We start from the raw sequence: 115343 nt of genomic DNA, 5'->3' as shown, positions 1-115343 counted from the left end.
GACGCGGCCCGCCATCGCGTACCCGAAGGCGAAGGCGATGACGCTGAGGCCCACCAGGGCCATCAGCGAGCGGGTCAGCAGGTCGTCGAGCGCGTGCTGGCGCTGCTGGGCCACACAGCGGCCGATCGCCTCGTTGAACTCCTGGGCGTTGCCGGTGCCCGGGATCTGGCAGCTGCCGCTCTGCACGGTCACGTTCTGCCCGCCGAGGATCTTGAACGGCGCGTTGCCGGAGTGCAGGGCCGTCGCCGCCAGCAGATAGATGATCGAGAGCAGCAGGATGCCCGCGATCATGAACATGCCGCCGTAGAGCAGGGTGAGCCTTATCCGGATGGTCGGGCGCACCCACGGGAAGGGCGGTTCGGCGCCCCTGGGGTCCCAGGTCGGCTTCGGTGGCGCCGTCGGTGGCGCGGGCGTGGTGGCCATCGCGGTCAGATCCGGTATCCCGAGCCCGGCACGGTGACGATGACGGGCGGCTCACCGAGCTTGCGGCGCAGTGTCATGACCGTCACGCGCACCACGTTGGTGAACGGGTCCGTGTTCTCGTCCCAGGCCTTCTCCAGGAGCTGCTCGGCCGAGACCACCGCGCCCTCGCTGCGCATCAGCACCTCCAGGACCGCGAACTCCTTGGGGGCCAGCTGGATCTCCTTGCCGTCGCGGAAGACCTCGCGGCGGTTGGGGTCGAGCTTGATGCCCGCGCGCTCCAGGATGGGCGGCAGCGGCACGGTGGTGCGCCGGCCCAGGGCCCGCACCCGGGCGGTCAGCTCGCTGAAGGCGAACGGCTTGGGCAGATAGTCGTCGGCGCCGATCTCCAGGCCCTCCACCCGGTCGCTGACGTCGCCGGAGGCGGTCAGCATCAGGACCCGGGTGGGCATCCCCAGCTCGACGATCTTGCGGCAGACGTCGTCGCCGTGCACCAGCGGGAGGTCCCGGTCGAGCACGACCACGTCGTAGTCATTGACCCCGATGCGCTCCAGGGCTGCGGCGCCGTCGTACACGACGTCGACGGCCATTGCCTCCCGGCGCAGTCCGGTGGCCACCGCATCGGCGAGCAGCTGCTCGTCCTCGACGACGAGTACGCGCACGGCGCTTGTCCTTCCCTGATGAGCCCTGGTGGGCCGTCGGTGCCCCGTGGGCGCCTGTGGGCCCGCGCGGGCGTTCCTGAGCCCGTACGGGCGGTTCTGTGGGCACAGAAACAGTGACTGTGCGCTTCCATCCTGCCCCTTACGGCCATAAACCGGCGGTAAGACGGTGCCGCCGCCCAGGCGAGGCCCGACCTGCGGATTCCCGGGTCGTCCGGGAATTCCCGGGATTGCCGCGCGAGTTGAGGTTTCTCGTACACCGGGCCTGGGGAGGACGACTGCACACCCGCGATCACGCCCTGTATGTGGCACGCCACTGCCTGCTGCTCGTGATCACGACCCACCGTCGGCACACCCCCAAGTGCCACCGCCACCGATCCCACGACGAGGGGGCGCACCATGGACGCATTCACCGCAGGACTGCTGCAGCGCATCAAAGCCACGGAGACGGACCTCACGCTGGCCCGAGAGAACGGCGACGACTTCCTCGCGGAGGTCGAGCAGGCCGAGCTCGACGATCTTCACCGCCTCGCCGCCGAACACGGCGTCGAGGTGGCGGCCGCGGCACACTGACGCGCAGCACGGACCCCCGGCACCGCAGGTCGGCGCCGGGGGTCAGTGCTGTCCGGGACCGGGCCCGGGGCGCACTCAGTCGTGCCAGGCGCCGTGCTCCTCCAGCAGGGCCTGGAGCGGGCCGAAGAGCTCCGGGGTCGCCGCGATCGTCAGCTCCCGGGAGGCCGGGTCGCCCGGGCGCCCGCCGGTCACGGCGCCCGCCTCGCGCGCGATGAGGTCGCCCGCCGCCAGGTCCCAGGGGTTGAGGCCGCGCTCGTAGTACGCGTCCAGCCGGCCGGCCGCCACGTCGCACAGGTCGATCGCCGCCGAGCCGCCGCGCCGGATGTCCCGGAACCTCGGGATCAGCCGCTGCACGACGGAGGCCTGGTGGGCCCGGACCGACTGCACATAGGCGAAGCCGGTGCCCAGCAGGGACTGCTCGATCGGGGCGGCCGGGCGGCAGCGCAGCCGCCGCCCGCCGAGGAAGGCACCGCCGCCGAGCACCGCGTGGTACGTCTCGCCGCGCATCGGGGCCTCGACCACGCCCGCGACCCGCACGCCGTCGCGCTCGGCGGCGATGGAGACGGCCCAAGTGGGCAGCCCGTACAGGTAGTTGACGGTGCCGTCCAGCGGGTCGATGACCCAGCGGACCCCGCTGGTGCCCTCGCTGGAGGCGCCCTCCTCGCCGAGGAAGCCGTCGGCGGGGCGGCGCTCGGAGAGGAAGCCGGTGATCAGCTTCTCGGCGGCGATGTCCATCTCGGTCACGACGTCGATGGAGCTCGTCTTGGTGGCGGCCACGCCCAGGTCGTCGGGGCGGCCGTCGCGCAGCAGCGCCCCGGCCCGGCGGGCGGCTTCCAGGGCCAGCGCCAGCAGCGCCGCGTTCTCTGCGTTCTCCGCGCGCTCCGCGTGCTCCGCGTGCTCCGCGGCCTGGTCGGTGTGGGGCTCGGTCATCGTCGCTCCTTACGCGTACGGGCTGTCGGCGCCGGCCGCGGCGGGCCGGAGGGCGCGGGCCGGGCAGCAGCCGACCGGGCAGAGGTCGTGCGAGGGGCCGAGGGCACCGAGGGCGCAGCGCTCGGCGCGCTCGCCTCGCTCGGCCGCCGCCCGCTCCAGGACGAGCTCGCGCACGGCGGCGGCGAACCGGGGGTCCGCGCCCACGGTGGCGGACCGCACGACCGGCAGACCGAGCTCGGCGGCCTTGGCGGTGGCCTCCGTGTCCAGGTCGTACAGGACCTCCATGTGGTCCGAGACGAAGCCGATGGGCACCATCACGACCGCCGGCACGCCCTTGCCGTGCAGCGCCTCCAGGTGGTCGCAGATATCCGGCTCCAGCCAGGGGATGTGCGGGGCGCCGGAGCGGGACTGGTAGACGAGCTCCCAGGGCCGCTCGGCCCCGGTCTCCTCGCGCACCGCGTCGGCGATCAGCCGGGCCACGTCCAGGTGCTCGCGCACATAAGCGCCGCCCTCGCCGTGCTCCCCGGCCGGGCCGGAGGCGTCGGCGGAGGCGTCCGGGATCGAGTGGGTGGTGAACGCGAGGTGGGCGCCGGCGCGGACCTCCTCGGGCAGCTCCGCGAGCGAGGCGAGGACGCCGTCGATCATCGGGCGCACGAAGCCGGGGTGGTTGAAGTAGTGCCGCAGCTTGTCCACGCGCGGCGGCTCGATGCCCTCGGCCTCCAGCGCGCCCAGCGCGTCCGCCAGGTTCTCGCGGTACTGGCGGCAGCCCGAGTACGACGCATAGGCGCTGGTGGTGAGCACGGCGATGCGGCGGTGGCCCGCCAGGGCCATCTCGCGCAGGGTGTCCGTCAGGTACGGCGCCCAGTTCCGGTTGCCCCAGTGGACCGGGAGGTCCAGGCTGTTCTCCGCGAAGTCCTTGCGCAGGGCGTCCAGGAGGGCGCGGTTCTGGTCGTTGATGGGGCTGACCCCGCCGAACAGGAAGTAGTGCTGCCCCACCTCCTTGAGCCGCTCCTTGGGGATGCCCCGGCCACGCGTCACGTTCTCCAGGAACGGGACCACGTCGTCCGGGCCCTCGGGGCCGCCGAAGGAGAGCAGCAGCAGGGCGTCGTACGGAGCCGCTTCGCCGGCCGCTCCAGGAGCTTGATCGCGCAGATCGGACATGACACCGATCCTGCCATCCGCCACTGACAGGCGCGGAACCGGCCGGGGACGGGCGGCCGGAGCGAGCGCATCGGGCGGAGCCGGAAAAACCGCGTGCGCGGGAGGCATCTGACGTCGTAAGTTCAACACCGTAAGCTTTAGGTATTAATTACACGCTTCAGCCACCCGGCTGAGCCGGCCGCCGGAGCCCTCATGCCCAGTCCGTACCGCGCGATATTCACCGCTCCCGGCACCAAGCGGTTCTCCGCGGCCGGGCTGCTCGGCAGGATGCCGCTGTCCATGATGGGCATCGGCATCGTCACGATGGTCTCCCAGCTCACCGGCCGCTACGGGCTGGCAGGGGCGCTCTCCGCGACCCTCGCCATGTCGGCCGCCGTGCTCGGCCCGTACATCTCGCGCCTGGTCGACCGGCACGGCCCCGGCGGCCTGAGCGAGCGCTCGCGCTCGGTGCGTTCGGCGGCGGACCGGCGTTCGGGGCGGCCGGGTATCTCGCCGGGCGGGCAGGGCTCGATCTCGCTGCCGTCGACGGGGTTGACGGTGAGCAGGAAGTCGCCCGAGACGAGCTGGACCGTGCGCGCGAGCCCGGCGGCGCGTGCCGCGGGCTCGGGGGTGAGGGCGTCGCGGTCGCGCTCCTTGCGCTGCGCGGCGCCCGGGCCCGGTCCGTTCTGCTCGTCGTCGAACTCGTCCGGTCCCCGGGTGTCCATCGGGTTCATGGTGAAAGCCCCCCAGATACGCCTGCGTAACCTTGCCCCACCCGGCCGCTACGCACTGCGCTGTCGCTCTGGTCCGGTACCCGCCGCAGGGATGTCGACCGGCGGGAGACCGCACCCTAAACCTTCGCCCAGTATCTCCGAACGGGCGGGGTGCCACCCCGCCCAGAGCGTCACAGTCCGGTGAGGATTGCGTGCGGAGGACCGGCTTCCACATCACCTGCACAACTGCCGCACAGGTCGTGCTCAACCGCGCCGTACGAGGCTCGTACGGCGGTGGCGCCGCGCACGCTCACACGCGCGGCAGCGCCTCCGCCGCGATGCCGCCCTCGATGGCCAGGATGCGGTGCAGCCGGGTCGCCACCAGCAGGCGCTGCATCTGGGGCGGCACGCCCCGCAGCACCAGCCGCCGGCCGCAGCGGCCGGCCCGCCGGTGGGCGCCCATGATCACACCGAGGCCGGTGGCGTCCCAGGAGTCCAGCTCGGTCAGGTCGAGCACCAGGTCGCCGGCTCCGTCGTCGACGGCGGAGTGCAGGACCGTACGGGCGTCCGCCGCGCTGCGGACGTCGAGGCGGCCCCCGACGACCAGCTCGACGTGGTCGCCCCTGATGTGCATAAGTACTCCCCGGAGTGCTCCGTATGCCTGTCTGCCTGTCGTCTCTTACTGCACCAACTGACTGCACAGACCGCAGGGAAGTTGCCGTCTGTAAGCGAACCGATACCTAATTCACCCCATGGAGTGATCTGGGGCGAGGGGAGGTGAGGGTGCGTCAATCAGTGCTTGTAGAAGCCCTGCCCGCTCTTGCGGCCGATGTCACCCGCGTCAACCATCCGGCGCATCAGCTCGGGTGCCGCGAACTTCTCGTCCTGGGACTCGGTGTAGATGTTGCTGGTGGCGTGGAGCAGGATGTCCACGCCGGTCAGGTCGGCGGTGGCCAGCGGGCCCATCGCGTGGCCGAAGCCCAGCTTGCAGGCGAGGTCGATGTCCTCGGCGGTGGCCACGCCCGACTCGTACAGCTTCGCCGCCTCGACGACGAGCGCCGAGATCAGGCGGGTGGTGACGAAACCGGCGACGTCGCGGTTGACGACGATGCAGGTCTTGCCGACGGACTCGGCGAACTCCCGGGCGGTGGCCAGGGTTTCGTCGCTCGTCTTGTAGCCGCGCACCAGCTCGACGAGCTGCATCATCGGGACCGGCGAGAAGAAGTGGACACCGACGACCCGCTCGGGGTGCTCGGTGGCCGCCGCGATCTTGGTGATCGGGATGGCGGAGGTGTTGGAGGCGAGCACGGCGTCCGGACGCACGATCTTGTCGAGCGTACGGAAGATGTCGTGCTTGACCTCCAGCTTCTCGAAGACGGCCTCGACGACGATGTCGGCGTCGGCGGCCGCGTCCAGGTCGGTCGTGGTGGTGATGCGGGCGAGCGCGGCCTCCGCGTCCTCGGCGGCCAGCTTGCCCTTGCTCACAAACTTGTCGTACGAGGCCTTGATGCCGTCGGTGCCACGGGCCAGCGCCGCGTCGGTGACGTCACGCAGAACGACGTCCCAGCCCGCCTGGGCCGAGACCTGCGCGATGCCCGAACCCATGAGTCCGGCCCCGATGACGGCGAGCTTCCTGGCCACTTCACACCCCTTTGACGGCTTACTGATACGGCTCTCCGGCGGAGGCTATCGGCCGTGAGGCATCTTGGGAGCCGTAAGAGATGCGCGTCACGTCTCAGATGACGGACATCACACCAAGACGGGTGAGCGGCGTCTCACCGAGGGCCCCGTCGGCCCCCATCGCTCGTCCCGTACCGCGTACTTGGGCGGGGAATGTCCGTGCTGTCGGGCGGGCCCGTACCAGGGCGCGCGGCGGCCCGTGACGGTCGGCACAGAAGCGTGGCGGACGGCCCTCGCGTAACTAGGCTGACCCCATGGTCAATCTGACGCGCATCTACACCCGCACCGGCGACAAGGGCACCACGGCCCTGGGCGACATGAGCCGTACCGCCAAGACGGATCTGCGGATCTCGGCGTACGCGGACGCCAACGAGGCGAACGCGGTGATCGGCACGGCGATCGCGCTCGGCGGTCTCGCCGAGGAGGTCGTCCAGGTCCTCACCCGGGTGCAGAACGACCTGTTCGACGTGGGCGCGGACCTGTCGACGCCGGTCGTGGAAGACCCGAAGTACCCGCCGCTGCGGGTCGAGCAGTTCTACGTCGACCGGCTGGAGGCGGACTGCGACCTGTTCAACGAGCGGCTGGAGAAGCTGCGCAGCTTCATCCTGCCCGGTGGCACCCCCGGAGCCGCGCTGCTGCACCAGGCGTGCACGGTGGTGCGCCGCGCCGAGCGCTCGACCTGGGCGGCCCTGGAAGTGCACGGCGAGACGATGAACCCGCTGACCGCCACCTATCTGAACCGCCTCTCCGACCTGCTGTTCATCCTCGCGAGGACGGCGAACGTGGAGACCGGGGACGTGCTGTGGGTGCCGGGCGGCGAGCGGTAGAGCGGCTGGGTCAGCGGCGGGACCGGGCCGCCTCCACCTTCTTCGGGAACAGCGTGTAGCTGAGCGCGATGACCAGGTTGATGCCGATCAGCCACAGCATCCGCTGCTGCCACATCCGCAGCGAGTCCACGTCCCCGTCGCCGCCCACGTACCAGATGCCGCCCTGGAGCAGCCCCATCGCGATGACGGCGGCGAGCACCCAGCGCCCGGCGGTCCGCCACTCGTGGACCGCGCGGGCCGTGCCGCCCGCCGGCGCCTTGGCGGGGCGGGGGCCCGCCCGCGGGCGGGCGCCGGCGCGGCGTACGCGGACGTCCTGATGCCCCGCTCGGTGGCCGGTCACCGCGACCGCCTCACCGGCACCACGGACCGCCAGGCCGAGGCGGACGGCGTCCGGCCCGGGCGGCGCGCCGCCGTACCGAGCTGGGACGAGATCGTCTTCGGCACCCGGCGCAAGAAACAGGAGTAGGACGCCTCGCGCGTCCGCCTCGTCCGTCGATACGCCCGTCCAGCCATTACGGAGGACGTCGACGCGAGGCACACCGATACGAGCCGAGGGGCCCGCGCCGAGCGCGGGCCCCTCGGTGTGCGCTACTGGGGGTCGGGGCCGGTCGCGACCGGGCGGGACTCGTCCGACGACCACTGCGACCAGGACCCGGCGTAGAGCGCGGCGGGGATCCCCGCGACCGCCAGGGCGAGCACCTCGTGGGCACCGGAGACTCCGGAGCCGCAGTACACGCCGACGTCGGCGCCGGAGGCACCCAGGGCCTTGAAGCGGTCGGCGAGGACCTCGGGGGCCAGGAAGCGCCCGTCGGAGCCCACGTTCTCGGTGGTCGGGGCGGAGACCGCGCCCGGGATGTGGCCGCCGACCCGGTCGATGGGCTCGACCTCGCCCCGGTAGCGCTCCCCCGCGCGGGCGTCGAGCAGCAGTCCGGACCGGGCGAGCGCGGCCGCCCCGTCCGCGTCGAGGAGGCCCACCGCGCCCGGCTCGGGGGCGAAGTCGCCCTCGGCGGGCGCCGGGAGCTCCCTCGACAGTGCGCCGGTCCAGGTGGCGAGGCCGCCGTCGAGGACCCGTACGTCCTGGTGCCCCGTCCAGCGCAGCAGCCACCAGGCGCGCGCGGCCGCCCAGCCCTGGCCGCCGTCGTAGACGACCACCGGCGTCCCGGCCGACACGCCCGCGCGGCGCATCACGGCGCCGAACGCCGCCACGTCGGGCAGCGGGTGGCGGCCCCCGGCGCCGGGCGGTCCCGCCAGCTCCGCGTCGAGGTCGACGAAGACCGCACCGGGCAGATGCCCGGCCTCGTACTCGGCCCGGCCGTCGAAGGGGGCGGCGCCGGCCGCCTTCGCCAGACTGAGCTGCCAGCGGACGTCAAGGAGGACCGGCGGGCGGGCCCCGGCCAGCTCGTTCGCCAGTTCGGATGCGCTGATGATGGCGTTCATGGGGCCATCCTCGCGCAGCGCGTGTCGCCGCGTAACGGCCGCGAAACGGATGAGAAATGCCAAAGCGGGCATCCTCCTGCGGGAACGCGCCAAAAGCGGCGCGGCCGGGGCGCGCTTGGCCGTCGGTGGTGCAAGCATCTGCGGGGAAGGCGGGCGCCGGGGCGGCCCGGCCGCCCGCCCCTTCAGGGCGCGTTCTCACAGCGATGGTCCGAGGAGAGTCACGATGTCCCAGGCAGAGACCCGGCGCACGCCCGGCACACCCTGCTGGGTGAGCCTCATGGTGCACGGCCTGGCTCCTACCCAGGAGTTCTACGCGGCGCTGTTCGGCTGGGAGTTCCGGCCGGGGCCCGCCTCGCTCGGCCCCTATGTGCGGGCCCTGCTCGACGGCGCCGAGGTCGCGGGCATCGGGCAGCTCCCGCCCGACCGCCATCTGCCGATCGCCTGGACCACGTATCTGGCCACCGACGACGCCGACGCGACGGCCGAGGCCATCCGGCACTGCGGCGGCACGGTCGGGGTCGGGCCGCTCGACGCGGGCGACGCGGGGCGGCTGGTGATCGCCTCGGACCCGGAGGGCGCGGTCTTCGGCGCCTGGCAGGCCCAGGCGCACGTCGGCACGATGGTGGCGGGCGCCCCCGGCACCCCCGTCTGGAACGAGCTGGTGACCCGGGAGACCTCCACGGTCGGCAAGTTCTACGAGTCGGTGTTCGGCTACGAGAAGGAGGCGGTGGTCTCGGCCGACTTCGACTACGTGACGCTGCACATCGACGGGCGCCCGGTCTGCTCGCTGCACGGCGTGGGCAACGCCCTGCCGCGCGACAAGGGCGCGCACTGGATGACGTACTTCGAGGTCGCGGACACCGACGAGGCGGCCCACCGGGTCACGGAGCTCGGCGGCCACGTCCTGCGGCCCGCGCATGAGGAATCGAGCGGCCGGGTGGCGACGGTGGCGGACCCGGAAGGGGCGGTGTTCACGCTGGTGCGGTCGACGGCCTGATGCCCGTGCCCTCAGGGGCGGGGAACCGCGCGATCAGCCCCCACCGGCCCGCGGCCGAGGAACCGCACCCCGCGGAGCGCTACGCGTCCACGGGCAGCACATCCGGCGACAGCGCGGCCGCCCGCGCGGCCGCGGCCGTCATACGACGGCGGTGGTGGCGCCGGCACAGCACCTCGTACCCGATCTCGTCCTCGGACTGGTTCACGTCACCCACCACGACCTGCGCCCCCTCGACGACCATCTCGCCGCCCCGGGTACGCGCGTTGTGCGTGGCCCGGGCCCCGCACCAGCACAGCGCCTCGACCTGGAGGACCTCCACGCGGTCGGCCAGCTCGACCAGGCGCTGGGAGCCGGGGAAGAGCTTGGAGCGGAAGTCGGTGGTGATGCCGAAGGCGAAGACGTCCAGGTCGAGGTCGTCGACGACCCGGGCGAGCTGGTCGATCTGGCCGGGCGCGAGGAACTGCGCCTCGTCCGCGATCACGTAGTCGCAGCGGCCGCCCTTGGAGAGGTGGGCGACCAGATACGCGTAGAAGTCGAAGCCCTCGGCCGCCTCGACGGCGTCCGTCACCAGGCCGAGCCGGGAGGACAGCTTGCCCTCGCCCGCGCGGTCGTCCCGCGTGAAGATCATGCCCTGGAGGCCGCGCGCGGAGCGGTTGTGCTCGATCTGAAGAGCGAGGGTGCTCTTTCCGCAGTCCATCGTTCCGGAGAAGAACACCAGCTCGGGCATGGGAGGGTGACGGCCTTTCGGATCTGCGCACGCGTCCGCGTACAGGAGACAGGGGGAGGTGCGGAAGAGAGGGTTACGAGCGTACTTCGAGGAGCGGCACGAGCTGCTCGACGGGGGTCATCGAGCCGTGCATACCGACCATCGCGGACTCGTGCGGCTCGTTCCGCGAGGCGGTGATCACCACATCGGCGTGCGCGGCCGCGACGACGTCGCCGATCCGCCCGTACACCCGCTCGTCGCAGGCGCCCGGCTGTCCGAACCAGCCCGCCGCTATGGCTTCGTCGCGGCTCGCCACCCAGAACTGCTCGCCGAGCACCTCGCGCCAGACGGTGAGTACGTCGGACTCGGCACCGGGGACGGCGTACACATGGCGGGCCCGGCCCTCGCCGCCGAGCAGGGCCACTCCGGCGCCCAGCTCCCAGTCCTCGTCGAAGTCGATACGGGACTCTTCGTCGAAGGGGATGTCGATCATGCCGTGGTCGGCGGTGACATAGAGCGCGGAGCGCGGCGGCAGCTGTTCGGCGAGCCGCTGGACCAGCCGGTCGACGTACATCAGCTGGCCGCGCCAGGCGTCCGAGTCCACACCGAAGCGGTGGCCCTTGCCGTCGACCTCGCTGTAGTACGTGTAGACGAGCGAGCGGTCCCCGGCGGCCAGTTGGGCGGCGGCCAGGTCCATGCGGTCCTCGCCGGTCAGCCGGCCGTGAAACGTTCCGCCACTGAGCGCGACCTTGGTGAGCGGGGTGTGCTGGAAGGTCGGCGAGGACACCTGGGCGGTGTGCACCCCGGCCGCGTCGGCCAGCTGGAAGACCGTGGGGTACGGCTGCCAGACGTGCGGGTCGGTCCAGGGCTTCCAGCGGAGCTGGTTCATCAGCTCACCGGTCTGCGGGTTGCGCGCGGTGTAGCCGGGCAGACCGTGCGCGGCAGGCGGCAGGCCGGTGCCGACGGAGGCGAGCGAGGTGGCGGTGGTGGCCGGGAACCCGGCGGTGATCGGCCGTCCGGTGCCGCCGCGCGAGCCGGCCAGCAGGGAGTGCAGATAGGGCGCCTCGTCGGGGTGGGCCTTGATCTGCTCCCAGCCGAGCCCATCGATCAGGAACACGCAGTTCCGGTCGGTCGGGGTCAGCTCGGGGATGGCCGCGGTCACCCCGGGCACGCCCATGCCGGCCGCGAGGGTGGGCAGCAGATCGGCGAGCGAGCCGCTGCCGTACTCGGGCAGGGGGGCGGTGTCGAGGGCGAGGGGCTCCGGGTCCTGCCAGGCGGGCTGGGCCATCAGCGGGCGGTGGCCGCGGTGGCTTCGGAGAGGGCCTGGGCGAAGTCGAGGGTCTGGCGCACGGTGTCCGGCCCGTCCCCGGCCTCGCTGACGCGCAGGCTCAGGTCGTCGGCGGTGGAGTTGCCGGTGTAGCCGTGGTCGGCGTCGCAGTTGGGGTCGCCGCAGGCGGCGGGCTCCAGGTCGATACGGGAGACCGCGCCCCAGCCGATGGTCAGGACGACCTCGCGGGGCAGGGTGCCCGGGGTGTACGACTCGGGGTTGGCGACCACACGGCTGACGACCACGGACGAGATCCGGTCGAGCTTCACGGACTCGGTGGAGGTCGTGGCGTACGGCGTCGGGGAGCTGGTGTCGGCGTTCTGCTCGTCGGTGTGGCTGACGATGAAACGGTTGCCCGTCAGAACCAGGACCGTCACGTGGCGGCGCACCTCGTTGGCGTCGAAGGTGGTCTCCTGATGGACCAGGTACGACGCGATGGGCTCACCACCGACGGCGGCCTCCACCGCCTCGGCCACAAGGGCCGGGTAGTAGCCGCTGCGCTCGATCGCCGCGCGCAGCCCCTGGGTCATCGTGCCGGTCTTCGCCATGAGCTCCATCCTACGGGGCCCCGGGGCCCGATCGTTTCAGTAGCTGGGCAGGCGCCTCGGGCCCAGGTCGGAGCGGGGCGGCGGGGGTGCCAGGCGGACGCTCGCACCCAGTACGGAGAGGCCGTGCTGGGCGACGACGACCGGTTCCAGGGAGACGGCGACGACCTCCGGATGGTCGTCGACCAGCCGCGAGACCCTCAGCAGCAGCTCCTCCAGGGCCGCCGTGTCCACCGGCGCGGAGCCGCGCCAGCCGAAGAGGAGGGGGGCGGTCCGGATCGACCGGACCAGCTCGGTGGCGTCCCGGTCGGTGGCCGGGACCAGCCGGTGGCCGGTGTCGCCGAGCAGCTCGGAGGCGGCTCCGGCGAGGCCGAAGGAGAGCACGGCGCCGACGGCCGGGTCGATGGCGGCGCGCACCACGGTGTCCACCCCGCGCGGGGCCATCGCCTGGACGACCGGCTGCAGCTCCTCCGGCTTGCCCAGCGCGTGCGTCAACTCGGCGTACGCGCGGCGCAGTTGCTCCTCGTCGGCGAGGTCGAGGCGGACGCCGCCGAGGTCGGGGCGGTGGCGGAGGTGGGGGGCGGGGGCAGGCGCGGGCTGTGCGGTCTGGTTCCCGGTGGGGGGCTGGTTCGGGGCGCTGGTAGCGGCTGCCGTCGGAGCGCGGTGGTGTGGGGTGCGGGGGGCCGTGCTTGCCGCGCTTGCCAAGGCCTCTGCCAGGCCTCCCAGCTCTACGTGCACTACCGCCACCGGCTTCGCGGGGGCCGTTGTCGTGGCCTGTTGAAGGGCGGTGGCCAGGGCCTCGTCGGGGTAGCCGGGCTCGCCCACCCAGGGGATCGCCGTGACCACCACCGCGTCGCAGAACTCGTCCGCCAGGGCGCGGGCCAGCGCGTCCCGGAAGTCCTCGGGGGTGGCCGCCGTCGTCAGGTCCACGGGCGGGTGCGGGCGCAGGCCCTCCGTGAGGCAGGCGTCGTACGTGAGGAGGCCGAGGGACTCCGAGTTGCCGAGGATGGCGACGCGCGGCCCGGCCGGGAGCGGCTGGCCCGCGAGCAGGACGCCCGCGTCGACCAGCTCGGTCACCGTGTCCACCCGGATCACGCCCGCCTGGCGCAGCAGCGCCGAGACCGCCGCGTCCGGGACCCGGGTCACCGGAACCGCGTGGCCGGGCGGGGTCGAGCCGCTGTGCCGGGCGCCCTTCACCGCGACCACCGGCTTCACCGCCGCCGTCCGCCGCGCGAGCCGGGTGAACTTGCGCGGGTTGCCGATGGATTCGAGGTACAGCAGGACCACGTCCGTGTCCGCGTCCTCGTACCAGTACTGAAGGATGTCGTTGCCCGAGACGTCCGCCCGGTTGCCCGACGAGATGAACGTCGACAGGCCCGCGCCCCGCCGGTGCAGACCCGCCAGGAGTGCGATCCCGATCGCGCCCGACTGGGTGAACAGACCGATCCGCCCCCGCCGCGGCGGCTCGGGCGCGAGCGAGGCGTTCAGATGCGTCCCGGGCGCGGTGTTGATCACGCCGAACGCGTTGGGCCCGATCAGCCGCATCCCGTACGACCGCACCTGCCGCAGCAGTTCGCGCTGGCGCTCACGGCCGGCCGCGCCGCTCTCGGCGTACCCGGCGGACAGGACGACCAGCCCCTGCACCCCGTGCTCGCCGCACTCCGCGACCGCCTCCGGCACCCGCTCGGCCGGGACCGCGACGACCGCGAGGTCGACCTGTTCCGAGAGGTCGCCGAGCGAGCGGACGGCGCGGACGCCGTCGATCCGCGAACCCCCTTCGGGGAACGCCCGGTTGACCGCGTACACGCGTCCGGTGAAGCCCGCCCCGAGCAGATTGCGCAGCACCGTGCGCCCGACGCCGCCCGGAGCGCGGCCGGCGCCGATCACCGCCACCGAGCCGGGCGCGAGCAGCCGCTGCACCGAGCGCGCCTCCGCGCGCTGCTCGCGGGCGCGCTGCACGGCCAGCGACTCGGCGGTCGGCTCCAGATCGAGCGTGAGATGGACCGAGCCATCCTCGAAGGAACGCTTCTGCTGATAGCCCGCGTCCGTGAACACCTTGATCATCTTGTTGTTGGCGGGCAGCACCTCCGCCGCGAACCGCCGGATCCCCCGCTCGCGCGCGACCGCCGCGATGTGTTCGAGCAGCGCGGAGGCGACCCCTCGGCCCTGGTGGGCGTCCTGGACCAGGAAGGCCACCTCGGCCTCGTCGGCCGGCGCCGAGGCGGGCCTGCCCTGCGCGTTGATCCGGTCGTAGCGGACGGTCGCGATGAACTCGCCGCCCACCGTCGCCGCGAGCCCGACGCGGTCCACGTAGTCGTGATGGGTGAAGCGGTGCACGTCCTTCGCCGACAGCCGGGGGTAGGGCGCGAAGAAGCGGTAGTACTTGGACTCGTCCGAGACCTGCTCGTAGAACGAGACGAGCCGCTCCGCGTCGTCCGTCGTGATGGGCCTGATCCGCGCCGTCCCCCCGTCGCGCAGCACGACGTCGGCCTCCCAGTGGGCCGGGTACGCGGGGTCCTGCGTCTTCTCCTGCGGAGCCTGCATACCGGCAGCCTACGGGTCGCGGGGCCGGTGCGGTCAGGTCAAGGTAGGGGTCAGAACGGATCCGGCGTCGGCGTCGAGCACAGCGCAGGACATGAGAGACTGGTCTAGACAACCGCCAGAGATTTCGAAGGGCATCACCATGGCTGAGCGCCGCGTCAATGTCGGCTGGGCCGAGGGCCTGCACGCCCGCCCCGCTTCCATCTTCGTCCGCGCCGCCACGGCCTCCGGCGTCCCCGTGACGATCGCCAAGGCCGACGGCAACCCGGTCAACGCCGCCTCCATGCTCGCGGTGCTCGGCCTGGGCGCGCAGGGCGGCGAGGAGATCGTGCTGGCTTCCGAGGCGGAGGGCGCCGAGGCGGCCCTGGAGCGTCTGGCGAAGCTCGTCGCGGAGGGCCTTGAGGAGCTCCCCGAGACCGTCTGACCGCACCCGGCCGGCCGAACCCCGGCCCGGACGGTGCCCGCGTCACCGCACTTCGCGATCGGAGCCGCGGACCCGAATTCAGGGTCCGCGGCTCCTTTCTTTTGCACGGATACTCGGGTTACCCGGCCCTCGTACCCCTGCCATTGATTTCCGCGGCGATTTCGGGCAGCACGAAACAGCCCCGCCGAATCACCTCTTTGCATACGGCGCCCCCGTTAAGCACGGACGCTCGCGGTGTTTACGGCATGTTGCGAAGTCCTCACGTCCACCGGACGCCGCAGCCGATAGGCGGAAAACGCGCGCTCGGCGTGGTGGGCGGCGAGCGACCTGGCCCGCTCGGCGTCGCCGCGCGCCAGCGCGTCCACGATCGCCCCGTGCTCCGCCCAGCACTCGGCGGGCAGCGCGGGCTGCTCCACCACGTACATCCAGGCGATCTTGTGCCGCAGCTGGGTGAGCAGCGCGATGAGGCCGGGGCTGCCGGAGGCCTGGGCGAGCGTCTCGTGGAACCAGCCGCCCAGCGCGCGCAGATCCTCGCCCTGGGCCCGCCGGATACGGTCCTGACCGAGCCTGACCAGGCCGCGCAGCACCTTGAGATGGGCCTCGGTGCACCGGGCGGCGGCCCGGGCGGCGGCCAGCGGCTCCAGCATCGTGCGCAGTTCGAGCAGGTCGGCGGCCTCCTGCTCGGTCGGCTCGGCGACACAGGCCCCGGCGTGCCGGCGGGTGGTGACGAACCCCTCGGACTCCAGCGTGCGCAGCGCCTCGCGGACCGGGACGCGGGACACCCCGTACCGCCGGGCGAGCACTTCCTCGGTGAGCCGGCTGCCGCGCGCGAAGAGCCCCGCGACGATGTCGTCGCGGATTGCCGTGCATACCGATTGCGCCGGAATGCGCATGACCGAACCTCCGCCTTAATCCCCGCGAAACGCGGTCGATCGACGCCTGTTCGGTGATGCTATTCCAGCGACTGTTAATTCCCCGTGACGTGCGGTACGCAATGCATATCTTTTGGCCACGGACGGATCCGCGCGCCCGGCGGCGCACGACGAAGCCCCCGGCGCGGACGCCGGGGGCTTCGGTGGGACGCGGGGACGGCCGCGTCAGACGTTGACGCCGTGCGAGCGCAGATACGCGATCGGGTCGATGTCCGAGCCGTACGACTCGCCGGTACGGGCCTCGAAGTGGAGGTGCGGGCCGGTGGTGTTGCCGGTGTTGCCGGAGAGGCCGATCTGCTGGCCCGGCTCGACGCGCTGGCCGACGTACACGTTGATGGACGACAGGTGGCCGTACTGCGTGTACGTGCCGTCGTTCATGCGGATGACGATGTTGTTGCCGTAGGCGCCGCCGTAACCCGCCTCGACGACGGTGCCCAGGCCCACGGCGTGCACCGAGGTGCCCATACCCGCGTGGAAGTCGATGCCGGTGTGGCTGCCGGAGGACCAGATCGAGCCGCCGGTCTTGTAGCCGGTGGAGACGTAGCTGCCGTCGATCGGGGCGACGAAGGAGTTGAGGCGCTTGCGCTCGGCCTCACGGGCGGCGCGCTCCTTGGCGGCGCGCTCCTCCTTGGCCTTCGCCTCGGCCTTGCGCTTCGCCTCGGCGGCGGCGCGGGCCTTGTCGGCGGCGTGCTTCTGAGCGGCGGCCTGGGCGTCGATACGGTCGGCGAGGGAGTCGCCGATCACGATCGCCTGGGTGATGCCGGTGTCCTCGACCGAGGCGGCGGCGGGCGCCGCGTTCTCCGCGGCGATGGCCGGGGAGGCGAGGGTGCCCACGACTCCGGCGGTGGCGAGAGTGGCGATGCCCGCTATGTTCGCGCCCTTGCGCGAAACGGCGCTCGGACGACGGTGCTTCCCGGTGGCACGGGTGAACGCCATGGAGTGGCGGTGTCCTTTCCTTCCATCTCGCCTACCGGGTTAGCTGACGGGTTCGGAGCTGGAAGGTCTCCTACGGGCCCCTCCGCGGGCGGAGGCGTCCGATTCACCCCAGGGACTGAGTGGGTCCCCGGCTCCCCTGGCTCGCGCCAGTTGGGGACTCGGCGATCGCTGTCCGGTGCCGCGGCTGCGACGGGTGGTGACGGACAGCGCGACCGACGCTAGACGGCTGATCTTTCAATCACCAAACAGACACGTCTTTTTGTAGCGCACGCCACATGACAGACAGGCAACCTCCCCAACAAAAGGGACATAAGTGAGGACCCCGGCGGCCACTCGGCCACCGGGGTCCTCACCCGGCTCGTCCGCCCGCCTCCGGCGGGCGGCCCAATCAGCCCGCCACGACGGTGACTTCACCGATTCCGAGGGCCTTGACGGGCTCCTCGATCTGTGCCGCGTCCCCCACCAGGACGGTCACCAGACGGTCCACCGGGAAGGCGCTGACGACCGCCGCGGTGGCCTCCACGGTGCCGGTGTCGGCGAGGCGCGCGTACAACTGCGCCTGGAAGTCGTCCGGGAGGTGCTGCTCGACCTGGTCGGCCAGCGTCCCGGCGACGGCGGCGGCCGTCTCGTACTTCAGCGGGGCCACGCCCACCAGGTTCTGCACGGCGGTCTCCCGCTCGGCGTCCGTCAGACCCTCGGCCGCGAGCTTGCGCAGCACCGTCCACAGGTCGTCGAGGGCCGGGCCGGTGTTGGGCGTGTCCACCGAGCCGCTGATGGCGAGCATGGCCGCGCCGGTGCCCTCCGCGCCGGAGCGCAGCACCTGGCCGTACGCACGCACTCCGTAGGTGTAGCCCTTCTCCTCGCGCAGGACGCGGTCCAGGCGGGAGGTGAGCGTGCCGCCCAGGCAGTACGTCCCGAGGACCTGGGCGGGCCAGACGCGGTCGTGGCGGTCCGGGCCGATCCGGCCGATCAGGAGCTGCGTCTGGACGGCGCCGGGGCGGTCCACGATGACCACGCGGCCGGTGTCGTCGGCGGTGACCGGGGGCATCGGGCGCTCCTCGGCCGGGGTGCCGGTCCAGGCGCCCAGGGTGTCCGCCAGGACCGCGTCGAGGTCGGTGGAGCCCAGGTCGCCCACGACCACGGCGGTGGCCGCCGCCGGGCGGACATAGGCCTCGTAGAAGGCCCGTACGGCCGCCGCGTCGATCCGGGTGACGGTCTCCTCGGTGCCCTGGCGCGGGCGCGACATGCGCGCGGTGGCCGGGAAGAGCTCCCTGGAGAGCTGCTGGGCGGCGCGGCGCGCCGGGTTGGCCAGCTCGTGCGGGATCTCGTCGAGGCGGTTGCGGACCAGACGGTCGACCTCCGCGTCGGCGAACGCGGGGGCGCGCAGTGCCTCGGCGAGCAGACCGAGCGCCTTGGGGAGCCGGGAGACCGGCACCTCCAGGGAGACCCGGACGCCCGGGTGGTCCGCGTGCGCGTCCAGGGTGGCGCCGCAGCGCTCCAGGTCGGCGGCGAACTCCTCGGCGGAGCGCTTGTCGGTGCCCTCGGAGAACGCGCGCGCCATGATCGTGGCGACGCCGTCCAGGCCCGCCGGCTCGGCGTCCAGCGGGGCGGTGAGGAAGATCTCCACGGCCACGACCTGCTGGCCGGGGCGGTCGCAGCGCAGCACCGTCAGCCCGTTGGGCAGGGTGGTGCGGCCGGGGGCGGGGAACGCCCAGGGACGCGCGGTGCCGGCGGCCGGCTGGGGGTGGAACTCCATGATCACGCCGGTCTCGCTCACTGCTCTGCTCCCTCTGCGTCGGCGTCGCCCGCCTCGTCTGCTTCGGCGGTGGTCGGCTCGTAGACCAGCACCGCCCTGTTGTCCGGGCGCAGGGTGGCCCGGGCCGCGTCCCGCACCTCCTCGGCGGTGATGTCGAGCACCCGGTCGACGGCGGTCAGGGCGAGCTGGGGGTCGCCGAACAGCACCGCGTACCTGCAGAGTTCGTCGGCGCGGCCGGCGACCGTGCCGAGCCGGTCCAGCCACTCGCGCTCCAGCTGGGCCTGGGCGCGCTCCATCTCCTCGGCGGTGGGACCCTCTTCGGCGAACCGGGCCAGCTCGTCGTCGACGGCCGACTCGATGTCGGGGACCTCGACGCCGCCGGACGTCTTCACGTCCAGCCAGCCGAGCGAGGGCGCGCCGGCCAGGCGCAGCAGGCCGAAACCGGCCGCCACGGCGCTCTGGTCGTGGCGCACCAGGCGGTTGTGGAGGCGGGAGGACTCGCCGCCGCCGAGGACGGTGAGCGCCAGGTCGGCGGCGTCGCACTCGCGGGTGCCGTCGTGCGGCAGCCGGTAGGCGGCCATCAGGGCGCGCGCGGGGACGTCCTCGTGGACGACCTCGCGCAGCTGCTCGCCGATGACGCCGGGCAGCGTGCCGTCGCGCGGCGGCTGCTTGCCGTCGTGGGTCGGGATGGAGCCGAAGTACTTCTCGATCCAGGCGAGCGTCTGCTCGGGGTCGATGTCGCCGACGACCGAGAGGACCGCGTTGTTCGGCGCGTAGTACGTACGGAAGAAGTTCCGCGCGTCCTCCAGCGTCGCCGCGTCCAGGTCGGCCATGGAGCCGATCGGCGTGTGGTGGTACGGGTGGCCCTCCGGGTAGGCCAGCGCGGTGAGCTTCTCGAACGCCGTGCCGTACGGCACGTTGTCGTACCGCTGGCGGCGCTCGTTCTTGACGACGTCGCGCTGGTTCTCCATGGACTCCTCGTCCAGGGCGGAGAGCAGCGAGCCCATGCGGTCGGCCTCCAGCCACAGCGCGAGCTCCAGCTGGTGGGTGGGCATGGTCTCGAAGTAGTTGGTGCGCTCGAAGCTGGTGGTGCCGTTGAGCGAGCCGCCGGCGCCCTGCACCAGCTCGAAGTGACCGTTTCCGTGGACCTGGTGCGAGCCCTGGAACATCAGGTGCTCGAAGAGGTGAGCCAGGCCCGTACGGCCCTTGACCTCGTGGCGGGAGCCCACGTCGTACCAGAGGCAGACCGCGGCGACCGGGGTCAGGTGGTCCTCGGAGAGCACCACGCGCAGGCCGTTGGCCAGCCGGTGCTCGGTCGCTGTCAGGCCGCCGGAGCCGGCCTGGGCGGTGGCCGTGTGACCCATGGGCATGTACGTCCCTTCGATCGCGGTGAAGAAGTCAGGAAGAAGTCCTGCCACTGTATGCAAGCGCACCGACACCTGGCGAAGTTCCCGGGTCGCGGTCGGCGTTGTCAGTGGGACGGTCCACAATGGTCGGCGTCAGCAGCAGACCTTGTTGGTGGTCGCTAAGAAGAACTCGTTGGTGAAGGAGCCGCAGCCGCGATGGCCCGCCGCAGCACGAAGACCCCGCCGCCGGACGATTTCGAGGAGAAGATCCTCGACATCGACGTCGTGGACGAAATGCAGGGCTCCTTTCTCGAGTACGCCTACTCGGTGATCTACTCGCGGGCCCTGCCGGACGCCCGCGACGGCATGAAGCCGGTCCACCGCCGCATCGTCTACCAGATGAACGAGATGGGCCTGCGCCCCGAGCGCGGCTATGTGAAGTGCGCGCGCGTGGTCGGCGAGGTCATGGGCAAGCTCCATCCGCACGGCGACGCGTCGATCTACGACGCGCTGGTGCGGATGGCGCAGCCCTTCTCCATGCGCCTGCCGCTGGTCGACGGCCACGGCAACTTCGGTTCGCTCGGCAACGACGACCCGCCGGCCGCGATGCGCTACACCGAGTGCAAGATGGCCGACGCCACCTCGCTCATGACCGAGTCGATCGACGAGGACACCGTCGACTTCTCCCCGAACTACGACGGCCAGGAGCAGGAGCCGGTGGCCCTGCCCGCCGCCTTCCCGAACCTGCTGGTCAACGGGGCGACGGGGATCGCGGTCGGCATGGCGACCAATATGCCGCCGCACAACCTGGGCGAGGTCATCGCCGCCGCCCGCCATCTGATCCGGTATCCGAACGCGGACCTGGAAGCGCTGATGCGCTTCGTCCCCGGCCCCGACCTGCCGACCGGCGGCCGGATCGTCGGCCTCTCCGGCATCAAGGACGCGTACGAGTCGGGCCGCGGCTCCTTCAAGATCCGCGCCAAGGTGTCGGTGGAGAACGTGACGGCCCGCCGCAAGGGCCTGGTCGTCACGGAACTGCCGTTCACGGTCGGCCCGGAGAAGGTGATCTCCAAGATCAAGGACCTGGTCGGCTCGAAGAAGCTCCAGGGCATCGCCGACGTCAAGGACCTCACCGACCGCTCACACGGTCTGCGCCTGGTCATCGAGATCAAGAACGGCTTCGTCCCGGAGGCCGTCCTGGAGCAGCTCTACAAGCTGACGCCGATGGAGGAGTCCTTCGGCATCAACAACGTGGCGCTCGTGGACGGCCAGCCGCTCACCATGGGCCTCAAGGAGCTCCTGGAGGTCTACCTCGACCACCGCTTCGAGGTCGTGCGCCGCCGCAGCGAGTTCCGCCGCACCAAGCGCCGCGACCGGCTGCACCTGGTGGAGGGCCTGCTCGTCGCGCTCCTCGACATCGACGAGGTCATCCGTCTCATCCGGTCGAGTGACAACTCGGCGCAGGCCAAGCAGCGCCTGATCGAGCACTTCTCGCTCAGCGAGATCCAGACGCAGTACATTCTGGACACCCCGCTGCGCCGCCTCACCAAGTTCGACCGCATCGAGCTGGAGAGCGAGCGCGACCGGCTCACCGGCGAGATCGACGAGCTGACCGGGATCCTGGACTCCGACACCGAGCTGCGCAAGCTCGTCTCGACCGAACTGGCCGCGGTGGCCAAGAAGTTCGGCACCGAGCGCCGGACGGTCCTCCTGGAGTCGGCGGGCGCGCCGGTCGCGGCCGTGCCGCTGGAGGTCGCGGACGACCCGTGCCGGGTGCTGCTCTCCTCGACGGGCCTGCTGGCGCGTACGGCGAACGCGGAACCGCTCGCGGAGGCCGAGCGGCGCACCAAGCACGACGTGATCGTCTCCGCGGTGCCCGCGACCCAGCGCGGCGACGTCGGCGCGGTCACCTCGGCCGGGCGACTGCTGCGGCTCGCCGTGATCGATCTTCCGCAGCTGCCGGACACGGCCGCCGCGCCCAACCTCTCGGGCGGCGCCCCGGTCTCGGAGTTCCTGTCGCTGGAGGCCGACGAGACGCTGGTCTGTCTGACGACCCTGGACGAGTCGTCCCCGGGTCTGGCGATCGGCACCGAGCAGGGCGTGGTCAAGCGCGTGGTGCCCGACTATCCGGCCAACAAGGACGAGCTGGAGGTCATCACCCTCAAGGACGGCGACAGGATCGTCGGCGCGGTCGAGCTGCGCACCGGCGAGGAGGACCTGGTCTTCATCACGGACGACGCCCAGCTGCTGCGCTACCAGGCCGCGCAGGTGCGGCCGCAGGGCCGCCCGGCGGGCGGCATGGCGGGCATCAAGGTCGCCGACGGCGCCAAGGTGATCGCGTTCTCCGCGGTCGACCCGGCGGCGGACGCGGTGGTGTTCACCGTGGCGGGCTCACGCGGCACGCTGCTCGGGGACTCGGCGGCGACCGTCAAGCTGACGCCGTTCGACCAGTATCCGCGCAAGGGCCGGGCCACCGGCGGGGTGCGCTGCCAGCGGTTCCTGAAGGGCGAGGACATGCTGGTCCTGGCCTGGGCGGGCGCGGCCCCGGCGAAGGCGGCGCAGGCCAACGGCACCCCGGTGGACCTGCCGGAGCCGGACCCGCGCCGCGACGGCTCGGGCACACCGCTGGGCCACACCGTGACGGTGCTGGCGGGCCCCGCGCTGTAGCGGCCTGACTCGTGGCCGGCGGGCCCGCCGGGCCCTGGGCGTGGGGTTACTCCTCCGCGCCCAGGGCCTCGGAGCTCCCGTCGGCCTCGTCGGCCTCGTCGGCCTCCTCCGCCTCGTCGCGCTGTACGTACCGCAGGACGCCCCACATGGCGGCCTCGTCCGGGGTGTCGCGCGGCGCCGGGTCCACGGCCGCGTCCAGGGACTTGCGCAGCCCCTCGGCGTCGATGCCGGAGCCGATCAGGACGAGCTGGGTGACCCGCTCCTCGCCGGGCGGCCAGGGCTCCGGGTAGAAGCGCAGGAAGCGGCCGACGGCGTGGACGCCGTAGCGGTTGCGCGGGTCGGCCGCGCCGAAGTCGACGAATCCCTTGAGTCGGTAGAGGCCCTCGGGGCGGCTGTCGAGGAAGGCCATCAGACGGCGCGGCTCCATGGGCGCGGCCGAGGTGAAGGCGACGGACTCGTACGCGTGGTGCAGATGACCCGGGTGGCCGCACCCGGGTCCGCACGCCTCCCCGTGCCCCTCGCCGTGTTCCCCGTCGTGCCCCTCGTCGTCGTCCAGCAGATCCTCGAAGGCGAGCTGGCCCACCCGCTCGGTGCTCGGTCTGCGGTCGAAGAACAGTTCCGGGTCGACCCGCCCGTACACGGACTCGACCACCGACGCGGCCCCGCCCAGGGACGCGCGCAGCCGGTCGAGGGCGGCTCTCGGCACCCGGTCGGTCTTGTTGAGCACCACCAGGTCCGCGACCGCGAGGTGCCGTGCGATCTCGGGGTGCCGCTCGCGGGTCTCCTCGTACTCGGCCGCGTCGACCACCTCGACGAGCCCGCCGTACACGACCCGGGGGTTCTCGCTGGCCAGGACCATCCGCACCAGCTCCTGCGGCTCGGCGAGACCGCTCGCCTCGATGACGACGACGTCGAGCCGGGCGGCGGGCCGGGTCAGCTTCTCCAGATAGACGTCGAGCTCGCTCGCGTCGACGGCGCAGCACAGGCAGCCGTTGCCGAGCGACAGCGTCGAGTCGCCGAGCTGTCCGGCCACCGTCATCGCGTCGATCTCGATGGACCCGAAGTCGTTGACGATCGCCCCGATCCGGGTGCCCCTGCTGGCCCGCAGCAGATGGTTGAGCAGGGTGGTCTTGCCCGAGCCGAGGAAGCCCGCGAGGACGACGACGGGGATCTGCTGGGTCGGACCGGTGGGACTCACGAAGGGGGGCCTCTCTCGGGCGCGTGCGCGGGCGGGGCGGCGGTACTGCTCCTCGGGTGCGGGGAGGCTCCCTGCGGCCCGCTCCAGGATATGGGCGCCCTGGGTGCGCGCCGCCCGGGCGCCGCCGCACCCCGGAGCGGCCCCCGCGCATGGCCGGAAAGCCCGCGCCCGCCGTCCCGGCCGTGCGTCGCCCGGGGGCCCCGGGGGCAGATTGAGTGCCGCCGCGGCCGTCGCCGTGCCCACACCCGGGAGGTCCCATGACAGCCACCCCAGCCCCGTCCGTCCGGCTCCGCTCCACCGTGAAGATCGCCCTCTGGACGGCCGCCACGCTCGCCGGAACCGTCCTGGTGAGCGCGGCCGCCGTCCTGCTCAGCGGCTGGCTCATCGACACCGTGCGGCGGCGCGAGGGCGGTCTGGACCGCGCCGAGGGCATCAGTCAGATCGGCAACTATTTCAGCGCCGCCAGCGCCGTCTTCTCCGGCCTGGCATTCCTCATACTCGTGGTGGCGCTGCTGCTCCAATACCAGGAACTGCGCCTGCAGCGGCGCGAACTCGCGGACCAGCGGGAGGAACTGACCCAGTCCCGCCGGGAACTGCACCGCAGCGCCGAGGCGAATATGCGCTCGCTGCATGTGCAGCTGACCCGGATGGCCATGGAGGATCCGTCGCTGGCAGCAGTGTGGAACGGCTTTCCGGGTATCCCTCACGAGGAGGAGCGACAGTACCTGTTCGCCAACCTGACGTTCGGGCACTTGTTGCTCGCCCGCCAGTGGGGGAGCTATTCGGACGATGAACTGCGCGTACACGCGAGGTCATTACGGGGCAGTGAACCCTATCGTCGGTACTGGGCGCTCTCCAGGGACGCGAAATTCGCTCTTCCCAGGGACAGCCACGAAAGGAAATTGGCAGAGCTGATCGATGAGGAGATCAGGACCGCGCCGGGGCCGCCCGCTCCCCCACAGTAGTAACAGTCGTACGGGAGAAGAGACATGACCAGCCTGCAAAGAACCGGACAGCACGACGGCACGGCGGCGACGGCGGCGCTCGCGGCGGGCGCCGTGGTGCTGGCCGCCGCCCTCAGCCTGGCGCTCGGCGCCGGGTTCCACGCGATCGCCCCGGCGGCCGGCGGGGCCTCCGCCGGCGGCGTCTTCGCCGGGCTCGCCATCGCCGCGGGCGCCGCCGGAATCGCCCTCCAGCACCGGCTGCTGGCCCGCCGGATCACCCTCACCCACCAGCACCGGCTCCACTTCGACCTGCTCAGCAAGGCCATCGACGACCCCGAACTCGCCGCCGTACTGGACACGTTCGAGGAGGACGTTCCCCCGGTGAAACAGCGGCAGTTCCTCTACGCGAACGCGCTCTACAGCAATGTCGTGCACGCGTACCGCACCGGTTCGACGAGCGAGAGCGAGATCGGCGGACATCTGCTGGTCATCTGCCGCAGTCCTATTTTCCGCGAATACTGGGAGTTCACCCGGCAGCACCGGGACGCACTGCAGGAGGACTCGCAGGAGGCACGTCTCGGCCGCCGCGTGGACGAGATCGTGCAGAACATCAGCCAGTTGAGGTAATCCTCACCAATTCCAGGGGACCCTACCGCGGCCTGCGCGAATCTGGTTATCTGTCCTACGTCCTAGACTCCTCCGAGCCATTGGAACGGTCCCCTGGTGAAAATCGTGCGCAGGGTCGGTGCTTCCCCACGAGAACGCGGCAGCCTGTCGGGACAGACGTGCCCCGACATCTTCGAGCTGAGCGACGGCAGCTTCGCCGTCATCGGTACGGACGTCACCGAGAGCCTGGACGGCAAGCTGCCCATTGACGCCGCGCGTGCCGAGTACGAGCGGATCGTCGCGATCACCCGCGAAACGCTGGTGCGTGCCAAGGCGGACATCCCCGAGGCCTGAGGAACGGATAAGGAGGGAAATAAGGAGCGCATAAGGAATTCACGTCCGCAGCCGCACTGCCGCGCCGCACGGCAACCGTCCGAGGGCGAAGCCGAGGACCCCGGGCGGCGCTCCAGCCGGCCCGGCTGCCCGCCTCCGGAGCCGGGCAGGGATCCGCGAACGGATTTCGGAATGCGCCGCGGAGCCGTCTACCGTGCATAGGCATGAGTGCCGTCCCCAGCACGCCCCCACCCGGACGGCGGCGGTTCGGCTGGCCCCAGCGCGTCTTCTCCCAGGTGCTGCTGATGCAGCTGGCCGTCGCCGCCGGTGTCACCGTGCTCGCGACCGGCCTGTTCCTCGCCCCGCTCAGCCATCAGCTCGACGACCAGGCGATGCGCCGGGCCCTCGCCATCGCCCAGTCGACGGCCGCGCAGCCGCAGCTCGCGGCGGACCTGGTCGCCTCCCGGCCCACCGCCGACGGCCCCGTGCAGCGCGAGGCCGAGCGGATCCGCCGGGCCACCGGCGCCGAGTACGTGGTGGTCATGGACCGGCGCGGGGTGCGCTGGTCGCACACGGAGGGCAGCCAGATCGGCAGGGTCGTCTCCACCGACCCCAGCGAGGCGCTGGCGGGCGAGGAGGTCATGGAGATCGACAGCGGCACGCTGGGCCGCTCGGCCCGCGGCAAGGTGGCGCTGCGGGACTCCGGCGGCGCCATCGTCGGGGCGGTGTCGGTCGGGATCGAGTACGACAGTGTGCGCGCCCGGCTGCTCGCCGCCATCCCCGGCCTGCTCGCCTACGCGGGCGGCGCCCTCGCGGCCGGCGCGCTCGCCGCGTATCTGATCTCCCGGCGGATCCAGAAGCAAACCCGTGACCTGGCCTTCTCCGATATCTCGGCACTCCTCGCGGAGCGCGAGGCGATGCTGCACTCGATCCGCGAGGGCGTGGTGGCGCTCGACCGGACCGGCCGGATCCGGTTGCTCAACGACGAGGCCCAGCGGCTGCTCGGCGTCGGCCCCGAGGCCGCGGGCCGCCCGCTGGACGAGGTGCTCGGCGCCGGGCGGACCACCGATGTGCTCGCGGGCCGCGTCTCGGGCACCGATCTGCTGACCGTACGCGGCCACCGCGTCCTGGTCGCCAACCGGATGCCGACGGACGACGGCGGCGCGGTCGCCACCCTGCGCGACCGCACCGAGCTGGAGCGTCTGGGGCGCGAGCTGGACTCCACCCACGGCCTCATCGACGCCCTGCGCGCCCAGGACCACGAGCACGCCAACCGGCTGCACACCCTGCTCGGCCTGCTGGAGCTGGAGATGCACGACGAGGCGGTCGAGTTCGTCACCGAGGTCGTCGGGGTGCACCGGACGACCGCCGAGCAGGTCACCGAGAAGGTCCGCGACCCGCTGCTCGCGGCGATGCTGGTCGGCAAGGCCACCGTGGCCGCCGAGCGTGCGGTGGCCCTGCGCATCACGGCGGACACCCTGCTCCCCGACCGGCTGGTCGACCCGCGCGGGCTGGTCACCGTGGTCGGCAACCTCGTGGACAACGCCCTGGACGCGGCCGCCGGCACTCCGGACGCCTCGGTCGGGGTGACCCTGCGCGCCGAGGGGCGCACGGCCGTCCTGCGGGTCGTCGACAGCGGCCCCGGCGTTCCCGACGGGCAGCGCGAGCTGATCTTCACCGAGGGCTGGTCCACCAAGGAGCTGCCCGCGCACGGCAAGCGGGGCCTGGGGCTCGCCCTGGTCCGGCGGTTCGCCGAGCGGCAGGGCGGGCACGCGCGCGTGGAGACGGGTCCGGACGGCGGGGCGGAGTTCACCGTCGTCCTGCCGGAGGCGCTGAGCGACGCCCTGGACGGGGAGCCGGGCGCGGCCGGCCCCGGGAACACGCTCTTCCCGGAGGACGAAACCGTACCGCGTGAGGATCCGAACGGGACCGTCCTGAGTGAGGAGGCGCGATGATCGACGTGCTCGTCGTGGACGACGACCGGCGGGTCGCCGACATCAATGCCGCATACGCCGAGAAAGTTCCCGGTTTCCGGGTGGTGGCGAAGGCGCATTCGGCCGCTGAGGCGCTCGCACTGATCGCCGAGCGCCCCGTCGATCTGGTCCTGCTCGACCACTATCTGCCGGACGAGAACGGCCTCGCCGTCGTACGCGAGCTGCGCCGGCTCGGCCATCACACCGACGTGATCATGGTGACGGCGGCCCGCGACGTGGCCACCGTCCAGGCAGCGATGCGCCAGGGGGCGCTCCAGTACCTCGTCAAGCCGTTCACCTTCGCGGGGCTGCGCACCAAGCTGGAGGCGTACGCCGCGCTGCGCCGCACCCTCGAAGGCGGCGGCGAGGCCGAGCAGGCGCAGGTGGACCGGATCTTCGGCGCGCTCTCGGTCTCCGCCGAGCCCGACCTGCCCAAGGGCCACTCCCCCACCACCGCCGAGCTGCTGCGCCAGGTGCTGCTCGCCGCCGAGGGCCCGCTCTCGGCACAGGAGATCGCGGAGCGGGCGGGGGTGAGCCGGCAGACCGCCCAGCGCTATCTGAAGCTCCTGGAGCGGGCGGGCCGGGTGCGGCTCGGACTGCGCTACGGGGAGACCGGCCGCCCGGAGCACCGCTACGCATGGGCGACCGGCCGCTGACACCGGGGACAGTGTGCCTCAGCCCTTGGGCACCGCAACGTCCTGACCAGCGCGTTGGCCGGCTTCTGCACGGTCTCCCTGTGCCCGTCGACCCCACTCGCGTTCCTATAGAGGCTGGACGAGGGGTACGGGCCGCCGAGCGCGGCCCGGGAGCCCTCGGGCGTACGCATGTCGATCAGGACCTTGCCGAGCTTCTGGTCCAGGACGTTGGCGACCGTCGGGTCGGTCGTCATACCGCCCTGGATGGAGCCCTGCTTGAGGGCCGCGATGAACGTCTGGCCCGCGCCGACCGCGACCGGGGTGAAGTCACCGGCCTTCAACCCCTCGCGGACCGCCAGGTACTTGGTGAGGAAGTCGGTGTGGTGCCGGGCACCTCGTACCTCCCATGGGGCGCCGGGCGGCGCGGTCAGCCAACCATCCGCAGCCGCATGGTCTCCGCCCCGCAGAAGCCGCCGAGGCGGATCGATCCTGCGCACCGCTACACCGCGCCCGCCCCTGTCAGCGACCGTACCTCGGTCTCCGCGTGGCGCGCCTCGTCCGGCGGCTCGGGCGAGGTCACCGTGCCCAGCCAACCGGCCAGGAAGCCCAGCGGGATGGAGACCAGGCCCGGGTTCTCCAGCGGGAAGAACTGGAAGTCCACCCCGGGGAACAGTGCGTGGGGCCCGCCCGAGACGACCGGCGAGAGCACCACGAGAACCAGCGCCGGGACCAGACCGCCATAGACCGACCAGACCGCGCCCCGGGTGGTGAAGTTCCGCCAGAACAGCGAGTAGAGCAGCACGGGCAGATTGGCCGAGGCCGCGACCGCGAAGGCCAGCCCGACCAGGAACGCCACGTTCAGATCCCGGGCCAGCAGCCCGAGGCCGATGGCGACCGCCCCGATCCCGGCGGCGGCGACCCTGGCCACCGCCACCTCGCTGTACTGCTTGGCATGGCGCCGCCGCAGCGAGGCGTACAGATCATGGGCGACGGAGGCGGAGGAGGCGAGGGTGATCCCGGCGACCACGGCCAGGATGGTGGCGAAGGCGACCGCGGCGACGACCGCGAAGAGAACCGTTCCGCCTGTAGAACCCGCGCCCCCGCCCAGATTCAGCGCCAGCAGCGGTACCGCCGTGTTCCCCGCCGCGTTCGCGGACTTCACCTCGGCCGAGCCGACCACGGCGGCCGCCCCGAAGCCGAGCACGATGGTCATCAGATAGAAGCCGCCGATGAGACCGATCGCCCAGACGACCGAGCGGCGCGCGGCCCGGGCGGTCGGCACCGTGTAGAAGCGGGAGAGGATGTGCGGCAGCCCCGCCGTACCCAGCACCAGGGCCAGGCCCAGGCTGATGAAGTCGAGCCGCGCGGTCCAGCCACCGCCGTATCTGAGCCCCGGGGCGAGGAACTCCTTTCCATGACCGCTCCGCTCGGCCGCCGTGTTGAGCAGCAGATTGACGTCTCCGTGGAAGCGCATCAGCACCAGCACCGTGAGCGTGACCGCTCCGGCCATCAGGAGGACGGCCTTCACGATCTGGATCCAGGTGGTCGCCCGCATCCCGCCGAGCGACACATAGATCACCATCAGCGCACCCACGCCGATGACGGTCCACGAGCGGGCCGCGCCGCTGGAGCCGCCGAGCAGCAGCGCCACCAGACTGCCCGCGCCGACCATCTGCGCCACCAGATAGAGAACGGACACGGTGACCGAGGACGTTCCCGCCGCGATCCGGACCGGCCGCTCGCTCATCCGGGCGGCGATCACATCGGCGAGGGTGAACCGCCCGCAGTTGCGGACCAGTTCGGCCACCAGCAGCAGCACCACCAGCCAGGCCACCAGGAATCCGACGGAGTAGAGCATCCCGTCGTACCCGAAGAGCGCGATGAGCCCGGAGATCCCCAGGAACGAGGCGGCCGACATGTAGTCGCCCGCGATGGCGAAACCGTTCTCCATGGGGGAGAACAGCCGCCCGCCCGCATAGAACTCCTCCGCCGAGCCCCGCCGGTTGCGGCTCACCCATGTGGTGATCGCCAGCGTGGCCGCCACGAACGCGCTGAACAGCAGCAGCGCCAGCGCCTGATGATCCCTGCCGACGCTCACCTGGCCATCCCCCGTGTCATCTCCTGGGTGTCCCAGCGCAGTTCGAGCGCGGCCCGGTCCCGGCGCAGCCGCGCATGACGGGCGTACGCCCAGGTCAGCAGGAAGGTGGAGAGGAACTGACCAAGACCGGCGACCATGGCGACATTGACCGCCCCGGCCACCTGATGGGCCATCAGGCCCGGTGCGGTGGTCGCGGCGACAACATACGCGATGTACCAGGTGAGAAACGCGAGCGCGGCCGGGACCACGAACCTGCGGTAGCGGGCACGGACTTCCTGGAAGGCAGGACTGCGCTGCACCTCCAGATAGATCTCGGCCGCACTGTGCCCTCGGTCCGGCTCGGCCGCCCGCTGCTGCGGGGCGAACGCGGGCACCGTACCGTCCAGTTCGCCCCAGCCGGAGGCGAGCGCGTCGTACCAGGGGTCGTCGATCCGTGCCGCCGCCGGTTCGTGCCGTTCTTGTCTCTCCACCGAACAACACTCCTTAGTCCACGGCCCTGTTCGGCCGCGTGCCCAAGGATGTGCAGAGGGGACGCCCCCGCACTCTTCAACGCCCCCTCTTCACCCCATTAGGTGATGGCCGAATCAGCCGACGGCCGGACCCGGTGGCCGGGTGAGGCCGTGCTGATAGGCGTACCGCACGGCCTGCGCCCGGTCCCTCGCTCCCGTCTTGGCGAAGATGTTGTTGATGTGGGTCTTCACCGTCGCGGTGGAAATATGCAGCGCACGGGAGATCTCGGGGTTGGACAGGCCCTCCGCGACCAGGCCGAGCACCTCGCCCTCACGGCCGGTGAGCCCGTCGGGCAGCACCGCCGGAGCCACCGCGGGCGGCGGCGCCGTCACCCGTTCGAGCAGCCTTCGCTGCACCGAGGGCGCCAGGCCCGCCTGTCCGGCCAGCACGTCCTGTATCGCCTTGACGATCTCGTCGCCGCCCGCGTCCTTGGTCAGATATCCGCGCGCCCCGGCCTGCAGCGCCGTGAACAGCGAGTCGTCATCGGCGTAGGTCGTCAGGATCACGACCTGCGTGCCCGGATACGCGGAGCGGATACGGCGGGTGGCCTCGGACCCGTCGCAGCGCGGCATCCGCAGATCCATCAGGACGACGTCCGGAGCCACTTCGGCGACCAGCGCGACCGCCTCCTCGCCGTCCTTGGCCGCCCCGACCACCTCGACGCCGGGCAACAGCCCGAGGAGCATCACGATCCCCTCGCGCACCACCGACTGGTCGTCCGCCACGACCACGCGGATCGCACGGTCCCCGCCTCCGGTCCCGCCTCCGGCACTTCCTACGGCCACTCCGCCCCCTTCGCCGGTCATGCCGGCACCCTCAGCCTCACCACGAAGCCCTCCTCCTCCGGTCCCGCCTCCAGGGTCCCGCCGAGCAGTTCGGCGCGCTCCCTCATCCCCAGCAGACCGTATCCGGAACCGCTCGCTTCCCATTCCTCGGTGCCCCGGCCGCCGCCCGAGTCCCGTACCTCCAGAGCCACTTCGTCCGGCCGGTACTCCAGCCGCACGGCGACGGCGGCGCCCGGCGCGTGCTTGCGCACATTCGTCAGGGCCTCCTGTGCCACGCGCCGCACCGCCTGGGACGCCTCGGCCGTCAACGGCCGCCGCTCCCCCGCCACTTCGACCCCGGCCGGACCACTGAGGCCGCCGAGGCCGCCGCCGTCGACGAGCGTGCGCAGGAAGCCCTCGACCGGGGTGATCTCTCCGCGCAGCGCGGAGAGCGCCTGCCTGGTCTCGGCCAGGCCGTCCCGCGCCATCGACCGGGCGGCGACGACCCGCTCCAGTATCCGGTCCCGGAACTCACCGGCGGGCTCGCGCTCGATCATCAGCCGGGCCGCCTCCAGATGCACCAGCTGCGCCGAGAGGCTGTGCGCGAGCACATCGTGGATCTCGCGGGCGATCCTGGCCCGCTCGGCGAGCGCCGCCGACTCGGCCTCGGCGGCCCGGGCGGCCCGCTCCTGGGCGAGCAGCCGCTGGGCGGTGCCCCGCGCCTCGGCGTCCAGTCGCAGCACATAGCCGGCGAGGCCGAGGCCCGCGGTGGTCAGCGCGGTGGTCAGCCAGTCGTCGGTGTTCAGCGCCGCATACGCCCCGAGGGCCACCAGGGTGGTGGGGACCGCGGCGCCCAGCGGGAGCCGTTCCAGCGCCGAGACCGCACAGCCGCACCACGCGATGGTCGCGAAGATGCGCCAGTCGGTCTGCTGCGCCGCGATCGCCGTCGTCATCAGCAGCGCGAGCAGCCCCAGCGAGGGCCACATCCGGTGGGCGAGCGTCTGCCGCCAGAATGCCCGTGCCAGCACGACCATCACCAGCACCATGGCCACGCCCACGGCCCAGGACCAGCCGTGCGGGCCTTTCTCGCTGATCGCGGTCCACAGCATCCCCCCGAGCAGCAGCCCGCGGACGCTCCACATGATGCCGAGCCGTGCGCGGCTCAGCCCCTCGTGGGAGAGCGCCTCCCGCGAGGGCCAGGTGAACCAGACGTCGGTGGTCACACACGCTCCTTCCACAGCGGGCGGGCCGAGCCGTCGGCAGCGACACCGTACGACGCGGTCAGGGACTGGGCGCGCCACACCAGGATGCCGCCGCGGACCAGGAGCGAGGCCGCCAGGCCCAGCAGCAGCGCGCCGGTGCCCATCCGTATCCCGGCCAGGGCGCCGAGGCCGGCCAGGCCCGCCCGCACGGCGATGCCGACGGCCCAGACGGCGGCCGTCGCCCGGGTGCCCTTGGTCCACACCGAGCCGTCCGGCTCGGTCCACACCTTGCTGGTCCAGCCCCAGGCGGCGCCCATGAGCAGCCCGGTCACGATCTCCGTGCCGAGCAGCAGCACCGAGGCCAGGTGGTGGTCCGGGGCGACCAGGCCCTTCTCCCGTATCCCCAGACAGACCAGGACCGCCGGGACGAGCCACCAGCGCTTGGCGTCGGCCAGCCGCTGGGGCCGCACCTGACGCGAGATGATCAGCGCGATGACGGCCACCGCCACCAGCACATTCACGAGCGCGGACATCTGGGCCTCCGGAATCACGACGGGCAGGACTTCCCTACGCCATCGAAGTTACGGAAACGGCCTGGTCAGACGCATCGGAGCAGGGGTTGAACGTGGGTGGAGCCCGCAGCTCCACCCACGGGTGGACACGCCACCTGGGACCCCCGCCGCGGCTGCGGCTACGCGTCGATGCGCGAGCGGTCCAGCGTCGCCGCCGAGCTGGTGATGAACTCCTTGCGGGGCGCCACCTCGTTGCCCATCAGCAGGTCGAAGACCTGCTCGGAGGCCTCCAGGTCGCCGATGTTGATCCGGCGCAGGGTGCGGAAGCGCGGGTCCATCGTGGTCTCCGCCAGCTGGTCGGCGTCCATCTCGCCGAGGCCCTTGTAGCGCTGGATGGAGTCCTTGTACCGGACGCCCTTGCGCTGGAACTCCAGCAGGGTCTGGCGCAGCTCGTTGTCCGAGTACGTGTACACGTACTTGTCCTGGCCCTTCTTGGGCTGGACCAGCTCGATCCGGTGCAGCGGCGGGACCGCGGCGAAGACCCGGCCCGCCTCGACCATCGGGCGCATATAGCGCTGGAAGAGGGTCAGCAGCAGGATGCGGATGTGGGCGCCGTCGACGTCGGCGTCGACGAGCAGCACGATCTTGCCGTACCGCGCCGCGTCGATGTCGAAGGTGCGGCCCGAGCCCGCTCCTATGACCTGGATGATCGCGCCGCACTCGGCGTTCTTGAGCATGTCCGAGACGGACGCCTTCTGCACGTTGAGGATCTTGCCGCGGATCGGCAGCAGCGCCTGGAACTCCGAGTTCCGGGCGAGCTTGGCGGTGCCGAGCGCGGAGTCTCCCTCGACGATGAAGAGCTCGCTGCGCTCCACGTCGTCGCTGCGGCAGTCGGCCAGCTTGGCGGGCAGCGAGGAGGACTCCAGGGCGGTCTTCCGCCGCTGCGCGTCCTTGTGCTGGCGGGCCGCGATCCGGGTCCGGGCCGCTGCGACGATCTTGTCGAGCACCGCCCGGGCCTGCGCCTTGGCGTCGCGCTTGGTGGAGGTCAGGAACGCCTTCAGCTCCTTGGCGACCACGTTGGCGACGATCCGGTTGGCCGCCGAGGTGCCGAGCACCTCCTTGGTCTGGCCCTCGAACTGCGGCTCGGCGAGACGGACGGTGACCACCGCCGTCATGCCCTCCATGGCGTCGTCCTTGACGACGTCGTCCTCGGCGACGCGCAGCAGCTTCGCGGAGCGCAGCACCTCGTTGACGGTCTTGGTGACCGACCGCTCGAAGCCGGTGACGTGGGTGCCGCCCTTGGGGGTGGCGATGATGTTCACGAACGACTTCAGGTTGGTGTCGTACCCGGTGCCCCAGCGCAGCGCGATGTCCACGGCGAGCTCACGGGTGACCTCGGTGGGGGTCATGTGGCCGCGCTCGTCCAGGACCGGGACGGTCTCCTTGAAGGTGCCCTGGCCAGTGAGCCTCAGCACGTCGCAGACGCCCTTGTCCTGGGTCAGGTACTCGCAGAACTCGCTGATCCCGCCGTCGAAACGGAACGTCTCTTCCGTCTTGCCCTCGCCGTCGATGCCGCGCTCGTCCCGGACGACGATGGTCAGGCCGGGGACCAGGAAGGCGGTCTGACGCGCGCGCTGGTGAAGCGTCTCCAGGGAGAGCTTGGCGTCCTTGAGGAAGATCTGGCGGTCCGCCCAGTAGCGGATGCGCGTCCCGGTGCGGGTCTTGGGCACCCTCTTGCCCTTGAGCAGCCCGCTCGACGGGTCGAAGGGGGCGTCGGGGCCCTGCTCGGTGAACATACCGGGCGTGCCGCGCCGGAAGCTGATCGAGTGCGTCGCGCTGTTGCGGTCGACCTCGACGTCGAGGCGGGCCGAGAGCGCGTTCACCACGGACGCGCCCACGCCGTGCAGACCGCCGGAGGCGGCGTACGAGCCGCCTCCGAACTTGCCGCCGGCGTGCAGCTTGGTCATGACGACCTCGACGCCCGAGAGGCCGGTCTTGGGCTCGACGTCGACCGGGATGCCCCGGCCGTTGTCCCGCACCTCGACGGAGCCGTCGTCGTGCAGGATCACTTCGATGAAGTCGCAGTACCCGCCCAGGGCCTCGTCGACGGAGTTGTCGATGATCTCCCAGAGGCAGTGCATCAGGCCGCGGCTGTCGGTCGAGCCGATGTACATGCCCGGGCGCTTGCGGACCGCTTCGAGGCCTTCAAGGACGAGCAGGTGCCGCGCGGTGTAGTTGGAGCCGTCCCGGTCGGCGCCGGACAGCAGCGCAGTGGACGGAACGGACGTCTCGGCGGTCACGCAGTTCGCTCCTCGCTGAATTTCAATTCGCCCCCTGGTGGGTAGGGGGCCGGCGTCGGTCGCCGGTCAGAGGGTACCGAGGCCTGGTAGAGCCGTTGTCACGCCACCCTCGGCAATACTCATGCTAGTCCAGCCTCGTATACATGTTCGATCCCTCGTTGGAGTGATGCGGATATCACGTTCCCATCCAGGCATGAACCATTTAGGCTCCGGGCACGTCCTCATGAACGACCGGCAACCCCGCCGGGAGGGCCAAACGAGACAAGCAACGCGAAACCGTAAAGCAACGCAATACGGCTCATTCGCCGCCAACCGGCAGCAGACAGCCACCTTGACCAAGAAGTTTCGAGGAAAAGGCACGAGCGGGAACGTTTTCGGCCTGGTTGGATGTTGACCCTGGTACGACAGCTCGTCGAGCTAGAGAAGAGGCGACGTGACTACTGTTCTGACCCCCGCGAGCCCCCTGACGGCCGCTGACCGTTGCGACCGCTGCGGTGCACAGGCATACCTGCGTGTGCTTCTGACCAGCGGTGGCGAACTGCTCTTCTGTGCTCACCACGGACGCAAGTTCGAGCCGGAACTGAAGAAGATCGCCGCTGAGATACAGGACGAGACGGACCGCCTCACCGCGGTGCCCGAATCCGCAGGCGAAGAGGATCGCTGACACCTCGCACTGACGACGAGCCAGGGCCGGTCCAGGACCGGCGACGGGCGGCCGCCCCGCGCGGGGCGGCCGCCCGTTCTCATGCCCGCGTCCCGCTAGAGGGGCGCCGCATGCCGTGACGGGCTGACGAACGCGGAGATCCGGGTGTACACCCCGGGGCTCTGCGCCTGCCCACAGCCGCTGCCCCAGGACACCAGGCCGATCAGCCGCCCGCGGGCGACCAGCGGCCCGCCGCTGTCGCCCTGACAGGCGTCGTGGCCGCCCCCGGGATCGCCTGCGCACAGCATGGTGGCCTTCAGGTACGTGCCCTCCGAGTTCCCCGGGTAGGCGCGCTCACAAGCCCCGTCCGACAGCACCCTGACCCGGGCCGAGCGCAGTGACGCGGCATAGCTGCCCTCCCCCGAGGTGTCGCCCCAGCCGTAGACCGCCGCGGGCGTGTCCGGCAGGTAGGCCGCGTCGCCCGGCCCGGCGAGCCCGATGACGTACGACTCGGGCAGCGCGCTCGCCAGGGTGAGCACCGCGAGGTCCCCGGTGTTGCTGACCGGGTCGTAGCCCGGGTTGACCCAGGTGTCCCGCACGACGACCTCCTGGCCGCTGCCGCCGCGCAGCGCCGAGCGCCCCGCGATCACCTTCAGGTCCCGCACTCCGTTGACCCCGAGCACCTCCTTGCTGAGGCAGTGCGCGGCGGTGACCACCTTGGTGGGAGCGACCACCGCTCCCCCGCAGAACTGGCCCGCGCGCGTACCCCCGAACCGGCTACGGCTGGAGAGGGCGACAACGTACGGGCTGTCCCTGACGGAGGCGGGTGAGCCCCCGATGACCACACTGTCGGCGGCGGCCGGGGCGGGCAGGGCCAGCGGTACGGCGGTGGCGGCCGCCGTGAGGGCCAGCGCCCCGCGCAGCGCTCGGACGGTGGGACGTCGCATACGGTCTCCTGACTCCGGGTGACACAGGCACACCCAGAGTCAACGAGCTATTGACGGCCCGCACCCGCTCAGACACGCCCGAGGGCCCGGCTCCCTTGCGGAAACCGGGCCCTCGTTCACTTGCGACTCGTACGACAGGCGTACGAACGCGACCTAGTCGAGGTAGTCGCGCAGCACCTGCGAACGCGACGGGTGGCGGAGCTTCGACATGGTCTTGGACTCGATCTGGCGGATGCGCTCACGCGTCACTCCGTAGACCTTGCCGATCTCGTCCAGGGTCTTCGGCTGACCGTCGGTGAGGCCGAAGCGCATGGAGACCACGCCCGCCTCGCGCTCCGACAGGGTGTCCAGGACCGAGTGCAGCTGCTCCTGGAGGAGCGTGAAGCTGACCGCGTCGGCCGGGACGACCGCCTCGGAGTCCTCGATGAGGTCACCGAACTCGCTGTCGCCGTCCTCACCCAGGGGGGTGTGCAGCGAGATCGGCTCACGGCCGTACTTCTGGACCTCGATGACCTTCTCCGGGGTCATGTCGAGTTCCTTGGCCAGCTCCTCCGGGGTGGGCTCGCGGCCCAGGTCCTGGAGCATCTGGCGCTGCACGCGCGCGAGCTTGTTGATGACCTCGACCATGTGCACCGGGATACGGATGGTGCGGGCCTGGTCGGCCATGGCGCGGGTGATCGCCTGACGGATCCACCAGGTGGCGTACGTGGAGAACTTGTAGCCCTTGGTGTAGTCGAACTTCTCGACCGCGCGGATCAGACCGAGGTTGCCCTCCTGGATCAGGTCCAGGAAGAGCATGCCGCGGCCCGTGTAGCGCTTGGCCAGCGAGACCACGAGGCGGAGGTTGGCCTCCAGCAGGTGGTTCTTGGCGCGGCGGCCGTCCTCGGCGATGATCTCCAGCTCGCGCTTGAGCTTGGGGGCGAGCTTGTCGGCGGCCGACAGCTTGTCCTCGGCGAACAGACCGGCCTCGATGCGCTTGGCGAGCTCGACCTCCTGCTCGGCGTTGAGCAGCGGGACCTTGCCGATCTGCTTCAGGTAGTCCTTGACCGGGTCGGCGGTGGCACCGGCGACGGCGACCTGCTGAGCGGGAGCGTCGTCCTCGTCGTCGTCGGAGAGGACGAAGCCCTTGTTCTCGCCCTCGGCCTCCTCTTCGTCGCCCTTGCCGGGCGCGGCGTCCTCGAGGAGCTCCTCGCCCTCGATGGCCTCCTCGTCGCCCTTCTTGCCGGCGGTCTTCTTCGCGGCCGTCTTCTTGGCCACGGCCTTCTTGGCGACGGTCTTCTTCGCGGCCGTCTTCTTGGCGGCGGCCTTCTTGGGCGCCTCGGCGTCGTCCGCCGACGCGTCCACGCTCTCGGCCGCCGGGGCCGCGCTGGCCGCGACGGTCTTGGTCACGGTCGTCTTGGCCGCGACGGTCTTGGTGGCGGTGCGCTTCGCCGGGCTCTTCGCTGCGACGCTCTTCCGGGTGCGCTTGGGAGATTCCGCGGCACTGACCATCAGCGTCACACCCTCTTCCTCGAGGATCTGGTTGAGGCTGCGCAGAACATTCTTCCACTGGGTTGGCGGAATCTGGTCGGCTTCGAAGGCCCGACGCACGTCATCGCCGGCGATCTGCCCATCAGCCTTTCCCCGCTCGATGAGCGCCATCACAGACTCTGACTCGGCGATCTCCGGCGGGAGCGTACGGGATGTGCTGGCCGACACGAACAACCTCTCGGAACGATGGAAACGGCTTCCGGCCCCGCCCATGATCGGGCCGGAGCCGACGACCGTCGGCTGGGGATTGTGCCGACGGCGCGGGCTGAACCTCGGAGCTGCACAGCGCCACGAGCGGCTGCTGTATTCCTTCCTCGGCTGTTACCTCTTAGGTCATCGCACGGTTCCGAGGAGTGTTACGCCCAATCTACGTGGCCCGAGTCACACCCCATTTACGACAGAAACGGCCACAAGGGTCAAAGTGTCCACAATCGCATCGCCGGACCCCCCGAGGTCCGGCGACGCGTACTTCCTCCGGGCGGGTCGGCCGGCCCGAACCCGGCCGCGCTCCGCCGTCAGTGCTCGCGCGGCGCGGGAACGACGCGCTCGACCTCGGGGTGGACGGTGAGCAGCTGCCGCATGGCCGCCTCGGCCGCCGCCCCGTCGGCGCCCGCCAGCGCGTCCACGATCCGGGCGTGATGGGTGAGCGCGGCGTCGGAGGGGCGGTCACAGCCGGTGACCGGTCCGCCGGAGACCTGGAGGGCGGCGCCGACGATGCCGGAGAGGTGCTCCAGCATGCGGTTGCCCGCGGCCTGGATCAGCAGGGAGTGGAACTCCGCGTCGGCCCGCGAGAAGGTGATCACGTCACCCTGGGCGAGGGAGTGGCCCATGATCTCGACCATGTCGCCGAGGCGCTGCTGGAGGTCCTCGCGGCCGTGCCCCGCCGCGAGCCGGGCGGCCAGCGGCTCGATCGTCCAGCGCAGCTCGCTGAGCTCGCGCCGCTGGTCGTCGCGCTGCGGACCGAAGGCCCGCCACTCGATGATGTCGGGGTCGAGCAGATTCCAGTCGCTGACCGGGCGGACCCGGGTGCCGACGTTGGGGCGGGCGCTGACCAGGCCCTTGGCCTCCAGGACGCGGAGCGACTCACGGACGACGGTCCGGGAGACCTCGAAGCGCTGGCCGATCTCCTCGGGGACCAGCGGGCGGTCGGCGCCGAGATCGCCGGAGACGATCATCTGGCCGAGCTGCTGGACGAGTTGGCCGTGCAGTCCTCTCCCGCGGCTGCCCGCCGCGCGGCGGCTCACCCTGCCGAGGTCTGCCTCGGCTCCGTCCCAGGCGGGGAGGGAGACGCGGTCGGCGCCACGCGCCTCCGCGTAGGGATAGCGGTCGAGTTCGCCCGGTCCTGCGAGGCCGGTGTCGGCGGCGCGGGCGGTGGTCATCATGGTGTGCGCAAGGGTACTCACGCATCCTTTGTCGGCGGGACTTCCACGGCCCTTGAGGTCTTTGGTGAAAAGCACACGAAAGGGTGATCGCCGCACCCCTCGCAATTGACGCTTTATCGGAAAGAAGCGGGCATTCTCTGGGGAGTTGTGGCCGTCCGTATCCGCCGAGGTCAGAACCGGGTCACCAACGGGCCCTCGCCCGAAGGCCGGTGACCACGTACGCGCAGAGCAGCACCGCGAGCGACAGTGCGAGGGCCGCGCCCTGCGGCCGGGCGAGCAGGTGCAGCGCCGCGCCGAGCCCGTTGTCCAGTAGATGCGGCCAGCGCAGCCAGGCCACGTCCCGCAGCCGGGCCGGGAGCCCGGCGACCGAACGCGCCTGTGGAGCCGACAGCGCCTTCTGTACGAGGGGTACGACGGCGACCGGCACCGCCAGGACGGCGGCGAGCCCGGCCGCGGTGGCCCGGAAGATCCCGGCCGCGAGCAGCCCGGCCCAGGCACAGCCGACGGTGAGCCCCGCCCAACTCGCCGCCAGCGAGGGCCAGTCCGGCGGGATGCGCACCAAGTCTCCGCCGTACACCAGACGCAGCGCCTGCGCGTCCAGGACGACCGTGAGCGCGGCCAGCAGGAGGGCGGCCGCGGCCGACACCGCGAGCTTGGCCAGCAGCAGCCCGAGCCTGCGCGGGACGGTGCCGCGGTCGGCGGCGAGCGCCGGGTACCGGTACTCCTCGCCGAAGGCGAGCGCGCCGAGGACCCCGGCGCCGAACGCCGCGGGCGGCAGCGGCAGCAGCCCCGGCCAGGCGGCGGCCAGGTGCGGCAGCGGGGTGCGCCCGGTGCGGCCGAGCACCACGGCGAGGGCGACGGAACCGACGAGCACGGCGCCGGCGAGCAGGTACGTGGTGCGCACACCGAGGAGGCGGCGGAGCTCGTAGCGGAGGGGGCGGAGCGGGATGCGGCGCCCCCGGTCCCACTCCGGCGGACCGGATCGCCACGCGCGCGTGGCAGCATGGTCGTGAGCGGCTGACAACGGGCAGTCACGGGGAGGGGTTTGGGGATGAGCGGCTTCAGCAAAGGACTCGGCAAGGTCGAGGTGGCACTGCGGTGGGACCCCAGCCCGGTCGGCTCCCCGGCCCATGACCTCGATGTGATCGCCGCGGTCTACACCGCGTCCGATCCGTACGGCAGCCCCGCCTATCTGGTGCACTTCGACAGCCGCTCGCCCGACGGCACGGTCTATCTGAGCCGCGACAGCACCACCGGAAAGGGGTTCGGCGACGACGAGGTGCTGACGCTGGAGTTCGCCCGCCAGCCCGAGGCCCACGCCCGGATCGTGGTCGGCGTGGTCATCCAGCAGCGCCCGGACCGGCTCGTCTTCGCCGACATCGCCCACCCCGAGGTGCACATCCGCGAGGGCTACACGGAGCTGGCGAGCGACGACTTCTCGGCCGTCGCGCACAGCACGGCCGCCACGGTCGCGGAGTTCGTCAGGACGGCGGGCGGCGCCTGGGAGTTCCACCCGGCCCTGCGCGGCTTCGACCTGGCCCCGGACGCCTTCCCGGCCGCGATGGGCGCCCGGGCCGTCTGACTCCCGCGTACGTAGTACGTAGTACGTGAATGAAGGCCGATGAAGGCCGATGAAGCCCAGGGACGACTTTCCGCCCCGAACGCCCAAGTGGGGACCGGTAGTTCACCGGTCCCCACGGGGCAGGGCCTGTCGGCCCTCAGAAGCGCTCGGGCTGCGAGCGCCTCGTATCAGCTGCAGCCGCTGGTCGAGCCGCAGCCCTCGCAGATGTAGCAGGAGCCGGCCCGCTGCATCTTGGTGCCGCAGGAGAAGCAGAGCGGCGCGTCGGCGCTGACGCCGAGCTGCATCTCGACGAGCTCGGCCGAGTTGTGCACGGCCTTCGGCGGCTCGACGACGGCCGGCTTCGGCGCGGCGACGGCCTTCAGCGTCTCCGTCTGCCGGGGAGCGGACTGGGCCAGGCCCTCGACGTCCATCTCCTCGTCGTCCAGGGTCGGCTCGTACGAACCGGTCTCCAGGTGGCGCTGACGCTCCTCGGCGGAGTGGATGCCGAGCGCCGAGCGGGTCTCGAACGGCAGGAAGTCCAGCGCCAGGCGGCGGAAGATGTAGTCGACGATCGACTGCGCCATCCGCACGTCCGGGTCGTCCGTCATACCGGCCGGCTCGAAGCGCATGTTGGTGAACTTCGAGACGTACGTCTCCAGCGGAACGCCGTACTGCAGACCGACCGAGACGGCGATCGAGAAGGCGTCCATCATGCCCGCGAGGGTCGAGCCCTGCTTGGACATCTTCAGGAAGACCTCGCCCAGACCGTCGTCCGGGTAGGAGTTGGCGGTCATGTAGCCCTCGGCGCCACCGACCGTGAAGGAGGTGGTGATCCCCGGACGGCCCTTGGGCAGACGCTTGCGGACCGGGCGGTACTCGACGACCTTCTCGACGGCCTTGCGGATCTCGGCCTCGGCCTTCTCCGTGACCTCGGCCTTCTCCGTCTCCTTGGCCGACTTGGTCTTCGCGGAGAGGGGCTGGCCGACCTTGCAGTTGTCGCGGTAGATCGCGAGCGCCTTGACGCCCATCTTCCACGCCTCGAAGTAGACCTCCTCGACGTCCTCGACGGTCGCCGTCTCCGGCAGGTTGACCGTCTTGGAGAGCGCGCCCGAGATCCACGGCTGGATGGCGGCCATCATGCGGACGTGGCCCATCGCGGAGATGGAGCGCTCGCCCATGGCGCAGTCGAAGACCTCGTAGTGCTCGGTCTTCAGGCCGGGGGCGTCGATCACATTGCCGTTCTCGGCGATGTGGGCGACGATCGCCTCGATCTGCTCCGGCTGGTAGCCGAGGCGGCGCAGCGCCTGCGGGACCGTGCCGTTGACGATCTGCATCGAGCCGCCGCCGACCAGCTTCTTGAACTTGACCAGGGCGAGGTCGGGCTCCAGGCCGGTGGTGTCGCAGGACATCGCCAGACCGATGGTGCCGGTCGGGGCGATGACCGAGGCCTGCGCGTTGCGGAAACCGTTCTTCTCGCCCAGCCGGACCACGTCCTGCCAGGCCTCCGTGGCGGCGGCCCAGATCGGCGAGTCCAGGTCGTCCACGCGGACGGCCTTGGTGTTCTCGTCCGCGTGCTGCTTCATGACGCGCTGGTGCGGCTCGGCGTTGCGGGCGTAGCCGTCGTACGCGCCGACGACCGCGGCCAGCTCGGCGGAGCGCTTGTACGAGGTGCCGGTCATCAGCGAGGTGATGGCACCGGCGAGCGCGCGGCCGCCGTCCGAGTCGTAGGCGTGGCCGGTCGCCATCAGCAGGGCGCCGAGGTTGGCGTAGCCGATGCCCAGCTGGCGGAAGGCGCGGGTGTTCTCGCCGATCTTCTGCGTCGGGAAGTCCGCGAAGCAGATCGAGATGTCCATCGCGGTGATGACCAGCTCGACGACCTTGGCGAAGCGCTCGACCTCGAAGGACTGGCGGCCCTCGCCGTCGTCCTTGAGGAACTTCATCAGGTTCAGCGAGGCGAGGTTGCAGGACGTGTTGTCCAGGTGCATGTACTCGCTGCACGGGTTCGAGCCGTTGATACGGCCGGACTCCGGGCAGGTGTGCCAGTGGTTGATCGTGTCGTCGTACTGGATGCCCGGGTCGGCGCAGGCCCACGCCGCCTCGGCCATCTTGCGGAAGAGGGACTTGGCGTCGACCTCTTCGATGACGTCACCGGTCATCCGGGCGCGCAGACCGAACTTGCCGCCGGTCTCGACCGCCTTCATGAACTCGTCGTTCACCCGGACCGAGTTGTTGGCGTTCTGGTACTGGACCGACGTGATGTCGTCGCCGCCCAGGTCCATGTCGAAGCCCGCGTCGCGCAGCGCGCGGATCTTCTCCTCCTCCTTCACCTTGGTCTCGATGAAGTTCTCGATGTCGGGGTGGTCGACGTCGAGGATGACCATCTTGGCCGCGCGGCGGGTGGCGCCGCCCGACTTGATGGTGCCGGCGGAGGCGTCGGCACCGCGCATGAAGGAGACCGGGCCGGAGGCGTTGCCGCCGGAGGACAGCAGCTCCTTGGAGGAGCGGATGCGGGAGAGGTTCAGGCCGGCGCCGGAGCCGCCCTTGAAGATCATGCCCTCTTCCTTGTACCAGTCGAGGATCGACTCCATGGAGTCGTCGACGGACAGGATGAAGCAGGCGGAGACCTGCTGGGGCTGCGGGGTCCCGACGTTGAACCAGACGGGGCTGTTGAAGCTGAAGACCTGGTGCAGGAGGGCGTACGCCAGCTCGTGCTCGAAGATCTCGGCGTCCGCGGGCGAGGAGAAGTAGCCGTAGTCCTCGCCGGCCTTGCGGTACGTCTTCACGATCCGGTCGATGAGCTGCTTGAGACCGGTCTCGCGCTGCGGGGTGCCGACGGCCCCGCGGAAGTACTTGCTGGTGACGATGTTGACCGCGTTCACCGACCAGAAGTCGGGGAACTCGACGCCACGCTGCTCGAAGTTGATCGAGCCGTCGCGCCAGTTGGTCATGACGACGTCACGACGCTCCCAGGCCACCTCGTCGTACGGGTGCACGCCGGGGGTGGTGTGGATGCGCTCGATACGCAGACCCTTGCTGGCCTTGGAACCCTTGGTGCGGGATCCTCGTGCCGGGCCGCTCGTCGTCTCTGTCATGCCGCCTCCCATACGCGGGCGAAAACGCCCAAAAGTGCCCGAATGTTCCCGTGGCACGGTGTTTGTCTTGTGCCCCGGGCGCCGCGCAGAGCGCCCGTGACAGGTCCTGGATTGCCGCCGATCGGCGACCGGAGTCCGCCGGTCAGTCGGCAGCGGTGGCGGGCACGGGGACCGCGGGGGTCACTCCGGCCACGCGCGCGTCCGCGTCGTCCGCGGGAGGCCGTTGTTCGCGCAGTTCCGCGATGGCGGCCTCGAAGTCTTCAAGGGTGTCGAATGCCCGGTACACGGACGCGAAGCGCAGGTACGCGACGAGGTCGAGCTCCTGCAACGGGCCGAGTATGGCCAGACCCACGTCATGGGTGGTCAGCTCGGCGCTGCCGGTGGCGCGCACCGCCTCCTCGACCCGCTGGCCGAGCTTGGCGAGGGCGTCCTCGGTGACCGGCCGTCCCTGGCACGCCTTGCGGACCCCAGAGATGACCTTGGTGCGCGAGAAGGGTTCGGTGACGCCCGACCGCTTGACGACCATCAGCGAGGCCGTCTCCACCGTCGTGAAGCGACGGGAGCAGTCGGGGCACTGGCGGCGCCTGCGGATCGACGTGCCGTCGTCGGTCGTCCGACTGTCGACGACACGGCTGTCGGGGTGCCTGCAGAAGGGGCAGTGCATGAATCCCAACCCTCCTTCGCAGCACGACTGAATGGCCTCGCCAGGCCTGAACAGGCCCCGCGAAGCAGCCACAAGCATAGGCGATGGCCGCGGTCCGAAGGACCAACGACCACAACTTCTGGGCGGCAGTGGCAATCCAACCACTAGATCTGGGGTTTCGCCGACAACTGCCCACTACCGCGTGTCGCGGAGCGGTCGCGCAGGGAGCAGCGCCGGGAGGCTTGATTCCGGCCCGTGTCCGCGCGGGCCCGGAGGGCGACGGAACACCCGTCCGACAGCCGGCGAACGGGCGCGCCCGACCCCGATTCCGGGCGACCGGATGGCAGACTGGGAGCCCGGTACCGGCCATCGCGGCGCGGTCGTACGTACGCACGACCCGGCAGTCGTCGGCGACGCTCCCGGGCGGCGCCTTCGGGCTCGGCCTCAGCGGTGAAGGGTACCGTAATCGACCGAATTGCCTGCCGACCGGCCCCGGTAAGGGCACCCGCATACACCCGGCCCCATCATCACGTCACGCTTTCTGCGATTTTTCACTCGAACGTGTGTTTGGCGCAACCTTTCGAAAGCAACTACCGTTGTCCAGCTAGGGAGACCATTTCGAGAGGGGCCGACGTGACCACCACCGCAGACAGTGCCACCATCACTGCCCAGGACCGCTCCCAGACCCGACTTGAGCCGGTGCATGCCATGAATGACGCAGTCACGAACCAGGAGGGCGGCGACCCAGCGCGGGCCACGCGCTCGCTGCCCGGCCGACCTCCGGGCATCAGGGCGGACAGCTCCGGTCTCACCGACCGGCAGCGGCGGGTCATCGAGGTCATCCGCGACTCCGTCCAGCGCCGGGGGTACCCGCCGTCGATGCGGGAGATCGGCCAGGCGGTGGGTCTCTCCAGCACGTCCTCCGTCGCCCACCAGCTCATGGCCCTGGAGCGCAAGGGCTTCCTCCGCCGCGACCCGCACCGCCCCCGGGCGTACGAGGTGCGCGGCTCGGACCAGCCCAGCACCCAGCCCACCGACACCACCGGCAAGCCCGCGGCCTCCTATGTGCCGCTGGTCGGCCGGATCGCCGCCGGCGGCCCCATCCTCGCCGAGGAGTCGGTCGAGGACGTCTTCCCCCTCCCCCGCCAGCTGGTGGGCGACGGCGAGCTCTTCGTCCTCAAGGTCGTCGGTGACTCGATGATCGAGGCCGCGATCTGCGACGGCGACTGGGTCACGGTGCGCCGCCAGCCGGTCGCGGAGAACGGCGACATCGTCGCCGCGATGCTGGACGGCGAAGCCACCGTGAAGCGGTTCAAGCGCGAGGACAACCACATCTGGCTCCTCCCGCACAACGCCGCCTACCAGCCCATCCCCGGTGACGAGGCGACCATCCTCGGCAAGGTGGTGGCGGTGCTGCGGCGGGTCTGACCGACCCGCCGGCGAGGACCGGCCCCGGGACCCCCTGCGCCGGTCCCGGGGCCCTGTTGTGCCCGGGGGCCACCCCTCGGCAGGGTCAGGGGCTGTTGCCCCTTCCGCCCGCCGGGGCCTGCCTCGCCGCCAGGGCGCCGACGGGCCGACTACTTCCCGTCGGCCTTGGCGACCGCGTCGATCGCAGCGAGCGAGCGGCGTACCTGGTTGCGGTCCGTGGTGTACCAGAAGTCCGGCAGCGAGGCCCGCAGATAGCTGCCGTAGCGCGCGTTGGCCAGCCTGGGGTCGAGTACGGCGACGACGCCCCGGTCCCCGGTCGCCCGGACCAGACGGCCCGCGCCCTGCGCCATCAACAGCGCGGCATGGGTCGCGGCGACCGCCATGAAGCCATTGCCGCCGCCCTCCTCCACCGCCTTCTGCCGAGCGCTCATCAGCGGGTCGTCGGGCCGGGGGAACGGGATCCGGTCCATGATCACCAGCTGGCAGCTCGCGCCCGGCACGTCCACGCCCTGCCAGAGGGAGAGCGTGCCGAACAGACAGGTCTCCGGGTCGCCCGCGAACGTCTTGATCAGCTCACCGAGCGTGTCCTCGCCCTGGAGCAGGATCGGCTTGTCCAAGCGGCCGCGCAGCTCCTCGGCGGCGGCCTGGGCGGCCCGCATCGACGAGAAGAGGCCCAGGGTGCGGCCGCCCGCCGCCTCGACCAGCTCCGCCAGCTCGTCCATCATGTCGCCGCGCGAGCCCTCCCGGCCCGGCGTGGCCAGATGCCGGGCGACATAGAGGATGCCCTGCTTGGGGTAGTCGAAGGGCGAGCCGACGTCGATGCCCTTCCACTGCGGCACGTCCTCGCCCTCGGTGCCCTCCGGCGCCAGGCCCAGCGAGGCGCCCACCCCGTTGAAGTCACCGCCGAGCTTGAGCGTGGCCGAGGTGAGCACCACCGAACGGTCGGTGAAGAGCTTCTCCCGCAGCAGCCCCGAGACGGAGAGCGGGGCGACCCGCAGGGAAGCCCCGAAACGGTCGTGCCTCTCGTACCAGACGACGTCGTACTCGGATCCGTTGGAGATCCGCTCGGCCACCCCGTGGACGCTCTCGACCGCCGCGAGGGCCTGCTTGCGCACCGCGTCCTCGTCCTGCACGGACTTGTCCCGGGTGGAGCCGAGCGCCGAGATCACCGTACGAGCGGCGTCGCGCAGCGCCATCAGGGCGTACCCGAGGTCCTCCGGGACCTCCTCCAGACGGCCGGGCAGCGCGAGCTCCATCAGCCGCTCGAAGCCCTCGGCGGCGGTCTGGAGCTGGTCGGCCGCCTTCTCGTTGACGAGCTTGGCGGCCCGCCGCACGGCGCGGTTTACCTGCCCCGGAGTGAGCTCGCCGGTGGCGACGCCGGTGACCCGGGAGACCAGCTCGTGCGCCTCGTCGACGATCAGCACCTCGTGCTGCGGGAGCACCGGGGCGCCCTCGATGGCGTCGATGGCGAGCAGGGCGTGGTTGGTGACCACCACGTCCGAGAGCTTGGCGCGCTCGCGGGCCATCTCCGCGAAGCACTCCGCCCCGTACGCGCACTTCGAGGCGCCCAGGCACTCCCGGGAGGAGACGGACACCTGGCCCCAGGCGCGGTCCGAGACACCGGGCGTCAGATCGTCCCGGTCGCCGGTCTCCGTCTCGTCGGCCCAGTCCCGCATCCGCAGCAGGTCCTGCCCGAGCTTGCTGGTGGGCGCGGCCGCCTCGAACTGGTCGAAGAGGCCGTCCTCCTCTTCCTGCGGCACTCCCTCGTGCAGGCGGTGCAGACAGAGGTAGTTCGAGCGGCCCTTGAGCATGGCGAACTCCGGGCGGCGGCGCAGCTGCGGGTGCAGCGCGTCGACCGTACGCGGAAGATCACGCTCCACGAGCTGCCGCTGGAGCGCCAGGGTCGCCGTGGCCACCACGACACGCTCGCCGTGCGCCAGCGCCGGCACCAGATAGCCCAGGGACTTTCCGGTGCCGGTGCCGGCCTGGACGAGCAGGTGGGAACCGCCGTCGATGGCGTCGGCGACGGCCGTGGCCATGGTGACCTGGCCGGGGCGCTCCAGGCCGCCGACGGCGGAGACGGCGGCGTGCAGGAGATCGGGGAGAGATGGCTTCGTCATAGCCCGTCCACCCTAATCCGTGGGTAAGACAGTGCCGGACGAGACCACAGTTCGTTACGGGCTGTTCGAGCAGTGGGGTCGTGACACTTACGTCCACCCGGGCAATCGATGCCTCCCCGTAGATCGCGTGCGCGGTCCCGCTGCTCGTGGTGGTGACGGTCGCGTGGGCGCCGGACGGATGCCTTCAAACAGCCAGGCGCGTGAGGCCTCGTGCCAGACCGTGCGCCGTCCGGCGCCCTCGCCTCCGCCATCACCTCCGTCAACACCCTCGCCATGGTCACTCGTTGGTGTTGGTGGTGCGAGCCCGCCGCATGGTGACTCCTTGATACGCCCGAGCCGTTTGAGCTCCCGCTTAGACCGGGGCCCGTGGGGATGAGCTGGTGCCACGAACGGCTACCGAGGTGTCGGCCCGGCCCGTGGTGGTTGAGGCCTGGGATTAGGGCGCCGCGTGGTCCCGCATGAGCTCGTGACCAGCACAGACCTGCACCATGGGGAAGGAAAGACCTTGATCTACTGCGGCATCGACTGGGCGGAAAGGACACATGACGTCGCCCTGGTCGACGACACCGGCCGATTACTGGCCAAGCGGCACATCACCGACGATGCGGCCGGTTACAAGATCCTGCTGGACCTGCTCGCCGAGCACGGCGACACGGAGGAGAACCCGATCCCGGTGGCGATCGAGACCTCCCGCGGCCTGCTCGTCGCTGTTCTCCGGGCCGGCAAGCGGCAGGTGTTCGCGATCAACCCGATGGCCGCCGCCCGCTACCGCGACCGCCACTCCGTCTCACGCAAGAAGTCCGACCCCGGCGACGCCCTCGTGCTGGCGAACATCCTGCGCACCGACATGCACGCCCACCGACCCCTGCCAGGCGACTCCGATCTCAGCCGCGCCATCGCTGTCCTGGCCCGCGCCCAGCAGGACGCCACCTGGAACCGGCAGCAGACTGCCAACCAGCTGCGCTCGCTGCTGCGCGAGTACTACCCGGCCGCCCTGGCAGCCGTCGAGACCTGGAAGAACGGTCTGTGCCGCCCCGAGGCCTTCGAGTTCCTCCGCCTCGCCCCGACGCCGTCCCAAGCCGCGAGGCTGACCCGCGCCCAGCTTCAGGCCGCGCTCAAGCGGGCCGGCCGCAAGCGCGGCATCGATGCGGATGCCGAGCGGCTCCGCGAGGTCTTCCGCGCCGAGTGGGCCCACCAGCCACCTCTGGTCGAGGACGCCCTGGGCAAGCAGATGCTCGCCCTCCTCATCCAGCTCGAAGCCGCCTCCAAGGCCGCCGACGACCTGGCCGAGGCGGTGGCAGAGGCTTTCCCTCAGCACCCGGACGCCGAAGTGATCCTTAGCTTCCCCGGCCTCGGCATCCAGCTCGGCGCCCGGGTGCTCGCCGAGATCGGAGACGACCACACCCGGTTCGCCGACGCCCGCGGACTGAAGGCCTACGCCGGCTCCTCACCCATCACCAGGGCCTCCGGCAAGAAGTCCTCCATCACCCGCCGGTGGGTAAAGAACGACCGGCTCAACCACGTCGGATACCTCTGGGCGTTCTCCGCGATCACCGCCTCACCCGGCGCCAAAGCCCACTACCGCAAGCGGCGTGACGAGCACGGGGACTGGCACGCAGCCGCCCAGAGAAACCTCTTCAACCGCATGATCGGACAGCTCTACCACTGCCTACAGCACAACAAGCCGTTCGAAGAACAGACCGCGTTCCCCACCCAACTTGCCGCAGCCGCTTGACAAGTTAGGGCCCCGAGGTGTCTACGGGGCACCACTGACAATCCGATCACGTCGGCGGTGCGAGGGGGTTCGGGACGGTGCCCGCGACGGCCGCGTGCGGGCGCTCGGGGCGGTCCCGGTAGCCGTCCAGGTGCAGTCGGTTCCGGTTGAGACAGAGCCGCTCGATACGGGGTGTGAGCAGGTCGAATGTCTCGTAGCGCTCCTTGAGCTCGGGGAACCGTGCCTGGTGGCGCAGGATCTCGTCGCGTACCAGCGCCCAGAAGTCGCTCCCCGGAACGTCCAGTTGCTCCTCGCACAGCGGCGCGAGATAGCGGAACACACCGACGAAGAGACCGGAGTGGATGAACTGGGTGATGAAGGACGGCGGCTCGGTCAGGAGGACGCCCCGTACGTCGTCGGGCATCGAGTCGTGCTCGGGCAGCGACTCCGCGCTGATGTTGACGTCGTCCACGAAGTCCTTGATCGCCAGGCGTACGGGCACGTCGTGGTCGTCGAAGACGACGATGGCGTTCTCGCCGTGCGGCGAGAAGACCGTCCCGTAGCGGTAGAGGAAGCGCAGCAGCGGCGGCAGCAGTGCGCCGAACAGGCGGCGCAGCCAGACCTGGGGAGGGAGGCCGGAGCGGGCGACGAGTTCGGCGGTGAAGGCACGTCCCTGCGGATCGGTGTGGAGCAGCGAAGCGAGAGTACGCGCGCGCTCCCCCGCCGCGAGCTGGGTCTGCAGCGGCTCGCGCCAGATCGCTCCGAGCAGCTCTTTGTACTGGTACGGAACCTCGGCGAGGTGGTCGTACAGCGGGTGCTCGACCGCCACGGAAGCCACCTCGCCGAGCAGGATCACCCCGCATTCGTCGCGCAGGAACGGATCGGCGTCGCGCAGGGCGTGGACCCAGGCGGTGACGGCCGGGGCGGCGAGCGTGCGCTCCGTGGGCAGTCCGCGCCAGACGAGTGTGTTGAGGATGGACAGCGGCAGCTTCACGGTGTGCCGGTCGGGGCGTGAGGTGTTGAGGAAGGTCCGGATGGACTGCTGCGGCAGCCGGAGGTCGGCGTCGCCCGGCAGCGGGACGATCGCGCCGTCGGCGACGGCCGGGGCGAAGAGCGGCAGCACCACCTCGTCCCACTGCCAGGGGTGCACGGGCAGGTAGAGGTAGTCCTCCGGGGCGAGACCACGCGCGCGCAACGCGGCGGCGAAGCCCTCGCGGACGGCCGGGTCGAGCTCCCGTGCGTAGAGCCGGTCGGGCGTGGCGAGCGCGTCGACGCCCCGGTAGCGGGCGAGGTCGGTGCGGACCGCGATCCAGGGCAGCCGGGTGGGCCTGCGGGCCTCGGGCGCCCAGCGTGCGGTGTCGACGGCCGAGAACCCGACCCGCCCCTTGTTCAGGACGAGCCAGGGGTGCCCCGTCTGGTGGCCCTCCAGATCCGCGTACCCGAGCTCGGCGAGGCGGGCGGCGGGCAGCGCGGTGTGGTCGAGGCGGGTGTCGGCGGCGAGCGTGGCGGTGAGCTCGCCGACGAGGTGGCCGAAGGTGGCGCCGTCGAGCCCGAGCGTGCGGCGGGCGCGTACGAGGAAGGCGAGCGGGTCGGTGAAGGGCTGCCCTCGGTGGCTGATGGAGTCGGCGTCGACGAGCCAGTCGTCGTACGCGCCGCGCCGGGCCCGGAAGGAGAGGGCGGAGCCGTCGTCCAGGGGCTGGGTGTACGTGCTGGGCCCCTGCTCGGGGCCGTGTTCCTGCTCGGGGCCGTCCGCTCGCCCGCGCCCGCCCTCCGGTCGGGGGGCCTCGCCGCCGCCGACCCGCTGCGCGACCGGCTCGATGATCCCTTCGTACGCGAAGGCCCCGAGCGTCTTGGCGAGCAGCCGGCGGGCCGCGCGGCCCCAGGCTTCCCGGTTCAGCTCGGGCGGTGCGTACGGTTCGGGCGGTGTGGGCGGCTCCTCCCGTTCCTCGGAATCATCGGGGACAAGCAGATTCGGCAAGGCGACTCCTCGGGGTGGAACCGATTCGGTTCGAGCGGTGTATGTAGGGCAGCGGGTGGTTCACAGCAGGTTCCTGAGCGCGCGATCACGAACCATGAGGGCGGCCCGCTTGTCGGGAAGGTCGACTTCCGCGAAGAACCGGAAGCCGGCGCTCAGAAAGGCGGAGACGGAGGGGGTGTTGCGCAGATCGGGTTCAGCGACCACTCGGGGACAGAGCGGCCGGTTGTCGAGTACGAGATCGGCGACGGCCCGGAGCAGCACGGTGCCGACCCCTCGCCCGCGATCGGCGACACCTCCGATGAGGAGGTGGATCCCGGTGTCGTGCGGCCGCGCCGGATAGTGCCGGGCCAGCGGGTCGAGATCGGCCCGGTAGATCTCCCAGTAGCTCATGGGGGCGCTGTCGAGCAGGCCGAGGCACGGCACGCTCCGCCCGTCGCCGTCGAGTTGGGGACGGAGATGGGCCGCCGTGACCGAGTCGGGCCCGGCCAGCTCCCAGAAGGCGGCCACGGCGGGATCGTTCATCCAGGTACTCAGAAGGGAGAGGTCACGTTCGACACGGACGGGTACGAGCTGGAAGACGCCGACGGGTGTGGCGACCGGTCCCCACACCCCCGGGCAGTCGAGCAGGTCGTCTCCGCCGGGGTGGAAGGCGATGGGGGACGTGGTGGGAGAGGTGATGGGGGACGCGTCGATCCGGGCGTATGAGCCGGGCGGCTGCGATGTCCGCTGCGGGTAGGGCTGCCGGGTCAGCGCCTCGGGCCGGTGGCCGGGCGTCGCCGCGAGCCTCTGGCCGGAGGTCTGGTGGCGTGCCTGCTGACGTGGCTGCTCGGGTGGCTGCTCGGGTGCGGTGCGGGGGGCCGCATCGGAGCGGGCGGCTCGGGGGCCGACCTTGGGGCCGACCTCGGGCCCGGGCCCGGCGGAGTGCGGCAACCCGGAGTCGGGGTTCCGGGAGTCCGGGACGCCGGACTCTGGAGCGCCGGACTCTGGAATGACGAAGTCCGGGGCGCCGACGCCCGGGATGGCGGAGTCCGGGACCCCCTCTTCGCCGCTGCCGTCAGCCCCGCCGCCCTCGGCGCCGCCTCCCACCTCCGCCGTGCCGGTCCCGACTGTCCTCGACTCTCCGAACAGCGCGACGAGTTCATAGGGCAGCCGCATGTCCAGCGTGTCCTCGGCGCCGCCGGGCTGAGGGGCGGGACCGGCTCCGGCGTCGGCGTCGGTGCTCGCATCGGTGGGAGGCACGGCGACGCTCCTCTCTCGTCATTCAGCTGTTCGTGGGGATCAAGTTCCGGTGGTGTGGAGGGGGTTGGCGATGGTGACGTAGACGGACTGGGTGTCGACCGGGCCGACGAGCTCGTCGAGGCCGTGCAGCCGGGTCATGAGGTTGGCCTTGCAGCGCAGGGTCGGGCTGTCCAGCAGCTGTGCGGGCAGTGGTGAGCCGAGCACGGTGGCCTTGGCCAGGAACTGCCGCAGGGCGGCGAGGAGTACGCGCTCGTCCGCCAGGCGCTGGGCCCCGAAGGCGCCGACGAGGCCGAGGACGTTGTTGATGCCGAGGTAGTAGGCGAAGCGTTCGTCGGTGACGGCGTCGGAGACGAAGGTGTCGCTGGTGGTGCCGACTCCGGGCAGCCGCCGTTCGAGGGCGTCCCGGTGGGACTCGCGGAAGTAGTAGCCCTGGTTGTCCCGGTAACGGCCGCCGACGGGCCAGCCGTCGGGGTCGAGCAGCACCAGCGTGTTCTGCTGGTGGGCTTCCAACGCGATCCCGGCCGTGGCGTCCAGCCAGAGCACGGGGCGGACGACCTGGTCGAGGTAGCGCAGGAACCACTCGGCGGCCACGGCCGGGGCCGGACGGCCGGTGCGGGCGGCGAGCTTGGCCACGATGTCCGCGAGTCAGAAGTACGGCGGCCGGTAAGCACGCTGACGGCTGACGACGACAAGGCCCGCCCCCTCGTACGGAGGGGACGGGCCTTGTTCACTTCCTGAGCGAGCCGGTCGGCGCCCGGCCGCGCGCGGTCAGTGCTTGGCCGGTACGTACGGAGCGAGCTCCGCCGCCAGCACCTCGTGCACCCGCGCCTTGAGCAGCGTGCCCTCCGGGGTGTGCTCCTCGGAGATCACCTCGCCCTCGGCGTGCGCGCGCGAGACCAGCTGTCCGTGCGTGTACGGCACGAGGGCCTCGATCTCGACCTCGGGGCGCGGCAGTTCGGCGTCGATGATGCCGAGCAGCTGCTCGATGCCCATGCCCGTACGGGCGGAGACCGCGATGGAGTGCTTCTCGATCCGCAGCAGGCGCTGGAGGACCAGCGGGTCCGCCGCGTCCGCCTTGTTGATCACCACGATCTCGGGCACGTCGACCGCGCCCACCTCGCGGATCACCTCGCGCACGGCGGCCAGCTGCTCCTCCGGGTCGGGGTGCGAGCCGTCCACCACGTGCAGGATCAGGTCGGAGTCGCCGACCTCCTCCATGGTGGAGCGGAACGCCTCGACCAGGTGGTGCGGCAGGTGCCGGACGAATCCGACGGTGTCGGCCAGCGTGTACAGCCGGCCGCTGGGCGTCTCGGCCCGGCGCACGGTCGGGTCGAGGGTGGCGAACAGTGCGTTCTCCACCAGCACGCCGGCGCCCGTGAGGCGGTTGAGCAGCGAGGACTTTCCGGCGTTGGTGTACCCCGCGATGGCCACCGAGGGGACCTTGTTGCGACGGCGCTCCTGGCGCTTGATCTCGCGGCCGGTCTTCATCTCCGCGATCTCCCGGCGCATCTTCGCCATCTTCTCGCGGATCCGCCGCCGGTCCGTCTCGATCTTGGTCTCACCGGGGCCACGGGTGGCCATGCCGCCGCCGGACGAGCCGGAGCCACCACCACCCATCTGCCGGGAGAGCGACTGGCCCCAGCCGCGCAGCCTGGGCAGCATGTACTGCATCTGGGCCAGCGAGACCTGTGCCTTGCCCTCACGGGACTTGGCGTGCTGGGCGAAGATGTCGAGGATCAGGGCGGTCCGGTCGACCACCTTGACCTTGACGACGTCTTCCAGATGGATGAGCTGGCCGGGGCTCAGCTCACCGTCGCAGACCACGGTGTCGGCGCCGGACTCCAGGACGATGTCCCGCAGCTCCAGCGCCTTGCCGGAGCCGATGTAGGTGGCCGGGTCGGGCTTGTCACGACGCTGGTAGACGCCGTCGAGCACCATCGCGCCCGCCGTCTCGGCGAGGGCTGCGAGCTCGGCCAGCGAGTTCTCCGCGTCCTTGAGTGTCCCCGTGGTCCAGACGCCCACCAGCACGACGCGCTCCAGGCGCAGCTGGCGGTACTCGACCTCGGTGACGTCTTCCAGCTCGGTGGAGAGGCCCGCCACGCGCCGCAGGGCGGCACGCTCGGAGCGGTCGAACTGCGCGCCGTCCCGCTCGCCGTCGATCTCGTGGCTCCAGGCGACGTCCTCTTCCATCAGGGCATCGGCCCGAAGGCTCTCGGTGCGGTTCTTCTCCGCGAAGCTCTGCTCGTCCTGGGAAGGGGATGAAGAGGAGGTCATTGGATCCTTACGTCGTTGGAATTGCGGTTACGCCGGTCACAACGCGTAGTGGACCCGAAAGATTCCCGAACGGAATCCGGCCCCGGCAGCGCCGCCGACCCGTCGATGGTCGCACGGTGCCACCGGGGCCGTCACGCGGGTTTTCCCGGCCTCAGGCGTGGCGGGGTGCGGTGGGGTCCTCGCGTTCGTCGGCCGCCGGGTCGGCGCCGTCGCCGGGCCCGCCCCCGGCGTACGGGTTGCCGAGGGCGATGACGCCGGCCTCGGCGACCTTGTGCATCTGGTGGGTGCGGATGAGGACTTCGGCGACCGCGCCGTCGGAGCTCGCCACCGCCGTGTGCAGCGACTGGTACAGGTTGAACTTGGGGGCCGCGATGAAGTCCTTGAACTCGGAGATCACCGGCGTGAAGCAGGTGTGCAGCTCACCGAGGACGGCGTAGCAGTCGGCGTCCTCGCCGACCAGGACCAGGAGGCGGCCGAAGTCGGTGCCGCGCAGTTCCCCGCGTTTGAGCTGGACGCGGTGGACGGAGACGAAGTGCCGTGGCCGGATGAGGACTTCGCTGGCGATGCCCGCCTCGCGCAGCACGGCCCGGACGCCGTCCGCGATTACGGTCAGCGGGTCCTCGACGCCCGAGTTGGCAGCGATCAGGGCCCGGGTGTGCTCGTACTCCTCGGGGTGGAGGATGGCGAAAACCAGATCCTCCAGTTCGGTCTTGAGGGCCTGCACCCCGAGCCGTTCGGCCAGCGGGATCAGCACGTCACGGGTGACCTTGGCGATCCTCGCCTGTTTCTCCGGGCGCATCACGCCCAGGGTGCGCATGTTGTGCAGCCGGTCCGCGAGTTTGATCGACATCACCCGTACGTCGTTGCCGGTGGCGACGAGCATCTTGCGGAAGGTCTCGGGCTCGGCCGCGGCCCCGTAGTCGACCTTCTCCAACTTGGTGACGCCGTCCACCAGATAGGTGACTTCCTCACCGAACTCCGCCCGCACCTGATCGAGCGTCACCTCGGTGTCCTCGACGGTGTCGTGCAGCAGCGAGGCCGTCAACGTGGTGGTCTCGGCGCCCAGTTCGGCCAGGATCAGGGTGACGGCCAGCGGATGCGTGATGTACGGCTCGCCGCTCTTGCGGAACTGGCCGCGGTGGGACGTTTCCGCGAGCACGTACGCGCGCCGCAGCACCGCCAGGTCGGCGTCGGGGTGGTGGGCCCGGTGTGCCTCGGCGACATGCCCGATGGCGTCGGGCAGCCGGTCGCGGGACGTGGGGCCCAGCAGAGCGGCCCGGCCCAGCCTGCGGAGGTCGATCCTGGGAAGGCCGCGGCGGCGACTTTGTGCGTCAGGATTCGTGGCCTCTGCACTCATGGGGCACCTCCGGCAGCATCGACCGGCGGTGGAAAGGCAGGCGTGCCCTCCGGGCCGGTGCTTGATGCTACCGACCCCACCACGTGGCGCAGTCCGGCTCTCGCTCAGCGTGAACCGGATCACCCATTCGAGCGAAGGTTCAGGCCATGGCTGTTTCAACCGGTTCGAGAAGCACCGGGTCGATCACGCCTTCGGCGACGATCACGGCGGGGCCGGTCATCTCGATCTCGCCGTCGGGGAACTCCGTGATGACCAGGGTCCCGCCCGGGAGGTCCACCGTGTACGTCACGGGGGCGCCGGTGACGGCGGGGTCAGCGCCGTCCCTGCGCGCCGCCGCCACGGCCACCGCGCACGCGCCCGTGCCGCAGGAGCGGGTCTCTCCGGAGCCGCGCTCGTACACCCGCATCGCCACGTGGCCGGGGCCCCGGTCGACGACGAACTCGACGTTCACACCGTCCGGGTAGACGCCGGCCGGGCTGTACGGCGGCACCGACCGCAGCTCGCCCGCGTGGGCCAGGTCCTCGACGAAGGCGACCGCGTGCGGGTTTCCCATGTTGACGTTGCGGGCGGGCCAGCTGCGGCCGTCGAGCGCGACCGTGACGCCCTCGTGCGGCAGCACGGCGCGGCCCATGGAGACCGTGATGTCGCCGCCCTTGGAGATGTGCGCCTTCTTGACGCCGCCCCGGGTGGCGATGGCCAGGTCGCCCTCCTCGACGAGCCCGGCGCGCTGGAGGTACCCGGCGAAGACCCGCACGCCGTTGCCGCACATCTCGGCGATCGAGCCGTCCGAGTTGCGGTAGTCCATGAACCACTCGGCCTCGCCGGCCATCGCCCTCGCCTCGGGGTGGGCGGCGCTGCGCACGACGTGGAGCAGCCCGTCGCCGCCGATGCCGGCCCGGCGGTCGCACAGCCGGGCCACGATGGAGGCGGGCAGGTCGACGGCGTTGTCCGGGTCGGGAAGGATCACGAAGTCGTTCTCGGTCCCGTGGCCCTTGAGGAAGGTGAGCGGCGAGGTGTTGTTCACGCCGTCAATCGTACGGGTGCCCACCGACAACGGGCCGGGGACTCCGGGGGCGGGGCGACGGATCCCGCCCGGGCGGAGGAGCGGCGCCGCTCAGCGCAGGCGGGCGACGCGCCAGACGGCCAGTGCCACCGCCGCGGCCAGGCCGCCCACGTACAGCCCGATCACCCGCCAGTCGGGGCGCTCGCCGGATCCGCGCGCGGGCAGCCCCGGCCAGGTGTAGCCGACCCGGCGGGCGGCCATCATGCCCCAGCCCGCGGCACAGCAGCTGATCAGAAGGCCGAGCATGGCCACGACGGGGCCGCCGTCGCCGAACTCGAAGGCGAGAGGGAAGGCGAACATCAGCGAGCCCATGGCCGCGAGCATCACGATCGGTGCGAGCTGCCAGATCCGCAGTCTGCGCTGCGGGCGGATCTCGACCTCGACCTCGCCGCCCTCGGCGAGCACGCCGTCGTCCTGCGGCCCGTCGGGGGTGAGTCCGACGGCTCCCGGCACGGTCGGGCCCAGGGCGCCGACGCCCAGCTCCGCGGGGCTCGGCTCCGGGGCGTCGCGGTGGGCGGGCTCCCGTCCGGCGTCGCTCACGTCCGGCCCTTCCGACACTGCCGTCACTTCCGAAGGACCCGGTCGCGCGGGCTCGTCCCGCGCTCCGTGCTCTCTGTCGCGAGGGCCGGCCTCCATCGCCACGCGCCCTCCCAACTAGGACTCCACTGGTCGATCGAGGTCGATGATGGCACGCGCGCGGGTGCCGGAATGACCGGTGGTGCGTCCCGATGCCATCACGTGATCAGGCTGTGACCGCTCGTTCGACCAACGTCAGCGCCTGCCCCGGGAGTTCCCCGCGGTGCTCGACGGCGCCGCTCAGCCAGTGGACGCGTGGGTCCCGGCGGAACCAGGAGTCCTGGCGGCGCGCGAAGCGCTTGGTGGCGCGCACCGTCTCGGCGCGCGCCTCGTCCTCGGTGCACTCCCCCGCGAGCGCCGTGAGCACCTGCTGGTAGCCCAACGCGCGCGATGCGGTGCGGCCCTCCCGCAGTCCCTGGGCCTCCAGCGCGCGCCGTGAGCACCTGCTGGTAGCCCAACGCGCGCGATGCGGTGCGGCCCTCCCGCAGTCCCTGGGCCTCCAGCGCGCGCACCTCGTCCACCAGACCCGCCTCCCACATCCGGTCGACCCGGACCGCGATCCGCTCGTCGAGCTCGGGGCGGCCGACGTCGACGCCGATCTGCACGGTGTCGTACACCGAGTCGTGGCCGGGCAGGTTGGCCGTGAACGGCTTGCCGGTGATCTCGATGACCTCGAGGGCCCGCACGATCCTGCGGCCGTTGCTGGGCAGGATCACCCGCGCCGCCTCCGGGTCGGCCTCGGCCAGGAGCCGGTGCAGGGCGCCGGGACCGTCCTGCTCCAGCTCGCGCTCGAGACGCGCGCGTACCTCGGGGTCGGTGCCGGGGAAGTCGAGCACGTCGATCGCACCGCGCACATAGAGGCCGGAGCCGCCGACGAGGACGGGCGTGCGGCCCTCGGCGAGCAGCCGGTCGATCTCGGCGCGGGCGAGCTTCTGGTACTCGGCGACACTGGCGGGCTCGGTCACGTCCCAGATGTCCAGGAGGTGGTGGGGCACCCCACCGCGCTCCTGGAGCGTCAGCTTGGCGGTGCCGATGTCCATCCCCCGGTAGAGCTGCATCGAGTCGGCGTTGACGACCTCGCCGCCGAGCTGCTGGGCCAGGAAGACACCCAGATCGGACTTTCCGGCCGCTGTCGGGCCGACGACGGCGATGACCCGCGGTGCGGGAGCTGCAGTTCTCACTGTCACAGTCTCGCAAACCTCGGGCGCCGTCCCCGAACGAGCTACGTGACGGGGTGCATGCGGGTTCGTTGCCTGTTGCGAGGTTCCGACCGCCGGTTTGCCGAACCGGTGCCCCCGGGCGACGCAATGAGGCGCTCCGGATGGGGCGGGATTTCGCCCACACGAGTACGCTATGGAGTAGATATGGGCGTTTTTTCAAGGTTTCGCCGTAAGGCGGCAGAGGCGTCAACTGAGGAGGCGGCGGCCGCCACCCTGACGGCCGAGCCCGAGGCGGCCGAGGAGGCCGCGGAGGGCAAGCCGGAGGGCGCCGCTTCCACGGAGGAGTCCGAGCCCGCAGCAGAGGCCAAGACGGCGGAGCCCGCCGAGCCGGCCGCCGCCGAGGGCATGGAGATTCCCAAGCAGCAGTCGGCCGAGGAAGCCGCGGACAACGAGGCGGGCGAGAGCGCCCGGAAGTAACGTGGCGTACGCACGTATTTCGTACCGTCCCCTGGTCGAGGGCGCACAGCTCCCGAGATGAGGGCAGAGGGAAGGTGACCACATGGGCTTCCTGGACAACTTGAAAGCCAAGCTGGCCCCCGCCAAGGACAAGGTGTCCGACTTCGCGCAGCAGCACGAGGACAAGATCGGACAGGGGCTGGACAAGGTCGCCAAGACGGTCGACGAAAAGACCAAGGGCAAGTACAGCGACAAGATCCACACAGGTACCGGGAAGGCCAAGGACGCCCTGGACCGGATCTCGCACAAGGACGACGGCGGCACCCCTCCACCGTCGGCCTGATCACCTCGGGGACGGCCGTGGAGCGCTCGAGCTCCACGGCCGTCCCCGTGTGCCCGGCGGCTCCGCCGTGCGTGGCTCAGGACCAGACGGCGACGAAGTACCCCACGCCGTACGGCGCGTCCTCGTACAGCAGCCGGCCCGCGAGGCCCGCCCCCTCGGCGGCGCCCGCGAGCACCTGCCAGGGGGCCCGGCCGGCCGCCTTGAGTTCCTGGGCGAGCTCCGCGTCCAGCTCCAGCAACGCGCGCGTGTCGGCGGCGCCCAGCGCGCTCGCCACCCCCGCGTCGAAGGCTGTGGCGCGCTCGTCGAGGTAGCCGGGGGCCTTGAGGGTGCGGCAGGCGCTGCCGTCGCCCATCACCAGGAGGGCGACCCGGTCGGCCCTGCCGCCCAGGCTCCGGCCCGCGTCGGCGCAGCGCGCGGCCTCCAGCGGCTCGCCGACCCCGAGGCCCTCGACCGGGGCGTCCGACCATCCGGAGCGCTCCAGCAGCCAGGCGCCGACGGCGAGCGAGGGCGGCAGTTCGCGCGCGTTGCCGTCCGGTTCGGCCGGCGCCCGGCCCAGACGTACGTCAAGGTCCACGCCGAAGGGCGCGAAGGACCCGGGCGCGCCCTGGGGGTGCGGGCCGCGCGCCGTCTGGTCGGCGGGGCCGACCACGACGAGCAGGTCGGGCCGGGAGGCGGCCAGCAGCCCCACGGCGTCGGCGCAGGCGTCACGCGCGGCATCGAGCTCCGGCGCGGCGCCGGAGGCGACCGCGGGCACCAGTAGCGGCGGACAGGGGCAGACGGCGGCGGCTACGAGCATGATCCGCAGCGTAGTGGGTACGCCCGGCCCCGGCCCGTCACGGACGCCACGAACCGGCCACGCGCGCGTGGGAGGGGATTCAGACCACCCACCTACGCGCGCGTGACCAGGGCGTCAGACGACGCTGCACCCGCCCGTCGCGGCCGGAAGTGGCTCGGGGACGCCGATCTTCGGCAGACCCAGCAACACTCCGGCGGGCTGTGCCGGGGCCGCGTTGCGCTTCTCCCAGGCGTCGCCCGCGCGGGTGCGGCGCACGGCGCCGGTCGGGCCCTCGGCGAGCAGGTGGTGCGGGGCCGCGTACGTGATCTCGACGGTCACCACGTCGCCGGGGCGCACCTCCTGCTCCGGCTTGGTGAAGTGCACCAGACGGTTGTCGGGGGCGCGGCCCGAGAGCCGGTGCGTGCTGCCGTCCTTGCGGCCCTCGCCCTCGGCGACCATGACCTCCAGGGTGCGGCCGACCTGCTTCTTGTTCTCCTCCCAGGAGATCTCCTCCTGGAGGGCCACCAGACGCTCGTAGCGCGCCTGCACGACCTCCTTGGGGATCTGCCCCTCCATGGTGGCCGCGGGGGTGCCGGGGCGCTTGGAGTACTGGAAGGTGAAGGCGTTCGCGAAGCGGGCCTCGCGGACCGCGTGCATGGTCTGCTCGAAGTCCTCCTCGGTCTCGCCGGGGAAGCCCACGATGATGTCGGTGGAGATGGCCGCGTGCGGAATGGCGGCGCGGACCTTCTCGATGATCCCGAGGAAACGCTCCTGCCGGTACGAGCGGCGCATCGCCTTCAGGATGGTGTCCGAGCCGGACTGCAGCGGCATGTGGAGCTGCGGCATCACGTTCGGCGTCTGCGCCATCGCGGCGATCACGTCGTCCGTGAAGTCGCGCGGGTGCGGCGAGGTGAAGCGGACCCGCTCCAGCCCCTCGATCCCGCCGCAGGCGCGCAGCAGCTTGGAGAAGGCCTCGCGGTCGCCGATGTCCGAGCCGTAGGCGTTGACGTTCTGGCCGAGCAGGGTGATCTCGGAGACGCCCTCGGCGACCAGCGCCTCGACCTCGGCGAGGATGTCGCCGGGACGGCGGTCCTTCTCCTTGCCGCGCAGCGCCGGGACGATGCAGAAGGTGCAGGTGTTGTTGCAGCCGACGGAGATGGAGACCCAGGCCGCGTAGGCGGACTCGCGCCGGGTCGGCAGCGTCGAGGGGAACGCCTCCAGCGACTCGGCGATCTCGACCTGCGCCTCTTCCTGGATGCGGGCGCGCTCGAGGAGCACCGGCAGCTTGCCGATGTTGTGCGTGCCGAACACCACATCCACCCAGGGCGCCCGCTGGACGATGGTGTCGCGGTCCTTCTGGGCCAGACAGCCGCCCACGGCGATCTGCATCCCGGGCCGCTTCGTCTTCATCGGGGCGAGCCGGCCGAGATTGCCGTACAGCTTGTTGTCGGCGTTCTCGCGCACCGCGCAGGTGTTGAAGACGACGACGTCGGCGTCACCGTCGCTGCCCTCGGGCGCGCGTACGTAGCCCGCGCCCTCCAGGAGGCCGGACAGCCGCTCGGAGTCGTGCACGTTCATCTGGCACCCGTAGGTGCGCACCTCGTACGTTTTCAAACCCTCTACCTCGCTCATCTCGTACACCAGGGTACGAGGTCGCACCGACAGGCCGTCCCGCCTTCCCCGACCCCGGGCCTGGCCATCACGGGGAGTGAGCTGGCAGGATCGCGCCATGCTCCAGGCCCTCCCCCGTGTCAGCCGCCGCCGTGCCCTTCAGGGGGCGGTCGCCGCCCTGGTGGTGTTCGGGCTGCTGCTGTGGTGGCTGCTGTCTCTGGGGGCCTCGCGGCCGTCGGGGACGATCACGTTCAGTACGGGTGTGCGGACCGGGGTGTACCAGCGCTACGGCGAGCTGCTGGAGCGGGCGCTGGCCGACGATCTGCCCGAAGTGGACGTCCGCCTCCAGACGAGCGAGGGCTCGCAGCAGAACCTGAAGCGGGTGGCCACCGGCCAGGCGGACTTCACCATCGCGACCGCCGACGCGGTGGCCAAGTACCTCCGCGACGGCTCCGCCGGCGCCGGACACCTGCGCGGCTGCGCCCGCCTCTACGACGACTACGTACAGCTGGTCGTGCCCCGCGACTCGACCGTGCGCACGACGGCGGACCTGCGCTCCAAGCGGGTCGGCATAGGCCAGCCCGGGTCGGGGGTGCGGCTGCTCGCGGAGCGGCTGATGACCGCCGCCAAGGTGGATCCGGCCCAGGACATCACTCCGGTGTCGGCGGGCATCGACACCATGCCGGAGCTGCTGCGGACCGGGAAGATCGACGCGTTCTTCTGGTCGGGCGGGCTGCCCACCACGGCGGTGCTTCGGCTCTCCGAGCAGGACCAGATCCGCCTGGTGCCGCTGGGCGACCTGGTCCCCGCGCTGCACGCGAAGGACGGCCTGGCCGGTTTCTACCGGGCGGCGACCATGCCCGCGGACGCCTATCCGCAGGCGCAGCGGGGCGTCGCCGTACCGACCATCGCGGTGGCGAACCTGCTGGTCACCACGGACCGTACGGGCCGGGGCCTGACCGAGGAGTTCACTCATACGGTGATCCGCAGCCGGGACGCCATCGGCCGCGAGGTGCACGCCGCACAGCTGGTGGACCTGCGCACCGCGATCTACACCGAGCCGCTGCCGCTGCACGACGGCGCCCGCCGCTACTACCTGTCGACCAAGCCCTGACGCCGGGCGGCCGGCGCCCCTGAGCGGGGCCACGCGCGCGCTCAGCCCGTCGGCGCGGCGCGCGGCACCCTGAGCGTCACCCGCAGCCCGTGCGGCGCGTGGTGGGCGTAGGTGATGGTGCCGTCGCCCGCCGCCAGCAGGATCCGCGAGATGGACAGTCCGAGGCCGGAGCCCTTGATGTTCTGGTGCCGTCCCGAGCGCCAGAACCGGTCCCCGATCCGGCTCAGTTCGTCGTCGGTCAGGCCGGGGCCGCGGTCGGTCACAGTGATCTTGGAGTAGTCGCCCTCGGCGGCGACGGCGACCGTGACCTCCTCACCCTCCGGAGTGAACTTCAGTGCGTTGTCGATGACGGCGTCCAGGGCGCTGGAGAGCGCCACCGGGTCCGCCCAGGCGGTGACCGCGGCCCGCTGCTCGGTGAGCCGTACGCCCTTGTCCTCGGCGAGCGGACGCCAGGCCTCCACCCGCTCGCCCGCCAGCGCGCCGATGTCGGTGATCCTCAGGTCCGCCTCGGTGTGCTCGGCGAGCGCCAGGCCCAGCAGGTCGTCGAGCACCTGGGCCAGGCGCTTGCCCTCGGCGCGCACCGAGGCGATCTCCTCGTTCCCTTCGGGCAGTTCGAGCGCGAGGAGCTCGATGCGCAGCAGCAGGGCGGAGAGCGGGTTGCGCAACTGGTGGGAGGCGTCGGCGACGAAGGCGCGCTGCTGCTCCAGCACGTCCTCGACGTTGTCCGCCATCTCGTTGAACGACCGGGCCAGCCTTCTGAGTTCCGGGGGACCGCCGGCGACCGCGACCCGCGACTTCATGCGCCCGGTCGCGATGTCGTGGGTGGCCGCGTCCAGGACGCGTACGGGCCGCAGCACCCAGCTGGTGAGCCGGAAGGCCGCACCGACCGCGAGCAGCATCGCCGCGAACTCGCCCGCCGCGATCAGCAGCCAGCCGCGCAGCACCGCCGAACGCATGTGCCCGGTGGGCGAGTCGGTGACCACCACGGCGATCACATCGCCCTCGCGGACCACCGGGGAGGCCACCACGAGCCGTCCGAGCTGCCACGGCCAGACCTGCGGCGGATCGTGGCTCCTGCGGCCCGCCAGCGCCTCCTGGAAGGCGTCACCGCTCTTGCTGTCGTCCGGCACGGCCCAGCCCCTGGGGGCGCTCGCCATGGCGACGCCGTTGCGGAAGAAGACGCCCGCGCGGATCCCGTACAGCTCGTGGTAGCGGGCGAGTTCCTCCTCCAGGGTGGCCAGCCGCTCCTTGCTGCTGGTGTCCTTGTCGTCGGCGGAGGTGACGAACTGGGCGAGCGCCGCGAAGCGCGCGGTGTCGTCGATCCGGTCGACGACCACCTTCTGCTGCTGGGCGGAGGCGACGCTGATCGCGAGCGGGAAGCCCAGCGCCATCAGGACGAGGGCGAGCAGGAAGATCAGCAGCGGCAGGAGTCGCGTACGCACCGGTGGTGTCGGGCCTTACAGCGCGGCCGGGGCGACGAGCCGGTAGCCGACGCCGCGCACGGTCTCGATCAGGGCGGGCATGCGCAGCTTGGAGCGCAGGGACGCGACATGTACTTCGAGGGTGCGCCCCGTGCCCTCCCAACTGGTCCGCCACACCTCGCTGATGATCTGCTCGCGCCGGAAGACCACCCCGGGCCGCTGGGCGAGCAGCGCCAGCAGGTCGAACTCCTTGCGGGTGAGCTGGACGCTCTCGCCGTCGACGCTGACCCGGCGGGTGGGCAGCTCGATCTGGACGCGCCCCAGCCGCAGGGCGACCGCCGGGATCGCGCCGCTGTCCTCGCCCGCGGTGGTGCGGCGGCTGACCGCGTGGATGCGCGCGAGCAGCTCGCCGGTGTCGTAGGGCTTCACCACGTAGTCGTCGGCGCCGAGGTTCAGGCCGTGGATGCGCGAGCGCACGTCCGCGCGCGCGGTGACCATGATCACCGGCGTGGCGGTGCGCTTGCGGATCTTCCCGCAGACCTCGTAGCCGTCCTGGTCGGGCAGTCCGAGGTCGAGCAGGACGACCCCGAAGGACTCCTTGGGGGCGCGGTCGTCGGGCAGCAGTGCCCGCAGCGCCTCCTCGCCGTTGCGCGCGTGCACCACGGCGAAACCGTGCCTGGCGAGCACGGCGGACAGGGCCGCGGCGACGTGGTCGTCGTCCTCGACGAGCAGCAGTCTCATCGTCCCCCTTCCGTAGTCGTCGCCAGGCATGTACTCCCGCATCCACGCCCATGCCGCGGGGGCGCGTCAAGGGGGCACCCACCGGAGCGCGGCATCCGTTACTCAGCCGGTATTGCACCACGCGCCCCCTTCACGGAGAGTGCCACCCCGCTATCCGATCGTGATGCTCAATTTCCGCTCAGATGTAATGACGCTGGTCGTAGCGGCGCACTACGTTCCTCCCCAACCGAGGAAGAGCGGAGCTGGAAGCCGATGAGCGGAGTATCAGTGACCAAGGACGCCGAGGACGCGGCACCCGCGTCGGGCGACCTGGTCGTGCTGAGCAACGTCAACAAGCACTTCGGCGCGCTGCACGTGCTCCAGGACATCGATCTGACGATCGCGCGCGGCGAGGTCGTGGTCGTGATCGGACCTTCGGGTTCCGGGAAGTCCACGCTGTGCCGCACCATCAACCGCCTGGAGACCATCGACTCCGGGGCGATATCGATCGACGGGAAGCCGCTGCCGCAGGAGGGCCGCGAACTGGCCCGGCTCCGCGCCGACGTCGGCATGGTCTTCCAGTCGTTCAACCTCTTCGCGCACAAGACCGTGCTGGAGAACGTCATGCTGGGCCAGACCAAGGTCCGCAGGACGGAGAAGAAGCAGGCCGAGGAGAAGGGCCGCGCCCTTCTCGACCGGGTCGGCGTGGGCACCCAGGCCGACAAGTACCCCGCACAGCTGTCCGGCGGCCAGCAGCAGCGTGTCGCCATCGCGCGCGCGTTGGCGATGGACCCGAAGGTCATGCTCTTCGACGAGCCCACCTCCGCGCTCGACCCGGAGATGATCAACGAGGTCCTGGAGGTCATGCAGCAGCTGGCGCGCGACGGCATGACCATGGTCGTCGTCACCCATGAGATGGGCTTCGCCCGCTCCGCCGCGAACCGCGTCGTGTTCATGGCCGACGGAAAGATCGTCGAAGAGGCCACGCCCGACCAGTTCTTCAGCAACCCGCGCAGCGACCGGGCCAAGGACTTCCTGTCGAAGATCCTTCACCACTGAGGCTCCCGAGGACCCGGAGCGGCCGCCCTACCGCGGCCCGTTCCCCATCGGCGGCCACCGGCCGACGGCCCCCACATCTGAGCGATTCAAGCGATACGAGGGATGTTCACATGAAGCTCCGCCAGTCCGCCGCCTTCGCGGCGATCGCTGTGCTCGCGCTGACCGCGACCGCCTGTGGCGGCAAGTCGGGTTCCGCGGGCGACAAGCAGGCCGCCAAGCCCGGCCAGTCGGGCGCCCCGCAGCTGCCCACGTACACCGTCGCCAAGGACGTCGCCCTCGACTCCCCGACGTTCAAGGCGGCCAAGGCGCGCGGCAAGCTGATCATCGGCTCCAAGGCCGACCAGCCCTACCTCGGCTTCGAGGACCAGTCGACCAAGGAGCGCTCCGGCTTCGACGTCGAGCTGGCCAAGATGATCGCCGCCGACCTGGGCTTCACCAAGGACCAGATCCAGTGGAAGACGGTGGACTCCGGCATCCGCGAGACCGCGATCTCCAAGGGCCAGGTCGACTACTACCTCGGCACCTACACGATCAACGACAAGCGCAAGAAGCTGGTCGGCTTCGCGGGCCCGTACTACAAGGCCGGCGCCGACCTGCTGATCCGCAAGGACGAGACGGCGATCACCGACAAGACCACGGTCAAGGGCAAGAAGGTCTGCTCGATCGTCGGCTCCACCCCGCTCCAGGAGATCAAGAAGCCGGAGTACGGGGCGAAGGTCGTCGAGCTCGCCAAGTACTCCGACTGCGTGCAGCAGCTGCTGACCAAGCAGGTCGACGCGGTCACCACCGACGACTCGATCCTCAAGGGCTACGCGGCCGCCAACTCCGGCAAGCTCAGGGTCGCCGGTCACCCCTTCACCCAGGAGCCGTACGGCGTCGGCATGAACAAGGACGACAAGGCGCTGCGCGACTTCGTCAACGACGCGATCGAGAAGCACGTCAAGGACGGCACCTACAAGAAGATCTACGAGGCGACGCTGGGCCTGTCCGGCGCCGGCTACGTCGACCCGCCGGCCGTCCAGCGCTACTGATTTCCCCCCACGGGTGAGACGCCCTCTACGCGCGCGTAGAGGGCGCTCCCTGCCCGTGGGGAGGGGGGCGGGGAAGGCCATCAGCCGGGTGTGCACGACCCGTGCCCCGGTCGGCATCTCCCCCTCCGTGCGCTTGTAGCGGTTGAGGAGGGCGATGTACTCCTCGAAGAACTCGTGGAGTTCGGCGGTCGTGAGCCGGATCTCGCTACGTGAGTAGGCGAAGTCGTCGGTGGTGCTCTCACGCTGGAGCCGCTCGAAGAGTTCGACGTCGGCCGCATAGGCGTGGTGGTTGAGCTCGTCCATGACGAGCCGCATCTGCGGGGTCTGGCGGCTGCGGGGCGGAAAGCGGCGGTCGCCGGGGACGGCCCGCCACCAGCGTTGGCGGCGCGGGCTCTCACCCTCGGTCTCCTCGACGAAGCCGTACCGGGCGAGCTCGCGCAGGTGGTAGCTGGTGGCACCGGTGTTGAGGCCGAGGCCACGCGCCAGGATCGCGGAGGTGGCCGGGCCGTGGAGTGCGAGGTGCTGGAGGATCTGCTGCCGCCGCGGCTGCGCCAGCGCCTTGAGCGCGGCGAGATCCGCGATCTCGGTACCGCCGGGTTCCTGTGCCATGCGTACACACTCGCCTGTGCACAGATGCTTGTGCACTGGAGCGCCCCGGCGTCCCTGGGGTGGGGATATCCCCCGCCCGGCGCGGGGGAAGCGCGGTTTCCCCAGATCACAGGGGTCGGTGGCGGCTGGACGGAGTGGCGTGGGACCCACGTACGACAACGCCCCCGGTCGGGTGACCGGGGGCGTGTGTGGGTCTGGCGGCGAGCTGCCCGGGGGTCTCGGTCGGAGAGTCGGGCCTGGGCTTGCCTGGAGCTGGGCCGGGTCTCAGGGCCGACCCGGCCCAGCCCGGAGGCTGGAGCGGGCGGGGTCTCAGTACTCAGGTCTCAGGACTCACCCAACCCCAGGATTGGGGTCGGGTTTGGGGCTGAGGCTGGGGCTGGGCCGCCCGATCGGTGCCTCTCGTGCGGCCTCAGTACGTCTCGTAGAGGTCGTCCGCGGTTTCGCCCTCGGCTTCCAGGGCCTGGCGGACGACTCTGAGGGCCATGCCTTCCGGGTAGCCCTTGCGGGCAAGCATCCCGGCGAGGCGGCGGATGCGACGGTCGCGGTCCAGGCCTCGGGTGGAGCGGAGCTTGCGGGCCACCAGCTCCCGCGCGGTCTCCTCCTCCTGGTCGGAGTCGAGCTGCCCGACGGCCTCGTCGACGACCGCCGAGTCCACGCCCTTGGTGCGGAGCTCTCTGGCGAGTGCTCGGCGGGCCAGGCCGCGTCCGTGGTGGCGGGATTCGACCCAGGCCCCCGCGAACGCCGCGTCGTTGATCAGCCCGACCTCTTCGAAGCGGGAGAGGACTTCCTCGGCGACCTCGTCGGGGATCTCACGCTTCTTGAGGGCGTCGGCCAGTTGCTTGCGGGTCCGGGGGGTCCCGGTGAGCAGGCGCAGGCAGATCGCCCGCGCCCGCTCAGCCGGATCCTGCGGCGCGGGTTCCTTCTCGGCCTTCGGCGAGTCGGCGCCGTCGCCGAATCCCTCCGGGCCGGCCCGTCGGGAGCCGGCCCGCTTCGGGCCCGGCCGCGCGGAGCGGGCCCGGTCGGGACCCGTCCCGTCCGGCTCGGCCCATTCGGTCCTGCGTGTCATGGTCTAGCTCTTGGCAGCGGCGGCCTTGGCCGTCTTGGCCTTGGTGGCCGGGGCGGGCACAGATGCCGCCTCCGCCTCCGAGGTCGCACCGGCCGCGTCCGGGCCGGGCTCGGCCTTGGGCTCCTCCGGCCGGACGCCGACGCCCAGCTTCTCCTTGATCTTCTTCTCGATCTCGTTGGCGAGGTCGGGGTTGTCCTTCAGGAAGTTGCGGGCGTTCTCCTTGCCCTGGCCGAGCTGGTCGCCCTCGTACGTGTACCAGGCGCCGGCCTTGCGGACGAAGCCGTGCTCGACGCCCATGTCGATCAGGCCGCCCTCGCGGCTGATGCCCTGGCCGTAGAGGATGTCGAACTCGGCCTGCTTGAAGGGCGGCGCGACCTTGTTCTTGACGACCTTGACGCGGGTGCGGTTGCCGACCGCGTCGGTGCCGTCCTTGAGGGTCTCGATGCGGCGGATGTCGAGGCGCACCGATGCGTAGAACTTCAGGGCGCGGCCACCGGTGGTGGTCTCCGGCGAGCCGAACATCACACCGATCTTCTCGCGGAGCTGGTTGATGAAGATCGCGGTGGTCTTGGACTGGTTCAGCGCGCTGGTGATCTTCCGGAGCGCCTGGCTCATCAGCCGGGCCTGGAGGCCCACGTGCGAGTCGCCCATCTCGCCCTCGATCTCCGCGCGCGGCACCAGGGCCGCGACGGAGTCGATGACGATCAGGTCGAGCGCGCCCGAGCGGACCAGCATGTCGACGATCTCAAGGGCCTGCTCGCCGTTGTCCGGCTGGGACAGGATCAGGTTGTCGATGTCGACGCCGAGCTTCTTCGCGTACTCGGGGTCCAGGGCGTGCTCGGCGTCGACGAAGGCGACCTGGCCGCCGGCCTTCTGCGCGTTCGCCACCGCGTGCAGGGTCAGGGTCGTCTTGCCGGAGGACTCCGGGCCGTAGACCTCCACCACGCGGCCGCGCGGCAGGCCGCCTACGCCGAGCGCCACGTCGAGCGCGGTCGACCCGGTGGGGATGACCTCGATGGGCTCGTTCGGCCGCTCGCCCAGGCGCATCACCGCGCCCTTGCCGAATTGCCGTTCAATCTGTGCGAGCGCGGCGTCCAACGCCTTCTCGCGGTCGGTTCCTGCCATGGGTTCCACCCGGTTTGCTTGAGTCGATCGCTTCACGTCAAAGACGCTAACCCCTGCCACTGACAATGGGCCCCGGAGTCCCTCCCGCCTGTGGATAACCCCACCGGAAACCCGGCGGAACCCAAGTAAACACAGGGCCGCGCTTCCATCTGAATGGATGTTCGATTTTGGTGTCAAGCGCACCACGCGGCACGGGCGGGGGTGCGGCCGGGTGGCTCCGGCCGCCGCCTCAGACGCCGTCGCCGCCCGCCGGAGCGGCCGGTTCCGCCGCCCGGTCCCGGCGCAGCGAACGCCGTATGCGCACCAGGGCGGAGTCTCCGGCCCGCTCGCGCCTGCCGTGCACGCGCGGGTCGTCCGTCACGTCGTAGCGCTTCACGTAGGCGCCCAGGAACGCCTGGAGCGTCGCCACCGCGGGGATCGCGATCAGCGCGCCGACCGCGCCCATCAGCGCGGTGCCGGCGATGACCGAGCCGAAGGCGACCGCCGGGTGGATGTCGACGGTCTTGGCGGTGAGCTTGGGCTGCAGCACGTAGTTCTCGAACTGCTGGTAGATCACCACGAACCCGAGCACCCACACCGCGTACCAGGGATCGACGGTGAAGGCGATCAGCATGGGCAGCGCGCCCGCCAGATATGTGCCGATGGTGGGGATGAACTGGGAGACCAGACCCACCCACACCGCGAGCACCGGGGCGTACGGCACGCCCAGGATCTGCAGCAGGATGTAGTGCGCGACCCCGGAGATGAGCGCCATCAGGCCGCGCGAGTAGAGGTAGCCGCCGGTCTTGTCGACCGCGATCTCCCAGGCGCGCAGCACCTCGGCCTGGCGGGCGGGAGGCAGCATGGAGCAGACCGTGCGCCGCAGCCTGGGCCCGTCGGCCGCGAAGTAGAACGAGAAGAGGAAGATCGTCAGCAGCCGGAAGAGGCCGCCCAGGACGGTGGCCGAGACGTCGAGCACACCGCTGGCGCTGTTCTGCACGTACTTCTGGAGCCAGTCCGAGTGGAGCAGGCTGTCCTGGACCTCGACCCGGGAGAGGTCGGTGTGGAAGTTCTGGTTGATCCAGCTGATCACCGAGTCGAGGTACTTCGGGAAGTGCTCGACCATGTCGACGATCTGGCCGGCCAGCATCGAGCCGAGCAGCACGATGAACCCGGCCGCCGCGATGAGCACCGCGAAGAAGACGATGAAGGTGGCGAGGCCGCGGCGCATCCCGCGTGCCGACATCCGCCCGACGGCCGGCTCCACCGCGAGGGCGAGGAAGAACGAGATCAGGATGTTGATCAGCAGCCCGATGAGCTGGTGGAAGGCCCAGCTGCCGAGCTGGAAGCAGGCGTAGAGGGCCAGCGCGAGCACCATGGCGCGCGGCAGCCATCGGGGCATGCGCACGGCGCCGCCGGTGCCGGGCACGGGCGGCGGCGGCCCGGCGGTCCCGGCGCCGGGAGCCGCGGCTCCGGGCGCGGCCGGGGCGTCGCCCGCGGCCGCTTGCGGGACCACGCCCCCGTGGACGCCGCCCGTCGCGGACAGGCGGCCTTCCTGGGGCAGGCGCCCGCCGTCCTCGGAACGCGGCTCGCCCTCGGAACGGACGTCGTCCTCGGGTCTGCGGTCGCTCCCGGCCGGGCGGTCGGCCCGGCGGTCTGTCTGGGTGTCGCTCTCGTCAGTCGGTGCCACGCAGCAAGTCTCGCCCATGCCGCCGACAGCGGGCCCTCAGCCCCGGATCGTCACCGCTTGTGCGCGGGCACGTCCATGGCGTTGCACACGGCCCGCCAGACGTCCTTGGTCTCCCAGCCCGCGTCGAGCGCCTCGTGCACGGTGCGCCCGTCGAGCTCGGCCATCACATGGTCGCGCGCGAAGGAGTCGGCGTAGGCGGCGCCGAAGTGATCGGCCATCCGCTCCCAGAAAATCGTCAACCGCATGACCCCAGTATCCCGCCCCTGAGAGTGCAGCCTCGGCCGTCCCGCTTGTCCGGGGCGCTTGGCGCCCTACGGTCGGACCATGGCCGGATCCGGAACATCACCCGCGACTGTCCGCACGCCCCGCACACCGCTCGCCCGAGCCGAGCACTTCGTCTGGCTGACGGCCCGTGTGCTGGAGCAGCGTCGGTTCGCGCACCACTTCCTCGGCGGCGGCGCCGAGGAAGTGGAGACCGCACTCGCCGCCTACCAGAACGCCGACGGGGGCTACGGGCACGCGCTGGAGCCCGATCTGCGCGGCCCCGTCAGCCAGCCCCTGCATACCGGGCACGCGCTGCGCGTGCTGGACTCCGTCGACCGTGTGAGCGGCCGGCGGACGGAGCGGATCTGCGGCTATCTGACGGCGGTCTCGACGCCGGACGGCGCGCTGCCCGCACTGCACCCGTCGGCGCGCGGCTATCCCGTGGCACCGTTCGTGCAGATCGTCGACGACCCGCCCAGCGAGCTGCTGGCCACGGGGCCTGTGGTGGGGCTGCTGCACCGCAACGAGGTGTGGCACGCATGGCTCTTCCGGGCCACGGACTTCTGCTGGGCGGCCGTCGACGCGCTGGAGAAGTCGCATCCGTACGAGATCGAGGCGGCGGTCGCCTTTCTGGACGGGGTGCCGGACCGCGCGCGTGCCGAGGCTGCGGCGGACCGGCTCGGGCGGCTGGTGCGCGAGCAGCGGCTCGCGGTGCTCGATCCGGACCGGCTCGGGGACTTTCCGGTCGCCCCCGGATACGCCGCCGCCGAGCACCACTTTCCGCACGACTACGCGCGCGTGCCGCAATCGTTGGCCCGCCGCTGGTTCACGGACGAGGAGATGGCGCGCTCGCTCGACCATCTCGCGGCCGAGCAGCGGGAGGACGGTGGCTGGCCCATCCACTGGCGGGAGTGGGCGCCGGGCACCGCTCTGGAGTGGCGGCCGATCGTGACGGTGGAGGCACTGCGGACCCTGCGGGCGTACGGCCGCGCGATCGACTGAGGCCGGGCGGCCGGAAAGCCGGCTGAGGCCAGGTGTCCGGGCGTGGAGCATCCGCCCGTCCGTACGGCGGGCGGATGCCCTCCCTCCGCACGGGGGAGAGGTCGGGGCGTGGGCCGCCCGCCCGTCCGGACGGCGGGCGGATGCCCTCCGTACGGACGGGCGAGCGCTCAGCCTCCCAGTGCCCGCACCCCGGCCGTCACCAGTACGGCGGCGGCGACGATCACCAGGAAGGGGGCGCGCAGCATCAGGGCGACGGCTGCCGCCGCGAGGCCCGCGCCTCTGGCGTCGAGCGTCAGGTGGCTGCCGCTGCTGAAGGTCTGCTGCGCGGTGAGGGCGGCCAGCAGCGCCACCGGCAGTAGCGCGGCGAGCCGTCGCACCAGGGGCCGCTCCAGCGCCCCGGCGGGGACCAGGAGGCCGAGGAGCTTGACCAGGTAGCAGCTGACGGCGGTGGCGGCGATGGCGATCCAGACGTTCAACGCCCTTCTCCCTTCACGGAGTTCCCGTCGGCCGGTGCCGACTCGGCCCGGTCCTTCGCGGTGTTCTCGCGCCCCTTCTTGGCGTCCGCGCGCCCCTTCAGGAGCAGCACGAGGGGTGCGGCGAGCGCGGCCACCAGGACCGGGGCCCCGGCGGGCAGCACCGGCAGAGCGCCCAGGAGCAGCAGTACCGCGATCCCGGCGGTGATCCGTTCCGTGGCGCTGGTGAGCATCGGCGCGAGCAACGCCAGGAAGACGGCGGGGCTCGCCGCGTCCAGCCCCCACGCGTCCGTGTCGCCGATCGCTTCCGCGCCGACGGCTCCGGCCAGGGTCGTCAGGTTCCACAGCACGTAGAGCGTGAGTCCGGTGACGGTGAAGCCGATCCGTGCGGCCCGCCGGGTGGGCTGGGGGAGGGTGACGGCGGTCGTCTCGTCGATCACCCACTGGGCGGCGAACGGCCGCACCGCGCGCGGGAGTGCGAGCAGCTGGGAAAGCCGCAGCCCGTAGAACGCGTTGCGTACGCCCAGGAAGAAGGCTCCGGCCGCCGCCGTGAACGGGTTGCCGCCCGCCGCGAGCGCGCCCACCAGGGCGAACTGCGAGGCCCCGGTGAAGACGAACAGGCTGAGCGCGCACGTCTGGAGGACCGTGAGTCCCGATCCCGCTGAGGTGACGCCGAAGGCGAAGCCGGAGAGCCCGACGGCGACGCCGACACCGAGGGCGTCCCTGACGACGGCGGAGTCCGGCTTGCGCTCACCCACGGCGGCGGAGTCCGCCCGGGCCTCGCGCGCGTGGGCCGGGTCCGGCCCGGTGCCACTCATGGGGGAGCTTGCCGGGGCCGCGCCCTCGGGGCGTATGTCTGAAAGTGCTGACTGTTCTGCTGCCACGTCCGGGACGCTACGTGGGTGGGGTTCCCGCGTTCTTGTACGTTCTTGCGCGCTCCCTGCGGTAAACGCCGGGCGTCACGCCCACGATGCGGGTGAAGTGGCGGTTGAGGTGGGGCTGGTCGCTGAAGCCGACGGCGACGGCGGCCTCAGCGGGCGCGGTCCCGGCTTCCAGGAGCCGCCGGGCCCGGCGGACGCGCTCGCCGGTGAGCCAGGTGTGCGGAGGGAGCCCGTAGGCGCCCTTGAAGGCCCGCAGCAGCGCGAACGGGCTGGTGCCGAGGCCGTGGGCGAGTTGTTCCAGGGACGGCGGGTCGGCCAGCCGCTGCTCCAGGAGGGCGCGTGCGGCAGCGGCCGTGCGGGCGCCCGCCGAGCCGGTGGTGCGCGCGGGCAGGGAGTGTCCGTGGCGGCGCAGCAGCCGGGCGACGGCGACGCGGAACACGGTGTCGGCGGCGAGCGCGTTGCCCTGTTCGGCCGCCCGGTGCACCTCGTGGATGAGCAGGGAGGTGTCCGGGTCCTCGACGATGGTCTCGGCGAATCCCGCGGTACCGCGCAGGGTGGTGACCTCGGCGGCGATGTCGGCGATCAGCTGTGACGAGGGGTAGAGCGTGGCGTACGTCCAGCCCTCGGGGACTCCGGCGCGGGCGGAGTGCGGCACCTCGGGGTTGATCATGACCACGGTGCCGGGGCGCGCCTGCAGGGTCTCGCCGGGCATGACCACGTCCTCGATGCCGCCGCGTACCGCGCCGAAGACGAAGCCCTCGTGGCTGTGCCGGGAGAAGGAGTGGCTGACGTAGCGGGCGTGGAGCAGTTCGAGGCCCGGCAGCCCCGGGTACTGCCAGTGCCGTGCCCACTCCTCGGCCGCGTTCATATCCGTATTCTCGCAGCTCCGGGCCATTGTCAGTGGGTGGGTGCACGATGGGGACCATGGCGAGGACAGCGCTGGACTCCTTCTCTCCCGCGACCAGGGGCTGGTTCACGGGGGCCTTCACCGCGCCCACTGCCGCGCAGGAGGGCGCCTGGCGGGCGATCTCCGAGGGCTCGGACGTCCTGGTGGTCGCGCCGACCGGCTCGGGCAAGACCCTCGCCGCGTTCCTGGCCGCTCTGGACGGGCTGGCCGCCGCCCCGCCGCCCGCCGAGGCGAAGAAGCGCTGCCGGGTGCTGTACGTGTCGCCGCTGAAGGCGCTGGCGGTCGACGTCGAGCGCAATCTGCGCTCACCGCTCACCGGCATCCGCCAGGAGTCGGTGCGCCTGGGACTGCCGGAGCCGGAGGTGCGGGTCGGGATCCGTTCCGGCGACACCCCGCCCGCCGAGCGCCGCGCCATGTCGACCCGGCCGCCGGACATTCTGATCACCACGCCCGAGTCGCTGTTCCTGATGCTCACGTCCTCCGCGCGCGAGGCGCTGGCGGGCGTGGAGACGGTGATCCTGGACGAGGTGCACGCGGTGGCGGGCACCAAGCGCGGCGCCCATCTCACCCTGTCCCTGGAGCGGTTGGACGAGCTCTTGGCCAGGCCGGCCCGCCGGATCGGCCTTTCGGCGACCGTCCGTCCGGTGGACGAGGTGGCCCGGTTCCTGTCGCCGCAGCGCAAGGTGGAGATCGTCCAGCCGCGCTCCACCAAGGAGTTCGACCTGTCGGTGGTCGTTCCGGTGGAGGATCTGGGAGAGCTGGGTGGCGCACCGGCGGCCGACGCCGCCGAGGGCGCGGAGAAGCCGTCGATCTGGCCGCATGTCGAGGAGCGCATCGTCGACCTGGTGCAGGCGCACCGCTCGACGATCGTCTTCGCCAACTCCCGCCGGCTCGCGGAGCGGCTGTGCAACCGGCTCAACGAGATCGCGTACGAGCGTGCCGCGGCGGCCGCGCTGGAGGCGGGCGAGTCGTCCGCGCCGCTGGCGGAGGCCCATTCCCCGGCCGAGGTCATGGCCCAGTCGGGGGCGGCCAAGGGCGCGCCGCCGGTCCTCGCGCGCGCCCATCACGGCTCGGTCTCCAAGGAGCAGCGCGCCTTGGTCGAGGAGGATCTGAAGGCGGGCCGGCTGCCCGCCGTGGTCGCCACGTCCAGTCTTGAACTGGGCATCGACATGGGCGCGGTGGACCTGGTCGTGCAGGTCGAGTCGCCGCCCTCGGTCGCCTCGGGCCTCCAGCGGGTGGGCCGCGCGGGTCACCAGGTGGGCGCGGTCTCCACGGGCGTGGTCTTCCCGAAGTACCGGGGCGATCTGGTCCAGTCGGCGGTGGTCACCGAGCGGATGCGTTCAGGAGCCATCGAGTCGCTGCGGATCCCGTCCAATCCGCTGGACGTGCTGGCGCAGCAGCTGGTCGCCATGACGGCCCTGGACAGCTGGCAGGCGGACGATCTGCTGGCTCTGGTCCGTCGGGCGGCGCCGTTCGCGGCGCTGCCGGAGTCGGCGTTCACGGCCGTCCTGGACATGCTGGCGGGCCGCTATCCGTCGGACGCCTTCGCGGAGCTGCGCCCGCGCGTGGTGTGGGACCGCGTGGCGGGTACGGTCACGGGCCGCCCCGGCGCGCAGCGCCTCGCGGTGACGTCCGGCGGCACCATCCCGGACCGCGGCCTCTTCGGGGTGTTCCTGGCGGGCTCCGACCCCAAGAAGGGCGGCGGCCGCGTAGGAGAGCTCGACGAGGAGATGGTCTACGAGTCGCGCGTCGGCGATGTGTTCACGCTGGGCACCACGTCCTGGCGGATCGAGGACATCACCCGTGACCGCGTGCTGGTCTCCCCCGCCCCCGGCGTGCCGGGCAGGCTGCCCTTCTGGAAGGGCGACCAGCTGGGCCGCCCGCTCGAACTGGGGCGCGCGCTGGGCGCGTTCCTGCGCGAGGTCGGCTCCCTCAGCCCCGAGGACGCGCGGCTGCGGCTGCTGAGCGCGGGCCTGGACGCCTGGGCGGCCGACAACGTCCTGGCCTACCTCGACGAACAGCGCCGCGCCTGCGGCCATGTGCCCGACGACCGCACCATCCTCGTCGAGCGGTTCCGCGACGAGCTGGGCGACTGGCGGGTCGTCATCCACTCCCCCTTCGGGGCCCAGGTGCACGCGCCCTGGGCGCTGGCGCTCGGCGCCCGCCTGGCCGAGCGGTACGGGATGGACGCCCAGGTCATGCACGCGGACGACGGCATCGTGCTGCGGCTGCCCGACGCCGACCTGATGGGCCTGGACCTCCTCGACCAGGACCCCGGCCACCTGGACTCGACGTACGACAGTGAGCAGGCCCCGGTCGGCGCCGCGGACGCCGTCTTCGACAAGGGCGAGGTCGAGCAGATCGTCACCGAGCAGGTGGGCGGCTCCGCGCTGTTCGCCGCCCGCTTCCGGGAGTGCGCCGCGCGCGCGTTGCTGCTGCCCCGGCGCAACCCCGGCAAGCGCACCCCGCTGTGGCAGCAGCGCCAGCGTGCGGCCCAACTGCTCCAGGTGGCGAGCGAGTTCGGCTCGTTCCCGATCGTCCTGGAGGCCGTCCGCGAGTGCCTCCAGGACGTCTTCGACGTACCCGGGCTGACCGAGCTGATGGGCGACCTGGAGGCGCGCCGGGTGCGAATGGTCGAGGTGACCACGCCCGAGCCGTCGCCCTTCGCGCGCTCGCTGCTCTTCGGCTATGTCGCCCAGTTCCTGTACGAGGGCGACTCGCCGCTGGCCGAGCGGCGGGCCGCCGCCCTCTCGCTCGACTCCCGGCTGCTGGCCGAGTTGCTCGGCCAGGCCGAGCTGCGCGAGCTCCTGGACGCGGACGTCCTCACCGAGCTTGAGCAGGAGCTCCAGTGGCTCACCGAGGACCGCCGGATCAAGGACATGGAGGGCGTCGCCGACCTGCTGCGGGTCCTGGGGCCGCTGACCGACGACGAACTGGTCGCGCGCGGCGCCGAGGCGCAGTGGCCGCAGGAGCTCGCGTCCGCCCGCCGCGCCATCCGGGTCCGGGTCGGCGGCGCCGAGCACTGGGCGGCGATCGAGGACGCGGGCCGGCTGCGCGACGCGCTGGGCACGGCGCTTCCGGTGGGTGTGCCCGAAGCGTTCATGGAGCCGGTCAAGGACCCCCTCGGCGACCTACTGTCGCGGTACGCGCGCACGCACGGGCCGTTCACCTCGGCCACCGCGGCCGCCCGGTTCGGCCTCGGCACGGCCGTCACCGAAGGCGCGCTGCAACGGCTGGCGGCGAGCGGGCGGGTGGTGCAGGGCGAGTTCCACCCGGCGGGGCTCGGACAGGAGTGGTGCGACGCGACGGTGCTGCGCAGGCTGCGCCGCCGTTCGCTGGCGGCGCTGCGCCACGAGCTCGAACCGGTACCGCCCGCGGCGCTGGCCACCTTCCTGCCGCAGTGGCAGCACCTGGGGAGCAGCAGCCTGCGCGGCATCGACGGCCTGGCCAGGGCCGTCGAGCAGTTGCAGGGCGCCGCCGTGCCCGCGTCCGCGCTGGAGAAGCTGGTGCTGCCGTCCCGGGTCTCCGACTACGGACCGGGGCTGCTCGACGAGCTCACCACCACCGGCGAGGTCCTGTGGGCGGGGGCGGGCGCGCTGCCGGGCAAGGACGGCTGGGTCTCCCTGTTCCTGGCGGACGCGGCGCCCCTGCTGCTGCCACCGCCGCACCCCCTGGAGCTGACCGCGCTGCACGAGTCGGTGCTGACCGCGCTCGCCCCCGGGTACGGGCTGTTCTTCCGCCAGATCGCCGACCAGGTCCGCTCCACCACGCATCCGGAGGCGACCGACCCCCAACTGGCCGACGCCGTATGGGACCTGGCGTGGTCGGGGCGGCTCACCAACGACACGCTCGCGCCGTTGCGGGCGCTGCTCGGGTCGGGCCGTACCGCCGGGTCCACGGCGCACCGGGCCAAGCGGACCGTTCCACGCGGGCGTTACGGGACGCTCACGGCGGCGGCGCGGCCCGCGTCGCGCACCGGGCCGCCGACGGTGTCGGGGCGCTGGTCCCTGCTGCCCGGCCGCGAGCCGGACCCCACGCACCGGGCGCATGCCCTGGCCCGGACGCTCCTCGACCGCCATGGCGTGGTGACCCGGGGCGCGGTCGCGGCCGAGGGGGTCGAGGGCGGCTTCTCGGCTACGTACCGGATCCTGGCGGCGTTCGAGGACAGCGGCCAGGCGCGGCGGGGCTATGTCGTCGAGGGGCTGGGTGCGGCCCAGTTCGCGATGGACGGGGCGGTGGACCGGCTGCGGGCGGCGGCCACCGCGCGCGACCGTGCGGAGGCGCGGCCGGCGCCGCGTGGTGTGGTGCTGGCGGCCGCGGATCCGGCCAACGCGTACGGGGCGGCGCTTCCCTGGCCCGAGCCGCCGACGGGGGCCGGCCACAAGCCGGGCCGCAAGGCCGGGTCGATGGTGGTCCTGGTCGACGGTGAGCTCGCGCTCTACATGGAGCGCGGTGGCAAGTCGCTGCTGGTCTGGCCGGCCGAGCCCGACGATCCGGCGCTGCTGGCGGCGGTGGAGGCGCTGGCGGGAGCGGCGCTGGCGGGGCGGCTGGGGACGGTGACTGTGGAGCGGGTCAACGGCGAGGCGGCGCTCACCGCGCCGCTCGCCCGGACGCTGGAGTCGGCGGGGTTCGTGGCGACGCCGCGGGGGTTGCGGCTGCGACCTTGAGCCCCACCCCGCCCCTTTCCCTAAACCGGGTTGGGTGGGTGGGTTGGCCACCGGGGCTCCGCCCGTGACCCCGGCTGGGGCTCCGCCCCGAACCCCGCTCCTCAAACGCCGGAAAGGCTGGAGAGCGCGCAACCGCCGGAGGGGCAGAACCACTGCCGCCCGAGGGGCTGGAAGTACCTGGGGCCGGAGGTGCATAAGGAGCGCGGGGAACTGCGCGAGCAACCGCCACCCACCCGCAGGCAAAGATCACGCGCTCCCGGAGGGACTTCGCGGGGAGCTACGCGACCAGCCCCCACCGACCCGCAGACAAAGGCCCGCCCCCCGAAGAACCTCGCGGCACAATGGCCCCATGCCCGAAGGAGACACCGTCTGGCAGGCTGCCCGGCGGCTCGATGCCGCTCTCGGCGGATGTGAGCTGACCCGGTCCGACCTGCGCGTGCCCCGGCTCGCGACCGTCGACCTGACGGGGCGGACCGTGCTGGACGTCACCCCGCGCGGCAAGCATCTGCTCACCCGGATCGAGGGCGGCCTCACCCTCCACTCTCATCTGCGCATGGAGGGGTCCTGGCGGATCTTCGCGCCCGGGGAACGCTGGCGGGGCGGCCGGAGCGACCAGATCCGGGCGATCCTGGGCACGGCGGAACGTACGGCTGTCGGATACCGGCTGGCCGTACTCGAACTGCTCCGCACCCGCGACGAGCACCGTGTCGTCGGCCACCTCGGCCCCGATCTGCTCGGACCCGGCTGGGACCCCGAGCTGGCCCTGCGCAACCTGCTCCAGGACCCCGCCCGCCCCCTCGGCGAGGCACTGCTCGACCAGCGCAATCTCGCGGGGGTCGGCAATATCTACAAGTCCGAGATCTGCTTCGCCGTCCGGGCCGTACCGTGGCTGCCCGTCGGCGAGCTCACCGACCCCGCGCGCGTCGTCGTCGCCGCCAAGAAGCTTCTGGAGGCGAATCGGGAGCGCACGTCCCGGAAGGTGTATGTGTACGGGCGCAGCGGGCAGCCCTGCCCCCGCTGCGGAACCGGGCTGCGCAGCACCACCCTGCGCGACCCGGCCGGCAGCGAGCGCCCCACCTACTGGTGCCCGCATTGCCAGCCCAACCCTCCGGCGCACGGCCACTCCGGGCAGCACACCAACTGACCCGGCAGACCACCGACCGCCCCAGCAGCACACCAACCGACTCATCGAACGAACCAGCAACCGCCCCATCGAACCACCGGTCGGCGCATCGAAGTACCGACCGGCCCATCGAACCACCGGCTGGCCCAGCACACACCCGACAACCCAACCCGGACGACCACCCCCCTCCGCCATCCAGCCGACCCCGCAGGACAGTTGACGTTCCGTCAGGTCCCGCCGTACCGTCCCCGCATGCCCCTCTCGGCGTACGACCTCACCGATCGCACCGCCTTCGTGACCGGGGCCGCCGGCGGGATCGGGCGGGCCAGTGCCGTGCTGCTCGCCGAAGCGGGCGCGGTCGTGCACTGCGCCGACCTCGACGACCAGGGCCTCCAGGGCACCCGCGAGCTGATCGCCAAGGCCGGGGGTACCGCGTACACCCACGTGCTCGACGTGACCGATCGCACCCGGCTGCGCGCGGCCGTCCGGGCCGCGGGGCGGGTCGACGTGCTGGCCGCCGTCGCCGGGATCATGCACTCCAGCAGCGTCCTCGACACCGAGGACGCCGACCTCGACCGCGTCCTCGCGGTGAACTTCAAAGGCGTGCTGCACTCCTGCCAGGAGGCGGCCCGCGTCATGATCGAGAACGGTACGCCGGGCAGCATCATCACCATGGCCTCCGGAGCCGTCGACTCCGCGGGGCCAGGACTCTTCTGCTACAGCACCTCGAAGGCGGCTGTCGTCCAGCTGACCAAGACCCTCGCCACGGAGCTCGGCCCGCACTCCATCCGCGTCAACGCCGTCGCACCCGGCTGGGTCCGCACACCGATGACCGAGCGGCACTCGGCCGATCAGCAGCGGCAGATCGAGTCGACGATGGTCCGGCTCTCCCCGCTCGGGCGGGTCGGCGAGCCCGAGGACATCGCACACACCGTGCTCTATCTCGCCTCGGACGCGTCCTCGTTCACGACGGGCCAGATCCTGCGTCCGAACGGCGGCGTCGCGATGCCCTGGTAACCGTGGGCGCGACATGCACCGGCAGCAGGCTCAGCCCCCAGCCGCCCGCCGCCACCGCGCCCTCGAAAACTCCGGCCTCGTCGGGCGCCGTCAGCAGGCGAAGCACCGCCCACCACCACAGCGCCCCCACCACAAGCGCCGGCACCCATCGCACCGCCACTGCCATGGCCGCCTCCTCGGGCCGACGCTAGACCGCTCCCCCAGTTCACCGGGAGGGCGCACCGGATGCAGTCCCAGCGCGCGCACCACCCCACGCGCCCCGCAAGCGCCTCAGACCACTACAACCCAGGCCCCAGCAAAGACCCCGGCAACGAAGACCGCGACGAATGCAGACCACAGCGAATGCGGACCGCGACAAACTCAGACCGCGACGACGCCCGCCGCCGAACCTCAGGCCACCCCACCCCAGCCCGCAAAACCTGAGCCCACAGGCACGTACCCTCAGCCCATCTCCGCCTGGAACATCCACGCATGCTTCTCCAGGTCCGCCGTCAGCCCGATGAGTACGTCCTGGCTGACCGCGTCCGGATCGCCGGTGGAATCGATCCGCTCGCGCATCCTCGTGACCACCGCGCCCAGCGCGTCGACCAGGATCCGTACCGCGTCACCGTCCTTGATCCAGCCGGTGGGCACCTTGCCGATCGCGCTCTCCGCCGCCACGGTCGCCGCCCGGCCGTCCGGGGTGACCCCGAGCGCCGCGGCCCGTTCGGCCACTGTGTCGGAGTGCAGCCTGGCCGTGTCGACGACCTCGTCGAGCTGGAGGTGGACGGACCGGAAGCGCGGCCCGACGACGTTCCAGTGCACCTGCTTGGCGACCAGCGCCAGGTCCACGAGGTCGACGAGAGCGCCCTGCAACGCCTCGCCCACCACCTTCAGGTCGGCCTCGGGCAGTGAGCTCTTCACGACAGACATGCATGCACTCCGTTCGGTCTGCGCCGGGTCCGGTGTACACCGGCCGGCTCCCCGCGTTCACCCCCCACCCTTACACAGAAGCCCCAAATGGGGCATTCCAGGCGTCTTGGGGGGGGCCTCAGGGACCTCAGGGATCTCAGACCTCGGGGATCTCCAGCGCATCGCAGGGCATCGCAGGGGATCCCAGGGCAAAGAGAAGCCCCGGCCGGTCAACAGACCGGCCGGGGCCACCCACAGACAGAGCCCGACAGTGTCAGGCCGCGACGACGTCCACCGCTTCCGCGGGCGCCTTGATCGTCACTCGCTCGGTCGGGACGCCGGTCACCGACGTCACGGAGATCGAATTGAGCATCGGACGTACCGGTGCAGGCACCGGATCGCTCGCCGCCGCCGAGGCAGCGAGCTCGGCAAGTGCCAGCTCGTCGCTCACTTCCCGCATGAGCTCGGACATCCGTACGTCAAGCGCGTCGCAGATGGCGGAGAGCAGCTCGGAGGAAGCCTCCTTCTGCCCCCGCTCCACCTCGGAGAGATAGCCGAGTGAGACTCGGGCGGACGAGGAGACTTCGCGCAGAGTACGGCCCTGGCGCTGGCGCTGCCGACGCAGCACGTCACCCAGCAGGCGACGGAGCAGAATCATCGGTGGCTCCCTCCTCGGACCGCGTAGCCGCATCCTTCACGCCCCACCGTACCGCCTCGCGCTGCGGCCGTGCGGGGAGCGATGTCGTGTTCACTCAGGGCTGCAAACATCAATTCCCCCCGTTCTGTTCCGTATCCTGTGCCCGCGCATCTTCGCCGAGTTCACCGGAGAGCAGTTCGAGCACGCTCCGTACACTCTCTCTACGGATTTCCGCCCTGCCGCCGTTCAACCTCAAAGCGACGGTTTTCCCGGTGCCGTCCGGTCCCTGGACCGCGACATAGACCGTCCCCACGGGCTGTCCGTCCTGGGCGGCGGGTCCCGCGACGCCGGTGGTGGCCAGACCCCAGTCGGCCCCCAGCATCCGCCGCACACCCCCCGCCATCTGCCGCGCGACCTCGGCGTCCACCGCTCCGCGCTCCGCCAGAAGGGTCCCGTCGACGCCCAGGACCTTCTGCTTCACATCCGTCGCGTAGGCCGTCACGGAGCCGCGGAAACACTGCGAGGCACCCGGCACCCCGGTCAGCTCGGCGGCCACCAGACCGCCGGTCAGCGACTCCGCCACCGCGACCGTCTGGTCACTCTCCGTGAGTAGCTGAATGACCTGCGCCGCCTCGCTCACCGGCCCGGTCCCTCCACGGCGGCCTCGGCGGCACGCTCCGCGCGCTCCGCGGCGAGCCCCTGGCGCCTCAGTACGACCGCCTGTCGCACATAGTCCAGCCCGGTGACGAGCGTCAGCACCACGGCGACCGCCATCACCCAGAAGCGCAGGGTCGCCAGCGGACCCGTGAGCGCCAGTACGTACATCCCCGTTGCCGTGCCCTGTGCCAGGGTCTTCAGCTTCCCGCCCCGGCTGGCGGGAATCACCCCGTGCCTGATGACCCAGAAACGCAGGAGCGTGATCCCGAGTTCCCGGAAGAGGATCGCCCCGGTCACCCACCACGGCAGATCGCCGAGCGAGGAGAGGCAGACCAGCGCGGCGCCCATGATCGCTTTGTCCGCGATCGGGTCCGCGATCTTCCCGAAGTCCGTGACCAGGTCGTACGTCCGGGCCAGATGCCCGTCGAAGATGTCCGTGATCATGGCGACGGCGAACGCCGCCCACGCCCAGGCCCGCCAGGCCGGGTCGTAGCCGCCGTCCTGCAGCATCAGCACCACGAAGCCCGGCACGAGCACGAGCCGGACCATGGTGAGGATGTTCGCGATGTTCCAGAGGCTGGCCTGGTTGACGGCCGCCGCGCCCAGCTTGCCGCCGGGCGCCGGCGTCCGGCCGGTACCGCCCGCCGCGGATGCCGGGACTCCGGTCATCTGGCCGCCTCCTCAAGGACGTCGAGACTCGTCACCACCAGGTCGACGCCCTCGGCGGCGACGACCTTCGCCTCGACGATACGGCCCGGCGTCAGTCCCGCGCCCTCCGTGAACCGCACTTGACCATCGGTCTCGGGTGCCTGGTGCTCGGCGCGGCCGATCACGCCGTCCTCGCTGTCGACCGACTCGACCAGCACCCGGACGGTGTCGCCGACGCGCTCCTCGGCGCGCTGGGCGGTGAGCTCCTCGGCGAGCCGCGACAGGTGGTCGAGCCGCTCGGCGATCACCTCCGCGTCCAGCTTGTTCTCGTAGGTGACGGCCTCGGTGCCCTCCTCGTCGGAGTAGCCGAAGACGCCGATGGCGTCCAGGCGGGCACTGGTGAGGAAGCGTTCCAGCTCCTGGAAGTCGGCCTCGGTCTCACCGGGGAAGCCGACGATGAAGTTGGAGCGCACACCGGCCTGCGGGGCCTTGGCGCGGATCGTCTCCAGGAGCTCCAGGAAGCGCTCGGTGTCGCCGAAGCGCCGCATGGCCCGCAGCACACCGGGCGCGGAGTGCTGGAAGGACAGGTCGAAGTACGGGACGACCTTGTCGGTCGAGGTCAGCACGTCGATCAGGCCCGGCCGCATCTCGGCGGGCTGGAGGTAGCTGACACGTACACGCTCAATGCCGTCGACGGCCGCGAGCTCGGGCAGCAGCGTCTCCAGGAGCCGGATGTCGCCGAGGTCCTTGCCGTACGAGGTGTTGTTCTCGGAGACCAGCATGACCTCCTTGACACCCTGCTCGGCCAGCCAGCGCGTCTCGCCCAGCACGTCCGAGGGGCGGCGCGAGATGAAGGAGCCGCGGAAGGACGGGATGGCGCAGAACGTGCAGCGGCGGTCGCAGCCGGAGGCCAGCTTCACCGAGGCGACCGGGCTGGTGTCCAGCCGGCGGCGCAGCGGGGCGCGCGGGCCGGAGGCGGGCGCGAGGCCGTCGGGCAGGTCCTCGGGGGCGCTCTCCTGGGCCTCCTGCGCGTGGCCGGGCAGCGCCACGTCGGCGCTCTGGCGCTCGACGGGGCTCAGCGGCAGCAGCTTGCGCCGGTCGCGCGGGGTGTGCGCCTCCACGTTCCCACCGCTGAGGATGGTCTGGAGCCGGTCGGAGATGTCGGCGTAGTCGTCGAAGCCGAGCACGCCGTCGGCCTCGGGGAGCGCGTCGGCGAGCTCCTTGCCGTACCGCTCGGCCATACAGCCGACGGCGACCACGGCCTGGGTCCGGCCGTGATCCTTGAGATCATTGGCTTCGAGGAGGGCGTCGACGGAGTCCTTCTTGGCGGCTTCGACGAACCCACAGGTGTTGACGACGGCGACATCGGCGTCCGAGGCGTCCTCGACGAGCTCCCAGCCGTCCGCTGCCAAGCGGCCTGCAAGCTCCTCCGAGTCCACCTCGTTACGGGCGCAGCCGAGAGTGACAAGGGCGACGGTACGGCGTTCGGGCATGGACTCAAGACTACTTTGTCCCGGCCCGCGTCCCCGCCCCGAGGGTTGATCAAGGAATCGGCGGCCGTACGGGGCCGGGGCGCGGCGGCCCCGGTCAGCCGACGACCGGGTCGCCCTTGGTGTAGGTCAGCCGCTCGACCTGGCCGTCACCGAACTGGTCCTCGACCTTCTTGCCGTTGACGTAGAGCTCGATCGCCCCGGCGTTGCCCAGGATCAGATCGATCTTCTCGCCGTCCACGAAGGTCTTCGACTCGCCCTTCTCCAGGAGGCCGTCGTAGAGCACCTGGCCGTTGTGCGCCTTGGCGGAGATCCAGCTCTTGTCGGAGATGGCGCTCAGCTTGACGGTGACCTTGTCCTGCGGGGCCGCGGCGATGGCGCTGTCGGAGGGGGCGGGCGGCTTGGGCGCGGCGGGCAGGCTCGGGGCCGGCTTGGGGCTGGGGCTCTGCTGGTGCGTCTGGGTCGGGCCCTCGGCGACCTGGGTGCCCTTGCCCTTGGAGTCGCCGCTGCCGCTGAACATCGTGAAGCCGACGAAGCCGACGACCACCACGATCGCGGCGACCATGGCCGCGGTCCAGTTCGGGCGGCGCCGCTCGGGCCTGATGCGCTCGGCCTCGAACATGGGCGCCGCGGGCGTGGGCGCGGGACGGCCGCCGTGGTCGGCGTCGTACTGCGCGACCAGGGGCTCCGGATCCAGGTGCACGGCCCGCGCGACCGTGCGGATGTGTCCGCGCGCGTACACATCGCCGCCGCAGCCGGAGAAGTCGTCCTCCTCCAGACCGTGCACGATCGGGATGCGCACTCTCGTGATCGAACTGACCTCGTCGACGGTCAGTCCTGCCGCGATCCGGGCCTGCTTGAGGGCGTGGCCGATCGTCGGCCGGTCGTCGTCAGCAAAGGAGGGCCGGTCGTCGTCGCCGAGGGAAGGCCGGTCGTCTTCGGGGGAGTTGCCGATGGACACGGGGGCGCCTTTCGAGCGTGAGCCACCTGCTGGGTGTTCAGTCTAGGGGGGGTACGAAAGGGTGGGGCAACCGGGAGGGTGGAGTTTGTACGCCATCGGAATGGCCTCCTCCCATCCTCCTAACGGGTCAGGAGGGGGGCATGTTCCTGCTCTTCCCTCAACTGGACGTACAGCCGGGGAAAACGGTTGCCCCACACTCCCTTCCCTGTGCTCCATTCGGCCGCGGAATCGACCCTTCGGGCCCGCCCGGGGCCATCAGGGAGCCTCCCCCCGGATCACCGCCAGCACACCGTCGAGTTCATCGGGTTTGACCAGGACGTCACGCGCCTTGGAGCCCTCGCTGGGTCCCACGATGCCGCGCGACTCCATCAGGTCCATCAGCCGGCCCGCCTTGGCGAAGCCGACCCTCAGCTTGCGCTGGAGCATCGAGGTCGACCCGAACTGGGTGGAGACGACCAGCTCGGCGGCCTGGCAGAGCAGATCGAGGTCGTCGCCGATCTCCTCGTCGATCTCCTTCTTCTGCTTCTGCCCGACGGTGACGTCCTCGCGGAAGACCGGCGCCATCTGGTCCTTGCAGTGCTGGACGATCGCAGCGATCTCGTCCTCGGTGACGAACGCGCCCTGGAGGCGGGTCGGCTTGTTCGCGCCCATCGGCAGGAACAGTCCGTCACCCTTTCCGATGAGCTTCTCGGCGCCGGGCTGGTCGAGGATGACACGGCTGTCGGCGAGCGAGGAGGTCGCGAAGGCGAGCCTGGACGGCACGTTCGCCTTGATCAGGCCGGTCACGACGTCCACGGAGGGGCGCTGGGTGGCGAGGACCAGATGGATGCCGGCGGCGCGGGCCAGCTGGGTGATGCGCACGATCGCGTCCTCGACGTCACGCGGCGCCACCATCATCAGGTCCGCGAGCTCGTCGACGATCACCAGCAGATACGGGTACGGGGTCAGCTCCCGCTCGCTGCCCTCGGGCAGCTTGACCTTGCCGTTGCGGATCGCCTCGTTGAAGTCGTCGATATGGCGGAAACCGAACGCCGCCAGGTCGTCGTAGCGCAGATCCATCTCGCGCACGACCCACTGGAGCGCCTCGGCGGCCCGCTTCGGGTTGGTGATGATGGGCGTGATCAGGTGCGGAATGCCCTCGTACGCGGTGAGTTCGACGCGCTTGGGGTCGACGAGCACCATCCGTACGTCCTCGGGCGTCGCCCGCACCATCACCGAGGTGATCAGGCAGTTGATGCAGGACGACTTGCCGGATCCGGTCGCGCCGGCCACCAGGACGTGCGGCATCTTCGCCAGGTTGGCCATCACATAGCCGCCCTCGACGTCCTTGCCGAGCGCGACGAGCATCGGATGGTCGTCCTCGGCCGCGTCCGCGAGGCGCAGCACGTCGCCGAGGTTGACCATCTCGCGGTCGGTGTTCGGGATCTCGATGCCGACCGCCGACTTGCCGGGGATCGGCGAGATGATCCGGACGTCCGGGCTGGCCACCGCGTACGCGATGTTCTTGGTCAGCGCGGTGATCCGCTCGACCTTCACGGCCGGGCCCAGCTCCACCTCGTAGCGGGTGACCGTCGGGCCCCGGGTGAAGCCGGTGACGGCCGCGTCGACCTTGAACTCCGTGAAGACGTTCTGCAGCGAGGCCACTATGGCGTCGTTCGCGGCGCTGCGCGTCTTGCCCGGGCCGCCCCGCTCCAGCAGGTCGAGCGAGGGCAGCGCGTAGGTGATGTCGCCCGCGAGCTGGAGCTGCTCGGCGCGCACCGGCATCTCGGAGTGCTCGGGCGCGGCCTTGGTCAGATCCGGTACGACGGCGGGGGCGCCCGGGGTCGCCCGGGGCTCCGCCTTGGTCATGTCGGCCTTGGCGCCGGGCCGCGGCCCGGCCTTGGCCGCTTCGGCGCGGGCCGTGGGCACCGGTGTGGTGCTCCCGCGCTCCCGCTCGGTGGAGACGCCCTGGGTGAGGTCGGCGACGATCGGGGACGGCGGCAGGCCGTTGAGCACGGCGCCGTCGAGGGCCGCGGCCGCGGCGGCGGCCACGTCGACCGGGTCCATCGGCAGGTCGAACGCCGGTTGCACCGAGGCACGCCGGGGCTTGCGGCGCTGCGAGAGCGCCTCCTGCTCGACTTCGTCCTGGTCGTACGGGGCGTACTCGCCGGCCGACGCGGCGCGGCGCCCGGGCGTGCGCCGGGCGCGCGGCGCGGGCTCGGGTTCGTCGGCGGCACGCCAGTCGTCGTCGTACAGCTCGTCCTCGCCGGACTCCCCCGGCAGCGGCTCGACGATGCCGAGCCGGGCGCCCAGGGCGCGCAGCCGCTGCGGGATGGCGTTGACGGGCGTCGCGGTGACCACGAGCAGCCCGAAGACGGTGAGCAGCACCAGCATCGGCACCGCCAGGACGTCACCCATCAGGAATTCGAGCGGCTTGGAGGCGCCCCAGCCGATGAGGCCGCCCGCGTCCTGCATCGCGCTGGTGCCGTCGTCGCGGCCCGGCGAGCCGCAGGCGATGTGGACCTGGCCGAGCACGCCGAGTACGAGCGCGGAGAGGCCGATCACGATCCGGCCGTTGGCCTCGGGCTTCTCCGGATAGAGGATGAGGCGGACCGCGATCGCGCCGAGCAGCAGCGGCACCAGCAGATCGAGCCGTCCGAAGGCGCCGGTCACCAGCATCTCGACGAGGTCGCCGACCGGGCCGCGCAGATTCGACCAGGTGCCGGCGGCGACGATCAGCGCGACGCCGAGCAGCAGCAGGGCGAGGCCGTCCTTGCGGTGGGCGGGGTCAAGGCCCTTGGCGCCTCGCCCTATGCCGCGGAACATCGCCCCGACCCCATGGGCCGCACCCAGCCAGACGGCGCGCGCGAGCCGGTACACGCCCCCTGTGGGGGAAGGCGCCGGCTTGGGCGCGGGCTTGGAGGCCGCCGCCTTCTTGGCGGGTGCCTTTTTGGCGGGCGCTCTCTTCGCGGGCGCGGCAGCCTTCTTCGCGGGCGCCTTCTTGGCGGGCGCGGCCGCCTTCTTGGCGGATGCCGCGGTACGGCCGGTGGGCTTCGCGGTGCCCGCCGTGCCCTGGGAACCCTTGCCGGACGTACGTGAGGCCATGGTGCTGAGGTTACCGGTGCTGGCGACAGTCGACACGACGGCCGGTGCTTCACCCGTTCGTGTCGTACCGAAAGACGATGCTCACGTAGGCGCGGACGTTACTGCCCCACGCACAAAGGGGACTGACGCGCCATCAACGTCAGGTCCCCTGCGGGCAGCTGGATTCCGCGCCGCTCAGTTCTGCGAGGGCAGGGCCGCCGTGCCGCTGCCGGTGCCCGGCTCCAGGGCGTCGAGCGCCCGTCGCAGGCCGGTCAGTTTGCGCTCCAGATGGGCGGCCGTGGCCACCGCCGCCGCGTCCGCGGACTCGTCGTCCAGCTGCTTGGAGAGCGCCTCGGCCTGCTCCTCGACGGCCGCGAGCCGCGCGGACAGCTCGGCGAGCAGACCCGCAGGCTCCTTGGGGTCGCCGGCCGTCTGGCCGCCGCCCTCCAGCTGGAGCCGCAGCAGCGCCGCCTGCTCACGCAGCTGACAGTTCTTCATGTACAGCTCGACGAACACCGACACCTTGGCGCGCAGCACCCAGGGGTCGAAGGGCTTGGAGATGTAGTCGACGGCTCCCGCCGCATACCCCCGGAACGTGTGGTGGGGGCCGTGGTTGATGGCGGTGAGGAAGATGATCGGGATGTCCCGGGTCCGCTCCCGCCGCTTGATGTGCGCGGCGGTCTCGAAACCGTCCATGCCCGGCATCTGGACGTCCAGCAGGATGACTGCGAAATCGTCCGTCAGCAGTGCTTTGAGCGCTTCCTCCCCTGACGATGCCCGCACCAGTGTCTGATCGAGCGCAGAGAGGATGGCCTCCAGCGCCAGCAGATTCTCCGGCCGGTCATCGACCAGGAGGATCTTGGCCTTCTGCACCATGGCCCGTCCTCCTCGCCCCGGCAGTGCACCGGGCGCCGCCCCAGGGGACGACTCCCTTGCGCCGCCCGTCCTTGTGCCGGTCATGGTAGCCGCACCCCGCCTGTCGCCACACCCTGTCACCGCGATGTCACTGTGCACGTAGCAGAAACGTAGTGGGAGACCAGAAGGTTCCCCGAATACCGCCGTCTCACACGCCTTCGGCCACAGTCAGTCAGCAACTCGCGGTGAACCGTGCGGCCACCGATCACTTCCCGTGCATCCACTGCTCCATCACCGACAGCAGATGGTCGGGGTCGACCGGCTTGGTGACGTAGTCGGACGCGCCGGACTCGATGGCCTTCTCCCGGTCGCCCTTCATCGCCTTGGCGGTGAGCGCGATGATGGGGAGCCCGGCGAACTGCGGCATCCGGCGAATCGCCGAGGTCGTGGCGTATCCGTCCATCTCCGGCATCATGATGTCCATCAGCACGACGGCCGTGTCCTCGTGCTGCTCCAGGACCTCGATCCCCTCGCGGCCGTTCTCCGCGTAGAGCACCGACAGACCGTGCTGCTCCAGGACGCTGGTGAGCGCGAAGACGTTGCGTACGTCGTCGTCGACGATCAGCACCTTCTCGCCGCCGAAGAGGAACGTACGCGCGGGTGCGCGCTCCGGCTCCTGGGCCGCCCAGGAGTCCTGCTGCGCCTCCCCCGGCTGACCGGGCAGCGTGGCCGCGGGCTCCGCGCCGAGCGACTTGCGCCGGCGCCGGAACAGCCCGGCCGCGCCCGTCTGGCTCTCGCTCGGGGCGAGCGACGCCGTCTCGTGCGGGAGGAGCTCCGGCCGTCCGCCGTCCGCCGGGGCGCCCTCGGCCGCCGTCTCGCCGCCGGGCGGCAGCTGGGGGTAGCCCTGCGGCGGCAACTCGCTGGGGTGCAGCGGGAGATAGAGCGTGAAGGTGGAGCCTCGGCCGGGCTCGCTCGCCGCGTGGATCTCGCCGCCGAGCAGGCGGGCGATCTCGCGGCTGATGGACAGCCCAAGGCCCGTGCCTCCGTACTTGCGGCTGGTCGTGCCGTCGGCCTGCTTGAACGCCTCGAAAATCACCCGCATCTTGCTGGCCGCGATGCCGATGCCGGTGTCGGTGACCGAGAACGCGATCAGATCGGCGTCCGCGTCGCGCAGCGAGCCCGCCTCCAGGAGCTGTTCGCGGATCGCGTGCGGCACATCGGCGTGCGCCGGCCTGATCACCAGCTCGACGGCACCGCTGTCGGTGAACTTCACCGCGTTCGACAGCAGGTTGCGCAGCACCTGCAGCAGCCGCTGCTCATCGGTGTGCAGCGTCGCCGGGAGCTCCGGCGAGACCCGTACGGAGAAGTCGAGCCCCTTCTCCGCGGTGAGCGGCCTGAACGTCGCCTCCACGTAGTCGACGAGCTGCACCAGGGCGATCCGGGTCGGGCTGACGTCCATCTTGCCCGCCTCGACCTTGGACAGGTCGAGGATGTCGTTGATCAGCTGGAGCAGGTCCGAACCCGCACCATGGATCGTTTCCGCGAACTCGACCTGCTTCGGCGAGAGGTTGCCCTCCGCGTTGTCGGCGAGCAGCTTGGCCAGGATCAGCAGCGAGTTGAGGGGCGTACGCAGCTCGTGCGACATGTTCGCCAGGAACTCGGACTTGTAGCGCATGGAGACCGCGAGCTGCTCGGCGCGCTCCTCCAGAACCTGCCGGGCCTCCTCGATCTCGGTGTTCTTCACCTCGATGTCGCGGTTCTGCTGGGCGAGCAGCTCGGCCTTCTCCTCCAGCTCCGCGTTGGAGGCCTGCAGCGCCTTCTGCCGGTTCTCCAGCTCCGCCGACCGCTCGCGCAGCTGCTCGGTCAGCTCCTGCGACTGCTTGAGCAGCACCTCGGTCTTGGAGTTGACGCTGATCGTGTTGACGCTGGTCGCGATCATCTCCGCGATCTGGTTGAGGAAGTCCTTCTGGATGTGGGTGAACGGCTGGAACGAGGCCAGCTCGATCACCCCGAGGACCTTGCCCTCGAAGAGCACCGGCAGCACGATCACATGCGCGGGCGGCGCCTCCCCGAGACCGGAGGAGATCCTCAGATAGCCCGGCGGCACGTTCTCCACCAGGATCGTGCGCTTCTCCTCCGCCGCGGTCCCGATCAGCGTCTCGCCGGGCCGGAACGAGGTGGGCATCGAGCCCGCCGAGTACCCGTAACTCCCGCGCATCTTCAGCTCGTACGGGCTGTCCTCGTCCCCGCCCACCTCGGCGGTGCCGCCGGTCGGCAGCGCGAGGAAGAACGCGCCGTGCTGGGCCGAGACCACCGGCGTCAGCTCGGTCATGATCAGGGAGGCGACGTCGTCCAGGTCGCGGCGGCCCTGCATCAGACCGGAGATACGGGCGAGGTTGCCCTTGAGCCAGTCCTGCTCCTTGTTGGCGACCGTGGTGTCGCGCAGGTTGGCGATCATCGTGTTGATGTTGTCCTGGAGGGCCTGGATCTCGCCCGCCGCGTCCACGTCGATCTTGAGGTTGAGGTCGCCGCGGGTCACCGCGGTGGCGACGGCCGCGATGGCGCGCACCTGCCGGGTCAGGTTCCCGGCCATCTCGTTCACCGACTCGGTGAGGTCGCGCCAGGTGCCGTCGACGTCACGTACGCGCGCGTGGCCGCCGAGCTGGCCCTCGGTGCCCACCTCGCGCGCGACCCGGGTCACCTCCACGGCGAACGAGGACAGCTGGTCGACCATCGTGTTGATGGTGTTCTTCAGCTCCTGGATCTCACCGCGCGCGTCGATGTCGATCTTCTTGGTGAGATCGCCCTTGGCGATGGCGGTGGTGACCGTGGCGATCTGGCGCACCTGGCCGGTGAGGTTGTCGGCCATGGAGTTCACCGACTCGGTGAGGTCCTTCCACGTACCGGAGACGCCGGGGACGCGGGCCTGGCCGCCGAGGATGCCGTCGGTGCCCACCTCGCGCGCGACCCGGGTCACCTGGTCGGCGAAGGACGACAGGGTCGTCACCATCGTGTTGACGGTGTCGGCCAGCTCCGCGACCTCGCCGCGCGCCTCGACCGTCACCTTCTTGGTCAGGTCGCCGTTGGCGACGGCCGTCGAGACCCGGGCGATGTTGCGCACCTGGTAGGTGAGGTTCGCGGCCATCAGGTTGACGTTGTCGCTCAGGTCCTTCCAGATACCGGTGACCCCGCGCACCCGGGCCTGGCCGCCGAGGATGCCCTCGGTGCCCACCTCGCGCGCGACCCTGGTGACCTCGTCCGCGAAGTTGGAGAGCTGGTCGACCATCGTGTTGACGGTCGTCACCAGTTCCAGGATCTCGCCCTTGGCGTCGACGGTGATCTTCTTCGAGAGGTCGCCCTTGGCGACCGCCGTCGTCACCTCGGCGATGTTGCGCACCTGGAACGTCAGGTTGTTCGCCATGAAGTTGACGGACTGGGTCAGGTCCTTCCAGGTGCCCGAGACGCCCTGCACCTCGGCCTGGCCGCCCAGGATGCCCTCGGTGCCCACCTCGCGGGCCACCCGGGTCACCTGCTCCGCGAAGTTCGAGAGCTGGTCGACCATGGTGTTCAGGACGTTCTTGAGCTCCAGGATCTCGCCGCGCGCGTCCACGTCGATCTTCTGCGACAGATCGCCCCGCGCCACCGCCGTGGCGACCTGGGCGATGTTGCGGACCTGGGCGGTGAGGTTGCCGGCCATGCCGTTCACCGAGTCCGTCAGGTCGCGCCACACACCGGCCACGCCCGGCACCTGCGCCTGCCCGCCGAGGCGGCCGTCGGTGCCCACCTCGCGCGCGACCCTGGTCACCTGCTCGGCGAAGCCGGACAGCTGGTCGACCATGTTGTTGATGGTGTTCTTCAGCTCCAGGATCTCGCCGCGCGCGTCCACGTCGATCTTCTGCGACAGATCGCCCCGCGCCACCGCCGTGGTCACCTGGGCGATCTGGCGCACCTGGGAGGTGAGGTTGCCGGCCATGAAGTTGACGGAGTCGGTGAGTTCCTTCCAGGTGCCGGAGACGCCGTCCACCCGGGCCTGCCCGCCGAGCCGGCCCTCCGTACCCACGTCCTGCGCCATCCGCGTCAACTGGGCGGCGAACGAGGCCAGCTGATCGACCATCGTGTTGACGGTGTTCTTCAGCTCCAGCATCTCGCCGGAGACGTCCACCGTGACCTTCTGCGACAGATCGCCGTTGGCGACCGCCGTCGTCACCTGCGCGATGTTGCGCACCTGACCGGTGAGGTTGCGGAACGCGTTGTTGACGGAGTCCGTCAGGTCCTTCCAGGTGCCGGCCGCGCCCGGCACCTCGGCCTGCCCGCCCAGGCGCCCCTCGACGCCGACCTCCCGGGCCACCCGGGTCACCTCGGAACCGAACGACTGAAGCTGGTCCACCATCGTGTTGACGGTGTTCTTCAGCTCCAGCATCTCGCCCGCGACGTCGACCGTGACCTTCTGCGTCATGTCGCCGTTGGCGACCGCCGTCGTCACCTGCGCGATGTCGCGCACCTGCGTGGTCAGATTGCGGAAGACCGTGTTGACCGAGTCGGTCAGGTCCTTCCAGGTCCCCGCCGCGCCCGGCACCTGCGCCTGACCGCCCAGCAGACCCTCGGCGCCGACCTCGTTGGCGACCCGGGTCACCTCGTCGGCGAACGTACGCAGCGTCTCCGTCATCTGGTTGATCGTCTCGGCGAGCTGGGCGACCTCCCCGCGCGCGTTGACGGTCACCTTCTGCGACAGGTCGCCGTTGGCGACCGCCGTCGTCACCTGCGCGATCCCGCGCACCTGGGCCGTGAGGTTGCCGGCCATCAGGTTGACGGAGTCGGTCAGGTCCTTCCACACGCCCGCGACGCCGGGCACCTGCGCCTGGCCGCCGAGCTCGCCCTCGGTGCCTACCTCGCGCGCGACCCGGGTCACCTCGGAGGAGAACGAGGAGAGCTGGTCGACCATCGTGTTCACGGTGTTCTTCAGCTGGAGCATCTCGCCGGCGACGTGCACGGTCACCTTGCGCGACAGATCGCCCTTGGCCACCGCCGTCGTCACGAGAGCGATGTCACGTACCTGGGCCGTCAGCCGGTACGCCATCGTGTTCACCGAATCCGTGAGGTCCTTCCACGAACCGGACATTCCACGCACCTGCGCCTGGCCGCCGAGCTTGCCCTCGGTGCCGACCTCCAGTGCGACCCTCGTCACCTCGTCGGTGAACGCCGACAACTGGTCGACCAGGTTGTTGACGGTTCGCCCCACTTTGAGGAACTCGCCCCGCAGCGGCCGCTCGGCGTTGTCCACCCCGTGCGAGCGCAGGTCCATCCGCTGTTCCAGATCGCCCTCGGCGACCGCGGACAGCACCCTGCCGACCTCGGAGACCGGCCTGGCCAGATCGTCCACCAGCGCGTTGGAGGCGTCGATCGCGGCCGCCCAGGAGCCCTCACAGGCCCCGTTCTCCAGCCGCTCGGTCAGCTTCCCCTCCCGGCCCACCATCCGCCGTACCCGGGCGATCTCCCCGGTCAGATGGAGGTTGCGGTCGGCGACCTCGTTGAAGACGGCGGCGATCTCGGCCATCATCCCGTCCCCGGAGACGGTCAGCCGCTTGCGGAAGTTGCCGTCCCGCATCGACGCCAGTGCGACGAGCAGCCGCTGCAGCGCAGCGGTGTCCACCTCGGTCGTCCCCTTGCCGCGGGCCCGTCCGCCCTTCGCGCGCGTGCTCTTGCCACGCGCCGCCACGCCAGACTCCACCGTGTCCCTCCCGCAGGGGTCGACCGCCCTCGTCGGGCTTTCTTCGAAGCCTTCCCAGTGTTTCACCATGGCCGAACCCGGCCATAACAGTTCGGCAGCTTCGCATACCGTCCCCGCCCTCGGAGGACGGAAACACTGGTGACCGGCATCCGCTAGGACAGTGAAGGTAAGTAACCTGGCTTCCGGCTGTCCAACCGCCCCGGTCCGTCCGAAGGCGGGAGCGCCCCCTGCTCCTGTGAGCCCGGGGAGCAGCGGGCGCCACAAGGACGACCACGGGACACCGGAGGGGGCGGGCCACACATGGGAGTGTTGATTCCCGGGGGGCACCTTCCCGGACCCCGGCCGGGGAAACCGGGCGTCGAGACGCGTACGAGGAGTTCTGTGATCACCGCGCGGGCGGAAGCCAGCTTCGAACCCGTCGGGCGGTCCGTCGCGACCGCCCGCGCCTTCGTCCGCGACACCCTCCAGGGCTGGGGGTACGCGGACGTCGTCGACGACGCCGTAGTCCTCACCAGTGAGCTCGTCACCAACGCGGTCGTCCACGCGGGCACCGCCGCCGACGTACTGTGCCTGCGCTCCGAGGACGGCGTCCGGGTCGAGGTCGCCGACCACTACCCCGAACGTGAGGTTCCGCTCCATGCCTCCCCCGCCGACGTCGCGGGCCCCGACCGCGAGAACGGCCGCGGCCTCCTGCTGTGCGCCGCCATCGCCTCCCGCTGGGGCGTCGAGTACACCCCCACCCAGAAGCACGTCTGGTTCCAACTCGACCTGCCCGCCCGCGCCGTGGGCACCCGCTCGGCCGGACCCGCCCTGCCCGTGGACCTGCTGCCCCTCACCGACGGCCGGGTCCGCGTGGCGGTCATCCAGATCGACCGTACCGGCGCCGTCCGCGCCTGGAACGAGGACGCCGAGGAGCTGTTCGGCTACCCCGCCGAGAAGGTCACCGGCAAGCCGCTCACCGAGTTCGCGGCCTGGCCGCACACCCCCGGCACCTCCACCGGAATCGTCGAGGCCCTGCAACTCTCGCGCTGGGAGGGCAGCTACGGCATCCGCGGCGCCGACGGCCGCGTCCTGCCCGTGTACGCGTCACATCTTCGGGTACGCGACACCCATGGCGAGCCGTCCACCGTCTGCCTGCTGGTCCGCGACGACGAGCGGGCCGTACTGCAGACCCCTGTGCGGGCCCCCGCCGCCGACCCCTCGGTCATGGGCGAGAGCCGCAACGTCGACCCGTTCGAGGTCTTCATCGGCTCCCCCGCCCCCGACGACCTGGACGGACTGCTCCAGCGCACCGTGGAGCGCGCCCGCGACATGCTCGACGGCGACGCCGCGTTCCTGCTGCTGGCCACCGACGACGAGACCGAACTGGAAGTCCGCGCCACCACCGGCCTGCCCTCGGCCCGCCAGCGCTTCGCGCGCGTGCCCGTCGAAGCATGCCCGCGGTCCACGAGGACCTCGCGGCCGTCCCCGGCGCCGTCCCGATCCTCGGCGGCTCCGGCATGCGCTCGGTCGTCACCGTCCCGCTCAAGGTCGAGGGCCGCCTCACCGGCTCCCTCGGCGTCGCCGCCGAATCGGCCGGGCGCTACTCCAACGAAGAAGCGTTGCGCCTCCAGTTCGCCGCCGACCGCATCGCGCTCGCCGTCGAGTCCGCACGCCTGGGCGAGCTCGAACGGCTGCGCAGGGGATCGCTGAGCTTCCTCGTGGAAGCCTCGGACCTGCTGGCGGGAACCCTGGACCGGGACCAGACGTTGGCCCTGATGGCACAGATGACCGTCCCCACCCTCGCCACCTGGTGCGCCGTCTACACGATCGCGGACCAGGCCTCCGAGCCGTACCTGTCCTATGTCCTCCACGAGGACGAGGAGCGCATCGACGGCCTCAAGGCGCTCCTCTCCAAGATCGACCCGCCGGAGCCGGTCCCCACCCCGGGCGCCCGCGTCTGGACCGCCCCCGGCGAAGCGGCCCACCAGGCCGCGCTGCGCACCTCGATGCGCGACCTCGGCCGCGGCTCAAGCCCGCACCTGGGCAGCGGCCTCGGCACCACCTTGTCCACGGCCGCCGCCGTCGGCGGCGAAACGGTCGTCCTGCCCCTGGTCGCCCGCAACCGCGTCATCGGCATGCTCACCCTGGGCAAGCCCTCCGACGACCACTTCCGCCAGGAGATCCTGGAACTGGCCGAGGACCTCTCGCGCCGGGCCGCGCTCGCCCTCGACAACGCCCGCCTCTACTCGGAGCGCATGGCCATCAGCCGCTCCCTCCAGCGCAGCCTCCTGCCGCCCGGCCTCCCCCAGATCCCCGGCGTCGAGGTCGAGGTCATCTACCGCGCGGCCGGCGAGGGCAACGAGGTGGGCGGCGACTTCTACGACCTCTTCCCGATCCGGGACGGCGCCTACGGCTTCGCCATCGGCGACGTCTGCGGTACCGGCCCCGAGGCGGCCGCCGTCACGGGCCTGGCCCGCCACGCGCTGCGCCTGCTCGCCCGCGAGGGCTTCGGCGGCCCGGCGGTGCTGGAGCGACTCAACGCGGCGATCCTCGACGAGGGCGCCCGCAGCCGCTTCCTGACGCTCCTGTACGGCGAGTTGTGGCCGCAGGAGGACGGCAGCGCCCTGCTGAAGGTCGTGTGCGCGGGCCACCCGCTCCCGCTGCGCCTGCGCCAGGACGGCACGGTCGAGCCCGCCGCCGAACCCCAGCCGCTGCTGGGCGTCATGGAGGACCTGGAGCTGTACGAGCAGACGATCACCCTGGACCCGGGCGACGTCCTGCTCTGTGTGACCGATGGCATCACCGAGCGCCGCGAGGGTACCCGGATGCTGGGAGACGACGGTCTGACCGACGTCCTCGCCACGTGTACGGGCCTGACCGCCGGCGCCGTTGCGGCCCGCGTCCTGCGCGCGGTGGAACGCTTCGCCGCCGAGCCCGCGTCCGACGACATGGCGATCCTGTCGATGCGTATCCCGGAACAGCCCCGCCATTGAGCGGGGCCGGGCACCCGGGACCGACAGGGCCAGGGGTCACCGGATTCCGGTGGCCGTAGGAACGCGAAAGGCCCCGTCCAATGGGCGGGGCCTTTCATCTTCTTGCTTCTGAGCCCCCATGCGGAATCGAACCGCAGACCTTCTCCTTACCATGGAGACGCTCTACCGACTGAGCTATAGGGGCCGGTTGTTGTTTCGGGGTTTCCCCCTCACCAACGAGATAAAGCATACCCTGAATCAGACGGTGTTCCGAACCACGCCCGCCCGTTCCTCCGGCTCCCTTCCCAGGCACCCCGTCACGCGGGCTGAAGCAGCCCTCCGAGCGCGTTGCACACCGAGACCAACTTGCGTACGCCCGCGTCGGAAAGCCCGTCGAGGCGGGGCAGCGCCAGCGTCTCGTCCACGGCCCGCTCGGTCTCCGGCAGCACACAGCCGCGCCGCCTGAACTCCAGCGTCCGATGTACGGGCGTGACCACGGGCACCTCGCACTCGACCCCGCGCCGCCGCAGCAGTCGCGCGAACGCGTCCCGGTCGGGCCGCCCGTTCCCGGGCACCCGTACGACATAGCGCTGGTACGCGTGCCCGGCGGCCGGCACGGGCGTCCGTACGCCGACGAGCCGCCGGTCCAAGTACCCGGCCCGCTCCCGGCGTTGTACGACGTCGCCGCCCTGGCCGTCGTCCTCGTCCTTCTCCACCAGCAACAGCCCGAGCCGATCGGCGAGTTGCCTGAACTCTCCGGCGTCGGCCGGGTGCCCGAAGCGGTGTACGAGTACCAGCCCTACCGTCCGCGAGGTCACGACCGCCTCGATGCCCCCGACACCCAGGCAGTACGTCTCCGGGTCTATGTCGGCGAACACCGGCACGGCTCCGGCCGCGACCACGGCCCGGGCCACCGCACCGTCGTCGTACGCCGGCACGATCACTTCGTCCCCGGCCGCGAAGCCGACCGACTCCAGCTTTCCGATGATCCCCATAGCTGGGCATGGTGCTCGCACCATATGAACAACAGGTGAGCGGGCATAAAAAAACGCGGGTCCCCGAGCCGAAGCTCGGGAACCCGCGTTGAAAATTTGTTCGGCGGCGTCCTACTCTCCCACAGGGTCCGGGGCCGCGAGGGCGTCGACCCGGCGCACCGGGCCCGCCGGGGCCATCGCGTCGGGCCCGGGGCCGACCGGGACGGAGTCCACCGCCGCAGCCGCTGCGGCCCCCGTCGCGGCACCCCGGTCCCCCGGTCCGGCCGGGACCGGCCTCGTCCCTGTCGGTGTGCCCGGGTCGACCGGCATGCGGCGTCCTCCCCGGTCGGCGCCCGGGTGGGCGCGGTTGTTCTCAGCGGACCACCGGCGCCGCGCGGTCGCGATCGGCGTTCGGCCGTACGAGTGACACGCCCTTGCCCCCGGACAGCGCGGACCCCGCGCGGCGACTCGGCGAAGACGGCCGCCGCACCGGTCGGCTCAGCCGGGAGAAGACCGCGGAGAAGGAACCACCGGAGCTACCCGGAGACCCGGTCCGGGGTGATGGGCAGCGAGTAGCGCAGCTTCTCGCTGCCCATCGCGCCCATCCGGTCGTAGAACCGCCGCGCCCCTTCGTTCCAGACCGGCGTCTGCCACTGCACCTGGGTCATCCCGAGCTCCCGGGCCTCGGCGGCCACCGCGTCGACCAGCAGCGCGCCGAGGCCGAGGCCCCGGTGGCCGTCGCGGAGGTAGAGGCAGTCCATGTGCAGATACTCACGCGCCTGCCAGGTGGAGAACTCGGGTGCGCAGCTGGCATACCCGACGACCTCGCCGCCCGGTATCTCGGCGACGAAGCAGCGCGCCCGGGGCCGGTCCTGGCCGAAGAGCAGGGCTCCGAGCCGCTCCGCGAGATCGGGCGCGGGCGGCGCGGCCTTCTCGTACACCGCGTGCTCCGCGGCGAGTTCGGCCAGACGCGGCAGATCGGAGGGGCGGGCATGGCGCACACACGGCTGCTGGTCGTCGTTCATACCGCCATCATGAGGGGCACCACTGACAACAGCCTTGGCGAGGGCATTCGCCCAGGTCAGTGCGTTGCGAGCCGGAAGCTCATCCGCCCGAAGCTCACCTGGTCGCCGTCGTTGACCACCACCGCCCCGGTCACCCGGCGCCCGTTGACGCTTGTGCCGTTCGTGGAGCCGAGGTCGCGCAGCACCCACACGCCGGACTGATGGGTCAGCTCGGCGTGCACCCGCGAGACCGTCTCGTGGCTGAGCCGCAGCCCGTTGTGCGGGTCGCGGCCGATCCGCAGCGGGTACGGGCCCGGCACGGGGAACAGCAGCTTCGGCAGCCGCTCGGACTGCCACGCCCGGCGCATCGCCACGCTGAACCCGGACACCCGGCTCACGGCCCCGTACAGCGCCCGCGACCAGCGGCTCTGGGTGTCGAGGTCGGCGGTGAGCGCGGCCAGCTCCTCGGACCGGCGTGCGGACAGGGCGACTTCCATCCGGCGCAGGAACGTGTCGTGCGACAGCTTTCCCTGCGCGGCGCCCTCTCTGAGCACGTCGAGCACACGGTCGCGCTCAGCGTCCGACAGCCGGGCCGGAGCGGGATACGTGTTGAACTGGAAGGACGACGTCACAGCAGAGATTGTCGGGCCGACGGCCTCGGCGTGTCCAGCAGGGCGGCACTTTGCGCCCGTTCCCTTCCACCGCCCCCTGACCTGCGAGGAAAACCCTTGTCGGGCGGCTGCGGGCGATTGCTAGGGTCTGGCGACCGTCACACCGATGAGGGGAACCCCTTGACGACATCCGCGTCGGACATCATCTTCCGTCCGCTCGCCGGGCCCGAGGAGCTCGGGCTCTTCCAGCAGCTCTCCTACGTACTCGACCACGAGGTCGAGGGCGATCTGGCCACCGGCCGCCGGCTTCCCTCATGGATGTGGGTGGCGCTGCGCGGGGACCGGGTGCTGGCCCGCCTCTCCTGGTGGACGCCGCCGGACCACGAAGTCCCCTACACCCTGGACTTCTTCGACGTCGACGACTCGCTGCCGCCGGCCGAGCGCCACGCCGTCGGGCTGGAGCTGCTGGAGACCGCGACGGCGGCGGTGATCCCGGCCGGTGCCCCGCGCCCGGAGTACGGCCGCTACACGCCCGGCGACTGGCGCGAGGACCCGCACGCGCGCGAGGTCGTCGACACCCGGATGAACATCCTGGCCGAGACCGGTGCCGAGCTCCTGGTCGAGCGGCTGCGCCTGGAGTGGCGCCCGGGAACGCCGCTCCCCGCCCCGTCCACCCGGCTGGCGTTCCGCCCGGCGACCGACCGCGAGGAACTGCTCTCGCTGATGACGCTGGTCCTGGAGGGCACGCTCGACGAGCACAGCCGGACGGAGCTGCTGACGATGACACCGCGCGCGTCGGCGGAGCTCATGTACGAGGAGGAGTTCGACACCTTCAAGTCGCCCCGCGAGTGGTGGCGGATCGCCGAACTCCCGGACGGCGGCGGACCGGTGGGCTTCGTCGTCCCCGCTCGCAACAACTACCACCCCATCATCGCGTACATCGGTGTCCTGCCCGCCCACCGCGGCCACGGCTACATCGACGACATCCTCGCCGAGGGCACACGCGTCCTCGCCGCGCAGGACGTCCCGCGCATCCGCGCCGCGACGGACCTCGCCAACGTGCCGATGGCGAACGCCTTCGCGCGCGCGGGGTACGCAACCTTCGAGCGCGCGGTCAACATGGTCTGGCCGAGCGACAGCTGAAACGTCTCTCCGGGCTCACTCGGGGGCACGCTGGGCCCGGATCACGTCCCGGTACCACCGGTAGGAGTCCTTCGGGGTGCGCCGCAGCGTCGGGTAGTCCACGTGGACCAGGCCGAAGCGCTGTGCGGCGCCCTCGATCCACTCGATGTTGTCGGTGAGGGACCACACGAAGTAGCCCCGTACGTCGACGCCTTCGGCGATGGCGCGGTGCAGGGCGCGCAGATGCCCGTCCAGGTAGCGGATGCGGCCGGCGTCCTCGACGCCGTCGTAGGAGCAGCCGTTCTCGGTGATGTACACCGGCGGCAGCCGGTCGCCGTACCGCGCCTTCAGTTGGACGAGCATCTCCCGCAGGCCGTCCGGGACGACCGGCCAGCCGAAGGCCGTCGTCTCGTACCCCTCGATCTCCCGGATGCCGAAGGGCAGTTCGGCGGGCATCGCGAATCCGGCGAAGGAGTCGACGGCCTCGGGTGCGGGCGCGCCCACGCGCGTGGGGTTGTAGTAGTTCACCCCGTACCAGTCGAGCGGTGCCGAGATGACGGCGAGGTCCTCCGCGACCGGGCCCGGCATCAGGGCGGCGAAGTTCTCGTCGGGGTAGCGGCCGGTGAGGACGGGGTCCGCGAACAGCCAGTTGCTCACGGTGTCGTAGAGGTCCGCGCTGAAACGGTCCTCCTCGCTGTCGCCCGCGGGCCACACCGGTGTGTGCGAGACCGCGAGACCTATGTTCCGGGCGCCCGCCGAGCGCAGCGCCCCGACGGCCAGGCCATGGGCCAGCAGTTGGTGGTGGGCGGCCGGAAGGGCGTCGAAGAGGAGCTTCTTGCCGGGGGCGTGCTCGCCGAGCGCGTAGCCGAGCAGCGTCACCTCGGCCGGCTCGTTGACGGTGATCCACATGGGGACGCGGTCGGCGAGCCTTTCGGCCACCACGCGCGAGTAGTCGGCGAACCGGTGGGCGGTGTCCCGGTTGAGCCAGCCGCCCGCCTCCTCCAGCTCCAGCGGGGTGTCCCAGTGGTAGAGGGTCGGCGCGGGGGTGATGCCGTGGGCGCACAGCTCGTCGACGAGCCGGTCGTAGAAGTCGAGCCCCGCCTGGTTGACCGGGCCACTGCCGCCCGGGACGACACGCGGCCAGCTGACGGAGAAGCGGAAGGCTCCGGCGCCGAGCCCGGCGAGCAGGGCGACGTCCTCGCGGTAGCGCGCGTGGAAGCCGGTGCCCCTCGACGCGTCGGCGCCGTCCTTGATGCGGCCGGGTTCGGCGGCGAAGGCGTCCCAGCCGGAGGGGCCCTTGCCCTCGGCTGCGGCGGCACCCTCGGTCTGGAAGGCTGAGGCGGAGGCTCCCCAGAGGAAGCCGTGCGGGAACGGCGGCAGGGTCATGGATCCGGACCTTAATGGCGAGTAACCACAACCTCCAGACCTTGATCCCGCCTTCCGCGGACGAGGGATGCCCGATTCCACGGTTTGACGGTACGCGGGCAACGGGAGGTATCAAGGATGTTGTTCGAGGTGTGGGCGCCGCAGGCGGACCGGGTCGCCCTCCAGCTGGAGGGCACGACCCACGACATGGAGCCGCACCCGGTGCGGACCGGATGGTGGCTGACCGAGGCCGGGGCACGGGACGGCGACCGCTACGGGTACGTCGTGGATGGCGGCCACCCGCTGCCGGACCCGCGCTCGCGCCGCCAGCCGGACGGGCCCGACGGCCTCAGCGCCGTCGTCGACCACGACGGCTTCCCCTGGCAGCGGCCCTGGGCGGGCCGCAGGCTGTCCGGCGCGGTCCTCTACGAGCTGCACATCGGCACCTGCACCGACGAGGGCACCTTCGACGCCGCGACCGCCCGTCTCGCCCATTTGGCGGAACTGGGGGTGACGCATATCGAGCTGATGCCGGTGTGCCCGTTCCCGGGGCGGCACGGCTGGGGCTACGACGGCGTCGCGCCATGGGCCGTGCACGAGCCGTACGGCGGCCCCGAAGGGCTGAAACGATTTGTCGACGCGGCGCACGCCCACCGCCTCGGAGTCGTCCTCGACGTCGTCCACAACCACCTCGGGCCCTCCGGCAACCACCTCCCGGCCTTCGGCCCGTACTTCACCGACACCCACCACACGCCGTGGGGCGCCGCCGTCAACCTCGACGCCCCGGGGTCGGACGAGGTGCGCGCGTACTTCCTGGAGAGCGCGCTCGCCTGGCTGCGCGACTACCGGCTCGACGGGCTGCGCCTGGACGCCGTGCACGCGCTGTTCGACACGCGCGCGCTGCCGTTCCTCGAAGAGCTCTCCACCGCCGTCGACGTGCTCTCCGTACAGCTGGGCCGCCCCCTCTTCCTCATCGGCGAGTCCGACCGGTGCGACCCGCGCACCACCGCCCCGCGCGCGGAGAGCGGCCTCGGGCTCCACGCCCAGTGGAACGACGACTTCCACCACGCCCTGCACACCGCACTCACCGGCGAGTCCCAGGGCTACTACGCCGACTTCGCGCGCGCCCCGCTCGCCGCCCTCGCCAAGACCCTCACCCGGGTCTTCTTCCACGACGGCACCTATTCGAGCTTCCGGGGCCGCGCCCATGGACGGCGTGTCGACCGTTCCAGGACCCCCGCACACCGCTTCCTGGGCTACGCCCAGACCCACGACCAGATCGGCAACAGAGCGCTGGGAGACCGGCTCTCCGCGACGCTCTCGCCGGGCCTGCTCGCCTGCGCCGCCGCGCTGGTGCTCACCGGCCCGTACACACCGATGCTCTTCATGGGCGAGGAGTGGGGCGCCCGCACGCCCTGGCAGTACTTCACCGACCATCCCGACCCCGAGCTCGCCGAGGCCGTACGCACGGGCAGGCGGCGGGAGTTCGCGGCGCACGGCTGGGCCGAGGAGGACATCCCCGACCCGCAGGACCCGGCCACCCGGGCACGCTCCTGTCTGGACTGGGACGAGCCGGGAAAGGAGCCCCACGCGCGCGTGCTCGCCTGGTACCGCCTGCTGATCGCACTGCGCCGCATCCGCCCCGACCTCACCGACCCGGACATCGCGGCGGTCAAGGTCGTCCACGACGAGGAGGCCCGCTGGCTGATGTTCCGGCGCGGTGACCTCAGGACCGTGGTCAACCTCGGCAAGGAGCCCGCGGCGATCCCCCTGGGCCGCAACAACTGCCAGGTCCTCGCCGCGTGGGAGCCGGTGCAACCACCGCGCCCGGACGGCGAGTTCCATCTGCCGCCCGAGTCGTGCGCGGTCCTCGGCCCCGCCACCTGACCCGACGGCTACTCGACGACCGCCATCTCGCGCGCGGTGTTGTTGAAGCTGCGCCCGCCGTCCTCGGTGACCGTCACGATGTCCTCGATCCGTACGCCGAACCGGCCCGGCAGATAGATCCCCGGCTCCACGGAGAAGCACATGCCGGGCACCAGCGGCTGCTCCTCGCCCTCGATCATGTAGGGCGGCTCATGGGTGGTGACGCCGATGCCGTGGCCGGTGCGGTGGATGAAGTACTCGCCGTATCCGGCCTCCTCGATCACCGCGCGCGCCGCCCGGTCGACGTCCTGGCAGGCCACCCCGGGCTTCACGGCCTCGCACCCGGCCCGCTGGGCCTCCCGTACGACGTCGTGGACGCGCTGCTCCTCGGTGCCGGGCTCGCCGACATGGACGGTACGGGTGGTGTCCGAGCCGTAGCCGTGCTTGAGACCGCCGAAGTCGAGGACGACCATGTCACCCCGCTCGATGGTCCGCTCGCCCGCCTCGTGATGCGGGTTGGCGCCGTTGGGACCGGACCCCACGACCGTGAAGTCCACCTGCGAATGGCCGAACCGCAGAAGCAGCGCGGCCAGATCGGCGGCCACGTCCGTCTCCCTGCGCCCGGCGAACCGGACCTTGAGGATCTCCCCGTACGCCTCGTCCGCGGCCGCACCGGCCGCCTCCAGGCGCGCCAGCTCGTGCGCGTCCTTGACCGCCCGCAGCATCGGCAGCGCCTGTGTGAGGGCCACGTAGGACGTTCCCGGGAGCTTCTGCTGGAGCCCGAGCAGATGCATCGCCCAGGCGTTGTCGCTCACGCCGAACCGGCCGTCCACGTCCAGCAGGGGCGCGGCCACACCGTACGGGTCGGTGCCGTCGGTCCAGTCCCGCAAGGTGAGGGCGGCGGCCCCGGCGGCGTGCTCGGCATCCGGCGCCTCCAGCTTCGGTACGACCAGGACCGGCTCCTGCCCGGCCGCCAGCACCAGCACCGTCAGCCGCTCGGTGATCGCGGTCGGCTGATACCCGGTCAGATAGACCAAATCCGGCCCGGGCGCGACGAGGACACCGGCCAGCCCGGCGTCGGCGGCGGACTCGGCGGCGCGGGCCATCCTGGCCCGGTAGTCATCGGCGGTGAAGGGCGCGGGGGCAGCAGATGTCATAGGCATGAGCCTCATCCTGCCCGTACGCCGCCGGGCACGCGATCGGGAATCCGGAAGACGGGACCGCCGCCCCCCACCCCGGTCAGGCACCCTCCTGGCTGTCCCCCACCAGTCGTTCCAGGAGCTCCTGGAAGTCGTCACCGACGACGATCCGCAGACCCTCGCCCTCGTCCTCGCGGTCGCTGAGCTGGGTGAGCGTGCCGTCACGCCACCAGTAGACGAACGGGCTGATCGCGCCGGGCGTGTCCTCGAAGCCGGCCGCGGCGAAGGACGCCATGGCGTTGAGGGCCGGGATCATGCCGGAGTCGCGGATCACGTGGAAGGCCAGCTGGTGCCGGAACGGCATGGCGACCAGGGCCCCGTCCGACGTCAGTTCGCGCCCGGTGAGCTGCGGCACCAGGGCGTCCAGGGCGAGCACCCGGCTGGCCGTGTAGAACGAGTCGCCGACGACCACCTCGAACCGCATGCCGTCCTCGCCCTTGACGGTCTCGTGCGACTCGACGGGCAGCTGTCTGAGGTTGCGCAGGGCCTGGGCACGAAGGTCGGGAACGTGGCCGAGGGGTTCCAGCGCCTCGTCCGTGAGCATCATGACGCTCTCCGGCAGATCCAGGGCGAGGATCTCGTACAGCCCGGGTGCGACACCGCGCGCGTAGCTGAAGGTCTGCGGGTCGAGACCCGCCTCGCTGATCACCCGGGGATAGAGCTGGGCGCGGATCTGCTCGGGCGGCAGGGTGTCGAGGGCCGAGGGACCGTCCATGGTGCGCAGCACCATGCCGACATGACGACGAATCAGTTCCGGCCACATACGGGGACCACGGCGGTCGTTGTGGCAGACCGCCGCGAGGTTGGCGAGCCCGAACCGCCGGCCGCCGCTGTCCTTCACCGAGTCCGCGTAGACGGTCACCTCCAGGCCCTGCTCGGCGAACGCCTCGCGCACCTGCGCGCGGAAGCGCGAGGCCTCGTCGGCCGAGAAATAGCCGAACTCCGCGTCCCGGGGTGTGTCGCTCCGGTCCCGCTTCGGCCCCCGTCGGAATATCCCCACGTCAGCTGCCTTCCGTCACACGGGTCACACGGTAGCCCCGCGGTAGATCCCTACGCCGTTCCCACGCCCGGTGAGGCCGAGCCTACCTAGCCCCCCTCTGACTGACGACAAGATCCGCACGGTCCCGGCCACCCGCCACCACGCGCGCGTTGGCCTCGTCGGACTCCCTGACCCACCGTTCGGCGTACGGGCGCGCCTTCCCGTACCGAACGTGCCGCTCGACGAGTCTGCGCACCCGTTCCTCGCCGTCGAGCTCCAGGAACCAGACCTCGTCGAGCAGCGACCGGACCGATGCCCATCCGTCCCGATCGTGAAGGAGGTAGTTCCCCTCGGTGACAACGAGCGGGACGGCGGGATCGACCGGAATGCTCCCGGCGACGGGCTCCTCGATCGAGCGGTCGAAGGCCGGCGCGTACACGACGGTGCCGGGCTCGGGCGTCCGCAGCCGGGTGAGCAGCGCGGCGTATCCGGCGGCGTCGAAGGTGTCCGGGGCGCCCTTGCGGTCGGCACGCCCCAGGCGGACGAGTTCGGCCCGGGCGAGGTGGAAGCCGTCCATGGGGACGAGCACGGCCTTCCCGCCGAGCAGCTCCACCAGCCGTCCGGCCAGGGTGGACTTCCCGGCGCCGGGCGCCCCGGCGATCCCGAGCACGCGCCGACGGCCGGGAACGGCGAGCAGCCGGGCGCGCTCGACGAGACGATTCAGCGCAGCGGTCTCCATGGCGGGCATTGTCTCGTGACGGCTCGATCCTCGCGGCGGCCGACCCCGTGGCGGCTTGGCGCCTCGATAGTCATACGTATAACCTCATGAGCATGTCCCACATCGCCCTGATCACGCTCGTCGTCCGCGACTACGACGAGGCCATCGCCTTCTACACCGACGCCCTCGGCTTCGAACTGGCCGAGGACACCGACCGCGGGGACGGCTCCCGCTGGGTGGTGGTGCGCCCGCGCGGCAACGGCACCGCGTCGCTGCTGCTGGCCCGCGCCAAGAACGAGGCCGAGCGCGCGAGCGTCGGCGCACAGACGGGCGGCCGGGTCGGCTTCTTCCTGTACACCGAGGACTTCGCCGCCGACCACGCCCGGATGACCGCGGCCGGCGTCCGCTTCCTGGAGGAGCCGCGCCACGAGGTGTACGGGTCAGTCGCGGTCTTCCAGGACCTCTACGGCAATCGCTGGGACCTGCTTCAGCCCGCGTGAAACGCCGACCGGCATTGGTGCCGGAACGCAGAAAAGCCCCGTACCGGTTTCCCGGTACGGGGCTTTTCTCAAAATTTGTTCGGCGGCGTCCTACTCTCCCACAGGGTCCCCCCTGCAGTACCATCGGCGCTGAAAGGCTTAGCTTCCGGGTTCGGAATGTAACCGGGCGTTTCCCTAACGCTATGACCACCGAAACACTATGAAATTTGAACGCTGGTGTTGACACAGCTGTTCGTTATTTCAGAACTAACACAGTGGACGCGAGCAACTGAGGACAAGCCCTCGGCCTATTAGTACCAGTCAGCTCCACCCCTTACGAGGCTTCCACATCTGGCCTATCAACCCAGTCGTCTACTGGGAGCCTTACCCTCTCAAGGAGGTGGGAATACTCATCTCGAAGCAGGCTTCCCGCTTAGATGCTTTCAGCGGTTATCCTTTCCGAACGTAGCCAACCAGCCATGCCCTTGGCAGGACAACTGGCACACCAGAGGTTCGTCCGTCCCGGTCCTCTCGTACTAGGGACAGCCCTTCTCAATATTCCTACGCGCACAGCGGATAGGGACCGAACTGTCTCACGACGTTCTAAACCCAGCTCGCGTACCGCTTTAATGGGCGAACAGCCCAACCCTTGGGACCGACTCCAGCCCCAGGATGCGACGAGCCGACATCGAGGTGCCAAACCATCCCGTCGATATGGACTCTTGGGGAAGATCAGCCTGTTATCCCCGGGGTACCTTTTATCCGTTGAGCGACGGCGCTTCCACAAGCCACCGCCGGATCACTAGTCCCGACTTTCGTCCCTGCTCGACCCGTCGGTCTCACAGTCAAGCTCCCTTGTGCACTTACACTCAACACCTGATTGCCAACCAGGCTGAGGGAACCTTTGGGCGCCTCCGTTACTCTTTAGGAGGCAACCGCCCCAGTTAAACTACCCATCAGACACTGTCCCTGATCCGGATCACGGACCCAGGTTAGACATCCAGCACGACCAGAGTGGTATTTCAACGGCGACTCCACCTGTACTGGCGTACAAGCTTCACAGTCTCCCACCTATCCTACACAAGCCGAACCGAACACCAATATCAAACTGTAGTAAAGGTCCCGGGGTCTTTCCGTCCTGCTGCGCGAAACGAGCATCTTTACTCGTAGTGCAATTTCACCGGGCCTATGGTTGAGACAGTCGAGAAGTCGTTACGCCATTCGTGCAGGTCGGAACTTACCCGACAAGGAATTTCGCTACCTTAGGATGGTTATAGTTACCACCGCCGTTTACTGGCGCTTAAGTTCTCAGCTTCGCCCCACCGAAATGGAGCTAACCGGTCCCCTTAACGTTCCAGCACCGGGCAGGCGTCAGTCCGTATACATCGCCTTACGGCTTCGCACGGACCTGTGTTTTTAGTAAACAGTCGCTTCTCGCTGGTCTCTGCGGCCACCCCCAGCTCAGAGTGCAAGACTCATCACCGGTGATGGCCCCCCTTCTCCCGAAGTTACGGGGGCATTTTGCCGAGTTCCTTAACCATAGTTCACCCGAACGCCTCGGTATTCTCTACCTGACCACCTGAGTCGGTTTAGGGTACGGGCCGCCATGAAACTCGCTAGAGGCTTTTCTCGACAGCATAGGATCATCCACTTCACCACAATCGGCTCGGCATCAGGTCTCAGCCTCAATGTGTGACGGATTTGCCTATCACACGGCCTACACCCTTACCCCGGGACTACCACCGCCCGGGCTGGACTACCTTCCTGCGTCACCCCATCGCTTACCTACTACAAGTCTGGTTCGTCGGCTCCACCACTTTCCTTTCCCCGAAGGGTCCGGAACGGCTTCACGGACTTAGCATCGCCTGATTCGATATTGGGCGTTTCAAAGCGGGTACCGGAATATCAACCGGTTGTCCATCGACTACGCCTGTCGGCCTCGCCTTAGGTCCCGACTTACCCTGGGCAGATCAGCTTGACCCAGGAACCCTTAGTCAATCGGCGCACACGTTTCTCACGTGTGTATCGCTACTCATGCCTGCATTCTCACTCGTGAACCGTCCACCACTAGCTTCCGCTGCGGCTTCACCCGGCACACGACGCTCCCCTACCCATCACAGCGGGCGTTGGCCCTATATGCTGCAATGACACGACTTCGGCGGTACGCTTGAGCCCCGCTACATTGTCGGCGCGGAATCACTTGACCAGTGAGCTATTACGCACTCTTTCAAGGGTGGCTGCTTCTAAGCCAACCTCCTGGTTGTCTCTGCGACTCCACATCCTTTCCCACTTAGCGTACGCTTAGGGGCCTTAGTCGATGCTCTGGGCTGTTTCCCTCTCGACCATGGAGCTTATCCCCCACAGTCTCACTGCCGCGCTCTCACTTACCGGCATTCGGAGTTTGGCTAAGGTCAGTAACCCGGTAGGGCCCATCGCCTATCCAGTGCTCTACCTCCGGCAAGAAACACACGACGCTGCACCTAAATGCATTTCGGGGAGAACCAGCTATCACGGAGTTTGATTGGCCTTTCACCCCTAACCACAGGTCATCCCCCAGGTTTTCAACCCTGGTGGGTTCGGTCCTCCACGAAGTCTTACCTCCGCTTCAACCTGCCCATGGCTAGATCACTCCGCTTCGGGTCTAGAGCGTGCAACTCAAACGCCCTGTTCGGACTCGCTTTCGCTACGGCTTCCCCACACGGGTTAACCTCGCTACACACCGCTAACTCGCAGGCTCATTCTTCAAAAGGCACGCAGTCACGACGCACCGAGTAAACTCGATGCGCGACGCTCCCACGGCTTGTAGGCACACGGTTTCAGGTACTATTTCACTCCGCTCCCGCGGTACTTTTCACCATTCCCTCACGGTACTATCCGCTATCGGTCACCAGGGAATATTTAGGCTTAGCGGGTGGTCCCGCCAGATTCACACGGGATTTCTCGGGCCCCGTGCTACTTGGGTGTCTCTTAAACGAGCCGTTGATGTTTCAGCTACGGGGGTCTTACCCTCTACGCCGGACCTTTCGCATGTCCTTCGCCTACATCAACGGTTTCTGACTCGTCTCACAGCCGGCAGACTGCGAAAAAGAGATCCCACAACCCCCACGACGCAACCCCTGCCGGGTATCACACGTCGTAGGTTTGGCCTCATCCGGTTTCGCTCGCCACTACTCCCGGAATCACGGTTGTTTTCTCTTCCTGAGGGTACTGAGATGTTTCACTTCCCCTCGTTCCCTCCACATGCCCTATGTGTTCAGGCATGGGTGACAGCCCATGACGACTGCCGGGTTTCCCCATTCGGAAACCCCCGGATCAAAGCCTGGTTGACGGCTCCCCGGGGACTATCGTGGCCTCCCACGTCCTTCATCGGTTCCTGGTGCCAAGGCATCCACCGTGCGCCCTTAAAAACTTGGCCACAGATGCTCGCGTCCACTGTGCAGTTCTCAAACAACGACCAGCCACCCATCACCC

Annotated in this window: 90 protein-coding genes, 1 tRNA gene, 2 rRNA genes, 9 pseudogenes and 1 riboswitch (1 of these 103 running past the window's edge); of the genes and pseudogenes, 30 read left to right on the top strand and 72 right to left on the bottom strand. The window is 71.0% G+C overall.

Going from position 1 to position 115343, the window contains the following annotated elements; translation table 11 throughout:
* Both A8W25_RS24880 and A8W25_RS24875 read right to left on the bottom strand, forming a co-directional pair.
* A protein-coding gene (locus A8W25_RS24880; RefSeq protein WP_067165174.1) for a sensor histidine kinase crosses the window boundary here: on the bottom strand, positions 1–423 show its beginning. Its footprint begins 816 nt before the window's first position; 423 of the gene's 1239 nt are visible here — the first part of the coding sequence; it begins with the start codon at positions 421–423; its stop codon lies off the left edge, out of view.
* Positions 424–428: 5 nt separating this feature from the next.
* Positions 429–1082 (bottom strand): response regulator transcription factor, encoded by a 654-nt coding sequence (locus A8W25_RS24875; RefSeq protein ID WP_067165171.1) that lies wholly within the window; start codon positions 1080–1082, stop codon positions 429–431.
* Between the two features lie 396 nt (positions 1083–1478).
* Here A8W25_RS24875 and A8W25_RS34505 point away from each other — a divergent pair, with 396 nt between their 5' ends.
* Positions 1479–1652, top strand: coding sequence for a hypothetical protein (locus A8W25_RS34505; protein WP_180357287.1), 174 nt, complete (start codon positions 1479–1481; stop codon positions 1650–1652).
* Positions 1653–1727: 75 nt separating this feature from the next.
* Here A8W25_RS34505 and A8W25_RS24870 read toward each other — a convergent pair whose 3' ends face one another.
* Together A8W25_RS24870 and A8W25_RS24865 are read right to left on the bottom strand one after the other, a co-directional pair.
* Complete coding sequence (locus A8W25_RS24870; RefSeq protein ID WP_079126356.1) at positions 1728–2582, bottom strand: inositol monophosphatase family protein; 855 nt, start codon at positions 2580–2582, stop codon at positions 1728–1730.
* 9 nt (positions 2583–2591) lie between these two features.
* Complete coding sequence (locus A8W25_RS24865) at positions 2592–3743, bottom strand: ferrochelatase (RefSeq protein WP_067165168.1); 1152 nt, start codon at positions 3741–3743, stop codon at positions 2592–2594.
* Positions 3744–3935: 192 nt separating this feature from the next.
* Between A8W25_RS24865 and A8W25_RS32925 the strand changes: the two are divergent.
* Positions 3936–4160, top strand: a pseudogene (locus A8W25_RS32925) (MFS transporter); the annotation flags it as partial.
* On the opposite strand, the gene A8W25_RS33625 reads toward A8W25_RS32925, so the two are convergent.
* From A8W25_RS33625 to A8W25_RS24845, 3 genes are all read right to left on the bottom strand, one after another.
* Positions 4070–4447, bottom strand: coding sequence for a hypothetical protein (locus tag A8W25_RS33625; RefSeq protein WP_067165164.1), 378 nt, complete (start codon positions 4445–4447; stop codon positions 4070–4072). The pseudogene A8W25_RS32925 and the gene A8W25_RS33625 overlap by 91 nt on opposite strands.
* A gap of 298 nt (positions 4448–4745) precedes the next feature.
* Entirely contained in the window at positions 4746–5069 is a 324-nt protein-coding gene (locus A8W25_RS24850) for an STAS domain-containing protein (protein ID WP_067163978.1), read from the bottom strand.
* 158 nt (positions 5070–5227) lie between these two features.
* The gene (locus A8W25_RS24845) at positions 5228–6076 is read right to left on the bottom strand and encodes a 3-hydroxyacyl-CoA dehydrogenase family protein (RefSeq protein ID WP_067163976.1); all 849 of its coding nucleotides are present in this window, start codon (positions 6074–6076) and stop codon (positions 5228–5230) included.
* Between the two features lie 293 nt (positions 6077–6369).
* Here A8W25_RS24845 and A8W25_RS24840 point away from each other — a divergent pair, with 293 nt between their 5' ends.
* Complete coding sequence (locus A8W25_RS24840; protein WP_067163974.1) at positions 6370–6942, top strand: cob(I)yrinic acid a,c-diamide adenosyltransferase; 573 nt, start codon at positions 6370–6372, stop codon at positions 6940–6942.
* A gap of 10 nt (positions 6943–6952) precedes the next feature.
* Here the strand turns inward: A8W25_RS24840 and A8W25_RS24835 are convergent, their stop codons facing one another.
* Complete coding sequence (locus A8W25_RS24835; RefSeq protein WP_420708536.1) at positions 6953–7282, bottom strand: hypothetical protein; 330 nt, start codon at positions 7280–7282, stop codon at positions 6953–6955.
* Here A8W25_RS24835 and A8W25_RS32920 point away from each other — a divergent pair.
* Positions 7223–7408 (top strand): annotated as a pseudogene (locus A8W25_RS32920) (DUF3071 domain-containing protein); the annotation flags it as partial. The gene A8W25_RS24835 and the pseudogene A8W25_RS32920 overlap by 60 nt on opposite strands.
* Positions 7409–7530: 122 nt before the next feature.
* On the opposite strand, the gene A8W25_RS24830 reads toward A8W25_RS32920, so the two are convergent.
* On the bottom strand, positions 7531–8379 hold the full coding sequence (locus A8W25_RS24830; RefSeq protein ID WP_067165162.1) for a sulfurtransferase: 849 nt from the start codon (positions 8377–8379) through the stop codon (positions 7531–7533).
* A gap of 223 nt (positions 8380–8602) precedes the next feature.
* On the opposite strand from A8W25_RS24830, the gene A8W25_RS24825 reads away from it, so the two are divergent.
* Positions 8603–9376 (top strand): VOC family protein, encoded by a 774-nt coding sequence (locus tag A8W25_RS24825; RefSeq protein WP_067165159.1) that lies wholly within the window; start codon positions 8603–8605, stop codon positions 9374–9376.
* A 79-nt stretch (positions 9377–9455) separates the two neighbouring features.
* Here the strand turns inward: A8W25_RS24825 and A8W25_RS24820 are convergent, their stop codons facing one another.
* The 4 genes from A8W25_RS24820 to A8W25_RS24805 form a co-directional block, all read right to left on the bottom strand.
* Positions 9456–10103, bottom strand: a complete 648-nt coding sequence (locus tag A8W25_RS24820; RefSeq protein WP_067165158.1) for a thymidine kinase — start codon at positions 10101–10103, stop codon at positions 9456–9458.
* 73 nt (positions 10104–10176) lie between these two features.
* A complete protein-coding gene (locus A8W25_RS24815; protein WP_067165155.1) occupies positions 10177–11370 on the bottom strand; it encodes an alkaline phosphatase family protein in 1194 nt (397 codons plus the stop codon).
* Complete coding sequence (locus A8W25_RS24810) at positions 11370–11957, bottom strand: DUF5998 family protein (protein WP_067167157.1); 588 nt, start codon at positions 11955–11957, stop codon at positions 11370–11372. Before A8W25_RS24810 ends, A8W25_RS24815 begins: the two co-directional genes overlap by 1 nt.
* 36 nt (positions 11958–11993) lie before the next feature.
* Entirely contained in the window at positions 11994–14498 is a 2505-nt protein-coding gene (locus A8W25_RS24805; protein WP_067165153.1) for a bifunctional GNAT family N-acetyltransferase/acetate--CoA ligase family protein, read from the bottom strand.
* A gap of 139 nt (positions 14499–14637) precedes the next feature.
* Here A8W25_RS24805 and A8W25_RS24800 point away from each other — a divergent pair, with 139 nt between their 5' ends.
* Positions 14638–14919 (top strand): HPr family phosphocarrier protein, encoded by a 282-nt coding sequence (locus A8W25_RS24800; RefSeq protein ID WP_067165150.1) that lies wholly within the window; start codon positions 14638–14640, stop codon positions 14917–14919.
* A 215-nt stretch (positions 14920–15134) separates the two neighbouring features.
* Here A8W25_RS24800 and A8W25_RS24795 read toward each other — a convergent pair whose 3' ends face one another.
* The 4 genes from A8W25_RS24795 to A8W25_RS24780 form a co-directional block, all read right to left on the bottom strand.
* Positions 15135–15812: a GntR family transcriptional regulator gene (locus A8W25_RS24795; protein WP_067165148.1), complete on the bottom strand. Its 678-nt coding sequence runs from the start codon at positions 15810–15812 to the stop codon at positions 15135–15137.
* 204 nt (positions 15813–16016) lie between these two features.
* Positions 16017–16787, bottom strand: coding sequence for a M23 family metallopeptidase (locus A8W25_RS24790; RefSeq protein WP_067165146.1), 771 nt, complete (start codon positions 16785–16787; stop codon positions 16017–16019).
* A gap of 13 nt (positions 16788–16800) precedes the next feature.
* Positions 16801–16961: riboswitch (cyclic di-AMP (ydaO/yuaA leader) on the bottom strand.
* A gap of 214 nt (positions 16962–17175) precedes the next feature.
* Positions 17176–18543 (bottom strand): M16 family metallopeptidase, encoded by a 1368-nt coding sequence (locus tag A8W25_RS24785; protein WP_107470820.1) that lies wholly within the window; start codon positions 18541–18543, stop codon positions 17176–17178.
* 17 nt (positions 18544–18560) lie between these two features.
* The gene (locus tag A8W25_RS24780) at positions 18561–19913 is read right to left on the bottom strand and encodes a M16 family metallopeptidase (protein WP_079126355.1); all 1353 of its coding nucleotides are present in this window, start codon (positions 19911–19913) and stop codon (positions 18561–18563) included.
* 192 nt (positions 19914–20105) lie between these two features.
* Here A8W25_RS24780 and A8W25_RS24775 point away from each other — a divergent pair, with 192 nt between their 5' ends.
* Complete coding sequence (locus A8W25_RS24775) at positions 20106–22556, top strand: DNA gyrase/topoisomerase IV subunit A (protein ID WP_067165139.1); 2451 nt, start codon at positions 20106–20108, stop codon at positions 22554–22556.
* 46 nt (positions 22557–22602) lie between these two features.
* Here A8W25_RS24775 and A8W25_RS24770 read toward each other — a convergent pair whose 3' ends face one another.
* A complete protein-coding gene (locus tag A8W25_RS24770; RefSeq protein ID WP_067165137.1) occupies positions 22603–23754 on the bottom strand; it encodes a CobW family GTP-binding protein in 1152 nt (383 codons plus the stop codon).
* Positions 23755–24011: 257 nt separating this feature from the next.
* Here A8W25_RS24770 and A8W25_RS24765 point away from each other — a divergent pair, with 257 nt between their 5' ends.
* The 5 genes from A8W25_RS24765 (at position 24012) to A8W25_RS24745 (ending at position 28266) form a co-directional block, all read left to right on the top strand.
* The gene (locus tag A8W25_RS24765) at positions 24012–24719 is read left to right on the top strand and encodes a DUF6082 family protein (RefSeq protein ID WP_107470779.1); all 708 of its coding nucleotides are present in this window, start codon (positions 24012–24014) and stop codon (positions 24717–24719) included.
* A 24-nt stretch (positions 24720–24743) separates the two neighbouring features.
* Positions 24744–25325, top strand: a complete 582-nt coding sequence (locus tag A8W25_RS24760; RefSeq protein WP_107470778.1) for a DUF6082 family protein — start codon at positions 24744–24746, stop codon at positions 25323–25325.
* Between the two features lie 96 nt (positions 25326–25421).
* Positions 25422–25658, top strand: coding sequence for a hypothetical protein (locus A8W25_RS24755; RefSeq protein WP_067165135.1), 237 nt, complete (start codon positions 25422–25424; stop codon positions 25656–25658).
* Between the two features lie 203 nt (positions 25659–25861).
* Positions 25862–27592: a sensor histidine kinase gene (locus A8W25_RS24750; RefSeq protein WP_067165133.1), complete on the top strand. Its 1731-nt coding sequence runs from the start codon at positions 25862–25864 to the stop codon at positions 27590–27592.
* The gene (locus tag A8W25_RS24745) at positions 27589–28266 is read left to right on the top strand and encodes a DUF7342 family protein (RefSeq protein WP_067165131.1); all 678 of its coding nucleotides are present in this window, start codon (positions 27589–27591) and stop codon (positions 28264–28266) included. The genes A8W25_RS24750 and A8W25_RS24745 overlap by 4 nt, the downstream gene beginning before the upstream one ends.
* A gap of 32 nt (positions 28267–28298) precedes the next feature.
* Here A8W25_RS24745 and A8W25_RS24740 read toward each other — a convergent pair.
* The 7 genes and pseudogenes from A8W25_RS24740 to A8W25_RS24710 form a co-directional block, all read right to left on the bottom strand.
* Positions 28299–28688 (bottom strand): annotated as a pseudogene (locus A8W25_RS24740) (ABC transporter substrate-binding protein); the annotation flags it as partial.
* A 56-nt stretch (positions 28689–28744) separates the two neighbouring features.
* Entirely contained in the window at positions 28745–30343 is a 1599-nt protein-coding gene (locus A8W25_RS24735) for a cation acetate symporter (RefSeq protein WP_067165128.1), read from the bottom strand.
* Positions 30340–30813, bottom strand: coding sequence for a DUF485 domain-containing protein (locus A8W25_RS24730; protein WP_067165125.1), 474 nt, complete (start codon positions 30811–30813; stop codon positions 30340–30342). The genes A8W25_RS24735 and A8W25_RS24730 overlap by 4 nt, the downstream gene beginning before the upstream one ends.
* Before the next feature lie 114 nt (positions 30814–30927).
* Entirely contained in the window at positions 30928–31539 is a 612-nt protein-coding gene (locus tag A8W25_RS24725; protein WP_234386618.1) for a response regulator transcription factor, read from the bottom strand.
* Positions 31540–31655: 116 nt separating this feature from the next.
* The gene (locus A8W25_RS24720; protein ID WP_067165122.1) at positions 31656–32840 is read right to left on the bottom strand and encodes a sensor histidine kinase; all 1185 of its coding nucleotides are present in this window, start codon (positions 32838–32840) and stop codon (positions 31656–31658) included.
* Entirely contained in the window at positions 32837–33352 is a 516-nt protein-coding gene (locus A8W25_RS24715) for a CcdC protein domain-containing protein (protein WP_067165119.1), read from the bottom strand. The genes A8W25_RS24720 and A8W25_RS24715 overlap by 4 nt, the downstream gene beginning before the upstream one ends.
* A gap of 158 nt (positions 33353–33510) precedes the next feature.
* On the bottom strand, positions 33511–35631 hold the full coding sequence (locus tag A8W25_RS24710; RefSeq protein WP_067165117.1) for a DNA gyrase/topoisomerase IV subunit B: 2121 nt from the start codon (positions 35629–35631) through the stop codon (positions 33511–33513).
* Between the two features lie 433 nt (positions 35632–36064).
* On the opposite strand from A8W25_RS24710, the gene A8W25_RS24705 reads away from it, so the two are divergent.
* A complete protein-coding gene (locus A8W25_RS24705; protein WP_067165114.1) occupies positions 36065–36295 on the top strand; it encodes a DUF7455 domain-containing protein in 231 nt (76 codons plus the stop codon).
* Between the two features lie 95 nt (positions 36296–36390).
* On the opposite strand, the gene A8W25_RS24700 is transcribed toward A8W25_RS24705, so the two are convergent.
* The 4 genes and pseudogenes from A8W25_RS24700 to A8W25_RS24685 form a co-directional block, all read right to left on the bottom strand.
* Positions 36391–37221 (bottom strand): S1 family serine peptidase, encoded by an 831-nt coding sequence (locus A8W25_RS24700; RefSeq protein ID WP_067165111.1) that lies wholly within the window; start codon positions 37219–37221, stop codon positions 36391–36393.
* A 153-nt stretch (positions 37222–37374) separates the two neighbouring features.
* The gene (locus A8W25_RS24695; protein ID WP_067167148.1) at positions 37375–38919 is read right to left on the bottom strand and encodes an RNA polymerase sigma factor; all 1545 of its coding nucleotides are present in this window, start codon (positions 38917–38919) and stop codon (positions 37375–37377) included.
* Positions 38920–39266: 347 nt separating this feature from the next.
* The gene (locus A8W25_RS24690) at positions 39267–40154 is read right to left on the bottom strand and encodes a FadR/GntR family transcriptional regulator (protein ID WP_199831822.1); all 888 of its coding nucleotides are present in this window, start codon (positions 40152–40154) and stop codon (positions 39267–39269) included.
* A 160-nt stretch (positions 40155–40314) separates the two neighbouring features.
* Positions 40315–41088, bottom strand: a pseudogene (locus A8W25_RS24685) (ABC transporter ATP-binding protein); the annotation flags it as partial.
* A 96-nt stretch (positions 41089–41184) separates the two neighbouring features.
* Between A8W25_RS24685 and A8W25_RS24680 the strand changes: the two are divergent.
* Positions 41185–41715, top strand: a complete 531-nt coding sequence (locus A8W25_RS24680) for a TerD family protein (protein ID WP_067165103.1) — start codon at positions 41185–41187, stop codon at positions 41713–41715.
* Positions 41716–41882: 167 nt separating this feature from the next.
* On the opposite strand, the gene A8W25_RS24675 is transcribed toward A8W25_RS24680, so the two are convergent.
* Together A8W25_RS24675 and nrdR are read right to left on the bottom strand one after the other, a co-directional pair.
* The gene (locus A8W25_RS24675; RefSeq protein WP_067167145.1) at positions 41883–44786 is read right to left on the bottom strand and encodes a vitamin B12-dependent ribonucleotide reductase; all 2904 of its coding nucleotides are present in this window, start codon (positions 44784–44786) and stop codon (positions 41883–41885) included.
* A gap of 142 nt (positions 44787–44928) precedes the next feature.
* Positions 44929–45450 carry a transcriptional regulator NrdR gene (gene nrdR, locus A8W25_RS24670; RefSeq protein WP_067165100.1) on the bottom strand — a complete coding sequence of 174 codons (522 nt, stop codon included), beginning with the start codon at positions 45448–45450 and terminating at the stop codon, positions 44929–44931.
* A gap of 612 nt (positions 45451–46062) precedes the next feature.
* Here nrdR and lexA point away from each other — a divergent pair.
* On the top strand, positions 46063–46857 hold the full coding sequence (lexA, locus tag A8W25_RS24665) for a transcriptional repressor LexA (protein WP_067165097.1): 795 nt from the start codon (positions 46063–46065) through the stop codon (positions 46855–46857).
* Positions 46858–47006: 149 nt separating this feature from the next.
* On the opposite strand, the gene A8W25_RS24660 is transcribed toward lexA, so the two are convergent.
* On the bottom strand, positions 47007–48977 hold the full coding sequence (locus tag A8W25_RS24660) for an ATP-dependent DNA helicase (RefSeq protein WP_067165094.1): 1971 nt from the start codon (positions 48975–48977) through the stop codon (positions 47007–47009).
* A 505-nt stretch (positions 48978–49482) separates the two neighbouring features.
* Here A8W25_RS24660 and A8W25_RS24655 point away from each other — a divergent pair.
* The gene (locus A8W25_RS24655) at positions 49483–50712 is read left to right on the top strand and encodes an IS110 family transposase (protein ID WP_067165092.1); all 1230 of its coding nucleotides are present in this window, start codon (positions 49483–49485) and stop codon (positions 50710–50712) included.
* Between the two features lie 46 nt (positions 50713–50758).
* On the opposite strand, the gene A8W25_RS24650 is transcribed toward A8W25_RS24655, so the two are convergent.
* The 8 genes and pseudogenes from A8W25_RS24650 to miaA form a co-directional block, all read right to left on the bottom strand.
* Positions 50759–52660: an IucA/IucC family protein gene (locus A8W25_RS24650; protein ID WP_067167142.1), complete on the bottom strand. Its 1902-nt coding sequence runs from the start codon at positions 52658–52660 to the stop codon at positions 50759–50761.
* Between the two features lie 69 nt (positions 52661–52729).
* Positions 52730–53419: a GNAT family N-acetyltransferase gene (locus A8W25_RS32915; RefSeq protein WP_079126481.1), complete on the bottom strand. Its 690-nt coding sequence runs from the start codon at positions 53417–53419 to the stop codon at positions 52730–52732.
* Between the two features lie 528 nt (positions 53420–53947).
* Positions 53948–54553 (bottom strand): annotated as a pseudogene (locus A8W25_RS24640) (IucA/IucC family C-terminal-domain containing protein); the annotation flags it as partial.
* 123 nt (positions 54554–54676) lie between these two features.
* Complete coding sequence (gene hflX / locus A8W25_RS24635) at positions 54677–56182, bottom strand: GTPase HflX (protein ID WP_067165084.1); 1506 nt, start codon at positions 56180–56182, stop codon at positions 54677–54679.
* A 163-nt stretch (positions 56183–56345) separates the two neighbouring features.
* Positions 56346–57539: pseudogene (locus A8W25_RS24630) on the bottom strand (HD domain-containing protein); the annotation flags it as partial.
* 139 nt (positions 57540–57678) lie between these two features.
* Complete coding sequence (gene dapF, locus A8W25_RS24625; protein ID WP_067167140.1) at positions 57679–58563, bottom strand: diaminopimelate epimerase; 885 nt, start codon at positions 58561–58563, stop codon at positions 57679–57681.
* Between the two features lie 90 nt (positions 58564–58653).
* Complete coding sequence (locus A8W25_RS24620) at positions 58654–59244, bottom strand: hypothetical protein (protein WP_079126351.1); 591 nt, start codon at positions 59242–59244, stop codon at positions 58654–58656.
* 100 nt (positions 59245–59344) lie between these two features.
* Positions 59345–60359, bottom strand: a pseudogene (gene miaA / locus A8W25_RS24615) (tRNA (adenosine(37)-N6)-dimethylallyltransferase MiaA).
* Positions 60360–60542: 183 nt separating this feature from the next.
* Here miaA and A8W25_RS24610 point away from each other — a divergent pair.
* Both A8W25_RS24610 and A8W25_RS24605 read left to right on the top strand, forming a co-directional pair.
* Positions 60543–60815 (top strand): hypothetical protein, encoded by a 273-nt coding sequence (locus A8W25_RS24610; protein WP_067165081.1) that lies wholly within the window; start codon positions 60543–60545, stop codon positions 60813–60815.
* An 82-nt stretch (positions 60816–60897) separates the two neighbouring features.
* Positions 60898–61137 (top strand): antitoxin, encoded by a 240-nt coding sequence (locus tag A8W25_RS24605; protein ID WP_067165078.1) that lies wholly within the window; start codon positions 60898–60900, stop codon positions 61135–61137.
* Between the two features lie 76 nt (positions 61138–61213).
* Here A8W25_RS24605 and A8W25_RS24600 read toward each other — a convergent pair whose 3' ends face one another.
* Positions 61214–61933, bottom strand: coding sequence for a class III extradiol dioxygenase subunit B-like domain-containing protein (locus A8W25_RS24600; protein ID WP_067165075.1), 720 nt, complete (start codon positions 61931–61933; stop codon positions 61214–61216).
* A 114-nt stretch (positions 61934–62047) separates the two neighbouring features.
* Positions 62048–63544 (bottom strand): tRNA (N6-isopentenyl adenosine(37)-C2)-methylthiotransferase MiaB, encoded by a 1497-nt coding sequence (gene miaB / locus A8W25_RS24595; protein ID WP_067167135.1) that lies wholly within the window; start codon positions 63542–63544, stop codon positions 62048–62050.
* 97 nt (positions 63545–63641) lie between these two features.
* Between miaB and A8W25_RS24590 the strand changes: the two genes are divergently transcribed.
* On the top strand, positions 63642–64637 hold the full coding sequence (locus A8W25_RS24590) for a TAXI family TRAP transporter solute-binding subunit (RefSeq protein WP_067165072.1): 996 nt from the start codon (positions 63642–63644) through the stop codon (positions 64635–64637).
* Positions 64638–64678: 41 nt separating this feature from the next.
* Here the strand turns inward: A8W25_RS24590 and A8W25_RS24585 are convergent, their stop codons facing one another.
* A complete protein-coding gene (locus A8W25_RS24585) occupies positions 64679–66079 on the bottom strand; it encodes a sensor histidine kinase (RefSeq protein WP_067165070.1) in 1401 nt (466 codons plus the stop codon).
* Between the two features lie 15 nt (positions 66080–66094).
* Positions 66095–66799, bottom strand: coding sequence for a response regulator transcription factor (locus tag A8W25_RS24580; RefSeq protein WP_067165067.1), 705 nt, complete (start codon positions 66797–66799; stop codon positions 66095–66097).
* A gap of 252 nt (positions 66800–67051) precedes the next feature.
* Between A8W25_RS24580 and A8W25_RS24575 the strand changes: the two genes are divergently transcribed.
* Complete coding sequence (locus A8W25_RS24575; protein ID WP_067165065.1) at positions 67052–67837, top strand: amino acid ABC transporter ATP-binding protein; 786 nt, start codon at positions 67052–67054, stop codon at positions 67835–67837.
* A 110-nt stretch (positions 67838–67947) separates the two neighbouring features.
* Positions 67948–68868 (top strand): glutamate ABC transporter substrate-binding protein, encoded by a 921-nt coding sequence (locus A8W25_RS24570; protein ID WP_067165063.1) that lies wholly within the window; start codon positions 67948–67950, stop codon positions 68866–68868.
* A gap of 390 nt (positions 68869–69258) precedes the next feature.
* Here A8W25_RS24570 and A8W25_RS35105 read toward each other — a convergent pair.
* The 5 genes and pseudogenes from A8W25_RS35105 to A8W25_RS24550 form a co-directional block, all read right to left on the bottom strand.
* Positions 69259–69477: pseudogene (locus A8W25_RS35105) on the bottom strand (winged helix-turn-helix domain-containing protein); the annotation flags it as partial.
* A 409-nt stretch (positions 69478–69886) separates the two neighbouring features.
* The gene (recX, locus tag A8W25_RS24565; protein WP_067165060.1) at positions 69887–70543 is read right to left on the bottom strand and encodes a recombination regulator RecX; all 657 of its coding nucleotides are present in this window, start codon (positions 70541–70543) and stop codon (positions 69887–69889) included.
* 3 nt (positions 70544–70546) lie between these two features.
* The gene (recA, locus tag A8W25_RS24560) at positions 70547–71668 is read right to left on the bottom strand and encodes a recombinase RecA (RefSeq protein ID WP_067165057.1); all 1122 of its coding nucleotides are present in this window, start codon (positions 71666–71668) and stop codon (positions 70547–70549) included.
* A 229-nt stretch (positions 71669–71897) separates the two neighbouring features.
* The gene (locus A8W25_RS24555) at positions 71898–73049 is read right to left on the bottom strand and encodes an AI-2E family transporter (protein WP_067167133.1); all 1152 of its coding nucleotides are present in this window, start codon (positions 73047–73049) and stop codon (positions 71898–71900) included.
* A gap of 338 nt (positions 73050–73387) precedes the next feature.
* Entirely contained in the window at positions 73388–73582 is a 195-nt protein-coding gene (locus tag A8W25_RS24550) for a DUF3046 domain-containing protein (RefSeq protein ID WP_067165055.1), read from the bottom strand.
* Between the two features lie 79 nt (positions 73583–73661).
* On the opposite strand from A8W25_RS24550, the gene A8W25_RS24545 reads away from it, so the two are divergent.
* Positions 73662–74603, top strand: a complete 942-nt coding sequence (locus tag A8W25_RS24545) for a hypothetical protein (RefSeq protein WP_067165052.1) — start codon at positions 73662–73664, stop codon at positions 74601–74603.
* A gap of 167 nt (positions 74604–74770) precedes the next feature.
* Here A8W25_RS24545 and A8W25_RS24540 read toward each other — a convergent pair whose 3' ends face one another.
* From A8W25_RS24540 to A8W25_RS24530, 3 genes are all read right to left on the bottom strand, one after another.
* The gene (locus A8W25_RS24540) at positions 74771–75079 is read right to left on the bottom strand and encodes an AzlD domain-containing protein (RefSeq protein ID WP_067165049.1); all 309 of its coding nucleotides are present in this window, start codon (positions 75077–75079) and stop codon (positions 74771–74773) included.
* A complete protein-coding gene (locus tag A8W25_RS24535; RefSeq protein WP_079126350.1) occupies positions 75076–75894 on the bottom strand; it encodes an AzlC family ABC transporter permease in 819 nt (272 codons plus the stop codon). The genes A8W25_RS24540 and A8W25_RS24535 overlap by 4 nt, the downstream gene beginning before the upstream one ends.
* A 76-nt stretch (positions 75895–75970) precedes the next feature.
* Positions 75971–76825 carry an AraC family transcriptional regulator gene (locus A8W25_RS24530; RefSeq protein WP_067165046.1) on the bottom strand — a complete coding sequence of 285 codons (855 nt, stop codon included), beginning with the start codon at positions 76823–76825 and terminating at the stop codon, positions 75971–75973.
* 56 nt (positions 76826–76881) lie between these two features.
* Here A8W25_RS24530 and A8W25_RS24525 point away from each other — a divergent pair, with 56 nt between their 5' ends.
* From A8W25_RS24525 to A8W25_RS24515, 3 genes are all read left to right on the top strand, one after another.
* Positions 76882–81531 (top strand): ATP-dependent helicase, encoded by a 4650-nt coding sequence (locus A8W25_RS24525; protein WP_067165044.1) that lies wholly within the window; start codon positions 76882–76884, stop codon positions 81529–81531.
* Positions 81532–81880: 349 nt separating this feature from the next.
* Complete coding sequence (locus A8W25_RS24520) at positions 81881–82675, top strand: Fpg/Nei family DNA glycosylase (RefSeq protein WP_067165041.1); 795 nt, start codon at positions 81881–81883, stop codon at positions 82673–82675.
* A 231-nt stretch (positions 82676–82906) separates the two neighbouring features.
* Positions 82907–83671, top strand: a complete 765-nt coding sequence (locus A8W25_RS24515; protein ID WP_067165039.1) for an SDR family NAD(P)-dependent oxidoreductase — start codon at positions 82907–82909, stop codon at positions 83669–83671.
* Here A8W25_RS24515 and A8W25_RS35100 read toward each other — a convergent pair.
* The 10 genes from A8W25_RS35100 to A8W25_RS24470 all read right to left on the bottom strand — a co-directional run bounded on the left by A8W25_RS35100 (position 83619) and on the right by A8W25_RS24470 (position 98601).
* Entirely contained in the window at positions 83619–83831 is a 213-nt protein-coding gene (locus A8W25_RS35100) for a hypothetical protein (protein WP_107470819.1), read from the bottom strand. The genes A8W25_RS24515 and A8W25_RS35100 overlap by 53 nt on opposite strands.
* A gap of 281 nt (positions 83832–84112) precedes the next feature.
* Positions 84113–84583, bottom strand: coding sequence for a Dps family protein (locus tag A8W25_RS24510; protein WP_067165036.1), 471 nt, complete (start codon positions 84581–84583; stop codon positions 84113–84115).
* A 253-nt stretch (positions 84584–84836) separates the two neighbouring features.
* Entirely contained in the window at positions 84837–85220 is a 384-nt protein-coding gene (locus A8W25_RS24505; protein WP_067165033.1) for a helix-turn-helix domain-containing protein, read from the bottom strand.
* 109 nt (positions 85221–85329) lie between these two features.
* Positions 85330–85839, bottom strand: a complete 510-nt coding sequence (locus tag A8W25_RS24500; RefSeq protein WP_067165030.1) for a CinA family protein — start codon at positions 85837–85839, stop codon at positions 85330–85332.
* Complete coding sequence (pgsA, locus tag A8W25_RS24495; protein WP_067165028.1) at positions 85836–86525, bottom strand: CDP-diacylglycerol--glycerol-3-phosphate 3-phosphatidyltransferase; 690 nt, start codon at positions 86523–86525, stop codon at positions 85836–85838. Before pgsA ends, A8W25_RS24500 begins: the two co-directional genes overlap by 4 nt.
* Positions 86522–87997 carry a 30S ribosomal protein S12 methylthiotransferase RimO gene (rimO, locus tag A8W25_RS24490; RefSeq protein WP_079126348.1) on the bottom strand — a complete coding sequence of 492 codons (1476 nt, stop codon included), beginning with the start codon at positions 87995–87997 and terminating at the stop codon, positions 86522–86524. The genes pgsA and rimO overlap by 4 nt, the downstream gene beginning before the upstream one ends.
* A 94-nt stretch (positions 87998–88091) precedes the next feature.
* Entirely contained in the window at positions 88092–88955 is an 864-nt protein-coding gene (locus A8W25_RS24485; protein WP_067165026.1) for a helix-turn-helix domain-containing protein, read from the bottom strand.
* 255 nt (positions 88956–89210) lie between these two features.
* On the bottom strand, positions 89211–92039 hold the full coding sequence (locus A8W25_RS24480; protein ID WP_067167126.1) for a DNA translocase FtsK: 2829 nt from the start codon (positions 92037–92039) through the stop codon (positions 89211–89213).
* A 174-nt stretch (positions 92040–92213) separates the two neighbouring features.
* Complete coding sequence (locus A8W25_RS24475) at positions 92214–92894, bottom strand: response regulator (RefSeq protein ID WP_067165024.1); 681 nt, start codon at positions 92892–92894, stop codon at positions 92214–92216.
* A 244-nt stretch (positions 92895–93138) separates the two neighbouring features.
* Entirely contained in the window at positions 93139–98601 is a 5463-nt protein-coding gene (locus tag A8W25_RS24470; protein WP_199831821.1) for a HAMP domain-containing protein, read from the bottom strand.
* Positions 98602–98901: 300 nt separating this feature from the next.
* On the opposite strand from A8W25_RS24470, the pseudogene A8W25_RS35625 reads away from it, so the two are divergent.
* Together A8W25_RS35625 and A8W25_RS24465 are read left to right on the top strand one after the other, a co-directional pair.
* A pseudogene (locus tag A8W25_RS35625) lies at positions 98902–99690 on the top strand (ATP-binding protein); the annotation flags it as partial.
* Positions 99573–101576 (top strand): SpoIIE family protein phosphatase, encoded by a 2004-nt coding sequence (locus tag A8W25_RS24465; protein ID WP_324616365.1) that lies wholly within the window; start codon positions 99573–99575, stop codon positions 101574–101576. The pseudogene A8W25_RS35625 and the gene A8W25_RS24465, both read left to right, overlap by 118 nt.
* A 111-nt stretch (positions 101577–101687) precedes the next feature.
* Here the strand turns inward: A8W25_RS24465 and A8W25_RS24460 are convergent.
* From A8W25_RS24460 to A8W25_RS24445, 4 genes are all read right to left on the bottom strand, one after another.
* Positions 101688–101760, bottom strand: a tRNA-Thr gene (locus A8W25_RS24460).
* 112 nt (positions 101761–101872) lie between these two features.
* Positions 101873–102550, bottom strand: coding sequence for a DegT/DnrJ/EryC1/StrS family aminotransferase (locus A8W25_RS24455; RefSeq protein ID WP_067165022.1), 678 nt, complete (start codon positions 102548–102550; stop codon positions 101873–101875).
* A 515-nt stretch (positions 102551–103065) separates the two neighbouring features.
* Positions 103066–103554: a GNAT family N-acetyltransferase gene (locus A8W25_RS24450; protein WP_067165019.1), complete on the bottom strand. Its 489-nt coding sequence runs from the start codon at positions 103552–103554 to the stop codon at positions 103066–103068.
* 56 nt (positions 103555–103610) lie between these two features.
* Complete coding sequence (locus tag A8W25_RS24445) at positions 103611–104165, bottom strand: DUF1707 and FHA domain-containing protein (RefSeq protein ID WP_067165016.1); 555 nt, start codon at positions 104163–104165, stop codon at positions 103611–103613.
* A gap of 159 nt (positions 104166–104324) precedes the next feature.
* Between A8W25_RS24445 and A8W25_RS24440 the strand changes: the two genes are divergently transcribed.
* Complete coding sequence (locus A8W25_RS24440) at positions 104325–105287, top strand: GNAT family N-acetyltransferase (protein WP_067165013.1); 963 nt, start codon at positions 104325–104327, stop codon at positions 105285–105287.
* 15 nt (positions 105288–105302) lie between these two features.
* Here A8W25_RS24440 and A8W25_RS24435 read toward each other — a convergent pair whose 3' ends face one another.
* On the bottom strand, positions 105303–106652 hold the full coding sequence (locus A8W25_RS24435) for a GH1 family beta-glucosidase (protein ID WP_067165011.1): 1350 nt from the start codon (positions 106650–106652) through the stop codon (positions 105303–105305).
* 117 nt (positions 106653–106769) lie between these two features.
* Between A8W25_RS24435 and treZ the strand changes: the two genes are divergently transcribed.
* The gene (treZ, locus tag A8W25_RS24430) at positions 106770–108518 is read left to right on the top strand and encodes a malto-oligosyltrehalose trehalohydrolase (RefSeq protein ID WP_067165008.1); all 1749 of its coding nucleotides are present in this window, start codon (positions 106770–106772) and stop codon (positions 108516–108518) included.
* Positions 108519–108526: 8 nt separating this feature from the next.
* On the opposite strand, the gene A8W25_RS24425 is transcribed toward treZ, so the two are convergent.
* The 3 genes from A8W25_RS24425 to A8W25_RS24415 form a co-directional block, all read right to left on the bottom strand.
* Entirely contained in the window at positions 108527–109660 is a 1134-nt protein-coding gene (locus A8W25_RS24425; RefSeq protein WP_067165006.1) for an aminopeptidase P family protein, read from the bottom strand.
* A gap of 76 nt (positions 109661–109736) precedes the next feature.
* The gene (locus A8W25_RS24420; RefSeq protein WP_067165004.1) at positions 109737–110696 is read right to left on the bottom strand and encodes a hypothetical protein; all 960 of its coding nucleotides are present in this window, start codon (positions 110694–110696) and stop codon (positions 109737–109739) included.
* Positions 110697–110778: 82 nt separating this feature from the next.
* Complete coding sequence (locus A8W25_RS24415) at positions 110779–111414, bottom strand: nucleoside/nucleotide kinase family protein (RefSeq protein WP_067165001.1); 636 nt, start codon at positions 111412–111414, stop codon at positions 110779–110781.
* A 92-nt stretch (positions 111415–111506) separates the two neighbouring features.
* Between A8W25_RS24415 and A8W25_RS24410 the strand changes: the two genes are divergently transcribed.
* A complete protein-coding gene (locus tag A8W25_RS24410; protein ID WP_067164999.1) occupies positions 111507–111893 on the top strand; it encodes a VOC family protein in 387 nt (128 codons plus the stop codon).
* Positions 111894–111970: 77 nt separating this feature from the next.
* Here the strand turns inward: A8W25_RS24410 and rrf are convergent.
* Positions 111971–112087: ribosomal RNA gene (rrf, locus tag A8W25_RS24405) — 5S ribosomal RNA — on the bottom strand.
* A gap of 76 nt (positions 112088–112163) precedes the next feature.
* Positions 112164–115287, bottom strand: a 23S ribosomal RNA gene (locus A8W25_RS24400).
* Between the last annotated feature and the right edge of the window lie 56 nt (positions 115288–115343).

This window comes from Streptomyces sp. ERV7 (assembly GCF_001653515.1).
In the GTDB taxonomy this organism is placed as follows: Bacteria; Actinomycetota; Actinomycetes; order Streptomycetales; family Streptomycetaceae; genus Streptomyces.
The sequence above is the reverse complement of the archived record's forward strand: the minus strand, read 5'-3'. Positions and strand labels throughout refer to the sequence as shown.

Coding starts and splice junctions, on each gene's coding strand:
- A8W25_RS24760 (WP_107470778.1), top strand. CDS start 24,744: ATGACCAGCCTGCAAAGAACCGGACAGCACGACGGCACGGCGGCGACG.
- A8W25_RS24780 (WP_079126355.1), bottom strand. CDS start 19,913: ATGCCCATGGGTCACACGGCCACCGCCCAGGCCGGCTCCGGCGGCCTG.
- A8W25_RS24825 (WP_067165159.1), top strand. CDS start 8,603: ATGTCCCAGGCAGAGACCCGGCGCACGCCCGGCACACCCTGCTGGGTG.
- A8W25_RS24425 (WP_067165006.1), bottom strand. CDS start 109,660: ATGCCTATGACATCTGCTGCCCCCGCGCCCTTCACCGCCGATGACTAC.
- A8W25_RS24555 (WP_067167133.1), bottom strand. CDS start 73,049: ATGCCCCGATGGCTGCCGCGCGCCATGGTGCTCGCGCTGGCCCTCTAC.
- recX (WP_067165060.1), bottom strand. CDS start 70,543: ATGACACGCAGGACCGAATGGGCCGAGCCGGACGGGACGGGTCCCGAC.
- A8W25_RS24810 (WP_067167157.1), bottom strand. CDS start 11,957: ATGGCGAAGACCGGCACGATGACCCAGGGGCTGCGCGCGGCGATCGAG.
- A8W25_RS24580 (WP_067165067.1), bottom strand. CDS start 66,799: ATGAGACTGCTGCTCGTCGAGGACGACGACCACGTCGCCGCGGCCCTG.
- rimO (WP_079126348.1), bottom strand. CDS start 87,997: ATGCCCGAACGCCGTACCGTCGCCCTTGTCACTCTCGGCTGCGCCCGT.
- A8W25_RS24550 (WP_067165055.1), bottom strand. CDS start 73,582: ATGCGGTTGACGATTTTCTGGGAGCGGATGGCCGATCACTTCGGCGCC.
- A8W25_RS24600 (WP_067165075.1), bottom strand. CDS start 61,933: ATGCTCGTAGCCGCCGCCGTCTGCCCCTGTCCGCCGCTACTGGTGCCC.
- A8W25_RS24830 (WP_067165162.1), bottom strand. CDS start 8,379: ATGAACGCCATCATCAGCGCATCCGAACTGGCGAACGAGCTGGCCGGG.
- A8W25_RS24530 (WP_067165046.1), bottom strand. CDS start 76,825: ATGAACGCGGCCGAGGAGTGGGCACGGCACTGGCAGTACCCGGGGCTG.
- A8W25_RS24415 (WP_067165001.1), bottom strand. CDS start 111,414: ATGGAGACCGCTGCGCTGAATCGTCTCGTCGAGCGCGCCCGGCTGCTC.
- A8W25_RS24520 (WP_067165041.1), top strand. CDS start 81,881: ATGCCCGAAGGAGACACCGTCTGGCAGGCTGCCCGGCGGCTCGATGCC.
- A8W25_RS24775 (WP_067165139.1), top strand. CDS start 20,106: ATGGCCCGCCGCAGCACGAAGACCCCGCCGCCGGACGATTTCGAGGAG.
- treZ (WP_067165008.1), top strand. CDS start 106,770: ATGTTGTTCGAGGTGTGGGCGCCGCAGGCGGACCGGGTCGCCCTCCAG.
- A8W25_RS24865 (WP_067165168.1), bottom strand. CDS start 3,743: ATGTCCGATCTGCGCGATCAAGCTCCTGGAGCGGCCGGCGAAGCGGCT.
- nrdR (WP_067165100.1), bottom strand. CDS start 45,450: ATGCACTGCCCCTTCTGCAGGCACCCCGACAGCCGTGTCGTCGACAGT.
- A8W25_RS33625 (WP_067165164.1), bottom strand. CDS start 4,447: ATGGACACCCGGGGACCGGACGAGTTCGACGACGAGCAGAACGGACCG.
- A8W25_RS24605 (WP_067165078.1), top strand. CDS start 60,898: ATGGGCTTCCTGGACAACTTGAAAGCCAAGCTGGCCCCCGCCAAGGAC.
- A8W25_RS24795 (WP_067165148.1), bottom strand. CDS start 15,812: ATGCGCATTCCGGCGCAATCGGTATGCACGGCAATCCGCGACGACATC.
- A8W25_RS24410 (WP_067164999.1), top strand. CDS start 111,507: ATGTCCCACATCGCCCTGATCACGCTCGTCGTCCGCGACTACGACGAG.
- A8W25_RS24480 (WP_067167126.1), bottom strand. CDS start 92,039: ATGGCCTCACGTACGTCCGGCAAGGGTTCCCAGGGCACGGCGGGCACC.
- A8W25_RS24545 (WP_067165052.1), top strand. CDS start 73,662: ATGGCCGGATCCGGAACATCACCCGCGACTGTCCGCACGCCCCGCACA.
- A8W25_RS24575 (WP_067165065.1), top strand. CDS start 67,052: ATGAGCGGAGTATCAGTGACCAAGGACGCCGAGGACGCGGCACCCGCG.
- A8W25_RS24680 (WP_067165103.1), top strand. CDS start 41,185: ATGAGCGGCTTCAGCAAAGGACTCGGCAAGGTCGAGGTGGCACTGCGG.
- A8W25_RS24800 (WP_067165150.1), top strand. CDS start 14,638: ATGGCTGAGCGCCGCGTCAATGTCGGCTGGGCCGAGGGCCTGCACGCC.
- A8W25_RS24525 (WP_067165044.1), top strand. CDS start 76,882: ATGGCGAGGACAGCGCTGGACTCCTTCTCTCCCGCGACCAGGGGCTGG.
- A8W25_RS24765 (WP_107470779.1), top strand. CDS start 24,012: ATGACAGCCACCCCAGCCCCGTCCGTCCGGCTCCGCTCCACCGTGAAG.
- A8W25_RS24660 (WP_067165094.1), bottom strand. CDS start 48,977: ATGACGAAGCCATCTCTCCCCGATCTCCTGCACGCCGCCGTCTCCGCC.
- pgsA (WP_067165028.1), bottom strand. CDS start 86,525: ATGACCGGAGTCCCGGCATCCGCGGCGGGCGGTACCGGCCGGACGCCG.
- A8W25_RS24590 (WP_067165072.1), top strand. CDS start 63,642: ATGCTCCAGGCCCTCCCCCGTGTCAGCCGCCGCCGTGCCCTTCAGGGG.
- A8W25_RS24790 (WP_067165146.1), bottom strand. CDS start 16,787: ATGGCGTTCACCCGTGCCACCGGGAAGCACCGTCGTCCGAGCGCCGTT.
- A8W25_RS24725 (WP_234386618.1), bottom strand. CDS start 31,539: ATGCTCCTCGGGCTGTTGCCCGGCGTCGAGGTGGTCGGGGCGGCCAAG.
- A8W25_RS24505 (WP_067165033.1), bottom strand. CDS start 85,220: ATGATTCTGCTCCGTCGCCTGCTGGGTGACGTGCTGCGTCGGCAGCGC.
- A8W25_RS24850 (WP_067163978.1), bottom strand. CDS start 5,069: ATGCACATCAGGGGCGACCACGTCGAGCTGGTCGTCGGGGGCCGCCTC.
- A8W25_RS34505 (WP_180357287.1), top strand. CDS start 1,479: ATGGACGCATTCACCGCAGGACTGCTGCAGCGCATCAAAGCCACGGAG.
- A8W25_RS24815 (WP_067165155.1), bottom strand. CDS start 11,370: ATGGCCCAGCCCGCCTGGCAGGACCCGGAGCCCCTCGCCCTCGACACC.
- A8W25_RS24455 (WP_067165022.1), bottom strand. CDS start 102,550: ATGGGGATCATCGGAAAGCTGGAGTCGGTCGGCTTCGCGGCCGGGGAC.
- A8W25_RS24675 (WP_067167145.1), bottom strand. CDS start 44,786: ATGACAGAGACGACGAGCGGCCCGGCACGAGGATCCCGCACCAAGGGT.
- A8W25_RS24610 (WP_067165081.1), top strand. CDS start 60,543: ATGGGCGTTTTTTCAAGGTTTCGCCGTAAGGCGGCAGAGGCGTCAACT.
- A8W25_RS24805 (WP_067165153.1), bottom strand. CDS start 14,498: ATGCAGGCTCCGCAGGAGAAGACGCAGGACCCCGCGTACCCGGCCCAC.
- A8W25_RS24700 (WP_067165111.1), bottom strand. CDS start 37,221: ATGCGACGTCCCACCGTCCGAGCGCTGCGCGGGGCGCTGGCCCTCACG.
- A8W25_RS24785 (WP_107470820.1), bottom strand. CDS start 18,543: ATGGAGTTCCACCCCCAGCCGGCCGCCGGCACCGCGCGTCCCTGGGCG.
- A8W25_RS24745 (WP_067165131.1), top strand. CDS start 27,589: ATGATCGACGTGCTCGTCGTGGACGACGACCGGCGGGTCGCCGACATC.
- hflX (WP_067165084.1), bottom strand. CDS start 56,182: ATGACCTCCTCTTCATCCCCTTCCCAGGACGAGCAGAGCTTCGCGGAG.
- A8W25_RS24475 (WP_067165024.1), bottom strand. CDS start 92,894: ATGGTGCAGAAGGCCAAGATCCTCCTGGTCGATGACCGGCCGGAGAAT.
- A8W25_RS24510 (WP_067165036.1), bottom strand. CDS start 84,583: ATGTCTGTCGTGAAGAGCTCACTGCCCGAGGCCGACCTGAAGGTGGTG.
- A8W25_RS24715 (WP_067165119.1), bottom strand. CDS start 33,352: ATGTCCGCGCTCGTGAATGTGCTGGTGGCGGTGGCCGTCATCGCGCTG.
- A8W25_RS24450 (WP_067165019.1), bottom strand. CDS start 103,554: ATGAACGACGACCAGCAGCCGTGTGTGCGCCATGCCCGCCCCTCCGAT.
- A8W25_RS24435 (WP_067165011.1), bottom strand. CDS start 106,652: ATGACCCTGCCGCCGTTCCCGCACGGCTTCCTCTGGGGAGCCTCCGCC.
- A8W25_RS24570 (WP_067165063.1), top strand. CDS start 67,948: ATGAAGCTCCGCCAGTCCGCCGCCTTCGCGGCGATCGCTGTGCTCGCG.
- miaB (WP_067167135.1), bottom strand. CDS start 63,544: ATGAGCGAGGTAGAGGGTTTGAAAACGTACGAGGTGCGCACCTACGGG.
- A8W25_RS24820 (WP_067165158.1), bottom strand. CDS start 10,103: ATGCCCGAGCTGGTGTTCTTCTCCGGAACGATGGACTGCGGAAAGAGC.
- A8W25_RS24535 (WP_079126350.1), bottom strand. CDS start 75,894: ATGAGTGGCACCGGGCCGGACCCGGCCCACGCGCGCGAGGCCCGGGCG.
- A8W25_RS24840 (WP_067163974.1), top strand. CDS start 6,370: ATGGTCAATCTGACGCGCATCTACACCCGCACCGGCGACAAGGGCACC.
- A8W25_RS24870 (WP_079126356.1), bottom strand. CDS start 2,582: ATGACCGAGCCCCACACCGACCAGGCCGCGGAGCACGCGGAGCACGCG.
- A8W25_RS24515 (WP_067165039.1), top strand. CDS start 82,907: ATGCCCCTCTCGGCGTACGACCTCACCGATCGCACCGCCTTCGTGACC.
- A8W25_RS24750 (WP_067165133.1), top strand. CDS start 25,862: ATGAGTGCCGTCCCCAGCACGCCCCCACCCGGACGGCGGCGGTTCGGC.
- recA (WP_067165057.1), bottom strand. CDS start 71,668: ATGGCAGGAACCGACCGCGAGAAGGCGTTGGACGCCGCGCTCGCACAG.